Origin of the sequence: Ensifer adhaerens, assembly GCF_002940685.1 — a bacterium.
GTDB lineage: Bacteria > Pseudomonadota > Alphaproteobacteria > Rhizobiales > Rhizobiaceae > Ensifer > Ensifer adhaerens_E.
Window position 1 is genome coordinate 1 of record NZ_PNFP01000022.1, and the last position, 98,593, is coordinate 98,593.

Here is a 98,593-nt window from a genome sequence, read left to right on the forward strand (position 1 = left end):
TGCAAGAAAATGGGAGAATGAACGCGATGTAGTGATGATCGATCTTGACGTCAAAATCCTCATGTGAGCTGCGACGATACCTTTTCGCTGGTGTCACTCGTTTCGGCTGGCCTCGGCATCGGCTTTGCGCCGGAATGGACGAAGGATCTGCCGAACCGCGGTTTCGAGCTCCGGCCGGTGCGCGGCGTTGACCTGAAGATCGGGCTTGGCGTTGCCTGGAACAAGGAAGACCCGACGGCGTCACGCGACGACATCATCGATATCGCCCGGTCGCTGGCCCGCCCGGGAAGATGAGGGGAGGGGTGCCTCCTTCCCGTGTTTCGGGGATACTTAGCGCGGCTTCTTCGTCCGACGGAGAAGGGACGCGCGGGCCAATCGGGTCTTTAACGCCGGAGAGGGGCGCGAAGACGCCGATGCGGTGTTCAGCGTCGCTTTGCCAAGCCTAACTAAGGACGTACTTGATCGCGCCTGCGGCCGCTTTGACGACGATGTCGGCCTCTTGCCTCGTGAGGCAGAGCGGCGGCGCAAAGCCAAGGATATCGCCCTGCGGCATGGCGCGACCGATGACGCCGCGTTCGAGGAGGGCGGCTGCGATTTTCGGACCTATTTTCTTTGCCGGGTCGAAGAACGTCCGGTCATCCTTGTCCTCGACGAACTCGATCGCGGCCATCAGCCCGTCGCCGCGAACCTCGCCCACGTGTTTGTGGTCACCAAGAGCTTTCGCTAGTTCGGCACGGAAATAGGCCCCTGTACTGCCTGCGTTATCGATCAGGCCCAATTCGTCGATCAGTTCGAGATTGGCGACGCCGGCAGCCGCGCAGATCGGATGAGCGGAATAGGTCCAGCCGTGGCCAATCGCACCCAGTTCGTCGGAACCATCTACCAGTACCTGCCAGACCTTATCCGAGACGATGGTGCCGGAAAGCGGCGCGTAGGCAGACGTGAGGCCCTTCGCAATCGTGATGAGGTCAGGTTTCATGCCGTAGTGGTCGGAACCGAACATCGTGCCGAGACGGCCGAAGCCGGTCACAACTTCATCGGCGACGAGCAGGATGCCGTATTTTTCCAGCACGGCCTGTATCTTCTGCCAGTAGCCTTTTGGCGGCGGCACGATGCCGCCGGTTCCAAGGATCGGCTCGCCGATGAAGGCGGCGATCGTCTCTGGGCCTTCTGCGAGGATCATCTCCTCGAGCTTGTCGGCGCAATATTGCGAGAACTGCTCTTCATCCATCGAGCGATCGGGGCGACGGAAGAAGTAGGGCGCTTCGGTGTGCAGAATTGGCGCGCGCGGCAGGTCGAAAGCGTTGTGGAAGAGATGCAGGCCTGTCAGCGAGCCCGTCATGACGCCGGAGCCGTGATAGCCGCGCCAGCGGGAGATGATCTTCTTCTTGTCCGGCCGGCCGAGGATGTTGTTGTAGTACCAGATCAGCTTGATGTTGGTCTCGTTGGCATCGGAGCCTGAAAGACCGAAATAGACGCGGCTCATGCCCTCCGGCGCGCGGTCGATGATCATCTTGGAGAGCGTGATTGACGCTTCCGTGCCGTGGCCGACATAGGCGTGGTAGTAGGCAAGGTTCTTTGCCTGCTCAGCGATCGCGTCGGCGATCTTCTCCCGGCCGTAGCCGACATTGACGCAGTAGAGCCCGGCAAAGGCGTCGAGGCTGGTCCTGCCGCTCGTATCGGTGATGTAGACCCCTTCGCCACCACCGATGACGCGAGTTGGTGTCTCGCCGCGGGCATGCAAGCCCATATGCGTGGACGGGTGGAAGAAGTGGTCACGGTCCCAGGCGGTGAGTTCGTTGCTTTTCTCGAGCATGGTCTTTCCTTTCACATATGGACCTGGCGCCCGGGCTCAGGCCGCCGTGTCGATGCAGAGATATTTGAGTTCTGTGAAGGCCTCGATGCCGTGGCGCGAACCTTCGCGGCCAAGGCCCGACTGTTTCCAGCCGCCGAAGGGGATCGGGCCGCCGGTGATCTTCACGCGATTGATGGCGACCATTCCGTATTCGAGCGCACGGCCAAGGCGCATCTGACGCGCGCCGTTCTCGGTCACCACATAGGCGACGAGGCCGTAATCGGTGTCGTTCGCACGCGCGATCACCTCGTCTTCGCTGTCGAAGGCAGTGATGGCGGCAACGGGGCCGAACGTCTCTTCGCGCATGATCAGCGCATCATCAGGTACATCCGTCAAAAGCGTCGGCTCGAAGAAGAGAGCGCCCGCCTTGTGGCGCTTGCCGCCGGTTCCAAGCTTTGCACCGCGCTTCAGCGCATCGGCGACCTGCTCTTCCACCTTGGCAATGGCACGTTCGTGCATAAGCGGGCCGATCTCGGCGTCTGGTTCGAGCCCCGAGGCAACCTTCAGCGCTTCGATGCGAGCCTTGAAGGCCCGCGTGAAGTCCGCGAGTGCACGACGCTCGACATAGATCCGGTTCGCCGCGAGGCAGTCCTGGCCGGACGTGGCGAATTTTGCCGCCATTGCGATGTCGGCCGCTTTTTCGATGTCGGCATCGGCAAAGACGATCAATGGCGCGTGGCCGCCGAGCTCCATGACCAGCCGCTTCATGGTCTGAGCGCACTGGCCGGCGATCAGCTTGCCGATGTCCGTTGATCCAGTGAAGCTCATGGCGCGCACGCGCGGATCGGCGTTCATGCGGCCGACGATTGTGGCAGCACTCCCGGTCACGACATTGAAGACGCCGGCCGGAATGCCGGCACGTTCGCCGAGTTCGGCAAGGGCGAGTGCTGAAAGCGGGGTTTCGCTGGAGGGATGCGCAACGACGGTGCAGCCGGCCGCAAGTGCTGCCGCAGCCTTGCGGGTAATCATGGCGCAGGGGAAGTTCCACGGGGTCACGATCCCGACGACGCCCAGCGCCTCTCGCCGTACGATCATCTCGGCTCCCGCCAGATGGCTGGTGACACTTTCTGCGTTCAGCCGTTTTCCTTCCTCCGCGTACCACTCGATGAAGGATGCCGCGTAGTCGATCTCGCCGCGGGATTCGGCGAGCGGCTTGCCCTGTTCCAGCGTCATCAAGAGCGCGAGATCCTCGCGTGTCTCCAGCATCAGGTCGTGCCACTTGCGGAGGATTTTGGCGCGCTGTTGCGGCAAGAGGCTGCGCCAGCCCGGTAGCGCGTCGCTCGCAGCCGAGATGGCGTCTCCGGTCTCATCGGCATCAAGGGCCGCGACCCAGGCGAGCGTCGCCGACGAGGCGGGATCGGTCACCTTGAAGCTTGCACCTTCGTGGCCGGCAATCCAGCGTCCACCGACATAGGCGAGTTCCCGTAGAAGCTGCGGATCCGCAAGGCGGGCAAGCGCGTCGTGAAAGGTCGTGCGGGCAAAAACGGCGGTCATGACGGCCTCCTCCTGTTATCTGGAGGAAGTCTGCCAGAGGGCGGGCGACAGATTGTCTATTGCCGAGGGCGGCGCCAGAGACTTTGGCCAAAGATGGGGCCAGCCGTAGACAATCTCTCTATTCGGAGGCGGGAAGCAGCGTCTCGAGCGGTAGCACGGTCTCCTCCTTCACCGTCTTGGTGACGATGTAGGTAAAGTAGCGGTCGATGCCGAGCTCACGGTCAAGCAGGCTGTCGACAAGGCGCTGGTACGCATCGATATCACGCGCAACGATCTTCAGGATGTAGTCGACGCCACCGCCGACCGACCAGCAGGCGACGATTTCGGGTGTTGTCGCCACAGCCCGTTCGAAGCGTTCGAAATCCGCTTGCCGATGGTTGGCGAGCGTCACCTCCATCATCACGCTGGCGACGGGTGCTACGCGCCTGACGGCAACGCGCGCGTGATACCCGGTGACGATGCCGGCCTTTTCAAGCTTGCGCAGGCGAAGCCAGCAGGGCGTTGGTGAGAGCCCCGCCCGTTCCGCCAGCGCCAGCTTGGTGATGCGCCCGTTCTCCTGGATCGCCTCCAGGATGCGCAGGTCGATGGCGTCGAGTTTCATGCAAGCGCTCCTGCAGCCGGGGATCGGGTCAAAGCGGAGGAAAAGACAATGGGAAACCATTTTGGCGTTGTCAATTGAACTGATTTTCAGCACTGTTGAAATCATGACAAATTGGCGACCCGACATATCCCAGTTGCGCCGGCCGGCCTATCTCTCGCTTGCCGAGCAGATCGCTCGCGCCATCCAGGAAGGTCATCTGCCGAACGGGACGCGGCTTCTGCCCCATCGCAAGCTCGCCGACGACCTGAAGCTCTCGGTGCAGACCGTCAGCCGCGCCTATGACGAACTGATCCGTCGCGGACTGATTTCCGGAGAGATCGGTCGCGGCTCCTTCGTGCAGACAAGGCCCAAGGAGCCTGAGCCGCCCTATCTGCCCGAGCGTCTTGGCGAGCTTGTCGACCTTTCGATCCTCAAACCCGTGTGCGAACAGCTGCATCTGGAGCGCATGCGCGCAGCCTTCGGGTGGCTGGCGGAAAACCTTCCGTCGAGTTCGGCGCTGTCCTTCCGGCCCAATATGGTTTTCCCGCGTCATCGCAATGTCGCAGCCGATTGGCTGTCGCGTTGCGGTCTCGATGTGTCTCCGCTCAATATCAGCCTGACGAATGGCGCTACCTCGGGCATGACGGTGGCCCTGATGAGCGTCGCTCCGCCCGGTTCCACCATTGCGACGGAGGCGATCAGCCACCACACGCTCGTGCCGCTTTCCAGCTATCTCGGTCTTCATCTCGAGGGTTTGCCGATCGATCGCGAAGGCATGATCCCCGAGGCGCTCGATGAGGCGTGCCGCACCGGCGTCATCCGCGCCGTCTTCCTCCAGCCGTCGGTGATCAACCCGACCGCTGCTTTGATGGGGCCCGAGCGCCGGCAGGCGCTGGCCGAGGTCGCGCGGCGCCATGATATCGCGATCATCGAGAACGACATCCTGGGGCCGCTTGTGGAAGGTCGGGCGCCGCCGATTGCGGCCTATGCGCCGGAGCGCACCCTCTACGTCACCAGCTTCACAAAGATCACGGTACCGGGCCTGCGCATCGGCTATCTTGCCGCCCCGGATCGCTATGTCGCGGCTGTTGCCAACCGCCATCTCGTCTCCAACTGGATGGCGACGCCCTCGATCGCCGAGATCGCAACACTTTGGGTCAGCGACGGTACGGCTATGGAACTCGTCAATTGGCAGCGCCGGGCACTTGGCGTTCGTCACGCGATTGCCGAGGAGGCGCTTGCGGGCTTGCCCTATTATAGCCATCAGCAGAGCCTGCATGTGTGGCTGCCGCTGCCGGAAGGGCATACGGAAGAAGGCTTCGTTTCTCAGGCGCGTCTGCGCGGGGTTGCGATTGCGCCAGGGTCTTCGTTCCGCACGGCAGATCAGGGCTGGCAGCCGGCAGTGCGCATCTCCTTGGGCTCGACGACCGAGCAGGAATTGCGCACCGGCCTCGGTATTCTCGCCTCGCTCGCCAGCGGAAGTCCGGAAGCGCTGCTGCTCGCGATTTGAGAGAAATGCTCGCCAATTGGGCAGCGCAGCAATAATTGTACTGATATTATTATTCGGATTGACATGATTTTGATAGCCGCGCATCGTTGCGCCATCACTTGTCTCAATAGGGAGAGACATGCATGGCAGCGCCGATCATCCGCATCGACAACATCACCAAGCGCTACGGTCCTCTGACCGTACTCGACGGTCTGTCGATGGACGTTCTGCCTGGCGAAAAGCTGGCGCTCATCGGTCCCTCCGGCTCAGGCAAGACGACGATCCTGCGCATTCTCATGACGCTCGAGACGATCAGCGGCGGCCATATCGAGGTCGACGGCGATCAGCTCTACCACATGCCGAAGAATGGCAGCCTCGCGCCCGCCGACGACCGCCATCTGCACAAGATGCGTGAGAAAATCGGCATGGTCTTCCAGCACTTCAACCTCTTCCCGCACAAATGCGTGCTCGACAATGTCACGTTGGCGCCGATGCTGACAAAGGGCGTGGCGAAGGCGACGGCGGAGAAGCGGGCGATGGAACTTCTCGACATGGTGGGCATGGCCGATAAGGCGAAGAGCATGCCTGCGCAATTGTCCGGCGGACAGAAGCAGCGCGTTGCGATCGCCCGGGCGCTCGCTCTCTCGCCAAAGATCATGCTGTTTGACGAAGTGACTTCGGCACTCGACCCGGAACTGGTCGAAGAGGTGCTGAACGTCATGCGCAAGCTTGCCGTCGAGACCGACATGACCATGCTGCTCGTGACGCATGAGATGGGCTTTGCCCATGATTTTGCCGACCGGATCCTCTTTTTCGACCGCGGCAAGATCGTCGAGGAAGGCCGGCCGGACGAGATTTTCCGCGCGCCCAAGCAGGAGCGCACGCAGACCTTTCTACGCAAGATCATCGCGGCAGGGCACCGCGTCTAAGCGGCCTTGCCGCCCGGAAACAAGGCTCCAAACAAAAACCAGGGACAGCCAGAGGAGTTCGCAACTATGAGCATGAGGACCTTTTTGACCATGACCGCCAGCGCAGGTGCCCTGACGGCATTCGTTGCCGCAGCACCCGCTTGGGCCGACGGCAAACTTGAGGAACTGAAGGAGCAGGGTTTCGCGCGTGTCGCCATCGCCAACGAGCCGCCCTTTACGGCGGTTGCCGCCGACGGCAAGGTTTCCGGCGCGGCACCCGATGTGGCGCGTGAGGTCTTCAAACGCCTCGGCGTCGAAGACATCGTTGCTTCGATCTCGGAATATGGGGCGATGATCCCGGGTCTTCAGGCCGGCCGGCACGACGTCATCACCGCCGGCCTCTTCATGAAGCCGGAACGTTGTAACGCCGTTGCCTATTCAGAACCGATCCTTTGCGACGCGGAAGCCTTCGCGCTGAAGAAAGGCAACCCGCTCAAGCTCAAGAGCTACAAGGATATCGCCGACAATCCGGACGCCAGGATCGGTGCGCCCGGTGGCGGAACGGAAGAGAAGCTTGCGCTTGAAGCCGGCGTCCCGCGCGATCGTGTCATCGTCGTCCCGGATGGCCAGAGCGGCCTGAAGATGCTGCAGTTCGGCCGTATCGACGTCTATTCACTGCCGGTGCTGTCGATCAACGATCTTGTCGCCAAGGCAAAGGACCCCGGCGTCGAAGTCGTGGCGCCGGTTGAAGGCGCTCCGGTCTATTGCGACGGCGCGGCCTTCAAGAAGGGCGAGGAAGCCTTGCGCGATGCCTTCGACGTGGAACTCGCAAAGCTCAAACAATCGGGCGAGTTTGCCAAGATCATCGAGCCCTATGGCTTCTCGGCCGCGGCCGCCATGTCGACGACCCGCGAAAAGCTCTGCGCCGCCAAGTAAGCGTCACAGCAAAACGGCCTCTTCCCGGACCCGGGGGGAGGCAGTCCGCTCCCTCGCATATGGAAGAACGATGACCGACTGGTCCGGTTACATAGGGCTGATCCTTGAAGGCGCGCTCGTAACGCTTGAGCTTACCGTGCTCGGCTCCCTGCTTGCGCTCGTCATGGCGTTCGTCGCGGGTCTTGGACGCGTCAGCCGCTTTCTGGCGGTTCGTGCGCTCGCAACCGCCTATATCGAGTTTTTTCGCGGCACGTCGATCTTCGTCCAGCTGTTCTGGGTCTATTTCGTGCTGCCATTCGCCGGCGTCACGCTGTCGCCACTTCAGGCCGGCGTGCTGGCGCTGGGACTGAACGTCGGAGCCTATGGGGCCGAGGTCGTGCGCGGTGCGGTCAAGGCGATCGGTCGCGAGCAGCGCGAAGCCTGCATAGCGCTCAACCTCTCGCGCTATCAGTCGATGCGGCATGTCATCCTGCCGCAGGCCCTGCCGCTCATGCTTCCGACCTTCTGCAACAATGCGATCGAACTCTTGAAGGGCACGGCCGTCGTATCGCTGATCTCGCTCACCGACATGACGTTCCAGGCGCAGGTGGTTCGCGCGCAGACGGGGAGTACGCTCGTTCCGTTCGCGACGATCCTCGTGCTCTACTTCCTGATGGCGCTCGCCATCTCCAACGGCATGCGCTGGCTGGAACGCCGGGTGACTCGCGGCCTTGATGGCGTGAGGACCTGACGATGGAATGGGACTGGAATTTCGTCTGGGAAATCATGCCGACCCTCATCGAGGGGCTGAAGATCACCATTCTGGCGACTGTGTTCGGCGCGGCGCTCGCCGCCGTCATCGGCCTTGTCTTTGCGATCCTGCGCATGACCGCGCCCAAACCGGTCGCGAAGGCCACGGCCTTCGTTGTCGAGTTCATTCGCGGCACGCCGCTGCTGGTCCAGCTCTATTTTATCTTCTTTGTGTTGCCGGATATTGGCATTCGCCTGCCGGCGATGCTCGCCGGCATCATCGGTCTCGGGCTCCATTATGGGACCTATGCGGCGGAGGTCTATCGCGCCGGCATCGAGAACGTGCCGCGGGGCCAATGGGAGGCGGCGAAGGCGACGAACCTTACCGGCCGCCAGACCTGGATCCACGTCATCCTGCCGCAGGCGATCCCGCCCATGATCCCGGCGCTCGCCAATTACCTGATCGCCATGTTCAAGGAGACGCCGCTGCTCTCCGCCATCACCGTGCTCGAACTGATGAACCAGGCGAAAAGCGTGGCCAACAGCAGCTATCGCTACATCGAACCGATGACGCTGGTCGGGATCTTCTTCCTGATCATGAGCCTGATCTCTGTCGTCTTCCTGCGCTGGCTGGAGGAACGTTACGCCCAGGTGGAGGAGCGCTGATGCAGACGTTCGATCTTATACTTGCGTCACGCTCGCCGAAGCTGGATGAGCGTCCGCTGGAAAAACGCGTCGGCCTCATCATCCTTGCGACCGACCACACCACGGAAGTGGATTTCCAGCGCATGGTGGCGAACGAGCGGATCGGTGTCTACGGCACCCGTATTCCCTATGCCAACCCGGTGACGCCGGAAAACCTGCGCGCCATGCAGCCCTCGCTGACATCGGCGGCCGCGCTGATCCTGCCGGACGAGCCTCTCGACGTCGTCATGTATTCCTGCACCTCCGCGTCCGTCGTCATCGGCGACGCGGAAGTCAGGGCGGCGGTCCGCGCGGCCAAGCCAAGCGCCTCCATCGTCACGCCGACTGCGGCGGCAGTCTCCGGCCTCAAGGCGTTCGGCGCCAGGCGGATTTCGGTGCTGACGCCCTACACGATCAAGACCAGCAAGCCGATGGCTGATTATTTCGTGTCGCTCGGCTTCGACATCGTCCGCTTCACTTGCCTTGGTCTGAACGACGACCGGGAGATGGCGCGCATTTCTCCGGATGAAATCGTTGCCTTTGCAAAGCAAGCGACGGCGCCAGACAGCGACGCGCTTTTCATATCGTGCACGGCAGTGCGGGCGGCCGGCGTTGCGGCAAAGATCGAGGCCGCCATCGGAAAACCGGTCGTCACCAGCAATCTCGCCACCGCGTGGGCCTGCCTGCGCCTCTGCGGCGACCAGACGGCGCGGCCGGAACTCGGCCGGCTCATGACACTTGCCTATCCGGACGAGTAGCCCATGTCGAACCTTGCCGTGACATTGGCGGATATCGAACAGGCGGCCCGACGCATCGAGGGCCGGATCGTGAGCACGCCTTTCGCGCAGTCCGTTGCGCTTTCGGAACACTGTGGCGTGCCCGTCGGCCTCAAGCTCGAACACCACCAGACGACCGGCAGCTTCAAGCTGCGCGGCGCAACGAACGCCGTGCTCTCGCTGACGTCCGAAGAGCGGGCGAGGGGCGTCGTCGCTTCCTCGACCGGCAACCACGGTCGGGCGCTTGCGCATGCCGCCAAGGCCGAAGGCTCGGTCGCGACGATCTGCATGTCGTGCCTCGTGCCCGACAACAAGGTGTCGGAGATCCGCCGGCTTGGCGCGAGCGTCCGCATTGTCGGCAAGTCCCAGGATGAAGCGCAGGTCGAGGTGGATCGGCTCGTGGCCGAAGATGGCCTCGTGATGGTGCCGCCCTTCGACAATCGGGCGGTCGTCGCAGGGCAGGGCACGCTCGGTCTGGAGATCGTCGAGGCAATGCCAGACGTGGCGACGGTTCTTGTGCCGCTTTCCGGCGGCGGCCTTGCGGCCGGTGTCGCGGCAGCCGTGAAGGAGCGGTCGCCGAGGATCCGCGTCGTCGGCCTTACCATGGATCGAGGTGCTGCAATGAAGGAGAGCCTTGACGCCGGGCGGCCGACACAGGTCGAGGAAGTGGCGAGCCTTGCCGATTCCCTCGGTGGCGGCATCGGTCTCGACAATGCCGTGACCTTCGAGATGTGCCGGGCGCTGCTCGACGACGTGATCCTGCTTTCCGAAACCGAGATCGCTGCCGGCATGCGGCACGCCTATGCGAAGGAGCGCGAGGTGATCGAAGGGGCAGGGGCCGTCGGCATCGCGGCCCTGCTTTCCGGCCGGGTTGGCCGGATGGAGGGGCCTGTGGCGGTGATCCTCTCCGGCCGGAACGTCGACATGGACCTGCATCGGCGGGTCATCAATGGCGGGGTCGATCCTCTTGCGGAGGCAGCGGCATGACGATGATGAGAATTCTGACGGAGGCGGAACTCAGGCGCATCGTGCCGCTCGATCTCGACGCCATTGCCTGCGTCGAACAGGCGTTCCACGCGCTCGCCACCAAGGCGGTGGCGATGCCGCCGATCCTCAGGCTCGACATTCCCGAAGCACGCGGCGAAGTCGATGTTAAGACGGCTTACGTGCCGGGTCTCGACGGTTTCGCCATCAAGATCAGCCCCGGCTTCTTCAATAATCCGAAGATCGGCCTGCCAAGCACCAATGGCCTGATGGTGCTGCTTTCGGCGAAGACCGGCCAGGTTGAGGCCGTGCTGCTCGACAACGGCTACCTGACGGATGTGCGCACGGCGGCGGCCGGCGCCGTTGCCGCTCGACATCTTTCACGGCCGGATGCCGCGGTCGCCGCCATCTTCGGCGCCGGCATGCAGGCAAGGTTGCAGCTTGAGGCCTTACGCCTCGTGCGGCCGATCCGCGAGGCACGGATCTGGGCAAGGGATGCCGCAAAGGCTGAGGCCGCGGCGCAGGAGCTGACGGCAAGGCTGGGCTTTCCGGTCCGCACCGAAGCCAATGGCCGGGCTGCGGTCGATGGTGCAGACATCATCGTTACCACCACACCTTCCGAAACGCCGGTGCTCTGGGTCGAATGGCTGCAATCTGGCCAGCATGTCACGGCCATGGGCTCGGACGCCGAGCACAAGAACGAGATCGAGCCCGCCGTCATCACTCGCGCCAGCCTCTATGTCGCCGACAGCCTGAAACAGACGCGCAGGCTCGGCGAATTACACCATGTCATCGAGGCGGGCCTCGTGATGGAGGACACGACCTTCCCCGAACTCGGCGAGATCATCGCCGAGCAAAAACCGGGCCGCAGCGGCCCCGAAGAGATAACCGTGGCGGATCTGACCGGCACGGGCATTCAGGACACGGCCATAGCAACGCTTGCTGCCGCCCGTGCGGCAGCGTCGGGCGCCGGCACGATCTTTAAGAGCTGAGACCGGCCTTTCGCCGGGTATTGAGGAAAAACCGATGAAACAAGCGAACCTGAAGTTCTCGCTTCCGGAGTATGAAACGCGTCTTCAAAAAACGCGAAAAGCCATGGAAGCCAAGGGCATCGACGTGCTGATCGTCAGCGATCCGTCGAACATGAACTGGCTGACCGGCTATGACGGCTGGTCCTTTTACGTACATCAATGCGTCGTCGTGCCGCTGGCGGGCGAGCCGATCTGGTATGGCCGCGGCCAGGATGCCAACGGCGCCAAATTCACCGCCTACCCCAAACACGAGAACATCATCGGCTATCCGGACCACTATGTGCAGTCCACCGAGCGCCACCCGATGGATTACCTCTCGGCCAAGCTTGCTGAACGCGGTCTCGACAAGCTGACGATCGGCGTGGAGATGGACAATTACTGGTTCTCCGCCGCCGCTTTTGCCTCGTTGCAAAAGCACCTGCCGAATGCCCGCTTTGTCGATGCGACCGCCCTCGTCAACTGGCAGCGCGCGGTCAAGAGCGAGGCAGAAATCGGATACATGCGCAACGCCGCAAGGATCGTCGAAAAGATGCATGAGCGCATCTTCGACAAGATCGAGGTCGGCATGCGCAAATGCGACCTGGTTGCGGAAATCTACGATGCCGGCACCCGTGGCGTCGACGGTATCGGCGGCGATTATCCGGCGATCGTGCCACTGTTGCCCTCGGGCGTGGAGGCTTCGGCGCCGCACCTGACCTGGGACGACCGGCCGATGAAATCCGGCGAGGGCACTTTCTTCGAGATTGCCGGCTGCTACCACCGCTACCATGTGCCGCTCTCTCGCACCGTCTTTCTCGGCAAGCCGACACAGGCTTTCCTCGATGCCGAGAAGGCAACGCTGGAAGGCATGGAGGCAGGCCTCGAAAAAGCACGCCCCGGCAATACCTGCGAGGATATCGCAAACGCCTTCTTCGCCGTTCTCAAGAAATACGGCATCGTGAAGGATAACCGCACGGGCTATGGCATCGGCGTTTCCTATCCGCCGGACTGGGGCGAACGCACGATGAGCCTGCGTCCCGGTGACCGGACCGAACTCAAACCCGGCATGACGTTCCACTTCATGACGGGCCTCTGGCTCGAGGACATGGGCTTCGAGACGACGGAAAGCATCCTGATCACCGAAACCGGTGTCGAGTGCTTCGCCAACGTGCCGCGCAAGCTTCTGGTGAAGGATTGAGCCATGCGGGAAGCAACGCTTCGTCCTTCGCCGATCAATCCCACGGTCGATTTTTCGGCCGAGGGCGTGCAGCACGGTTTCCTGCGTCTGCCTTACAGCCGCGACGATTCCGCCTGGGGCTCGGTGATGATCCCGGTGACGGTGGTGAAGAACGGGGAGGGCCCGACGGCCCTTCTCACCGGCGGCAACCACGGCGACGAATATGAAGGGCCGATCGCGCTCTTCGATCTCGCCCGCACGCTGGAGGCAGAGGACGTGGCGGGCCGCGTCATCATCGTGCCGGCGATGAACTACCCGGCCTTTCTCGCCGGCACGCGCACCTCGCCGATCGACAAGGGCAACATGAACCGCAGCTTTCCGGGGGCGCCGGACGGCACGGTGACCCAGAAGATCGCCGACTATTTCCAGCGCACGCTGCTGCCGCTCGCCGATATCGTGCTCGACTTCCATTCCGGCGGAAAGACGCTCGACTTCCTGCCCTTCTGCGCCGCCCATATCCTGCCGGACAACGCGCAGCAGGAAAAAGCCTTCGACCTCGTCGGCGCCTTCGGTGCTCCATGGTCGATGAAGATGCTGGAGATCGATGCCGTCGGGATGTACGACACCGCGGCGGAGGAGATGGGCAAGATCTTCATCACCACCGAATTGGGTGGTGGGGGGACCGCGACGGCGATGAGCGCGCGTATCGCCAAGACAGGCGTTTCAAACGTGCTGAAGGCGGCGGGCATCCTGAAAGGGCCTGTCCACGGCGCTGAAACCACGTGGCTTGATATGCCAGACGGCAACTGCTTTTGCTTCGCCGAGGATGGCGGCCTCGTCGAACCGTTCGCCGATCTCGGCGATGTGGTGAAGAGCGGGCAGGTTGTCGCGCGCATCTATCCGATCGGACGCACAGGCGCCAGACCACTGGAAATTCGGGCAAAGATGGACGGCATCCTCGTCGCCCGCCACTTTCCCGGCCTCGTAAAATCTGGCGATTGCGTCAGTGTACTGGCAACCGTTGTTGGGAGATGAGACGGCCGGCCGATTTCAGGCGGGTCTAGTGAAATCGATGTTTAGCCTTTCGCAGCACGCCGGCCTGATAGCGGCCTGGGAAATCGTAACCGTTGTGAAACGCCGGCGTGTGGTTCCATAACAGAACTTACGTGATTTTACATCGTCCACAGGACCGAAAGCGGTGCGGCGTGCAATTTTTCGCCAAATGGCGTCACGCGGTCGTGATCGTGCAAAACGATGCCGTGCAGGAAGCGGTCGCCTACCGCCTCCTGTAACTGACGAAGTCCTTTGAAGTCTTCAGCCTTGACCGTCGACGATGCCTTGACCTCGATGCCGACGACGCGACCGCGCCGGTCCTCGACAACGACATCGACCTCGATCTGATCCTTTGTCCGATAGTGAGAGAACGAAAGTCGGCGGTCGGACCAAGATGCAAGCTTCATGAGTTCTGATGCCACGAAACTCTCGAGCAAAGGACCGAAACGCGTCTTGTTTTCACGGATGCTGTTGACATCGTCTTCGCGCAGGGCTGCGAGCAGGCCAGTGTCGAGAAAATGCAACTTTGGTGTTTTCACCAGACGACTAAGCCTGTTGTTGGACCATGGCGCGAGGGTTCGGACAAGGAAGAGTCGTTCAAGGATTGCGACATACTTTTGAGCGGTGACACTGGATAGTCCGAGGGCCGAGCCGAATCCGCTATGATTGACCAACTGTCCCGCATGCTCTGCAAGAACATTAAGGAGGCGCGGCAACCTGCCCAACTGATCGATGTTGGCAATGTCGCGCACGTCTCTGTCAAGGATAAGCGCCACGTAGTCTTCAAGCCACGCGGTGCGCCGGCTGGGCTGCGTCCTGCGTACGACCTCAGGGTACCCTCCACGTATAACCGTCTCCACAAGGTCGTCGCCGAGCACAAGTCCGTCCGCGATCACGGGCACCTCTCCCGCAAAAATGCGATCGAGAAAGCGGCCTGGGGTCGATCGTATTTCAGCCTGTGCAAACGGCAGCAACGAAATTAGGGCCATGCGGCCGGCAAGAGAGTCTGCCACCGCCGGCACGGTGGCGAGGTTTGCTGAACCTGTGAGCAGGAAGCGGCCCGGCTCATCGCTACGATCTACGCTTTCCTTTATCGCAAGCATTAACTCAGGCGCCCGCTGAACTTCATCAATTACCGCTCGGTCGAGGCCGCGAACGAAGCCTACGGGGTCGGATTTGGCGGCGCTGAGTGTGCCGGCGTCATCAAGGGTGTAATACGGCCGCTCTGTTCCAGAGAACTGTCGCGCAAGGGTGGTCTTTCCTGCCTGCCTTGGTCCGGCGACCAGGACGACGCGCGTGTCCGACAGCGCCGTCTCGACCATGGAGAGGGCCTTGCGCTGGATGAGTGTGTTCGGGCGATTTGTATCGATCATGCGGCCAATGTTAACTCCGTTGGCGTCCAATTTAAAGCAGAATTCCGTCCAATTTAAAATGTAACTTGCTTTATCCCGAGGCCAGTCTCTCGAAAACAAAGAGTGTACACGGAACGCGACGGACGGGGGCAGTCGATCCCGCTTCCCCTCCGGGCCACTATGTTGAAGCTCCTGCGGCGGCCCTTTTTCCCTCCTTCGCGTGACGCGAATTCCCGCTTTCCCGCTGAAGCGGCGCTATGCTGAAAGCTCCGATACGCTTCATTGTTAATTGACCGATCGGGCCGATCGGCTGAGGGGGCCGAGGGTCTTTGCCCCTTCTCTCCCCCAAACAGTCTTTCGCCCACCTTCCTTCGCTTGCGCTTTCGTGCAGGCGGTTCCCCGCAAAGACTGTTTTCCCTTCCGTCCCCACCGCTCGCGCGGCCCCGGGAAGCAGGACGCGGCCCTGCTTCGCGGTCCCAGGAAAAAGGAGAAATGACAGTGAGCATCTATGCCAGAACTGCCCGCTTCGACACCGGTCGCGCTCTCGCCGAAGACGAGATGCGTGGCATCGCACCCTCGATTTTCGCAACCTCGGCACACGAGAGCCGCTCGGAGCGCTTCAAACCGATCCCCACAATTGAGATCCTGCGCGGCCTCATGAAAGAGGGTTTCATGCCGGTCGGAGCGCGCCAGTCTGTCAGCCGCACAGAAGGAAAGGCAAACTTTACCAAGCACCTCATCCGGCTTCGCCGTCTCGATGATGGCAACGTTTATCACGTCGGCGATACAGTCTGCGAAATCCTTCTCAAAAATGCTAACGACGGTACGAGTGCGTACGAGTTGCTCGCGGGGCTTTTCCGCGTGTGCTGCCTCAACTCGCTCGTTGCGCAAACGGGAACGATCGACGCTATCAAGGTCCGACACTCCGGTGATGTTCAAGGCAAGGTGATCGAGGGAACCTATCGCGTGCTTGGAGAGGCGGAACGCACGCTGGCGGCGCCGCAGGACTGGTCCGGCGTGAGGATGGGGCGTGAGGCAAGGGAAGTCTTGGCCGAGGCTGCACATCTCGTCCGTTTTGGCGACGCCGGAGGCTCGGCGACAACCTCGATCAAGCCGGAGCAATTGCTGGTGCCTCGCCGTAGCGAAGACCGAGCCGAAGATCTTTGGACAGTGTGGAATGTCGTTCAGGAGAACAGCATCAAGGGCGGGTTGCGCGGTGTAAAGCGTGACGAACTTGGCAGAGCGCGGCGATCGACGTCTCGACCGATCAACGGCATCGATCAGGACATCAAGCTCAACAAAGCACTTTGGCTGATTGGGGAGAGGATGGCCGCATTGCTCCGCCGCTGACGTTCTCGCGGCCGATTGAACTCCTTGCGTCCGGTACTCCAACTGGACGCGAGGCCATCCCGTGTCTTGAGGGGCGCCCCAAAACCCCGCCCCTCAAACTCCCCTGCCCACCCCTAATCGACCTGGAGGTGGCCCGCGCTGAACTAGAACGTTCGACCGGCTGGCCGGACCGCAAGTGAAGAAGCTTCGGATTGGAAGGACGCTTGGGGCATCCATCAGGTAACGGAAGGACGCTCACCAGGAAGCTGACTGACGACCTCGGTGGCGGCCGACGGACCCTCTGCCGGCATGGCTGCAAGTTGTTCGTCGGATACGCTGAGATCCATGTTTCCCCAGATCGACGCCTTTTGCGCCTTATTTTGCGGTTTTCTGGACTGTTTGATTTCGACAATGAACGGTCTTGTCTGCTGACGCATATCTCCTCCAGGCCACGAATCGCTGTCAAAACGATTTCGCGCGGAAATTTACTCGCAGCTGTGCCTTGATCGAGGATGGAGACACCCATGGTGAAAGCCGGCTCCGACGACATTTGCCGGTAGGGGAGAGCCGCCGAAGGTTCCGGACGAGTGATGGGGTTCGTTGCCAACGGGATGTTCCTCCGTGCTTCGGCGCTCCCTTCGCGGGCTCGATGGGGCGTGTCTGACCGGACAACGGCTGAAGCCTCGATCGTTTGCCCGCAACGGCAGGTGCACTTTTCTTGCCCCTGGCGGCTCAGGCCGCCATTCCCCACCAGCCAACAAAAGTGCTCCTTGCCGTCCTCCACTTTATTGCGGCCCAATGGGTGCGGTCCGATCGTCCCCGGTCCTTTCGACAGCCATCGAGGCCGCGAAGGGCGCGGCCCGAAACAACAGAAAGGAACTTCGACATGGCAACCATCGGCACTTTCACCTCGACCGAAAATGGCTTCAACGGCTCTATCCGCACTCTGGCCCTCAACGTCAAGGCGCGCATCGCCCGGATCGAATCTCCCTCCGACAAGGGCCCCCACTTCCGCATCTACGCCGGCAACGTCGAGTTCGGGGCGGCCTGGCAGAAGAGCTCCGAGCAGCGCGGTCGCGACTACCTCTCGGTCAAGCTCGATGATCCAAGCTTTCCCGCTCCGATCTACGCAACGCTTGCGGAAGTCGAAGGTGAGGATGGCTACCAGCTGATCTGGTCGCGGCCCAACAGGGATTGAGCCCAACTGGCCCCGCCTTCGGGCGGGGCCTCATTCCATACAGCAATTACAGGATTGCTGTAATTGCTGAACTTGCTGGACTTGTCTTAGCTCGATGGTCAACTGGTCGATGCCCACGTGATCGCTTGAGCCGGGCTATATCCAGAAACAGCTTCACCGCGTCGCTCTCGTCGGTGAAGTGATGGGCCATGCGCTGCCCCGCCGAGCCGATACGACCCCACCGCCTCGTGAGACATGCTTGACCGAACAGGTCCAGCGAAACATCGATGGCGCAGTACCTGGCCATGTTCTTCGCCGGATCCTTGCGTTCGGCATATAGGTGGTAGGGCTGAGTGAGCATGGGATGAGAATCGCCGATCGTCAGAATCTCGTCCAACGAGAGTTTTGAATCGATCCCGCCTGATCGATTCATGTCTGTGATGGGTCGCCTGGAAAGTTCAGGTAGGCTCCGACGGAGCATGAAACCTATTCCCACTGACGCAGGCTCGCATGTCCTTGCGTCTGAACCATATGGCCCGACCGCATCTAAGCGGCGCGTTTCCCGCCGTGAAGACGATCTGTTCGTCGGCACGCATGCGCAGCACTTCGTCCGGCTGGATCAGCGGCCGCGGAGCGAGTTGCTTTGAGCGGCTGCGTGACGACCCTCGCGCCTGAACACTGCGGCTGACCTGGTCAACCTCGACGGTCGTCGTGCCGCAGCGCCTTGAAACATACTCGGCCGTCTCTGGATCGTTGATGGCGGCAAAGGAGACCCAGCTTGCGCTCTCGAACCATTTGCTGGTCGCGTCGCGGCCGCCGAACGTCTCGCGCATCTGGCCGATCGACTGAAAGATCAGCGTGAGTGATATCCCGTATTTGCGGCCGGTGTCGCGTGCCGTTTCGAGGATGCGCAGGTAACCGAGGCGGGCAACCTCATCGAGCAGAAACAGAGCCAGGTCGTCGCCTGAGCGATTGCGATTGTAGATCGCGTTCACGAAGGATCCGATGATGACGCGCGCAAGGCCCGACTGTGTTTCGAGCGTCTTCAGATCGATGTTGATGAAGACATCAAGCGATCCGGCCAAAAGCTGCTCGGTCGAAAAACTCTTAGATGACACCAGACCCGCGTAGTTCTCATAGGAGAGCCAATGGGTCTCCTTGACTGCGTTGGCGTAGACGCCCGAAAAGGTCTCCGGCGTCATGTTGACGAATGCAGCGACGTTTTCTCTCACGAAGTCCGAGTTCGAGTTTGCGTGAATGGTCTGGAGCCGTTCGCGCAGTTTTGGCTCGGGCTCCGCGAGATTCTTGCGAACTTGTCTCAGCGTCTGGTCTTCCTTGCGGGTATGACCGGAGAGGCAGACATCGGCGATGAGTGCGGTCAGCAGCTGCAGTCCGGACGCCCTGAAGAAGTCGTCACGAATCCCGATTGCGCGGCCGCTGTCGCTCATGATCCAGGAGGCAACCGCGGCAATATCTTCTTCCTTGCTTCTGCCGTAACGGCCGATCCAATCCAGCGCATTGAAGCCCGCGTCGGGTTTCTTTGGATCGAGGATCCGAACGTCCCGGCCGGCGGCTTTTCGATGGCCGACCACCATCGGGGCCACTTCATTGGAGGGGTCGAGAACGACGAGGGTACTACCCCACTTGAGCGCTGTCGGCACTGTTACCGAAGTCGTCTTGAATCCGCCTGACCCGGCAAAGACGATACCGTGCGACGAGCCGAAAGAGCCGTCAAAGCATAGGAGTGGCGACCTGCCCGCAGCGCCCCAGGTCTCGGGCTTGTCTGCTCGAAATGGAATGGCCGCGACGCTGTCTCCATCGACCCGGTAGCCCTCTCCGATCACGATGCCCGCCGCCTCCGGAAAGAGCCTTTTGGCGGAAGAGAGCTTCATCCATTCGGCCTCGCCGTAGATGGCGCGCTTGCCGCGAACGCGCCACGGCGCAGATTTGGGGAAGGCGGCATTTCCGATCAGTGCGACCCGCAATGCGAAGGCCGATGATAGAAGCGATGCCACGGCTCCGACGAGCGCTGCCGGTTCGAAGTCCAGCGTGTGGAACTTCCAGGACTGAGCGTGGCTCGTCTGTGGAAAGCCGTCGATGAGGACGACAACGGCAGCCGTCAGCCCTCCCCCGAAAGCGCCCCATCCTGCAAGGCGGATGTTGGCGGATCCGGCAGCCGCAAACAGATAAATGACGCCGACGAGCGCCGCTGAAACAGAGGGGATCGCGACGCCCGCCTGGATCAACGCCAGGCGTCCGGCCTCTCGTCCTGCGAAGGACGACACCCAGTCGCCGGCGCCTTGCGTTGCGACAAGAGCAAGGATCATCAAGGCAAGTGGCGAGGCCGCAAGTACGATCCTAATCACGCCCATGGCGAAAGGCCTCCGCGCCGATTTTCGTTAGTCGATTGCGCTCGCCATCGTCGACCTTCAGGCGCTGACCAATATCGATCAAGGCGCCGAGGAGGAGCGCGCGCGTCTCGTAGCGCAAGCCCGCTTTGACGATCAGGCCGCCGAGTTCGATCTTTTCCCGGGTGTCCTTCCGCCGGGCAACGATAGTGGTTGCGCGTGCCATCCGCTCAAGCCCCTTCAGCGCCGCCCTGAGGCGTGCCAGGCGTGAGCGACGGGGTCTTTCTCCCCTGGACTGCCGTTCTCCCGCCTTCCCGAAACCGAGCCACGAGCTTTTCGAAGGCGGATTGCAGTTCGAGTTCATCGACCTCGATATCCCCGAGACCGGCCTTCAAGGCAATCCGACCGATCCGTTCAGCATCGCGGGTTTCGGATTGCCTCAACTGTTCCTGAAGCTTGGCAATCTCTTCGCGGATCCTCGAAGAAGGCTTTTTCATTCCGATCGTCCTTTCGTGTCGTTGTTGGAGCGACACGAAAATCTATTGGATGAGCTTGCTCATCCAGGGACAAAAGTGTCCGTTGGCTTGGCCAACGCCTTTGACGATCATCCCGGCCGTTCCGAAGGAGCGGCATCCAAGGGCGCAATTATACGTCGCTGGCGCGACGTCTCGGGTTGCTTTCCCGGCGTGGCCGCCCCCTTCCAGGAACGCGTTGATCTCGTTTTCATCCGGAGTGATATCGCCGTGGCCGTCCCGCATTTCTCCGTCAGCATCGTTGCCCGTGGCGCGGGTCGCAGTGCCGTCATGTCGGCCGCCTATCGCCACTGTGCGAAAATGGACTTCGAGCGCGAGGCCCGCGCGGTCGACTATCGCACCAAGCAGGGGCTGCTCCATGAAGAGTTCATGGTGCCAGCGGATGCGCCGGCCTGGCTTTCCTCAATGATTGCCGATCGCTCCGTCGCTGGCGCCTCGGAAACGTTCTGGAACAGGGTCGAAGAGTTCGAAAAGCGCTCCGATGCCCAGCTTGCCAAGGATGTCACGATCGCCTTGCCGATCGAACTGACACCTGAGCAGAACATCGCGCTTGTGCGCGAATTCGTGGCGAGACACATCCTTTCAAAAGGCATGGTCGCCGATTGGGTCTATCATGACGCCCCCGGCAATCCGCATGTTCACCTGATGACGACGCTTCGTCCTTTCACGAACGAAGGGTTCGGAGCGAAGAAAGTGCCGTTGCTTGCACCTGACGGCCGGCCGTTGCGCGACGACATGGGCAAGATCGTTTACGAGCTCTGGGCGGGCGGTCTCGACGATTTCAATTCTCTTAGAGACGGATGGTTCGAATGCCAGAACAGGCATCTGGCGCTCGCCGGTCTCGACATACGCGTCGACGGTCGGTCATATGTGCGCCAAGGGATTGCTGTCGAGCCGACGATCCATCTGGGCGTTGGCGCCAAGGCGCTCGAGCGAAAGTCCTCCGCATCGAAAATTCCGGCTTCTCTGGAACGTCTCGAACTTCAGGAGGCTCTTCGTCAGGAGAATGCGCGCCGCATCGAGCGCCGTCCGCAAATCGTGCTAGAGATGATTACGCGCGAAAAGAGCGTCTTCGATGCGCGGGATGTCGCCAAGATCCTTCATCGCTACATCGACGATGCCGCTCTCTTCGGCTCGTTGATGTTGCGCGTGCTGCGAGATCCGAGTGCATTGCGCCTGACTGTAGAGGGTACCGACCTTGGAACGGGGATCTACACCCCCGCACGGTACACGACGCGGGAACTCATCAAGCTCGAAGCGGAGATGGTGAACCGCGCGCTCTGGCTCGCGAGAAGAACTTCGCATCGTGTCCGCGGCACTTTGCTGGAGGCAACCTTTTCTAAAAATCGAGGTCTTTCTGATGAGCAACGGGCGGCGATTAAGCATCTGACTTCGGATGCCGCCCTTGCCTCCGTTGTCGGTCGTGCCGGTGCCGGCAAAACAACGATGATGAAAGCCGCTCGCGAGGCCTGGCGGGCGGCGGGGTATCGTGTTGTCGGCGGGGCTCTCGCCGGCAAGGCGGCCGAGGGATTGGAGAAGGAGGCGGGCATCGCTTCGCGGACGCTTTCGTCGTGGGAACGTCGCTGGACGCAAGGCATCGACCGCCTCGACGAAAAGACAGTGTTTGTCCTCGACGAGGCCGGCATGGTCTCGTCCCGTCAAATGGCATTCTTCGTCGAAGGCGTCGTAAGGGCCGGCGCGAAACTTGTTCTCGTCGGCGATCCCGAACAGCTTCAGCCGATCGAGGCCGGTGCGGCGTTCCGCGCGATCGTCGACCGGATTGGCTATGCTGAACTTGAGACCATTTACCGCCAGCGCGCGCCCTGGATGCGCAGCGCTTCGCTCGATCTGGCACGCGGCAAGATAGGCGAAGCGATCGACGCCTATCGCGCCAATGGCAGAGTAGTGAGTGCGGAACTCAAAGCCGAGGCTGTCGAACGCCTCATCACCGATTGGGACCGGGGTTATGACCCGACAAAGACCAGTCTGATCCTCGCGCACCTGCGGCGGGATGTGCGCACGCTCAATACGCTAGCACGCGCCAGGCTTGTCGAGCGCGGGGTTGTCGGTGAAGGGGATGCTTTCCGCACCGCAGACGGGAACCGCAATTTTTCCGCCGGCGACCAGATCGTGTTCCTGAAGAACGATGGCGTCCTGGGTGTCAAGAACGGCATGCTTGGGCGCGTGATAGAAGCGCTTCCTGGCCGCTTCATCGCAAGCGTTGGCGAAGGGACACATCAACGCGACATTGTCGTTGAACAGCGCATCTACAACAATGTCGACCACGGCTACGCGACGACCATCCATAAATCGCAAGGTGCGACCGTCGATCGGGTGAGGGTGCTCGCCTCGCTGTCATTGGACCGGCATCTCACCTACGTCGCCATGACGCGCCACCGCGACGAACTTGCCGTCTACTACGGTCGCCGGTCCTTCGCAAAGTCGGGCGGCCTAGGGCCAATGCTGTCGCGTCGCAACGCCAAGGAAACGACGCTCGACTATGAGGCGCGACCGCTCTATCCCCAGGCACTGCGGTTTGCGGAAGCACGCGGACTAGACCTCATGAGCGTTGCCCGCACGGTTGTGCGCGACCGGCTTCACTGGATCGTCGGGCAGAAGCAAAAACTCGCGACACTGGGCGCGCGATTGGTCGATCTGGTGTCTTCAATCGGGCTTTCCCGCGGTAAGCTTGAGCACGCGGTCCCGGCAGTCGGAGCTGCAAGACCCATGGTCTCAGCGATCACGGTTTTTGCCAAATCTGTCGAGCAAGCGGTCGAGGACAAGCTCCGGTCGGACCTCAACCTGAAAGAAATATGGCAGGACGTCTCGATGCGCTTCCAGCTCGTTTACGCTCAGCCGGAGGTCGCGTTTGCCGCCGTCAAGGTCGATGCGATGCTGAACGATGCATCGCTCGCCGCAACCGTCCTTCAGAAGCTTGCTGCCGAGCCACAGCACTTCGGTGCGCTCAGTGGCAGGACCGGGATGTTTGCGAGCCGTTCCGACAAAAGGGATCGCGACACGGCACTTCTCAATGTGCCGGCGCTCGCCCGAAACCTCGCTGACTACACACGCGCACGCGCTGAGACTGGGCGAAGGTACGCGGCTGAAGAGAATGCCATTCGTTCGAGGTTGGCGGTCGAGATTCCGGCTCTTTCACCTTTTGCCAGGCAAGCGCTCGAACAATTGCGCGAAGGGCTCGGGCGAGATGATCAGAAACGCCTTGGTGGGACATCCCTCCATCCGTCAGTCACAATTGAGCTCGAGCGATTTTCAGCGGCAGTCAACCAAAGGTTCGGCGAGCGCACATTCCTCCAGATTGCTGCGAAGGCCCCGGATGGCGAGGTCTTCGCAGCCGTCACTGTGGGCATGACCTGCCAGCAGAAGGCTGAAGTGCGCCTAGCTTGGGACGCGATGCGGGCGATCCAGCTGCTTTCTGCGCGTGATCGCGTCGCGGCCGACCTCAAGCTGTCCGAAACGCAGCGTCAATCGCAAGGCAAGGACCTCAGGCTCGAATGACATACGGATCCGCTCGTTCAGGAACAACGTGCCGACGGCGTCAACGGCCGCTCCTTGTGGTGTTGGTCGGATTCGCCCGTGCCGACCGACGGCCGGTCCTGCGCCTTCAAATCGGACTGGAAGATGTCGACGACCTCAAGGCGAATCTGGAGCAGGCACTCGCGGCTGCTCGAGCAGCCTAGCTGGAGTGTTTATCCGAAATCGGAATCGCCTCCGTTTTGATGCGTTCAAAGTCGTACAATGTATCGACCTCCACTTGAACCGCTTCCGCGCGAGCCGGCGAGCTCTCTTTTGAACAATTGGGTGACTGCGTTGTTTTGTGATGTATTTGGTAAGTGTCGAAAAACGCTGCCGCCGGCGTGAAGCGCGTCGCGTTGGAGCTTGGCGGAAAATCGCCCAACCTCATCTTCCGCGGGGTCGATCTGCCGGAAGTGATCGAGGTAAGCGTTTCGCATTGCTTCGAGAATTCCGGACAATCTTGCGATGCGCCGACACGCATGCTTGTCGAATGGCTCGATCTACGACGTGTACTACAATCGCGCTTCGAAGGGTGGCCACTTTACTGCGTGGGAGGAACCCGAACTGTTTGACGGGGAAATCCGGGCAGCGTTCAAGGTGATGCGCTAGATTTTGATCAAACTCGGCTGCTTGCGACACGCTGCGGCAGTCTCATGCGTCGTGCCGGCTGTCATCGATCCGCAAACCCTCCCGCCCTCCATTTGATGTCGAGGTGATTGTGGAGTGCGTCTGGGGTCGCATAGTGCAGCGGCGGATTGCCGGACTCCACATCGGGCGCTCCTCGGCCGATCCTGCCTGGGCTCTTTCCCGGATGAGATCGCGTTAGAGCCAGCGTTCTTGCAATTCAGATTATAGCGAAGGGGTCGTATTTTCTGCCGTCCTCTCGAGAAAAGCGATCAACATGAGCATTCTGAGCGACAGCTTGCCCCGCAAGACGACATGGGTTCTCTTCATCGTATCGGCGGTAGGCATAGCCCTATACTCCGCGCCACCGTACCTGACGCTCGATCGTGCTTGGAGCAAGATCCCGCTCAACAGCGCCTATCTTTCTCATCTGCTCTGGGTATCGGCGCACGGTGTTCCGGGCGCCGTGGCTCTTCTCATCGGCCCGTTCCAGTTCCTTGCCGGATTTACGCGGTCTCGATCGTGATTGGCAGCGTCGCGGGCTTTGTATCCGCGCTGATGTCCACGTCCGGTATCCCCGCGCAGATCGGCTTCATTCTCCTGGCCCTGGCCTGGTTGCTCACGATGTGGAAGGGCTATCAGGCTGCCAGAGCTCGCCGCTTTACCGATCACCGCATCTGGATGATCCGCAACTACGCCCTGACATTTGCCGCTGTACTCCTGGGTGTTTCTCGGCCTTGGCAGCGTAGCGATGTCCATCTGGCCTCACGTGACGTTCAACGACATCTACCTTGCCAGCATCTGGGGTTCGATCTTGGTCTGTGCCGTCCTCGCGGAGTGGCTGTTCGTAAGCCCCTTCCCAAGGGGGGCGGGGCTGATCGTCTTTTGTCCACGCTGGCTTTTGCGTACGGTCGGCCGCGCTGGCCTGGGTTCATGCGAATATGAGGCTGCGGCCTCCAGTTCCCGCTTTGTGCGTTTAAAATCGCATAATGTATCCAGTGGAAGTGGCTGAGTACCGCTTCCTATGGGTCCACCAAACGGCACAAACGAACGCGCTTTCTGATATGGCTGGGGAGTTTTGGCCTATAGGCCCGTTCAACGAACGGGCGCCTGGAGCGTCCTCTGTCGCCAGCACACGACATCTTCGAAAGTGGCCTTGCCTGCCCGCGGGCCATGAATGGTCACGGCGCGGGAAGCCGCCGCGACTGCGAAATCGAGCGCCTCTTCGAAGATCCGGTCTTGCGAGAGGCACCAGGTCAGCGTGCCGCCGAAGGTGTCGCCGGCGCCGGTGACATCGACGACGTCGACGGCAAAGCCGGGCACGCGAAGAACGGTGTCCCGATCGCGAGCCTCGGCGCCATCGGCCGCCAACGTGCGGACAACCCGGTCGATCCGGTGCTCGCGCATCCAGTCGCCGATGAGGCTGATGTCGTCGTGGCCGAAGGCGGCGTGAAAGCCGATCTGGTTGAAGATGACGACAGCCGCTCCGGTCAGATAGGGCATGTCCTCGAGCGTGCATCCGCCGACATCGAGGTCGAAGATCGTCCGGCGGCCATGGGAACGCAGATCCTTGAGGAGTTCGGCCTGCTTCAACACGCCGTCCGGTTTTTGGGCGTGCAGCCGGCGGACGCGATAGAGCGTGGTGTAGAGGTAACCCGGCTGGCGCAGCGCCTTCAGGCTTTTGTCTGAAAGCCACATCGGCTGCTCGCCCATCTCGACGGTGAGCACGATGTGCTCGCCCTCGACGAGAAAGATGAAATTGCGCGACTCCGGGATCGCCGGATCGATCAGCATGTGGTCGACGCCGACACCATTCTGCCTGAGATCGGCGATCAGCCGCTCGGAGAGCGGGCTGTTGTTCAGCAGCGAGATGAACTGCGTATCGCCGCCGAGACCGGCATGCACCACTGCGGCGTTGGCGATGGAGCCTCCTGCTTCGGCGGGAAGTTCCTTGACCATGCCCTTGTCGGCACGCCCGGGCCAGCGGTCGGCCGTGTAGTATTCGTCGAGGGCGACATCGCCGATGAAGAATGCGGTCATTTCGTCGATCCCGTGCCTGCTGCCGCGGACACCTTTATCGGGCCGCCCGAGACGGGGACCCACGGGCTTTCGCCGAGGCCGCAGACGGCCATCCAGTAATAGGGTGCGGAACCGGAAACGCCCCGGCAGGCGTCATGCCAGACATTGCGATCCATGACGACAGCTTGCCCGGGCGCGATCACGAAGGCTTCGATCTCGTCACGATGCGGCTGGTCGGCATCCGACGCCGGCGCAACCGCAAGGATGACGGGGGCGGCGAGGCAGAAGATCGCCTCTTCGGTCAGCGGGTGCCGCTCCATCGCCCGGCAATCCCAGGGCGCTTGCCCCCCACGGGTGATGCCGAGATGGCCGCCGCCGTCGATCAATGGCGTTTTCGTAAAACCGTCGTTCCAGCCGTCGCCGACCGTCCAGACCACCTTGCCGTCCGTGTCGTCGGTCAGGTCGTAGGCCCGGCCGTAGCGGGAAAAATTGTCCGATGTTACCGGGCGGGCGTGGATGGCGTCGACGGCGCTCATGCCGCACTCCTGATCGCGCGCACGACGCGCATCAATCCCGCGACATGGGCGGCTTCGACCCGGCCGGTGTCCTTGTGATCGTGCTTGAACCAGCTGCCGACAACGGCGCCGTCGGCGTGGGCCAGTTGCTCACGCGCATTGGCTTCGGTGAGACCGGCGCCGATCAGAAGCGGTGTCTCGCCACCCGTTGCAGTGCGGAAGCGCGCCACCTTGTCCATGTCGGTCGGCTGGCCGGTTGCGTCCGAGGTGACGACCAGCCCGTCGCAGCGCGATGCACCGATGCGCACGTCTTCCGCCTCTTCGCGACCCGAAAGCACCGGCTGATACTTGAAGCGCACGCCACCGAGGAGCAGGGCCGTCACACCGTCGCGGCGGGTCTGGAGTTCGGTCGCAAAGGGGGCATCCGCATCCGGCGGCAGGTGCCCGGCGACGGAATCCACCTGGATGAAGGAGACCGGGTAGGTCCGCGCGAGCGCGAAGGCGCGCGCATCGTCGCGCAGGACGTTGACACCGATGCGCGTCCCGAGGTCGAGACGGAAGATCCGCTCCAGCACCCGCTCGACATCCTCGGCATCGCCGAAATAGTTCTCGACCACCAGCCCGTCGACGCCTTCGCCGGCCATGATGCGGGCTTCCTCTTCGGCCTGGGCGAGCTTGGCCTGAGCGCCGTCGCCGGCAAGGTGCAGCATGCCGAGGATCGGTTTTTGGATGGTGAAGGTGTCGCCGAAGCGGCTCATGTCATGTCTCCTGCACGCCGTGCGGCGCGGTCTCGCGGCCCCAGCGCGTTGCAAATTTCATCTGGACTGCCGGCGAGTAGACGATCGACGTGCGCTCGACCAACCGGTCGTCCGCGTCGAGCACATCCCCGCTGGCGCAAAGGTAGCCCGGCACGTCCTGCGCCGGGGCAAAGACCTCCCGCAGGCGATCGGAAGCCGGCACGACGGTCAGCAGCAGTTCCGAACGCAGGGGGTGACGGTCATAGTCGCGGCGCAACACCTCGTAGAGGGATTGCGACGCGAAGTCGTATCGATCAAGCCCGGGATAAAGGGCGAGATCGAGCTCGGACGTGTCGACGTTCAGCCAGGTGACGCTGTCGCCGTTGGCAAGCCCGCGGGCGCGCACCAGCACGAGCTGGCCATTGTCCACCCGGTGCTCCAGCACCCGCGTCAGCGGGCGCTGGCCCTGTTTTCGGGCGAGTTCCGTGAAGCTGCCGAAGTTCCAGATGTTGTGGCTGATCGGCCGGTGCGAGACGATCGTGCCGCGACCGCGAACCTGCCGGACCAGACCTTCCGACACCAGAAGCGCCATCGCATTGCGCACGGTCGTTCGGGCAATGCCGAACTGGTCGCGCAACTGGTTCTCCGAGGGAATGGCTTCACCTTCGGAAAAGTCGCCGCTCAGGATCGCAGCGCGTAGCGCCCGATAGAGCTGCCGGTAAAGCTGCTCGCTCGAATAGAGATCGGGGCGCAGCCGCGACAGTCGATCGTCGGGGCGTTCGCCGCTTACGGTTGAGGCGTCTGGCATGGAAGGATGGGTCAAGGCAGGCTCCGGCGCGGTTCGTTACTGGGTGGCTCCGTTTATCTTGAACTCCTCGACACCCGCCTGTTTCAAGCCATAGCGGTCGAGGATCTGTGCATAAGTGCCGTCGGCTTTCATGGCGTCGAGCGCGCCCTTGATTGCATCGCGCAGTTGCGTGTTGGCTTTCGCAAAGGCGATGCCGTAGTGGTTGATCTCGCCGACCTCGCCGATCTGGTAGAACTTGTCCGGTTCCTGCTTCATCAGGTCGAGCAGACCCTCAAGCCCGATAACCGAAGCCTGGGCGCGGCCCTGGCGGATCTGCATGATGTGCTCGGCCTGGGTCGGGATCTGGATGACGGTGATCAGCTTGTCGGCCGGGCAGATCGATTTTCCGAGGTTCTCCGCCCAGGTGACCCAGCTCGTTCCGGTCGCAACCGCAACCGTCTTGCCGCAGAGGTCGGCCTCGGTCTTGATCTCACCCTGGTGATCGGCGGTCGAATAAAAGACGTTGCCGGTCTTGAAGTAGTCGATGAAGTCGAGCTGCGTCTGGCGCTCCACCTTGTCGGAGAAGGCCGTCATGATCAGGTCGGAGCGGCCGGTAACCACCTGCGGGATCAGCTGCGGAAACTCGACATTCTGGAATTCCGCCGTCAGGCCGAGCCGCTCGGCGATCGCCTTGGCGAGATCGATGTCGAAGCCCTTGAGCTCGGTCGAGCCTGCGTCGCTGTATTCCATCGGCGGATAGGCAAGGCTGATCGTGACGTTCAGCTTGCCGGTGTCGCGCACGGCATCCGGCAGCGCGGCGGCCAGCTTTTCGTCGGCAGCATGGGCAGCACTCCCTGCGGCAAGGCTGATGAAGGTGGCGGAGGCAAGCGCCATGGCCATCGGCAGCAGTCGTTTCATTTCCTGTTCTCCCTTTTGTGAACTCTTGTGGTCAGGCAAGCACCCGGCTGAGGAATGTGCGCACGCGCGGATCGTCGGGGTTGCTGAGGACCTGTTGCGGCGCGCCGTTTTCGCGGATCTCGCCGTCGATCATCACTACGACCCGGTCGGCGACTTCTCTTGCGAAGCCGATCTCGTGGGTGACGACGATCATCGTGGTGCCGCCGCGCGCCAGATTGCGCATGACTTCCAGAATCTCGCCGACGAGCTCTGGGTCGAGCGCGCTGGTCGGCTCGTCGAAGAGCATGACGCGCGGCTCCATGGCGAGTGCCCGGGCAATCGCCACGCGCTGCTTCTGACCGCCGGAAAGCTGCGACGGATAGCTCGATGCCTTGGCCGCCATGCCCACCTGTTCAAGCAGGCCCATGGCACGGGCCTCGGCGTCGGCACGGCTGAGGCCCCGCACCACCATCGGACCCTCGATGACGTTGCCGAGCACCGTGCGGTGCGCAAAGAGATTGAAATGCTGGAACACCATGCCGAGCTGGCTTTGCTGGGCGCGCAGTCGCTTGACCGGCAGTTCCTGCAGTGCGCCGCGGGCAAGTTCGTAGCCCATGATCGCGCCGTCCACCCAGACATAACCGCCATTGGGCGTTTCGAGATGGTTGATGCAGCGCAGGAACGTGCTCTTGCCGCTGCCCGAGGGCCCGAGGATGCAGAGAACCTCGCCATAGGTGACGTCCAGATCGAGTCCCTTCAGGACTTCGTGACTGCCAAAACTCTTGCGGATACCGACCGCCTTGACTGCAAGTGTCATGCTTCACCCGTGACGGCCGGACGCCGCGCCCATCCCTTGAACCAGCGGCGTTCGGTGGTTGTCGTTGCGGCATCGCGGCCGAAATGGCGTTCGAGATAGTACTGGCCGATGGAAAGAACGGTGGTTCCGGCCAGGTACCAGACGGCGCAGACGAACAGCAGTTCGATGACGGCGCCATTGATGAAGTAGATGCGCTGGGCCGCGTTCAGCATTTCGCCCATGGCGATGGTGGCAGCGAGCGAGGAGAATTTCAGCATGCCGATGGCGCTGTTGCCGAGCACGGGCAGGATCAGCCGCAGGGTCTGCGGCAGGATGATGCGTCGCATCGTCTGGCCGGGCGTCATGCCAAGCGTATGGGCGGCTTCCTTCTGGCCCTTGTCGACCGAACCGATGCCACCGCGCACGACTTCCGTCAGGTACGACCCTTCGTTGACGCCGAGACCGAGGACGGCCGCAACGAAGGGCGTCACGACGTCGACCATGCGCGCGTCGATGAGGCCGGGGATATAGAGCTTCGGGAAGACAAGCGCGATGTTGAACCAGATGAGGAGCTGCAGCAGTACCGGCGTACCGCGGAACACCCAGACATAGAGCCAGGCTGCAAACCGCAGGATCGGGTTTTCCGAGAGCCGCATGATGCCGAAGGCGAAGCCGAGCAGCACGCCGAGTACCAGGGCGCAGGCCGAGATCAGCAGAGTCCAGCCGAAACCGGTGATGATGACGCCGGCCGTCAGAAACTCGCCGACCACGGTCCACTGGATCTGACCCACGGCGAAGGCGCGTCCGATCACGGCGATGAGCAGGATGACGAGGCCGCCGCTGATCCAGCGTCCGGGGTGTTTCAGCCGGCGGATGGCGACGTCGGGGCCGGGAAGATCCGCCAGCGACAGTGTTGAAATTGGATTTGACGTAGACTGCATGGCATCCACTTGTAGGGTTAGGCCTACAACTTGATACGAGCGCGCCAAGACGGAGTCAAGCCGGCCCTCCAGCAATATTTGTAAGGGCGCATATTCGGAGCCAATGGAGGGCCGCGGCGTCGTTGCGCCGCCGCTTCCGCACGTCGCACTGAGGCTATCGGGCTAGGGGTGGCGTGCGCTGGCGATGATGGCTTGGGCAAGCGTCTCGGCGGCGCGCGAGGCCTTGCTGCGAGGATGAGCGATATGGAACATGTCCTCGAAGGTCATGCGTTGGGGCAAAAGCAGTCGCAGGCGGCCGCTGCGCACCCATTCGTCGGCGTAATGGTCGGGCAGGAAACCGATATAGGCGCCGGAAAGCAAGAGCAGCAGCGTGCCCTCCATGTGCGGTGTTGACGCGGCCCAGTGGAAATTGATGCCACAGATCGTCTCGGCGAGCATGTAGGTGCGGCCTGCGAAGGATTGCGCTTCCAGGAGTTCGTCGGTTAGAGCTTCATCTGGCATCTCGAACAGCGGATGACCTTTGGCGCAATAAAGTTTCTGCACCTCGGAAAACACTGGCTGTGAGCGGAAATGCGGGGTGGCGCCGCCGACTGACGGCATCAGGACGATCTGGTAGCTGCCGTTCAACAGCCCCTGGTGCAGCACCTGCGGTGCGGCGACGTCGATTTCGAGGTGGACACGCGGTGCCTGCCGGTGAAAGGCGGCAAGCGCGCCTTGAAGGTCGAGATCCCGGTTGGTGATCATCGCGTCGACGGTGCCGAAGGACAGGCTGCCGGTCAGTTCTCCCTGCGCTTCGCCGACCCGGCTCTGGAACTTTTCCAGCGAGCCGAAGAGGTCCAAAGTCGCCTCGTAAACCAAGCGGCCTTCGTCGGTCAGAAGGAATCCGCTACGCCCGCGGCTGCAAAGGCGCAAGCCCAGCCGTTCCTCGAGGTGGCGCATATGGGTGGAGATGGTCGCCTGCGTCATCCCGAGGGCAGTCTGGGCGGCGGAGAATCCACCATGCTGGACGACGGAGGCAAAGACGCGCAGCAATCTTAGCTCGGCATCGCCGAGTGACAGATTGAGCACGCGATGGCGAACCTTGTTGATCATCCATTGATTAAGTCACAACTAAACATCCAATCATAGATATTTTTAAGCGTATCGGCCTTCCGTCACACTCCCTTCATCCTGAGGAGGAGAGACATGGCGGGTAATTCCTATGAAACCGGACGGCTGAACCTGCCGTTCGTCGGCATCTGCACCTTCGGCAAGTATCCCTATCAGCCGGACTGGGATGCGATCGACGCCGATGTCGCGATCCTCGGCGCACCGTTCGACTGCGGCACGCAATGGCGGGCCGGCACCCGCTTCGGGCCGCGTGCGATCCGCGAGGCGTCCACTCTGTTTTCCTTCGGCCACGGCGGCGCCTACGATCACGAGGACGACGTCACCTACCTGCCGAGCGACAAGGTATCGATCGTCGATATCGGTGACGCCGACATCGTTCACACCGATACGATGAAGAGCCACGCCAACATCGAATTCGGCGTGCGCAAAATCCTGGCCGCCGGTGCGCTTCCGGTGGTGCTCGGCGGTGACCATTCGGTCAACATCCCCTGCATCAACGCCTTCGAAGACGACTGTGCTGAAAACGGCCCGATCCATATCGTCCAGATCGACGCGCATCTCGATTTCGTCGACGAGCGCCATGGCGTTCGCTACGGCCACGGCAACCCCATGCGCCGCGCCGCCGAAAAGCCCTATGTCTCCGGGCTCTCGCAGCTCGGCATCCGCAACGTCTCCTCGACTGCCAAGGAAGGCTACGAGGATGCGCGCGCCATGGGCTCCGATATCCTGTCGGTGCGCCAGATCCGCGCGCTCGGCACGGAAAAGGTGGCCGCCCGGGTTCCGGCTGGCGTACGCTATTACGTCACCATCGACATCGACGGTTTCGATCCGTCGATCGCGCCCGGCACCGGCACGCCGTCCCATGGCGGCTTCATCTATTACGAGGTCCTGGAAATCCTCGCCGCCCTCGCCAAGCGCGGCACCATCGTCGGCATCGACCTGGTCGAGGTCGCGCCCGATTACGACCACTCCGGTTCTACGTCGATCCTCGCAGCGCAGGTGCTGATGAACCTCATCGGCCGCGCCATGCACGCAAGGAGAGGCTGAGCCATGGGGCGCATTGCTTACGATTTTTCCGGCGAACATGTGCTGGTGACAGGGGCCAGCCGCGGCATCGGTCGGGCGGTGGCGGAAGGCTTTGCCGCCGCCGGTGCCGAGGTGACGATCCTTTCGTCCGGCCGTGGAATTCACGAAGCCGCCCGCGAGATGTCCGAACGCTTCGGCCGCAGGATCGCAAGTCTCCAATGCGATATCACCGACAGTGCCGCGGTGAAGGCGACGCTGGCGGCGTTCGGTCGTCTCGACGTGCTGGTCAACAATGCCGGGCTCGAGCGCATCACGCCCGTGACCGACGACGACGACAGCGTCGAGGACACGTTCCGCCGCATCACCGATATCAACACCAACGGCACCTTCTACGTGACCCGGCATGCGCTGCCGCATATGCGCGCCGGCGGCCGCATCATCGTCACCGCGTCGATCTGGAGCCGGGTCGCGGTGCCGGAGTTCTCCGCCTACATTGCCTCCAAGCATGCCAATCTCGGTTTTACCCGGGTGATGGCCAAGGAACTCGGGGAGAGGGGCATTCGCGTCAATGCCGTCTGCCCCGGTTGGGTGCGCACCGAGGCGGCGATGCTGTCGCTGAAGAACATGTCGCTGCGCACCGGCCGCAGCGAGGAGGATCTCTTGGCCGAAATCGTCGGCGCTCAGGTTTTGCCGGGCCTTCTGGAACCGGAAGACCTCGCTGCACCCTATCTCTTCCTCGCTTCCGATGGTGCCAAGGACATGACCGGCCAGGCGCTGATGCTCGACCGCGGCGAGGTGATGGCATGAGCGCGCGTGTTCTTGTCACCGGCGCCTATCGCGGCATAGGTGCGGCCTGCGCTTTGGCTTTTGCCGCATCCGGCGCCCGCGTCGCGCTTGCCGATATCCGCAAACCGGACGAGACGGCGATTTCGGCCGGACAGGCAGGGGCTGCGGAGACCCTGACGCTTGCCTGCGATGTCTCAGACGAAGGTTCGGTCGCCGCCATCGGCGATGCCGTGCGCCAGCAGTTTGGCGGGTTGGATGTGGTCGTTCACTGCGCCGGCGTCATTCATGAAGCGCCCTTGCTTGAAACGCCCGTTGCCGATTTCGATCGGGTCATCGCCATCAACCTGCGTGGCAGCTTCCTCGTCGGCAAGATGGCGTTGGGGCTGATGGAGGGAACGTCCGAGGCGCCGGCCCGGCTCATCATGATTGCCTCCGACATGGCCTACTACGGCCGCGAGACCTTCTCGCCCTATGTCGCGTCCAAGCATGGCGTGCTCGGCCTCGTTCGCTCCTGGGCGAAGGAATTCGCGCCGTGCGTGCTCGTCAATGCCATCTGCCCCGGCCCGATCGATACCGAGATGCTCGGTGCTGCAAACATGAGCGCCGAATGGCGCGCAAGGGAACTGGCGATCCCGCTCGCGCGCTTCGGCACGCCCGAGGAGATCGGCGAACTCGCACTGTTCCTCGCCGGCTCCGGCGGACGCTACTTCACCGGCCAGGGCATCGGCAGCAACGGCGGGAGTGTCATGCCATGATCCGCAATCCCATTCCCTGGCCGAATGGCGCGAAATGCGCTGCCTCCATCACCTTCGACATGGATGCCGACAGCCTCGTTCATATCGCCCATCCAAAGGATGGCCACAGCCGCGTATCGGCGATCTCGATGCTGCAATATGGGCCGAAGGTCGCGATCCCGCGCATTGTCGAGAGCTACCGGCAACTCGGCATCAAGCAGACCTTCTTCGTGCCGGCCTGGTGCATCGAGCAGTATCCGCAGGCAATCGAAGCGATCCTTGAAGGCGGCCACGAGCTCGCCCATCACGGCTTTCTGCACGAGCATCCGCGCGAACTCTCGGACGACGAGGAGACCTACTGGCTCGACCGCGGCATCGAAGTGATTGTCAGGGCAAGCGGCAAGCGTCCGCGTGGCTGGCGGGCACCGCTCTACAATTTCTCGCACCGCTCCGCCGATCTCCTGGTGTCGCGCGGGTTCGCCTACGACGCCTCGCTGATGGGCGATGACATTCCCTATCTGCTCGAATGCGCCGCCGGCAGCCTCGTGGAGTTGCCGTCGCACTGGGGCCTCGACGACTGGCCGCAATATGTCCAGTCGATGGACCTCGACTACATGATGCCGATCCGCGCGCCGGAACAGGGCTTTGCCACCTTCGCGCAGGAGTTCGAGGCGGCCTATCGCCATGGCGCGCTCTGGGTGCCGGTGGTGCATCCCTTTGCCACCGGCAGGCTTGCCCGCTGGGAGGTGGTGCACCGCTTTCTCGAACAGGTTCTTTCGCGTGGTGACGTCTGGTTCGCGCCGATGGAGGAGATAGCCGCCCATGTGCGGCGTGTTGTCGAAAACGGCAGCTGGTCGCCGAGGATTGACCGACTGCCCTTCTATTCCGAGCCCGTCAGGGTTCGGTAGCCGGCAGCGGGCTCGCCTGCTTCCGAAGATCGGCGGCTGATGGAGCCGCAACGGACTTCGCGGAAAGACGCCAGAAGGCGCGACGCGAAAAGGGGAACGACGATGGAAAACAACGATATCGCCTGGCAGAGCGAACTGGCGCGCCGCGCCCGCATCTATGAGGACATCGAGGCGGGCGACCGCTTCGAGGGCACGATGACCGCGCTCGACTACACCGGCATGACCGTACTGACGCTGGTGCTGGTCGTCGGCTTCTGGCTCTGGGGGGCTTGAGATGACCGATCATGTCGCGCACGAACGTCTCGCCACCTTGAAGACCGAGCAGGAAGAGGCCGCCTGCAATCGTGCCGCCGCCGAGCGGGGCGACGCGCCATTGCTGCCATCCGAAAGGCTCTGGGGCTTCTGGGAGTTCACCTACGCCAATTCGGCGCTGGCGATCGCCACCTGGGCCTTCCTGATCGGCGGCTCCGTCGGCCTCTTCGTTGGTCCGAAGGAGGGCATCGCCGCCATTGTCATCGGCAACATCGTCGGCGTCGTGCTGACGGCGCTCGCCACCACCACCATGACCGGCCGTTACGGCGTCGAGCAGTTCGTCGCGCTGCGCAGCCAGTTCGGTTACAACGGCAGCCGCGTCGTCTATGTGCTGGCCGTCGTCGTGCTCACCATGGGCTGGCTTGCGGTTCTTGCGATGATGTTCGGCCGCTCGATCGACGGGCTGATGGCGCTGAGTTCCGGCGAGGCCGCCAATCCGACCGGCGTGAAAATGATCATCGCCGCAATCGGCGCAATCCTGCTCACCTGGTTCATCGTCGCCAAGGGGCCGACCTCGATCAAGTTCTTCAACATGGTCGTGTCGCCGGCGCTGGTGCTCTTGATGGTGGCGATGCTCTACCTCATCCTCAGCCATCATTCGATCGGCGAACTCCTGGCGCTGCCGGCCCTTGCTCCGCCCTTCGAAGACAAGACGTTGAACTTCATCGTCGCGGTCGAGGTCAATCTGGCCGCCGGCTTCTCCTGGTGGCCCTATATCGGCAATCTGGCGCGGCTGACGAAGAACGAGCGGACTGCTTTTTGGCCCAACATCCTCGGCATCTTCGGTGCTGCAGCGCTTGGCGAAATCGTCGGCCTGCTTGCCGCGGTCGCGCTCGGCGAAAGCGATCCGACGATCTGGATGACGAAGATCGCCGGACCGATGATCGGCATCGTCGCGCTGCTTTTCGTCGCCTTTGCCAACATGACCTCGATGGCAAACATCCTCTACACGTCGATTGTCGGGCTCAGGCAGGTCGGAACCGCATCTGTCCGTGCAATCTCCTGGGGCGCGATCCTGTTCCTCTTCTGCCTCATCCCGTTCGGGCTCGTGGTCTTCTACCCGCAGATGTATGACGGTTTCTTCATCTTCCTCGTCTGGACTTCGGCGCTGAATTCCGCGCTCGCCGGCATCGGGATCGCCGACTACTTCTTCCTGCGTGGCCAGAAGCTTGACATGCGCAGCCTGCACGGGCCGCAGGAAAACGGACCCTATCGGTTCTGGGCGGGCTTCAACCCCATCGGGCTCTTTGCCCTTGCGGTCGGTTTCATCGTCTATGTCGCCGTCTTCAACCCACAGACGCTCGCAAGCCTGCCGGCCTTCAAATACCTGACCGCCTCCGTGCCGTCCTGCCTTGCCGCTGGCGCCACCCACTACGCGCTCACGCGGCTTTTTGCCCGTGGCCGTGGTTGGGGCCAATACCCGTAACGCCTGGAGAATACCGCCATGAGCGACACCTACGATTACATCATCATCGGCGCAGGATCGGCCGGCTGCGTGCTCGCCAACCGCCTTTCGGAGGACCCGTCGACGAGGGTGCTGGTTCTTGAATTCGGCGGCAGCGACAAGTCGATCTTCATCCAGATGCCGACGGCGCTTTCGATCCCGATGAACGGAACGAAGTACAATTGGAAATACATGACCCTGCCGGAGCCCGGCCTCGACGGCCGGCGCGTGCATTGCCCGCGCGGCAAGGTCATCGGCGGCTCGTCCTCGATCAACGGGCTCGTCTACATGCGCGGCCACGCCCGTGATTTCGACGAGTGGGAGGAACTGGGCGCGCGCGGCTGGCGCTACGCCAATTGCCTGCCCTATTTCCAGCGCGCCGAAAGCTGGCACGACGGAGGCGACAGCTATCGGGGTGCTGCCGGCCCGCTTGCGACCAATGCCGGCAACAGGATGAAGAACCCGCTCTATGGTGCCTTTGTCGATGCCGGCCGCGAGGCGGGCTACATCACCACCGAAGATCCGAATGGTCACATGCAGGAAGGCTTTGGGCCGATGCACATGACCGTCAAGGACGGCGTGCGTTGGTCGACGGCCAACGCCTATCTGAAGCCGGCGATGAACAGGCCAAACCTCACGGTCATCACCCATGCGATGACGCGGCGCGTGCTTGTCGAAGGCAAGCACGCCGTCGGCGTCGAATACGAGCTCGGCGGCGAGCGCCATGTTGCGCGCGCCAACCGCGAGGTGCTGATTTCCTCCGGACCGATCGGCTCGCCGCACCTGCTGCAGCGCTCCGGCATCGGTCCGGCGGCGGTGCTGAAGCAGGCCGGCGTCCCCGTGCTGCACGACTTGCCCGGGGTTGGCGAAAACCTGCAGGACCACTCTGAGGTCTATATCCAGTATGCCTGCAAGGAGCCGATCACGCTGAACGGCAAGATGGGGCTCTTCAGCAAGGCCTTGATCGGGGCCGAATGGCTGTTGTTCAAGAAGGGGCTGTCGGTCTCCAACCATTTCGAAAGCGGCGGCTTCATTCGCTCCGACGCCTCGCTCCAATGGCCGGATATCCAGTTCCATTTCCTGCCGGCCGCCATGCGCTACGACGGCAAGAAGCCGCTCGACGGCCATGGTTTCATGGTGCTGACCGGGCCGAACAAGCCGAAGAGCCGCGGCTATGTCCGGCTTCGCTCTCCGGAAGCCCATGAACAGCCCGATATCCTCTTCAACTACCTCGATCGCGAGGAGGATCGCGAGGGCTTCCGCCGCTGCCTGCGGCTGACGCGCGAGATCATCGCCCAGCCGGCCTTCGACCGTTTCCGTGGCGAGGAAATGGCGCCAGGCAAGGATGTTCGAAGCAACGACGAAATCGACGCCTGGGTTCGCGAGACGATGGAAAGCACCTATCACCCCTGCGGTTCCTGCCGCATGGGCGAGGATGGAATGGCGGTCGTCGACAGCGAGCTCAAGGTGCGCGGTATCGACGGCTTGCGGGTGATCGACAGTTCGGTCTTCCCTTCGGAGCCCAATGCCAACCTCAATGCACCGACGATCATGCTGGCTGAGCGCGCCTCGGACATGGTGCGTGGCAAGCCGCTGCTCGCCGCCTCCAACGCCGAAGTCGGCGTTGCCCCCGGTGTCGGCGTTACCCAGCGCAGTGGCAAGCCGCTGCGCGCCGTCCGGCAATAATGACCTTGGAAAAGGCGGTGCGTCATGTTGCGCGGGATCGGTTACGTGGTGTCCAGGCGGCTTCGCGGCGATGACGAGGAGCCGAACGGATGGGCCCTGGCGGTCGAGAGCCTCCTAAACCGCCTCATCGCCGGCTGTCGACTTGCCTCCGGGCGATCGCCTCCGCCAGCCGGAGAAGAAGCGGCCGCATCCGATCTGCCGGAACGCCGGCATAGCCGAGAATGAGTGCTGCCGGCTGAGGTGTCGCGATCGCATAGTCGGACAGAGGATAACATTGCAGCCCCGCATCGAGCACTGCGCGGTGCGAGGCCCGATCTTCCCGACCGCCCTCCAGCCAGGCGAGTGCGTTGAGCCCGCTTTCGGAGCAGTCGATGCGGGCAAGCCCGGCAAGCGCATCTCGCCCGGCTTGCATGAAAGCCTCGCGGCGCTCGGCGTAAAGGCCGCGCATGCGGCGTAGATGGCTGGCAAAATGACCGCCGCCGATGAACTCGGCGAGTGCGAGCTGGGTTTCCACCGGGACGCTGCGGTGGATCAGCCCCGAGAGCGTGCGAAATGTCCCGACGAGCTGGGGTGGCAGGACCAGAAAGCCGACGCGGATTCCCGGATAGAGCGCCTTGCTGAAACTGCCCGCGTAGATCACACGGTCGTCGCTGTCGATGGAGCGCATCGAAGGCAATGGCGCGCCGTCGTAGCGGAATTCGCTGTCGTAGTCGTCCTCGATGATCCAGGCGTCATGGGCCCGGGCCCATTCGAGCAGGGCAAGCCTGCGCGGCAGCGACAGGGTAACGCCGAGCGGGTGGTGGCGCGACGGCATGACGAAGGCGAGCCGTGCGTCGGGATAGCGAGCCTTCGCGCCGTCGACATCCATGCCGTCTGCATCGACATCGGCTGGACACAGCCGCAGCCCAAGCGTGCGAAACAGGTTGCTGGTGGTGACGGGCCCCGGATCCTCGAACCAAATCCCATCGCCAGGATCGGCAAGCGCCAAAGCCGAAAGCGTGAACGCGGCATGCCCGCCGGGCGTGATGACGATCTGTTCGGGATCGCAAGGGTCGCGCCGGTGCAGGGCCAGATATTCGGCGATCCTCTGCCGAAGCACCAGTTCGCCCGCGACGTCGCCATAGCCCATGGCCACGGCCTTGCCGCCGCGCGTAACAGCGTTCCAGCATTTCCTCCAGACAGCGAAGGGAAACCGGTCGAGCGCCGGACGGTTGGGCAGGAAAGGCCTGTCTTCCATTTGGCCGATGTCGGCCGCCATCCGGCTTGACAGGTCGCCAATTCGCGATAGCCGCGGCGGCGCGCGGTCGGCGACTTCGTGGCGAATGGGCATCGACAGCGGCTTTGCGGGTTGGCGCGGCAAGGCGGCCGAGACGAAAGTACCGGCGCCCTGTCGTGCCTCCAGATAACCCTCCGCCTTCAGGTTTTCGAGCACCCGCACCAGCGTCTGGCGCGACAGGCCCAACTCCTCGGCAAGGATGCGGCTTGCGGGGAGTCGTGTTCCGGCGCGCAGGTGTCCTTTCAGGATCGCCATGCGCAATTGGTCCTGCACCTGGCGGAATTTCGGCAGCGCGATTGTCGCGTCGAGGCGAAGGAAAGGCAGGATTGGCCCTTCAAGCTGTTTGACCATCGGCGAGTCTCCCAAAATTGGTACAGTCAATTGCACCATAATGGACGTTTCTTCGTCGTCCAATTGTTACATGCTGCCCCTACACGAAAACGCACCGATGCAGCCCTCCGCAGGACGCAGACAAGGTGCGGGGGAACCGGAACAGACGGCGGTGCCGACGACCGGATGCAAGGACAAAAGAGCAGCCATCGCCCACGATCCGTCGCCGACGGTCAACAGGAGGAAACCATGAAGAAGCTTCAATCGCGCGCAATGAGCCGCGCATTCGTCTCCACACTTGCCCTGGCCGCGGCGCTGCCGAGCATTGCCCGCGCCGAGTCCACAGAGGCGTTGGTTGCTGCCGCCACGAAAGAAGGCGCGCTCACGGTCATCGCGCTGCCGCATGACTGGTGCAACTACGGCGAGGTCATCGCCGGCTTCAAGGCAAAGTATCCAGGCATCGAGGTCAACGAGCTGAACCCCGACGCCGGTACCGCCGACGAGCTGGAAGCGATCCGCGCGAACAAGGGCAATACGGGCTCGCAGGCACCTGACGTCGTCGATCTCGGCCTGGCTTTTGCGCCGGCTGCCACCAAGGAGGGCCTCCTCCAACCCTACAAGGTGGCGACCTGGGAGGAGATTCCTGAAAACATCAAGGACGAGCAAGGCTACTGGTACGGCGACTATTACGGCGTCATGGCCTTCGGCGTGAACAAGGATCTGCTCGAGACCGCACCAGCCGATTGGTCGGACCTGTCGAAGTCGGAGTATTCCGGGGCTGTTGCACTGACCGGCGATCCGCGTTCCTCGGCACAGGCGATCCTGGCGCTGATGTCTGCGGGCATATCGCGGGGCGCCAAGCCTGGAACGGAATCGGGCGGCAAAGGCCTGGAGCTCTTTGCCGAATTGAACAAGTCCGGCAACTTTGTGCCGGTGCTCGGGAAGGCCGGCACCATCGCACAGGGCCAGACGCCGATCGTCGCTGCCTGGGATTACAATCTTCTAGCCTGGCGCGACGCGCTGAAGGGCAATCCGCCGATGGAGGTCGTCGTACCGACGAGCGGTGTCGTCGCCGGCGTCTACGTGCAGGCGATCTCCGCCTACGCGCCGCACCCGAACGCCGCCAAGCTCTGGATGGAATATCTCTATTCCGACGAAGGCCAGACCGGCTGGCTCAAGGGCTACTGCCACCCGGCGCGCTTCAATGCCATGTTGAAGGCTGGCAAGTTCCCGCAAGACCTGCTCGATAAGCTGCCGCCTGCCGAAGCCTATGAAAAGGCGATCTTCCCGACGGTCGACGAGCTTTCCGCCAACAAGACGGCTGTGGTCGAGGGCTGGGACAAGGTGGTCGGCGCCAACGTGAAGTAGTTCTCCGCTTGAGCAGGGAGGCTTCCCCGATATGGAAGCCTCTCGCCTGCCTTTGGCACAATCTTTCCTGGGACAAATCCGATGACGACAAGCGTCGCATCCCTGCCGGCAGCCTTCCGGCCACGACAGGTTCTCAGCTGGTTCGGAGTCGCCCCCTTCCTCGTCTTCGCCACGCTGTTCCTCATCCTGCCCACGCTGAACATCGTGCTCGGCGCGTTCCGCAACGCCGAGGGACAGATGACGCTGGAGAACCTCGGCAAGCTTCTTGCGCCATCCATTCGATCGGCCTTCTGGATCTCGATCGAGCTCAGCCTGCTGACGGCGGTGCTCGGGTGTCTGTTCGGCTTTCTTATCGCCGCCGCGATCACGCTCGGCGGCCTCCCGCGGCCACTTCGCGATGCCATCCTGACATTTTCGGGCGTCGCCTCCAATTTTGCCGGCGTGCCGCTTGCCTTCGCCTTCATCGCAACGCTCGGCCGCCTTGGCTTCGTGACGATGCTGCTGCGCCACTGGTTCGGCATCAATCTCTATGGCGCCGGCTTCAACATCGTCTCCTTCCTCGGTCTCGCACTCACCTATCTCTACTTCCAGATCCCGCTGATGGTGCTGATCATCACGCCGGCGCTGGAGGGGCTGCGCCGCGAATGGCGAGAGGCGGCCGAAAGCCTTGGCGCCAACGGTTTTCAGTACTGGCGACTGGTGGCTTTGCCCGTGCTCTGGCCCTCACTTCTCGGCACGCTGGCTCTGCTTTTCGCCAACTCCTTCGGAGCGGTTGCGACCGCCATTGCGCTGACCGGCTCATCGCTCTCGATCGCGCCGATCGTGCTCTTCGCACAGATCCGCGGTGACGTGCTCAACGATCCGCATCTGGGTTATGCGATCGCCTTTGCCATGATCCTTCTCACCGCCATTGCCAACGCAATCTACATCCTCCTGCGCATGCGCGCGGAAAGGTGGGTCAAATGACGGAAGGGCGTCTCTGGTCCTGGCTCGCCGTCGCTTTGGGCGGGCTCTATTTCCTGCTTCCGCTCGTCGGCATGTTCGACTTCTCGATGCGCATGCAGCGCGATGGCTACAGCTTCGAAGCTTACCGCGTGGTGCTGGCAGATCCGCAGTTCCAGCAAACCTTCGGCTACTCCGTCGTTCTGGCCTTGCTCACGATCGTTCTTGGAATCGCGATCATCGTGCCGACGGCCTATTTTGTCCGACTGCGGTTTCCCGGGTTGCGCCCGGTCGTCGAGTTCCTGACGCTGCTGCCACTGGTCATTCCGCCGATCGTCATCGTCTTCGGCTACATCCGCATCTACAATACATCCTCGGTCCTGCCACTGACGGGAAGCTGGTGGGGTACCAATCTCCTCATTCTGTTCGGCTATGCGACACTGTCGCTGCCCTACATGTATCGCTCCGTCGACACGGGCCTGCGCACCATCGATGTCGGCAGCCTGACGGAGGCAGCCCAGAGCCTGGGGTCTGGCTGGACGCGGATCCTCGCCGTCGTCATCCTGCCAAACGTCTTTGTCTCGGTGCTGTCCGGAGCCTTCCTGACCTTCGCGATCGTCATCGGCGAATATGTCTTTGCCGCCTTGCTCAACGTCGGCTCGTTCGGTCCCTACATGGTCTGGATGGGCGGCAACCGCGCCTACGAACCCTCGGCGCTTGCCGTTGTCGCCTTCGCCATCACCTGGGCCTGCATGGCGCTGATCCAGCTTGTCACCCGTTTCTCCAAGTTCTCCACCGTGAGGCGTTGACCATGGCTTTCCTCGATATACAGCACCTGGAAAAATCCTTTGGCCCGACCCGTGTCGTCAAGGATTTCAACCTCAACATCGAGAGAGGGGAGTTCGTCTCCTTTCTCGGCCCGTCCGGCTGCGGCAAGACCACGGTTTTGCGCATGGTCGCCGGCTTCGAGACGCCGACATCGGGCGCGATCCGTATCGACGGACGGGAGGTGACGGGGCTTCCCGCCAACCGGCGCAACATCGGCATGGTGTTCCAGGCCTATGCGCTTTTCCCAAATCTGACGGTGGCAGAAAACATAGGCTTCGGCCTCAAGGTCGCGGGTGAGGGCAAGGCGGCGATTGCACGGCGCGTCCGTGAAATGCTGGATCTGATTGGCTTGCCGCAACTCGGAGGGCGCTATCCGTTCCAGCTCTCCGGCGGCCAGCAGCAGCGCGTGGCGCTTGCGCGCGCGCTCGCGCCGCGCCCGCAGGTGCTGCTGCTCGATGAGCCGCTATCTGCATTGGATGCGAAGGTTCGCATCAGCCTGCGTGACGAGATCCGCCGGATTCAGCGCGATCTCGGCATCACCGCCATTTTCGTGACGCATGACCAGGAGGAGGCGCTATCGATTTCGGATCGCGTCGTGGTCATGCACCAGGGCGTCGCTGACCAGGTCGGCACGCCGTTCGAGATCTACAACCGTCCGGCGACGCGCTTCGTTGCGCAATTCGTCGGTACCCTCAATCTTCTCGACGTCGACGTATTGGATGCGACCACCGGCAAGGTGCGGCTTGGTGGTGTACCGGTGGCGCTGGACCAGCCGTTTCATGGTCGACCCGGCGAGCGCATCAGCCTGGCGATGCGCCCGGAATCGGTGGAACTGGGGCGCGGCGACAGCGATCGCGTCGTCCTTTCCGGCGAAATCGCCGCTGTGCATTTTCTCGGCTCGGTGATCCGCATCCGAGTGGCGGTCGCGGGCCAATTCGTTTCGCTCGATACGTTCAACCAGCCCGACAGGCCGCCGCCCTCGGTTGGTACCCCCGTAGAGGTCAGCCTGCCGCATCGCGACCTGATGGTGCTTGCCGCCTGACGATCCCTCAGCTCTGAAGTCGCCTGCGAAGGAGCCGGCTCTTTGACCGAAACGACGTTTGACGATCTGTCGTCGCCGGATTGGCGCGCGAAAATAGCCGCCCTTTCCGGCACAGCCCGCGCCCGGTTGGCGGCGCGGGCGCGCAACGCGCCGCTGTTTGCTCACGCCTATGCCTTTCACCTGAATATGCGTTTCGGTGGCGTGACACCGCTGCAGCTTGCCGAATTCGCCTATGAGCAGCGGCTCGTCGGCCTCAAGCTCCATGTCGAGGACGGAGAAGCGACAAGCCTTGCCCGCATGTCGGACGCAGCGCTTTCCGATTATGGCGTGGCGATAGCGCGGTACGGACTGGAACTGCATGTCGAGACCAGCACGACGGAGGCGGCGGGTCTTTCGGATGCAGTGCGTATTGCGCTTGCCACCGGTGCGACGTCGCTGCGTTGCTATCCGCGCTACGAGGGGCGCGTCTCCGAAATCCTCTCACGCACGATTGCGGATCTGCGACGATTGGAGACCTTCGATCCCGAGGGGCGGCTTCGCTACACGCTCGAACAGCACGAGGACCTGAAGTCGGAGGAACTGATCGGTATCGTGAAGGCGGTCGCCAATCCGCGCCTCGGCCTGCTGTTCGACTTCGGCAACATGATCAATGCCTATGAGCTGCCGTTGCCGGCGCTTGCCGCACAGGCGCCCTATGTGACCGAAGTGCATGTCAAAGACTGCCTCGTGAAGCACGATCGCGACGGCTGGGCGCACCTCGCCTGCCAAACAGGCACCGGCCATCTGCCGCTGCATGCGATGTTCGTGGACCTGCTTCTGCTTGGGCAGGACCGTCCGCAGGTCTTAAGCTTCGGGCTTGAGGAAGAGGAGGGCTATTTCGCGCCGGCCCTGCGCTTCCCCTCGGAGGAGAGCGACCCATTCATTGCGGCCCGCTCGGCGAGTTTCACGGACATCGGGACCACCGACCTTGAGGCGCGGCTGCGGCAAGAGGCGATTGCCGCTCATCGGCAGCTCGAAACTGTAAGAACCATGCTCAATCAGATTGCCGCTGAAGCTTTGAGGATAGAACGATGACCCACGAGCCTGACTGCCCACCGCCCTACCTTGAACTTGCGCACGCCATGGCCGATGCCGCAGCCAGTGTGATCCGTCCGCACTTCCGCAAGCGCGTTGTGATCGACGCCAAGGCCGATGCCAGCCCCGTCACCATTGCCGACCGCGACGCAGAGGCCAAGATGCGGCGAATGATCGAGGCACATTTTCCCGATCACGGGATAAGGGGGGAGGAATTCGGTGCTTGCCGGACGGATGCCGAATGGGTCTGGGTGCTCGATCCCATCGATGGCACGAAGTCGTTCATTTCCGGCTCGCTCGCCTTCGGCACGCAAATCGCATTGCTCCATCGCGGCGATCCTGTGCTCGGCATGATCAATCAGCCGATCACCGGCGAACGGTGGCTCGGAATGAGCTCGTCCGCGACCCTGAACGAGGAACCCATCCGCACGAGCGAAAAGACCGCACTGGGAGAGGCGATCCTTTACACCTCGGCGCTCGAACAGTTCGATCGCGCGCGCTACGAGCGCTTCGACGCGTTGACCGCCAAGGTGCGCTTCACCCGTATTTCTCACGATTGCTACGCGGCCGGGTTGTTGGCGCTGGGTGGTATCGATCTGCTGGTCGAAAGCAACGTTTTTGACTACGACATCCTCCCGCAGATGCCCATCATTCTGGCTGCAGGCGGCATCGTGACCGACTGGGATGGGCGGCCTCTTACGGATGCAACACGTTACGACACTGTGCTGATGGCGGCGAACGGCGAGCTCCATCGGGCCGCATTGGACGCGCTGCACCCGGCATGACGCTTGGCACTGCGGCCAGCCGTGCGACGCGTTCGCTCGCCCGTATCTTGTGGCGAGCGGGCACAAAGCTGCAGCGCTGGCCGGGGCGAACAGGAAGTGCGCTTGGTCCTGTCTTCGGCTGAGGCGCGTTTTTGCGGTTGGTCGCTGATGACGATATCGCGGTGCTCTTGCGTATTGCGAGACATGAAGAGCGATCCAGTCGGGCCAGCGCCCCAGGCAGAGTTGAAAAATAAAGCGGATGACCGTTCTTTTATATGGACGAGCACTCCCGCCAGTTTATAATCAGGATGATCATCCGGCTTGCGAAGGAGATCCCGTGGCCAGGACGCGCAACGATGAGCTGCACAAGTCTAGAAGGGCGCAGGTTCTGCGCGCGGCAGCCGACTGCTTTGCTCGCAAGGGTATCCACCAGACAACGATGCAGGAGATCTGTGCGGCGTCAGGGATGAGTGCTGGGGCGCTCTACCGTTATTTCCCGACCAAGGAATCGATCATTGTGGCCTTCGCCGACGAGGAGCGAAGCGAGACGGCGAAGCTCATATCTGATCTCAATTCGTCGCCGAACATTGTAGCCGCGCTTGCAGAGATTTTTCCGGAACTCTTCAATGGCCTGACGGACGAAAATTATGGCCGCCTCACCCTCGAAGTTGCGGCTGAAGCGGCGCGCAATGGCGCGGTCAAGGCGGCGTTCGACCAAAATGAATCCGAACTCTGTGAGCAGTTGTCGGCTGCCCTGAAGAGGGGGCAGGCGGCTGGCCATGTGGACCCTGAACTCGACCTTGATGCAGCGGTATTCCTGCTTGTTGCCCTGTTTGACGGTATTGCGGGGCGCGCGGCCTTGTCCCAGACGTCCGACAAGGCCCGACTTGCGAGCGGTGTCGCATATCTGCTTCGGAACATGCTGGAAGGTCCACGCGGCGCCAACAGTTAGGCGGGGCCAATGACGGGCGCTCAGCAGCATTCTACTAACATCCCACCATAGAGAGGATCTTTATGTTGCAGGATCGTTTTGACGTTGTCGTCGCCGGCGGCGGGATTGCCGGCTTGGCGGCCGCCCTGGCTTTCCAAAGGGCCGGCGCTAGCGTTTTCGTGCTCGAGCAGGCTGCAGCCTTCGCTCCGGTTGGAGCGGGGATTTTGTTGCAAGCCAACGGGCTGATGGTGCTCGATGCCCTGGGAATCGGCGAGCAGGTACGCGCGCATGGCGCGATAGTGCCACGTTTCGTGCTGCGGAATTCGCATGGTCGCTGTTTGCTGGCAACGGAGCTCGACGCTCATCTTCCTCGCCAGTATTGGCCGGTCTGTATCCACCGTGCCCACCTGCATGAGATTCTCTGGAAGGCCTGCCTCAGCGCTCACGTCACGGTTCACTTCGGCTGCAAGGTGAAGACCATTGACAAAAAGCCGGAGAGGTCCGTGGTCTTTAGTGACACGCGTGATGGCACCGTGCCGATCTCTGGGCATCTCATCGTCGGTGCCGATGGTCTCAAGTCGGCCGTACGAGAGGCGGCCGAAATCCGCGCCCACCTCTGGCCAATCGTTGAAGGCAGTGTTCAAGGGGTCGTTCCGTTTGGCGTCTCGACCGCTTATCACGGTGAGTATGTCAAGGGATCCGAGGCTTGTGGCATGCTGCCAACGGGGCCTGATTCAACGTTCTGGTTCTGGGGCGCTTCCAGTCGAACGGCGATCGCCGCCACCGGGGAGTTCGACAGCTGGAAAGCCGAAGTATGCGGCCGGTTTCCCCCTATGCATGCGATCTTGGCGCGATACAACAGTTGGACCGACATGGCCCGGTTGCAGCACCGCAGTGTTCGTTGTGATGCATGGTCGTCTGGCAACGTGGTGCTAATCGGCGATGCCGCGCATGCCATGAGCCCGAATCTTGGCCAAGGGGCGAATTGTGCCCTGGTCGACGCCCTGGTGCTCGTCAGCCATGTTGCTGGAACTGACGACGGGCTTCTTGGGGCGCTGGCGAGATTTGAGACTGATCGCCGACCGCTGGTCGACGATCTTCAGCAACGTGGACATGATGAAAGCGCAAGCGCGCTTCGGCATTGGCCAGGATTCGAGGCCGTGGTCATTATAGCGCTTCGACTAGCCCGATTTGTTCCGCCGAGCGGACAACATGCCGAGGTTCTGGCGATGAGCGGTCTTGTTGGAACGGGGTTTGACCTCGCGGCGGCAGGTGTTCGCGGAACTGTCCCGTGGTGAACTGGTTTTGTGGACAGCTTGCCGTTGGCGGACCAACGCCCTGAAGCGCTCAGGTCTAGGTTCTGGAAGCCGCAGGCGCTTCGAACAGCCAAATTAGCCGGGCGAAAATCGAAATGCTTCAACGCCCTTGTGTGGGTTTGCCTACATTTCCCGCAACGAAACACATGCCGTGGATCGGTTGGCCCCCTGAACTTCAGCGGCGAGGTCCCTTCCGCAAGGATTGCCGAAGGCGCGACGCTCAGAGAGCATCCGGGACTTTCCAGACCCCCGAACCGGGTTTGCTTATCCAGTGACCTGGCTCGTGAAAGCGTGAAGCCTGTTTGGCGCTGTCTCGTGTACGAGGCCCAAGCGCGCTTGCCGAACCCTTCGTCGCAAGAAACCCCGGAGATAGGAGAAAAAACTACGGGCGGAGCCAAGGTTGGAATGGGCGCTCTAGAATGAAGGTGAAATCTATCGATTATATGTGCTAATATCCAATTTTCGCACAGGAGAACGTCATGATGATTTCCCGACGCCTTTTCTCGATAGCGCTTGCGGCGACGTTTGCAGTCCCGCTTCTCAACGCCGCGCCTGCAGCGGCGTCCGACAAAGTGATCCGCATTGGCTACCAGAAATACGGCACGCTCGTGCTGCTCAAGGGAAAGGGTCTCCTGGAGAGAAAGCTGGAGCAGATCGGCTACACGGTGACCTGGGCGGAGTTCCCGGCGGGCCCGCAGCTTCTCGAGGCGCTGAACGTCGGCGCAGTCGATTTCGGGACGACCGGCGAGACGCCGCCGATCTTCGCACAGGCGGCCGGCGCTCCCCTGGTTTACGTCGCCCATGAGCCGCCGGCGCCGCGCGGCGAGGCGATCCTTGTGCCGAAGGGAAGCCCCATTCAGAACGTTGCGGATCTCAAGGGGAAGACCGTTGCCCTCAACAAGGGTTCGAATGTTCACTTCCTCTTGGTGAAGGCGCTTGAGGAGGCTGGCCTCAAGTACAGCGACATCAAGACATCCTTCCTTCCGCCGGCCGATGCCCGCGCCGCCTTTGAGCAGGGTGCCGTCGACGCCTGGGTGATCTGGGATCCCTTCCAGGCCGCAGCAGAGCTCGCGATCGAGGCGCGCGAACTTCGCAACGGCGAAGGCATCGTGCCGAACCACCAGTTCTATCTCGGCGCAAAGCCCTTCGTGGACGGCCATCCCGAAGCGGTCGACACGGTGATTGCTGCCGTCGCCGAGATTGACGAATGGACGAAGGCCAATCCGGCGGCGGCTGCCGCCGAGCTGGCGCCATCAGTCGGCATTCCGGCAGATGTACTGGCGGTCGCGCTGGCGCGGCAATCCTACGGCGTCAAGGCACTCGACGACAGTATCGTCAAGCAGCAGCAAGCCATCGCCGATACGTTCTTCGATCTCGGTCTCATTCCAAACAGGATCTCGATTGCGAACGCCGTGCGAAAGGGCGGTGCGTGATGGTGGACCTGTCGGTAGCCGGTATCGCTACCGGCGAAACCCGCAAGCCCAATCTGAAGAGCCTGTGGAGCGGACTGGCGCCATGGGCTCTCCCGCTGGTGCTTCTTGTCGTTTGGGAAATCGCGGCCCGAACGGGTCTCGTAACGGCGCGCCTGATGCCGGCGCCGACAACGATTGCGGCCGCCTTCTGGCGGTCGCTGCTCGACGGATCGCTCCTCTTCCATACGCTCGCCTCTACCCGGCGGGCCTTCATCGGCCTTGCGATCGGCGGCGGGCTCGGCTTTGTCGCGGGAGTCCTTACCGGTCTCTGGAAACCCGCCGAGACGCTCTTCGACAGCACCGTCCAGATGGTGCGAAACATCCCGCATCTGGCACTGATCCCGCTCGTGATCCTCTGGTTCGGCATCGATGAAACCGCCAAGATCTTTCTGGTTTCGATCGGCGTCTTTTTTCCGATCTACATCAACACCTTCTATGGCGTCAGAACCATCGACCCGCAGATCGTGGAAATGGCGTCAGTCTACGGGCTCGACCGCAAGGCGTTGATCCGCCGCATCATACTTCCCGGAGCCTTGCCCTCCATTCTGGTCGGCCTGCGCTACGCGCTCGGCTTCATGTGGTTGACGTTGATCGTCGCCGAGACGATTTCGTCGACCAATGGCATCGGCTACATGACGATGAACGCGCGGGAGTTCCTCCAGACGGACGTCGTCCTGCTCGGCATCATCGTCTATGCCCTTCTTGGCAAGCTCGCCGACGTGGTGACCCGTGCGATCGAGAAGCGTGTCCTCGTCTGGCATCCGGCCTACCGGATAAAGCAGGGGGGCGAGCCATGAGCGCGGTGGCGGCCGAGGTGGCCGGAAACGACGGCGGCCTTTCGATTTCGCTGTCGCGGGTCGTAAAATCGTTCGGCAAGCTCAACGTGCTCGGCAGTTTCAACCTGGAGATCCCGGCGGGCCAGTTTCTGGCCGTTGTGGGAAGGTCGGGTGGCGGCAAATCCACCCTGTTGCGGCTGATCGCAGGGCTGGAGACGGCAACCGGCGGACGCGTCAGCATCGGAGGGCGTGACGTCGATCGCACCCTGCCGTCGGTGCGCCTGCTTTTTCAGGAGGCGCGTCTGGTGCCTTGGCAGCGGGTCATCGAGAATGTCGGCATCGCCCGCGGTCCGAACTGGCAGGAAACGGCCCGCCGCACGCTCGCGGATGTCGGTCTGGAGGGACGCGAAGACGATTGGCCGAGCGTGCTTTCCGGCGGCCAGCGCCAGCGCGTGGCACTCGCCCGAGCGCTTGTCAGCGCCCCCCAGATCCTGTTGCTCGATGAGCCCTTCGGTGCGCTCGACGCGCTGACGCGTATCGAAATGCACCGCCTGCTCGAGCGGATTTGGACGGGGCGGGGATTTACCACCGTGCTGATCACCCACGACGTCGCAGAGGCGGTGGCACTGGCTGATCGGGTGGTGGTGCTGCGGGAAGGGGCGATCGCGCTTGATATCGACGTCGATCTCGAACGCCCGCGGCGCGAGCTTGCAGATCCACGCGCGGTCGATCTGCAGCGCCGGATTCTTGAGGCGGTGTAGCCGGGCGTCCGACCGGAATTTAGGTTTGCAGCGATCGGCGGCGGGCATGCTCGCGTGCCGTGAACGGTCATGCACTTCTCCGCTTTGGCTTAGGCGGTGTGGCGCAGGCGCGTGGTTGCTCGCGTCCGCCGCCAGGGGCGACGATTTGAACTGCCAAGGCAATTTATTGCGTGTGCCGGGCTGACCCCTTCCTAGAATGGCCAACCATCAAGGAGTGCTCATGTTCGCTGTCAGTCTCAAGGTCAATGCCGCGCGCAGCAGTCTCGCCGTTACGTGGGACGACGGCGCCGTATCCCACATCCCGGCGACCGTGCTGCGGGCGCGCAGCCGTGCCGCCAGCCAGGTGCGTGCGGATCTCGAAGGGCGCGCCGGTTCCTATGACGCCGTCACGCTCAGCGGTGCGGAGCCAGTCGGCACCTACGCAATCCGGCTGGTTTTCTCTGACGGCCATGATCGCGGCATTTACCCCTGGACGTACCTGCGCGCGATCGCCGACTCCACGTTTTGAGGAAGAACTATGGACGATTTTATCGACGGCCTTTCGGAAGTCGCCTGCGATGTTCTGGTGATCGGAGGCGGAACGGCCGGCCCGATGGCGGCGCTGAAAGCCAAGCAGAAGAACCCGGCGCTCAACGTCGTATTGCTGGAAAAAGCCAATGTGAAGCGGTCCGGCGCAATCTCGATGGGCATGGACGGCCTGAACAATGCCGTGGTGCCGGGTTATGCAACGCCGGAGCAGTACACGAAGGAAATCACGATCGCCAATGATGGCATCGTCGACCAGGCGCCGGTCTTCAAATACGCATCACGCTGTTATGACATCATTCAGGAACTGGATCGCTTCGGCATTCGTTTCCAGAGGAATGCCAACGGCGACTACGATCTGAAGAAGGTCCATCACCTCGGTACATATGTGCTGCCGATGCCGAATGGCGAAACCGTCAAGAAGGCACTCTATCGCCAGCTGAAACGGGAGCGCATCCTGATTTCCAACCGCTTCATGGCCACCCGGTTGCTGACGGCGAAGGATGGTCGCATAGCCGGTGCCGTTGCCGTCAACACCCGAACTTCGGAATTCCTCGTGCTTAGGGCCAAGGCCGTGATCCTGTGCATGGGAGCGGCCGGTAGGCTTGGGTTGCCGCACTCGGGCTACCTGTTCGGCACCTACGAGAACCCCACCAACTCCGGCGACGGTTATGCCATGGCCTATCATGCCGGTGCCGCGCTCGCGAACCTCGAGTGCTACCAGATCAATCCGCTGATCAAAGATTACAACGGCCCTGCCTGCGCCTATGTCGCCGGCCCGTTCGGTGCCTACACCGCCAACAGCGAAGGTAAGCGCTTCATCGAAAGCGATTATTGGTCCGGGCAGATGATGCAGGAGTTTTACAACGAACTGCAATCGGGGAAGGGGCCGGTCTTCCTGAAGCTCAACCATCTTCATCCCGATACGGTCGGCGAGATCGCAGATATCCTGCATCGCGTCGAACGCCCTTCCCGCGGGCGGTTTCATACCGCGCGTGGTACCGATTATCGCGAGACGATGATCGAGATGCACATTTCCGAGATCGGCTTCTGTTCCGGCCACAGCGCGTCAGGCGTCTTCGTCGACGAATATGCGCGCACGACCGTGCCCGGCCTTTATGCCGCGGGCGACATGGCAAGCGTACCGCACAACTATATGCTCGGAGCCTTCACCAACGGGGCCGTGGCGGGAGAGCATGCGGCGGAAGCAGCACAGGAAACGGACCTTCCGGACTACGATCCGGACGTCGTGAGGTTCGAACGGACGAGGGTGCTGGCGCCGACGCGTCGCGAAGACGGGATCCCACCCAACCAGCTCGAATACAAGGTCAGGCGTCTCGTCAACGACTACCTGCAGCCACCCAAGGTGACGAGCCGCATGCGTATCGGCCAGCAACGCCTGGCCGAGGCAAGACAAGATCTCGAAACGGCCCTGGTTGCGCGCAACCCGCATGAGCTCATGCGGTCGCTCGAAGTGTCGTCCATTCTCGACTGCGCCGACATGGCGGCGCACGCATCGCTTTATCGCACCGAGAGCCGTTGGGGTCTTTATCACAACCGGATCGATCATCCCGAAAAGGACGACGAGAACTGGTGCTGCCACGCGCTGCTTCGCAAGGTGGACGGCCGCATGATTTCCGAAAAGCGCGCCATCCAGCCCTACATCGTTCCCATCGAGACCGAAGAGCGGACGGCCTACGAGCGTCTGCGCGTTTCCAACCAAGCCTGATCCCAAGCCCGATCGAGGAGAGCCATGCCGCTTGCTCTTTCCCCCACCGCCATTCCCGTCATTGTCGACGAAGCGAAATGTATCGCCGACAAGGGCTGCACCGTCTGCGTCGACGTTTGCCCGCTCGATGTGTTGCGCATCAGCGACCTCACCGGCAAGGCCTACATGAAGTTCGACGAATGCTGGTATTGCATGCCGTGCGAGACCGATTGTCCGACCGGCGCCGTTACCGTCAACATCCCCTACCTATTGCGCTGACATGGCTACGTTCGATCCATTCGAGGACTTCGGCGATGCCGAAGAAATTGTCGGCCGTCTCTCTGACGCGGATCCCGCCGTGCGGCGCCTCGCTGTCATCGATCTGAGCGAGACTGCGACGCCGGATGTTCTCCTGCATCTGTTGGCGATGGTTGAAGACAGCGATGCGGCCGTGCGCCTGCAGGTGGCGATCGCGCTTGGCGATTTCGACACGATCGATACGGCCGGCGGGCTGGTGAAACTCGTGATGGATCCGGACGGGTCGGTGGCTTCTGCTGCGGCGGACAGCCTTGCCGAGTTGAAGGATCCGGCCGCGGCTCCCCCGCTGCTTTCGTTGGGCACCCACCCGGATGCTTTCGTGCGCGCGTCCGGCTTTCGTGGATTGAAGGGGCTGCGCTCACGCATAGCGCTGGGGCCCGCACTCAACGCTATGTCGGACGAAAGCGCTCAGGTGCGGGGCGAGGCGTTGGGGGTGATCGCCTATCTCAAGCTTGAAGAAACGCTGCCATCATTGATCGCTGCCACGCGCGACGCCGAGGCTTCGGTGCGGGCGGAGGCGGTCAACGCCTTGTCGTTCACAAAACAGCTGGCGGCGGCCACCGCAGTTGCTGCGGCGCTGCGGGACGATGTCTGGCAGGTGAGGGCGGCCGCTGCGCAATCGCTCGGGAGGATCGGCCAAGCATTTGCCGTCGGTAGTCTCGTCGCCGGGTTGGCGGACGAGTACTGGCAGGTTCGCCAGAAGTGTCTTAGTGCGCTTGGGAGCCTTAAGGCGCAATCGGCTGTGGCCGACATTTCAGCGCAGCTTGCCAGTGACCTGCCGTCGCTTCGCAAGGAGGCGGCGGCAGCCCTCGGCGAGATTGCCGATCCGTCGGCGCGCCAGGCGCTAATGGCCCATGCCTCCGACACCGACCCGGACGTGCGAAAAACGGTGCGCTGGGCGCTGACCCGGATTGGTTGATGCGATCGAAGCGCAATCTCATGTGCCGCGCTTCGAGACTATCTCCATCAAGGCATGTGGGCGCTCGATGCGAATGTGGCGCGGCGTGACGGCTACAAGCCCGTCCTTCTGGAACCGCTTCATCATCATCGTCACCCATTGGCGGGTGGAGCCGACCATCGCCGCGATCTGGTCATGGGTGACCTTCGCGTTGATGATGATGGCCCGCCCATCCCGCACCCCATGCCGATCGCCGAGATTGATCAGGAACTGGGCCAGGCGTTCAATAACTGAGCGCGTCCCGAGCATCTGCGCCATGGCCGAATAACACCGACCTTTGGCGGCCAATCCTTGCAGAAGACAGAGAGCGAAGCTTGGGAGTTCGGTGACGAGTTTCTTCAGCGCCGGCGCCGCCAGGAAGAGGATGCGACAATCGCTAAGAGCTTCTCCCGACCAGATGTGCACCCCGCCGCCCGTCATTTCCGGGCCACCGATAAAATGTCCCTTCGTCCAGTAGGCCAATGTGATCTCCCGACCTGACGGTGCTGTGTAGAACACCCTGACGTTGCCGGCTTCGATGATGAAGATGCCGCCGTGCCCGTCGCCCTGGTTGAAGATTGCTTGGCCCGCTCGAAACGAAAGCTGGCGGCCTTGCGATTTCAGTTTCGCCCATTCGTCGGGGGTGAGGGTATCGAGAAAATGTGCCCCTTCATCGAGCCCCTCGACACCTTCACTCAAAAAGAGTGCCTGGTCACCGGGTAGAGTGGCCGGGGCAGGCAGGTCAATCGAGGGTATGTGTTTCGGGTGCGCCGCCGGGTTGGCGGTCAGGCGGACGTCGAGGCTCATACTGGTCCTTCCTCATCGCAATCGAGGTTATAATTATATATAATCTACCAATTTAGAAGGAATATAATTGCGACTTCGCCGCCAGGCTTGGACGCGGTGCGCGCTTTGAGACTCCCGGAACCGCAATCACCGGCGCTGAAGCACGTTAGCCCGCGTCCATCTCATCCGAAGACCTGCCAACATATCTTGGTTCGACAGCGCCTACTGCATGCTTCCTTTGATCGTAGCCGATTAAAGGACAAAACATGCGGTAATTCACAGTTCTAGAGCGACCTCTGCGCGTTCGATAAGACGCGCGGCGCTGTAGCAGAGGAGCATTCAGGACAGCGAAAAGTGCATCCTGAGGCGTGACGAGAGCGGCAACTTTTCTTGTTTCGGGCAGCCAAAGAGAACGTTATTCCTATAATCTATAAAAATTATGTATTTAATGTATTTATGTCATCAACCGTGGTGGAACTGCGAACCATGCCCTATCTGCTCAGCCTTCTTGACAAAAGTCCCGTCGATCCAGGAGGCACGCCGACTGAGGCTCTGCATGCGACGGCCAACCTTGCGGTGAGGGCGGAGGAGTGGGGCTACCACCGCTTCTGGGTCGCGGAGCATCATAACATAGCCGGCCTTGCGAGTTCTGCGCCGGAAACCCTGATCGCCTACCTCCTGGCCAAGACATCGAAGATCCGCATCGGTTCCGGCGGCGTCATGTTGCAGCACTACAGTGCCTACAAGGTCGCCGAGACCTTCAACCTGCTTGCCAGTCTCGCGCCGTCCCGGGTCGATCTCGGCGTCGGCAAGGCACCCGGTGGTTTCCCGTTCTCGACCAAAGCGTTGCAGGTCGGAGTTGATCCGGCTTTGCGGCCGAGCTTTCCGGAGCAACTGGCCGATCTCAACCGCTATTTGCTGGCAGAAGGCGGCGCGGCTTCGGAGCTGTTGGCGACGCCGCTGCCGTCCGTCGCGCCACAGCGCTTTCTGCTGGGGGCGAGCGTCGACAGCGCGTTGCTGGCTGCCGAAAAGGGCTGGAAGCTTGTCTTTGCCGGCCATCTCAATGGCGATCCGGACAATCTGCAAAAAACCTTCGACGCCTATGACCGTGCAACCAAGGGCGATCGACCGCTTCTTGCTCTCGCGGCGTTCGCCGCCGAAAGCGAACAGCGGGCGCGCGAACGTGTCGCGGACCTGAAGATTTTCAAGGTGCTGCTTCCAGGCAGCCAGGGCGTCAATGTCGGCAGCGAGGAACAGGCTGCCGAATTCGCCCGTCAGGCCGGGATTGCCGACTACCGCGTCGAGGAGAAGACGCCGAGCGTGCTCACCGGCACGGCGCGGCAGGTTCGCCAGGAGCTCGACGAGCTGCACCGACGCTACGGTGTCGAGGAATTCGTCATCGACACCCCTGCCGTCAGCGCCAGCGAGCGCCTCACCTCGATCGAACTCATCGCGCAAGAACCGCTTTCTCTCGCCGCCTGAATTTTCCGGGAAGGAACTGCCATGACCAAGAAGAACGTGACTTTCGGTATCATGTTGCAAGGGCCGGGCGGGCACATGAACGCCTGGAAACATCCGAGCGGCCCGGCGGACGCGAGCGTCAATTTCGACTTCTTCGTCGAGACGGCGCGAAAGGCCGAAGCCGCCGGCATCGCTTTCGCCTTCGTCGCCGACGGCCTCTACATCAACGAGCAGTCGATCCCGCATTTCCTCAACCGCTTCGAGCCCCTGACGATCCTGTCGGCGCTCGCCGCCTCGACCTCGAAGATCGGCCTCGTCGGCACGGTTTCGACCTCCTACAGCGACCCGTTCACCATCGCCCGGCAATTCGCCTCGCTCGATCTCATCAGTGGCGGCCGCGCCGGCTGGAACGCCGTGACCTCGCCGCTCGAAGGTTCCGGCCGCAACTACGGCCGCGAGCACCCCGAACATGAGCTGCGCTACGAGATTGCCGACGAGTATCTCGACGTGATCAAGGGTCTCTGGGACAGCTGGGACGACGACGCCTTCGTGCGTGACCGGGCAACCGGCGTCTATGCCGACAAGTCGAAGCTGCGCCGGCTGAACCACAAGGGACGGTTCTTCCGGATCGAGGGGCCGCTCAACATCGAACGCTCCAGACAGGGCCAGCCGGTGGTGTTCCAGGCGGGAGCCTCCGATTCCGGCGTCCGTCTTGCGGGTAAGCATGCGGATGCCGTGTTCACCAATGGCGGCCCGATCGAGGAAGCCAAGACATTCTACAAGCAGGTCAAGCAAAGCGCTGTGGCGCAGGGGCGCCGCGCCGCGGAGATCGGCATCTTTCCGGGCATCGGCCCGATCGTCGGGGCTACGGCCGAGGAGGCCGAGGCGAAGTACCGCGCAATCCGCGATCTCGTGACGATCGAGGAGGCGTTGCTTTATCTCGGTCGCTTCTTCGACCACCACGACTTCAGCGCCTATCCGCTGGACGAGCCGTTTCCCGACATTGGCGATATCGGCAAGAACAGTTTTCGGGCAACGACCGACCGCATCAAGAAGACGGCGCGAGAAACCGGTGCGACCCTGCGCGAGATCGCACTCGATGTCGCAACGCCGAGAACCGCCTTCATCGGCACGGCTGAGCATATCGCCGACGAGATCATCAGATGGATCAATGAGGATGCCGCCGACGGCTTCATCCTCGGCTTCCCGGTGATTGCCGAAGGTCTCACCGATTTCGGCGCGTACGTGCTGCCGATCCTGGAACGTCGTGGCTATTTCAAGCCCAAGCTCGAAGGCGAAACACTGCGCGATCATCTGGGGCTCTCTTATCGCGAGAGCCGCTACGCCGCCCCGGCAGCGGATGTCGCGCGCGGAAGGGCCGTCGGGGCCTGACGGCGTCGGCGGAGACGGGCCCATGAACCTCATCCTCACCGATACCCAGAGATCTGCCGCGGTCGACCGTGGCCTTGCCGCCTTCATCGACGAGATCGTCGCGATCCGTCGCGACCTGCACCAGCACCCGGAGCTCGCTTTTCAGGAAAGGCGCACCAGCAGTCTGGTCGGCGATCTGCTTGCCTCCTGGGGATATGAGGTGAGCCGCGGCATCGCCGGAACCGGTGTCGTCGCCACGCTCCGGCGCGGACAAGGCGAGAAGGCGATCGGCCTTCGCGCGGACATGGATGCGCTGCCGATCGAAGAGGCGACCGGGCTATCCTATGCCAGCCGCCACAAGGGGGTCATGCACGCCTGCGGCCATGACGGGCATACGGCGATCCTGCTCGGCGCTGCCCGGTTTATCGCGACCGAGGGGCGTTTCGACGGCACGTTGAGGCTGATCTTCCAGCCGGCCGAGGAAATCGGCGCCGGCGCTCGCAAGATGCTGTCGGAAGGATTGTTCGAGCGCTTTCCGATCGATGCCGTCTTTGGATTGCACAATTGGCCGGGAGTACCAGCGGGCCGCTTCGGCTTCGTCTCGGGCCCCGCCATGGCCTCCGTCGACCAGGCAAACATCACCATCGTCGGCAAGGGCGGGCATGGCGCCGAGCCGCATCTGACCGTGGATCCGGTGCTGGCATCGGCGTCGCTGATCACCGCGCTGCAAAGCCTGGTGTCGCGCAACGTCGATCCACAGGAAACGGCCGTCGTCACGGTCGGCTCCATTCACGGCGGCCAGGCGTCGAACGTCATTCCCGAGAGCGTCTCGCTGAAGCTGACCTTGCGCGCCTTCAATGGCGACGTCCGGCGCCTGCTCGGGGAGCGTGTCCAGGCACTGGCGCGGGCGCAGGCCGAGAGCTTCGGCGCCACCGCGAATGTCGACTACCGGCTCGGCTTTCCGGCCCTGGTCAACCATGCGGCGGAGACGGATGTCGCTCGCAACGTTGCGCTGCAGGCGCTCGGGCCTGAAGCGGTTATCGCCGACTTCAAGCAGCGTACCGCCAGCGAGGACTTTGCGTTTTTCCTGGAAGAGAAGGCGGGCAACTACGCCTTCGTCGGCAACGGCGACAGCGCGCCGCTTCACAGCGCTGAGTACGACTTCAACGACGCGATCATCGCACCGGCCGCCCGCTACTGGGTGCGGCTGGTGGAAACCTTCCTCGCATGACGGCCATGGGACGGCGAAAGACATGAGCGACACGTTTCTTTACACCACACCCCTCGATCCACGCGCCAAGCCGCTGATCGACGAACTCATCTTCGAATATGACAGTCGCTACGGCACCTACTTTAGCGAAGATGGGGCGGCGGCCGAGATGAACCGCTACCCGCCGGAAGCCTTTGCGCCGCCGCACGGCAACTTCGTGCTGTTGATGCGCGACGGGCAAGCGATCGGTGGCGGCGCCTTCAAGCACTATGACGACCGCACTGCCGAGTTCAAGCGCATCTGGACGCGATCGGATCTGCGCCGCCAGGGCCTGGCGCGAAAGGTGCTGCTCGAGCTTGAAGCGCAGGCGGCGCGGCAAGGCTATTCGCGCATCTATCTGACGACCGGGTTTCGCCAGCCTGAAGCCGTCGGCCTCTACCTTGCCAACGGCTACACTGCGCTCTTCGACGTCGAAGCCGATCCTGAAGCCTACAAGACGCTGCCGTTCGAGAAGGACATCACGCATCTCGTGGTGTCGCTCACGCTTGTCGGCGACACGCCGCCGCCCAGGCCCGAAGCCGTGAACCACATCTAGCGCCGCGGCCGCCTCAACAGATTTCAGGAGAGGAATCCATCATGGCAGTTCTGACCGATCTCGCCGGCGTGCCCGGCACCAGGCGGACCAGTGAACCGAACCCCGGTTACGCCCATTTCCGCGTCGTCCCGGCGCGACACCCGGGGCGTACGCTCGGGACGCTCTTTGCGGCTCTCGTCATTGCCGGCGTGCTTTATTCCGTCTTGACCAATCCGCGCTGGGGCTGGCCGGTCTTTGCGGAGTGGTTCTTTGCCGAACCTGTCCTGGCGGGCCTCGGCCGGACCCTTCTCTTGACGGCGCTTGCGACCGTCTCCGGCTCGCTGCTCGGCACCGCCCTGGCGCTCGCGCGCGTGTCGAGGTCGCCGCTGCTGTCGGGTCTTTCCTTCGGCTACATCTGGCTTCTTCGTTCAATACCGCTGATCGTGCTTCTGCTGGTGCTCAACAATCTCGGCTATCTCTACGAGACGATCAGCATCGGCGTGCCCTTTACCGAGACCGTGTGGTTCAACTATCCGACGACGCAGCTTCTCACCCCCTTTGCTGCGGCTTTCCTCGGGCTGACGCTTAACCAGGCTGCCTTCTTCGCCGAGATCGTGCGCGGCGGCATACTCGCCGTCGACCAGGGGCAACATGAGGCGGCAGCGGCGCTCGGGCTGCCGCGCCGCCGCCAGGCCTTCCGCATCGTGCTTCCGCAGGCCATGCGCTCCATCCTGCCGACGGGCTTTAACGAGATCATCGGTCTCGCCAAGAGCACGTCGATGGTCTACGTGCTGGCACTGCCTGAGCTCTTCTACACGGTCCAGGTCATCTACCGCCGCAATCTCGAAGTCATCCCGCTGCTGATGGTCGCGACCATCTGGTATCTGGTGATCATGACCGGGCTTTCGATCGCCCAGCACTATATCGAGCGTTACTTTTCGAAAGGGGCCGTCCGCAATCCGGTGCCCTTGCCGTTCCAGTCGCTGATCGCCCGCTTCCGCCGACCCTTGCCAGATGTGGCTCCCCAGACCACTGCCGTGGTCAAGACCGGCTTTCGCGACGCGCAGGCCTTCCGCTCCGGCGGCACTGTGCATGTGCATGGCATCTCCAAGAGTTTCGGATCTCTCAAGGTTCTGGATGGCGTCGAGCTGAACCTTGAGGCAGGCAGCGTCACCGCTATCCTCGGCCCCTCCGGCTCGGGCAAGTCCACGCTGCTTCGAACGATCAATCATCTCGAACGTGTCGATGACGGCTTCATCTCGATCGACGACGAACTCGTCGGCTACAGCCAGAAGGGCGACACCCTTTACGAACTCAAGGAAAAGGACATCCTGAAGCGCCGCGCCGATATCGGCATGGTATTCCAGAACTTCAATCTTTTCCCACACTTGACCGTGCTTGAAAACCTGATCGAGGCGCCGCTGCACGTGCGTGGCCTTGGGCGAGGCGAGGCGGTACGCATCGCCCAGGAACTGCTCGCTCGCATCGGCTTGAGCGACAAGATCAATGCCTATCCGCGCCAGCTCTCGGGCGGGCAGCAACAGCGCGTCGCGATCGCCCGTGCCCTGGCGCTCCGGCCGAAGGTGCTGCTCTTCGACGAGCCGACCTCCGCGCTCGATCCCGAGCTCGTCGGCGAAGTGCTTGACGTGATCAAGGAACTGGCGCGCACCGGAACGACGCTGGTGATCGTGACCCATGAGGTCGGCTTTGCCCGCGAGGTTGCCGATACCGTGGTTTTCATGGAGGCGGGCCGGGTGCTGGAAGCAGGTCCACCGGCTGAGATCTTCACCCATGCAAAGCACCCGCGCACCCGCGAGTTCCTGGCGCGCGTTCTCTGAATCAACCTGGCTGACCTTCCCGACAGCCGAGGTCCGTCGATAATCTCAACCAATGATTGAAAAGGAGCAAGATATGAGAATGCTTGACACTGCAAAGTTGTTGCTCGCTGGCGTCGTCACCGCTGCGACGCTCGGTATTGCCGCGGCCAATGCGGAAGAGAAGTTTGACCTCAGCCCCGATACCTCCAACCGCATTCGCGCCGAAAAGAACGAGGCGGCGGTAAAGGCGATCAGTCCCGACTTCAAGTTTGTGAACCCCGGCAAGTTCACGGTCGCCGTCAACCCGTGGGATCCGCCGATTGCGACCTATGCCTCGGACTCAAAGACCGTCGTCGGCGCCGACCCCGATGTCGCTTCGCTGCTCGCCGATAGCTTGGGACTCGAGTTGGAACTCGTTCCCGTCGCCTGGGCAGACTGGCCGCTTGGTGTCAGCTCCGGCAAATACGATGCAGTCATCAGCAACGTCACGGTGACCGAAGAACGCAAGCAGAAGTTCGATTTCTCAACCTATCGCAAGGACGTGCTCGGTTTCTTCGTCAAGTCTGACAGCAAGATCACCGAGATCAAGGAACCGAAGGACGTTGCCGGGCTCAGGGTGATCACCGGCGCCGGCACCAACCAGGAGAAGATCATCCTGGAATGGGACCGGCAGAACGTCGCCGCCGGGCTGAAGCCGATCGAGGTGCAGTACTACGACGACCGCGCCGCCGGCGACCTGGCGCTTCAATCCGGGCGTGCCGATGTCGAGTTCAATCCCAACGCGACGAGAGCCTATGCCGCTTCGATCAAGAACGACACCAAGGTGGTGGGCATTGCCAGCGGTGGCTGGCCGCTGACCGCCGAAATCGCCGTCACGACGCGAAAAGGGGCGGGCCTTGCCGATGCCGTCACCATCGCGCTCAACGATCTCATCAAGAGCGGCAAATACGGCGAAGTGCTGAAGCGCTGGAGCCTCGGCGCCGAGGCCGTCGACGCGGCTCAGACCAACCCGCCCGGCTTGCCGAAGAGCGGTTCCTGATCCGAACTTTGCGGACCGGTGGCGTCGCCGCCGGTCCGGCTTCTGCACTTCATCCGGAGACCTACAGCATGAACGGCACGCCCCGCCTACTAACTCTTCTTGCCGCCGCTGCGGCAGCTCTTCTTCATGTCGGCCAGGCGCAGGCCGATGCCGGCTTTGATCTCAGCCCCGAACAGCCCGGTCAAGTCCATGCCGTTCGCAATGAAACCGCGGTCGCGGCCATCCCCGCGGAGTTCAAGTTCGTCACGCCAGGCAAGTTCACGGTTGCCGTCAGTCCGGGCGGGCCGCCGCTTGCCACCTATGCGACCGACGCACGCACGGTGATTGGCGCCGATCCGGAATATGCCGGTGCGGTCGCCAACAGCCTGGGCCTTGAGCTTGAGCTTGTCCCCGTCGCCTGGATCGACTGGCCGCTTGGATTGACCTCCGGCAAATACGACGCAGTTATCTCCAATGTCGGCGTCACCGAGCAGCGCAAGGAGAAGTTCGACTTTTCGACCTATCGCCAGGGCCTGCATGGCTTCTTCGTCAAATCCGACAGCGGCATCGCGTCGATCAAGGAGCCGAAGGATGCAGCGGGTCTCAGGATCATCGTCGGCGCAGGCACCAACCAGGAGCGCATTCTCCTCAAGTGGAGCGACGAGAATGTCGCTACGGGCCGCAAGCCGCTGGAGCTGCAGTACTACGACGACGAGGCGACGAGCCTCGTGGCGCTTGCCTCCGGTCGCGCCGACGTCATCGTTCAGCCGCATGCGCAGCTCGTCTTCATTGCCGCCCGAGACAACAACATCAAGCGTGTCGGTACGCTGAGCGCTGGTTGGCCGGAGCGTTCGGACGTGGCGATCACAACGCGCAAGGGCAGTGGGCTCGCCAACGCTCTGACGATCGCGACCAACGGTCTGATTGCGGATGGCACCTACGGCAAGGTTCTGGAGCGCTGGCACCTCCAGGAGGAAGCTTTGCCGAAATCCGAGACCAATCCACCCGGCCTTCCGAAATTTTAAGGAGCCTTGGCGTGACTCGAAACAAGATATCGATCAGTCATATAGGCTTCCTGAGCCCGGGCAACTATCCGGCGGACGACCCGTTGGATGGGCTGGAGAAGACCTTGGCGCTGCTGCAGTATGGCGAGGCCCTCGGTTTTGCCAGCGCCTGGGTGCGCCAGCGACACCTGGAGCCCGGCATATCGTCGGCGGCAGCCTTTCTCGCTGCCGCGACGCAAAGGACGAGCCGCATTGAGCTTGGCACAGCGGTTATTCCGATCGGCTATGAGAGCCCGTACCGGCTGGCAGAGGATTTATCGACAGTCGATGTGCTCTCTCGCGGTCGTCTGAACATCGGTCTGAGTGCCGGCCGCCCCTTGCATGTCGATCTGATCGGCCGCCTCGTCTTCGATGATGGCTGGGAGAATTTCGACTTTACGCACGGACGGGTTTTGCGCTTTGTCGATAATCTGCGCAGCCAGCCGATCGGCGACGAAGATACCTTCATCAAGACGCCGTTCGGCCTGCAGCGCCCCCGGCTTCAGCCGCATGCGAAAGGGTTGACGGACCGCATCTGGTACGGCGGCGGCTCGCTGAAGTCCGCGGGCTGGGCGGGGCGCAGCGGCCTCAACCTCCTGATCGGCAATGTGACGGCCGGGGAGGGGACCGACGATTTCTTCGTGGCGCAACGGCGCCAACTCGAGACCTATCGCGCAGCCGGCGGCGAGGACAGAAGAGTGGCCTTGGGCCGAGTGATTGTTCCGCTCGACGGTGCCGATGCGAAAACGCGCAGGCGCTATCTGGACTATGCTGCCGGGCGCACCGAACGAACGCTGACGCCGCAGGGCGAACGACGGACGCTTTATGCCCGTGACCTCGTCGGCACCTCGGAAGAGATTCTCGAACGACTGTTTGCAGACCCGATCCTGCCGCGTGTCCGCGAACTCAGGCTCGAACTTCCCTACGAGTTCGAAGACGACGATTACCGCCAGATTGTCCATGATTTCGTCACCCGCATCGCGCCCGAGCTTGGGTGGTCACCAGCCGACCAGAAAGCGGCCTAGAAACGGTGGCCTCCGATGTGAGGCCTCGCAAAACAGGAACATATGAGTGCCAAAGACGATCGACTACTTCTTCTCCATCGGCTCGCCGTGGTCCCATATCGGCTTCGACACGCTGGTCGGGCTTGCTACGCGCCATGGTGCGGAGATCAAGCCCTATCTTGCTACCGTCATCGAAGAGAATGGCGGGATTTTCTCCCGAAATCGACCAGATGTCCGCCGCGCCTATGGGACGCGAGACCTGACCCGGTGGGCGCGCGTGCGCGCAAAGCTGCTACGACTTGACGGGAGAGGCGGACTTGCCGACCCGACATCCGCGTCGCTGATCGTGATAGCGGCCTATCTCGACGGGAAGGACTGGATCAGTCTCACAAGCGCGCTGCAACATGCTTTCTGGGCCGAGGCCAGGGACATTGGCAGTCCGGATGTGCGCGAAGCGATCGCGCGGACCGCGGGTCTTGACGGTACGGCCCTCGTCCGGCGCGAGGCGGATGAAGACGTCAAGGCAAAGTGGGTGGGTGATCGCGATCATGCCGTTGCAGGCGGTGTTTTCGGCTTCCCGACCTACCGCTATGATGGTGAACTCTATTGGGGACAGGACAACCTGTCCTTCCTGGAGCGCCATCTGGGTGGTGACCGGCCATAGCCTCTCGATCGATCTCAATCCTCCAAAGAGCATGCGACAATGAATGACAAAGCAAACGCCAGCGCCAAGCCTGGTCCGCAGACACAGTTGATCAAGGCTGGACATGACCCGGCCGGTCAGCGCGGCTTCATAAATCCACCGGTCGTTCACGGGTCGACTGTGCTCTTTCCCGACGCGCATACGATGGAAACGCACGGGCAGAAGTACACCTACGGCACGCGCGGTACGCCAACGACGGACGCACTGTGTGACGCGGTCAACGAACTGGAGGGGGCGGCCGGCACGATCCTTGTGCCCTCCGGTCTTGCCGCCGTCACCGTGCCGCTGCTTGCCTATCTCTCCCCCGGAGATCACGCGCTGATCGTCGATTCCGTCTATGGCAATGTCCGCCAGTTCTGCGACGTCATGCTGGCGCGCCTCAATATCGAAGTGGACTATTACGATCCTTCGCTGGGGGCGGACATCGAGCCGCTTTTTAAACCCAACACCCGGCTTGTCCACACGGAGGCACCAGGCTCCAACACCTTCGAGATCCAGGACATTCCCGCAATCGTCGCCGTGGCTCACCGTCGCGGGGCGATCGTCACGATGGACAATACCTGGGCGACGCCGATCTATTTCAGGCCGCTCGACTTCGGGGTCGATGTTTCCATCCAGGCGTCCACCAAATATCCGGCCGGCCATGCCGACATCCTGTTTGGAACGGTGTCGGCAAACAATGAACATTGGCCGCGGTTGAAGGAGGTGAACGGGTTGCTTGGTCTTTGTGCTGCACCCGATGACGCGTATCAGGTCCTTCGAGGCTTGCGAACACTTGGAATTCGCCTGGACCGCCACCAGAAGAGCGCGCTTGAGATTGCGACATGGCTCGAAGGACGCGATGACATCGCCCGTGTTCTGCACCCCGCGATGCCGAGTTTTCCCGGCCACGACATCTGGAAGCGTGATTTCAAGGGAGCCAGCGGCGTCTTCTCGATTGTCCTTCGCGCGGAGCATGAAGACAGGTTCAAGGCGAAAGCCCAGGCTTTTTTGGACGCGCTAACGATATTTGGTTTGGGGTATTCCTGGGGCGGATTTGCCTCGCTCGCGCTTCACGTCAATCTTCACGAGCGCAAGGTGACGCCCGTGCCGACCGAAGGGCCGGTCTTGCGCCTTCAAATCGGATTGGAAGATGTTGACGACCTCAAGGCGGATCTCGGACGGGCACTTGCTGTTGCTCGAGCAGCCTAGCTGGTGTGCGAAATTGGTCGCGATCTTCGTCGGATTTCCCGTGCGTCAGCGTGCACTGTTCTCGTGCCGCGTTCGCCGAGCGCTCCCCGAACGGTGCTTGCGGCGTAAGCCTCAGTGCAACGACAGGGTCCGTGGTTTGTCTCCGTTCAAGGCGTTGCAGTTCTCCGAAGCGGCGGTCAGTCGCAACTTTCCGTGACCGTCTTCCAATGCGCATCGGGCTATGCAAGCATAAGCGCATGTTCGTAGTCGTTGCGCTCCGGCGCTTTTTCTGTCTGTTGGCGTTGCTCGGGGTCGTGCTTGGTCCCGTGAGTGTCGGCACGGCTGCGAGCGCCATGGCTCTTTCGTCCGAAATGCAGATGGATGCGATGGCCGGCATGGGCGACATGCCCTGCTGCCCGGAGCAGCAACCTGCTCAGAAGAACGATTGCGGAAAGACGTGTCCGCTTGCGCTCGTCTGCTCTTCGCTCATCCTCGCGCACGGCAGCAAGGCCTGTAGCTGGCGCGTCGATCTGTCGACACGCGACCTCTCGCATCCGGTCCTCCAGGAAAACCGCCCGCCGTCTGCCCTCGTCGAGCCGCCGGCGCGACCTCCCAAAGCCTGATCTCACTCGCTGAATGAAACCGGACGGCCGCTTTCCAGACGGAGAGCGTCCTTCCGACCGTAGTTTTTCATGGACGCGGCCCGAAGCGCCGGTCCTTGCGTGAGATTTCAACATGACAAACATCTTTTCTCCGAGGACGATCCTCGGTTCGGCTGCCATCATTCTGGCTGCAACCACCACATCTTTCGCCGCCGCGACCGACTACGAGTTCCAGCTCGTGCAGTCTGAAGTCCCGCACGGTCCCGAGGCGACCGTCGCCGTGCGCCTGATCGACAAGAGGACAGCAAAGCCCGTGCCGGACGCGGTCATCTTCAGCACGAGGATGGACATGGCACCGGAGGGAATGGAGGCGATGACCGCGCCGGTCGAATCCCAACCGTCAACGGAAGCCGGCATCTATTCGTTCAAGACCAATCTCAGCATGGAGGGCGGATGGCGCTTCAAGCTGGCGGCCAAGGTCCAGGGTGAGACCGAAACCGTCCAGGGCGAACTGGTTCTGCAGGCACAGCCGTGACCACGTCCAGATTTCTGCTCCTCTTCAGCTCCCTCGCCATCGCCGGCGGGGGAGGGTACGCGGCTGGCACGCACGGTCTTGCCACCCACATCAACAAGATCATCTCCGAGCAGGCGCTCGGGGAAACCATGCCACCAGCAGCCGAGCCGGCTGGCAAGGTCATCTACTACAGGCATCCGGACGGCCTACCGGAATATGCTGCAACGCCGAGGAAAACCGCCGACGGTCGTGATTTCATCGGCGTTCGCGAGAGCGAGGACGTCGCATTCGAGACGGTGAAGAAGGCCACGGCTGAAAAGGTCGAAGCGCCGCCGACCACGGGCGAGCGAAAGATCCTCTACTACCGCAACCCGATGGGCCTTCCGGATACGTCGAAGGTGCCGAAGAAGGACACCATGGGCATGGACTATCTTCCCGTCTATGACGGCGAGGAGGCTGACAGCTCCGTCGTCAAGGTCTCACTCGGCAAGCTTCAGCGGACCGGAGTAAAGACGGCGACGGCGGAGAACGCCATCGTCAGCCGCCAGGTGCGGGTGCCGGGAACGATCACATTCGACGAGCGGCTCGTCCGGATCGTCTCGATGCGCGTCAACGCCTTCATCGAGGGCGTCGCCGATGTGACGACCGGCGACCGGGTGCTGAAGGGCGACGAACTCTTCCGCTTCTTCTCCAAGGACATCGCCAGGGCCGGGGCCGAATACGCCACGGAACTACGCGGCGGCGGCAAACCGGACCTCGATGTCGGCGGTGCATTGCAACTGCGCAATCTCGGTGTGCCGGAAGAGACCGTCAAAGCGATCGCCCAAAGCCGGACTGTTCCCAGAAGCATCGCCTATCTGTCGCCAAGCGACGGCGTGGTTCTCGAGCGCAGCGCGACGACGGGCATGATGGCGGAAGCGGGCGACGTCCTGTTCCGCATTGCCGACATGTCGAAGGTATGGGTGGTCGCCGACGTTCCTGAATTCGACGCCGCCACCATCCGCAAGGGCGCGCAGGCGACAGTCCGGGTGAGGAATTTGCCAGGCAAGACCTTCGAGGGGACTGTCGATCTGATCTATCCCGAGCTTCAGTCGCAAACGCGAACGACCAAGGTGAGGATCGAGCTTTCAAACGCCGAAGGTCTGCTGCTCGCGAACATGTACGCCGAAGTCGAGATCGCCTCGGGCGAACAGGCGCCGGTCGTCGCGGTGCCCAACAGCGCCGTCATCGACACGGGCGACCGGCAGGTGGTGTTCGTCGACAGGGGAGAAGGCCGCTTTGAACCGCGCGACGTCACACTCGGAATGCGCGGCGACGACCGGACGGAGATCAGGAAAGGGGTCGAAGCCGGAGAGAAGATCGTCGTCTCCGCGAACTTCCTGCTCGATGCCGAGAGCAACCTCAATGCGGCGCTGAACGTCCTCACGGCGGGCGAGGTGAAGCCATGATCGCGAACGTCATTGCCTGGTCTGCCCGCAATCTGGTGCTGATCATCGTCGGCGCAGCACTGTCGATCGCCGCGGGGATCTACTCGCTGCGCTCGCTTCCGCTCGACGCCATCCCCGACCTCTCTGACGTGCAGGTTATCGTCTTCACCGACTATCCCGGCCAGGCACCGCAGGTGGTCGAGGACCAGGTCACTTATCCGCTGACGACGTCGATGCTGACAGTCCCCCGGTCGAAGGTCGTGCGCGGCTTCTCGTTCTTCGGCATCTCCTTCGTCTACGTCATCTTCGAGGACGGGACCGATCCCTATTGGGCGCGAAGTCGTGTGCTCGAGTACCTCAACGCCGCCGCAAGCCGGCTTCCCGACGGCGTCTCGCCGAGCCTCGGCCCGGACGCCACAGGTGTCGGCTGGGTCTACCAATACGCCCTTGTTGCCAAAGAGCTGTCGCTCGCCGAGCTGCGCTCGCTGCAGGACTGGGTCGTGCGCTTCGCCGCCTCGAAGTCCGATGGTGTCGCAGAGGTGGCGAGTGTCGGCGGTTTCGTCAAACAGTATTCCGTCGTCGTCGATCCGGCGCGCCTGCGCGCCCAGAACGTGACACTGAAACAGATCGTCGACGCGGTCCGCGCCAGCAATCGGGACGTCGGCGGGCGAACAGTCGAGATTTCGGAATTCGAATTCATGGTCCGCGGCCGCGGCTATCTGCAAGGCATCAAGGACATCGAGAACATCGTGCTGATGACCGAAGGCGGAGCTCCACTGCGCCTCGGCGACGTCGCGCGGGTCGAAACGGTCCCCGACGAGCGACGTGGCATCACCGAGCTCAACGGCGAAGGCGAGGTCGCAAGCGGCATCGTGCTGCAGCGGGTCGGCGAGAACGCCCTCAACGTCATTGATAGCACCAAGAAGAGCCTGGCGGCGATCAAGGATAGCCTGCCGGCTGGCACCGAAATCGTTCCGGTCTATGACCGTTCGGAGCTGATCAAGGCGGCGATCGAGACGCTCAAGGGCACGCTGGTCGAAGAGTCGATCATCGTCGCCCTGGTGACGATCGCCTTCCTCCTGCATGTGCGGAGCGCGCTCGTCGCCATCATCATGTTACCGATCGGCATCCTGATCTCCTTCATCGCGATGCGGGCGCTCGGCATCGGGGCGAACATCATGAGCCTCGGCGGCATAGCGATTGCCATCGGTGCGATGATCGATGCGGCGATCGTCATGATCGAGAACGCCCACAAGCACCTGGAGCGCGCGCCACCCGACAGGCCGCGTACCGAGATCCTGATCGAAGCGGCAAGCGAAGTAGGCCCGGCGCTGTTCTTCAGCCTGCTGATCATCACCGTGTCGTTCCTGCCGATCTTCACACTGGAATCGCAGGAGGGGCGGTTGTTCGGACCGCTTGCCTTCACGAAGACCTTCGCGATGGCGGCGGCAGCCCTGCTGTCGGTGACCCTCGTTCCGGCACTGATGGTCCTGTTCGTGCGTGGCCGGATCGTGCCCGAGCACAAGAACCCGCTCAACCGCTTCCTGATCTGGACCTACCGCCCGATCATTGCCGGCGTGCTGCGCGCAAAGACCATCACGATCCTGCTCGCGGTCGCAGCCCTCGCCGCAACGGTCTGGCCGGCGCGCCAGATCGGCAGCGAGTTCATGCCGACCTTGAACGAAGGCACGCTGATGTACATGCCGACGACCTTGCCCGGCCTGTCGGTGAGCAAGGCGGCTGAGTTGATGCAGACCCAGGACCGCATCATCAAGTCCTTTCCGGAGGTCGAGACGGTCTTCGGCAAGGCGGGCAGGGCGCTGACCGCCACCGACCCCGCGCCGACGGAGATGTTCGAGACGATCATCACCCTGAAGCCGAAGTCGGAATGGCGTCCGGGCGTGACCATCGACAGCCTCAAGCGGGAGATGGACGCGGCGTTGCAGTTTCCCGGTGTCTCAAACGCCTGGACCATGCCGATCCGCGCCCGCATCGACATGTTGTCGACGGGCATCCGCACGCCCGTGGGCGTGAAGGTCTACGGGAGCGACCTCAAGGAGATGGAACGGATGGCGCGCGACATCGAGACGGTGTTGAAGGCGATCCCCGGCACGTCGAGCGCCTATGCCGAGCGTATCATTGGGGGATACTTCCTCGACATTGTGCCTGACCGCACGGCACTCGGGCGCTACGGCCTCAGCATCGGCGACGTCCAGGATGTGATCTCCACGGCGCTTGGGTCCGAAGTGGTCACCCGGACGGTCGAGGGAGGGGAGCGCTACGGCGTTGCCGTCCGTTACCCGCGGGCCTTCCGCAGCGATCCGCAGTCGATCGCCCGTGATGTCCAGGTCGCGCTTCCCGGCGGCGGTACGGTGCCGCTCGGCGCGGTCGCCGACGTCAAGCTCGAACGCGGTGCGACGACGATCCGGACCGAGAATGGCCAGCTTGCGGTCTATATCTTCGTCGATATTGCCGACCGCGACCTCGGCGGCTATGTCGCCGAAGCTCAGGAGGCCGTCGCAAAGACCGTGTCGCTACCATCGGGCTATTCGGTCGCCTGGAGCGGGCAGTACGAATATCTGGAACGGGCAAAGGCGCGCCTCGCAATCGTCGTGCCACTGACGCTCGCGCTGATCTTCCTGCTGCTCTACCTGAACTTCAGGGCACTGACGGAAACCCTCATCGTCATGCTGTCGCTGCCCTTCGCGCTCGTTGGCGGCATATGGCTGATGTGGTGGTTGGGCTTCAATGCATCGGTGGCGGTGGTCGTCGGCTTCATTGCGCTAGCCGGCGTGGCGGCTGAGACGGGTGTAATCATGCTGATCTATCTCGACCAGGCGCTTCGCGAGAGGCGTGAAGAATGCGCCAGCGAAAAGCGCGCCTTCACGCGGGACGACCTGCATCACGCGATCATGGTCGGAGCCGTGGAAAGGGTGCGACCGAAGATGATGACGGTGGTCGCGATCACCGCGGGGCTGGTGCCGATCCTCTGGAGTACCGGGGCCGGATCGGAAATCATGCAGCGCATCGCCGTGCCGATGATCGGCGGCATGATTTCGTCGACGGTGCTGACGCTCGCCGTCATCCCGGCAATCTACGGACTGGTGAAGGGCTGGCGGCTGCCAGCCCGCGCCGACGAACGGCCAGCGGTCGAGGCCGCCGAGATGACGCTCAAGGAAGCGGCCGAATGACGAATGGAGGCCATGCGCCGCGGTCTGGGCCGGCATCGCGCCACGCGGCTACGCTCCCGGTTGTCGAAGAACGGTTGCGCTTCGACGGCGGCGAGGAACCATCAAGGCGTTCAGACACCCGCGTGTCGGGCATGCGAAGCCGTAGGCAGACGAGGGGTGCGGAACCCGCTGCAGCCAACGAGAAATGCGACGTGAGCGAAACGATCGCGGGCGCGCACCCGGCAAGAACTGCGTCACGTCGGCTCTCGTTATGACTTTTCGCACGCCCGCCGGGTGTCCTCACTCAACCAAATCAGTTGCTGTCATTCGACGGTCCGTAGACGAACCATGTGGTGAGTTGAGCTGAGTTGCAGCAGCCGGTAATCTTCATCAGGCGGGCGCGGTGGGACTCAATGGTGCGCACCGAGAGGTCCAGCTCCTTGGCGATACGGGCATTGGTCTTGCCCTGCGAAACCAGCGTGAGGATCTGATGTTGGCGTTCGGTGAGGGAAACCTGCGGGCTGGTTGTCGGACGATTCAATCTCTGGAAACAGTAGAGGGCATGCGCGAAGGGATCCTCGTGCTGGAAGCTCTTGCCCGTCACTTGGCACCAGAAGCGCTGGCCCGTTACGGCCATCATGATGCGCTCGTCATAATAGCTGCGGCTTCCCGGAAGGTGTTCGAGCCACATCCTGCCGGTGCGGATGAAGTCGGAAATCTTCGGATAGAGGACCGCAAAACTGCGGTCGATCAAGTCAGTGCGGCCGTATCCGAACAGCTCGGCGAAGGCATTGTTGCAGTCGCGGATGATCCGGTGGGTCGCATAGACCATCGGCACGGGGATCTCCTCCAGCGAGAAGCGCAGGTGCGCCTCTCCCGTTGAGCCCGCGATTGTCGTGGCACGTTGCTTCATGCAGTAGAAATACTGCTAACAGGCGCCCCTGTTCAAGGCGTAGCTTTCTTCCGCAATCAGTCCTGTGGGAGGCAGCATGCGGAAAATCTACAGTGATGCGACGACGGCCCTGGCGGGGCTGCTCAAGGACGGCATGACGATCATGGCGGGGGGCTTCGGCCTTTGCGGCATCCCCGAAACGCTCATTGGTGCCGTGCGCCTGTCGGGCGCGCGCGGGCTGACCATCATCTCCAATAACGCCGGCGTCGATGGCGTCGGCCTCGGACTGCTGTTGGAAACGCGTCAGGTCGACAAGATGATCTCGTCTTATGTCGGCGAGAATGCACTCTTCGCGCAGCAATATCTTGCCGGGGAGCTTCAAATCGAATTCAATCCGCAGGGCACGCTCGCAGAGCGCATCCGCGCCGGCGGCGCTGGCATCCCTGCCTTCTACACCAGGACGGGTGTCGGTACGGAGATCGCCGAAGGGAAGGACGTGCGTGAATTCAGCGGCGACCTCTACGTCATGGAAACCGGCCTGTTCGCCGATCTCGCCCTGGTGCACGCCTATCTCGGCGATACGAACGGCAATCTCGTTTATCGCAAGACGGCGCGCAACTTCAATCCGATGATGGCGACCGCAGCCCACACCACGGTGGCGGAGGTCGAGCGGTTGGTCGACCCCGGCGCCCTCGATCCTGACCATATACACACGCCCGGCATCTATATCTCGCGTCTCATCGAGGTGCAGGACGTGGTGAAACGGATCGAAAAGCGCACAGTGCGGGCACGGGAACAGGAGGGGGTTAACTAATGGCTTGGACACGGGACGAAATGGCGGCACGCGCCGCACAGGAGTTGCAGGACGGCTTCTACGTTAACCTCGGTATCGGCATCCCGACGCTGGTCGCCAATTACATCCCGGCCGGTATGCATGTGACGCTGCAAAGCGAGAACGGCATGCTCGGCATGGGCCCCTTTCCTTATGAGGGCGATGAGGATGCCGATCTGATCAATGCCGGCAAGCAGACGATCAGCCAGCTTCCCGGTAGCAGCTTCTTCTCCAGCGCTGACAGCTTCGCGATGATCCGCGGCGGGCATATCGATCTCTCCATCCTCGGCGCGATGCAGGTGGCGGAGAACGGCGACCTCGCCAACTGGATGATTCCCGGCAAGATGGTCAAGGGTATGGGCGGCGCGATGGACCTTGTCGCCGGCGTCAAACGCGTCGTCGTCGTCATGGAACACGAGGCGCGCGGCGAATCCAAGGTGTTGAAACACTGCACCCTGCCGCTGACCGGTAGCCGCGTCGTGGATCTCGTGATCACCGACCTCGCCGTCTTCACGGTGGCAAGGCGCGGCGAGGCCGCGTTGACTTTGGTGGAGCTTGCCCCCGGTGTAAGCGTTGACGAGGTGCACGCAAAGACTGAAGTGCATTTTTCTATCGCACTTTGACGTGCCTCGTGGCCGCCGCGTGACCATTCAACGACGAGCGTCGGACCGGCGCCCGTCAGACTGTCTGCCGAGCCTCGTTGGGTTCAGCCTCCAAGATGGCGTTTCACGCCCGAGGGTAAACTTGCGTCTGCTGTGTCTTGAGCGGTCGCGGGCTATTGCCGGCGGCAGGTACCTCGGCGGCTCCGAAGGGGTCAATTCCGTTGTTCATCAGCTGAACAAGGAGCTGACCATCAACATGATGCTCGGTGGCGCGAAAACGATCGAAGAGGTCAAGAACATAAGGCTATATGCCGACGAGGACTTCGAGTAACGCCTGACGGTATCGTGGTGCACACGGCGGCGATTTCGTCGTCGCCTCTGACCGTTGACGAACCCGTCGATATTTCGGCGGGTTTTGTCTTGGCGTTCACGTCGGTCCGTTGCTGCCGGCGCGAGGTGTCCGGGTGCATGCCCTAAGCTGCGTTTGCTGGCGCCGTTCGACGCAGGCGCAAAGGCGAACCAGGCCCTTGAACGCGAGAGGCAAACCCATATAGAAGGCAGCTTCAGATACTGAAGGAGATTTAATATCAAGAAGTTGGTTCAAGTTGTTATCGTCATTTCCGTTGCGGTCGTGGTGATGTTTGGTGGGCGCTGGTACATGTATGTCGCGTTTGGCGAAAGCCCTTATGACGAGGTAGGAATCGCGCTGAATGGCTACATGCCGCTCCCCTTGCGGAGATGGGGCTGCCAGAAGATGCAATCGAGGTTCGAAGGCACACCTCCGCCTTACTGGTGCAGTGGACCGGATGGGCGCAGCTGGCTCTGATTTTCGAATTCACTCGGCGGCTCGCACCGCCCCGGTCGCTCCGCATCGCCACAAGTGAAGGTGGCAGCATTGGCTGGTTGGGTCTTGTGGGTCCGTAGCTCGTGATCCGGTTCGTCTGCCCGTTCATCGACCGATTCACGATCTTACCGGCAACGTCAACGACGCTCGTGCTGACACGTCCCTGGTTTCGGGGAGTTCGGCATCGGATTTTGGATCAACTCGATCCAGCCGTTCTTAGTGGCGCGTCCACTCGGGACTGGTCGCCGCTCTCGCACAGAACCTCGGTCAGGTATTCGAGCAGGCTCCCCACGGCTGGCGAGAGCGCCTTCGTCGAAGGGGAAACTGCGTAGATCGCGCTTGCCTCGGGATAAGCAACAGGAAATAGCGGTATCAGTCGGCCAGTTTCAAGATCATCAAGAATCATGAGGCGGCTGGCAACCAGGCATTGCGGGTTGCCACCCAGGTGGCGGGTTTGGAGCGTCGTGTGCTCGTGGGGATCGATGCCTTCCTGAATGGCCTTCGCCGATGACATCGACGCGCCGGTTAAGGCATTTGAGCTGCAAGTCGATTTTCGGAATTCGAAAGGGCAGCGCCAGTTCGACTCAAGGGCGCAAAGCTCGGAGACCGCCGCCGAGCGCTGCCTTAGGAATGCGGAAGCATGCAGGCTATTTGGTCAAAGTACCAAAGACCGGGTCCACGTGATGCCTCGATCCTGGCATCAACGCCATTTTGGTTCGATTGCGGCCCGAAAGCTTGGCATCGTAAAGTAGCTTGTCGGCCTGTTCGTAGAGTTCTGCGAAATCAACATCAGTCTTTGGAGACGCACGCACCACTCCCATGCTGGCGGTCACGGGTCGCCCAAGGCGTGGAACCGAATTGGCGACGACGAGGGGAATTGCCTGGCGGCGGCGCTCCGCCCGAGCCTGGGCATCTTCGCCGCGCGCAAGAAGCACGAACTCCTCGCCGCCGAGGCGGAACGCGTGAACCTGCGGGTCCGCCTGTAGCGCTTCGGCCACGGCTTTCAGCACGGCGTCGCCGACCACGTGGCCGTGAACATCATTGATTGCCTTGAAGTGGTCCAGGTCGAGCACCGCAAGTGTGCCGAAGCCCTCGCCGCGAAACGTCTCGAAATTCTGCTCGATTGCGCGCCGGTTGAGCAATCCGGTCAATGCGTCGCGTTCGGACAGACGCTCAAGCACGTCTGCCTCGAAGCGGGCGCTGTCTCGCTGGCGCTTGATCGTCATGAAACGGTCCGCCACACCGAGGGCGGTGAACAAGACTTCGCATGCGCACCCCGCGTAGAAGAGGAGCATAGCGTCGTTGCTCTCCAACCAGGGAAGCACGCCCGTTGCCAAGCGTACCAACCCGGCCATGATGACAGGGGTATAGCCGATCGCCTGGAACTTGGCGGCTCGACTTCCGCGCCGCAGTGCGTCGGCAACTGACAGCATGAAGATGATGACCACCGGAGCAAAAGCCGCCGTGTAGATGGACGATTGAACAGCGCGTCCTACGAACGGAAATGCGGCGTGAGACAAGCTCAGAAACATCGCCCAGGCGGCGCAATATAGCAGCGAACGCCGCAGGAGCGGATGCATGCGGCCGGGTTCGATGAAGCTGTGGGTAAACATCGCACCTGAAGCGACCGTAACGCCGAAGATCACCGTCGTCATCCAGCTCAACGTCATTGCCGGCGGGTCGAAGAGGACGACGGCAAGTCCCGAAGAGACCAGGATGGTCAGCAGCAAGGAGATCGTGAGCATGGAATGCCAGAGAAGGAATGGCTCGCGCAGGATCCGGTAGAAGGCCGCGTTGAAAATGACCGGCATGGACAGCATCCCGGCAAGGGTAGCCAGGAGAAGCAAGGACTTCAGGAACTCCCGGCCCAAAACAAGGTCAGACGGTGACAGATAGGCTCTCTCCAGCGTCATCCGGTGGCTCGGCAAATCGAACGCGACGACGACCTCTCGCGTATCATCGGTTACGTCGGGCAGAGCTGCCTTGAAATACCCGCCAGACAGCGCGCTCTTGAGTTCACCGGCCGGCACAGACGTCTGGCGTATCGCACCGTCTCGATCGATCGCCAGCAGATGCACAGCGACGAGTGCACTTCGCCTTGAAAACAGATATCGGGGAAGGACTTCGTTCGGACCAATCTCAAAACGCAGCAGCGTCCGCTCGCCTTCAAGCGAATACATCCGATCTCCGCACGTCCAGCGCCCGGGTGTGTTGACGACCGTCACCAAGTCGTCCGACAAACTGCTGGACGTCCAACAAGAGCTCCGAACGTCCGTCGTTTCGGCCGCGCCGAGTGATGCGGTGGCCATAGCTGCAAGCATCACGAAGCTCAGCAATGTCGTCGCGAGCGCTTTTCTCAGGTCATTCCAGGACATCGCTCGACGCTACAAGGTCAAACGTTGAGATGCGGTTACCGACCCCCGAATCAGCCGGTTCGGATGAAATCCAAAGGCAAGGCCAAGATCGACTGGCCGGTCCATAGAACGCGAACCTCTCGTGGGTACTCGTTGCGCGCTCCGAAAGGCGCATGCCTTTTGCATTGATCCTCCTGCGTGATCTTTTTCGAGGTCCGAATTCGCCGGAGATTCCAGGCTATGCGCGCGGGTGTCGATCAGGCATCGCCACCACCTTGCGTAGCGCAAATGGTCTGGCTGACTGTCCGGAAGTGGAGGGGAGCAGCATCCTATCCCTATGATAGGTGTCGACGAACAACGCTGCGCGAACAGGACCAAGAGCAATTGTCAGCGATTTCAAGGAGACCAACAATGAGCGTGTCGGTTGCGCCGCACGCAGTCCAGAGTATCGAAACGTAGGCGTAGGCGCTGCGGGTCTATTCGTCACCGACAACAAGTTTGCCGTCGCGAAACACGCCTCCGCACCGAGATGGGCGTCGAGTTCGACCGCCCCAAGATCAGTCGCCCGCAATAATCGCTGTGGTTGATGCCCTCCGCCTCTTCACCCACCCCTTGTCAATCAAACCTGTCCGAGAGAAACGTCTTTATCCTCGCAGGCTGCTTATCAAACGGAGTGTCATGTCTTTTGTCTTTCGTACCGCACTGTTGGCCTTCGTTCTCGCCACGCCCACGGGGGGCTTCGCGCAGGACACCCAGACCTTTGTGCCCGCCGATGGGGCGTACAGTTTCCAGTATCCGCATGACTTCACGTTGAGCCATATGTTTGCCGATGGGACCGGCGATGTGACGGGCGTTACAGCTTCGACCATGAACAACGGCGATGTGCTCATCACCTTCCTTGGGCCGCGCGATCCTGGCGACATTGCGGTCGTAAGCGAGCAGAGTCGCCAGACCATCGTCGATGAGTTCACGAAGGCCATAGCCGTCCTGCCTTCGATCAAGTTCAGATCATCGGCGCTGACGACCATGCTTGGCCAGCCGGCCGTCGATATGGTGTTCACCAACAAAAGGTTCAAAACCGTCTCGATCAATCGCTACGTCTTCACCGTGCGCGACGGCAAAGCCTACAATTTCGAGTGCGTCTATCGTGAAGACAAGGCGGAGCAATTCGCCCCCGCTTGCGATCTTGCCGTCTCGACCGTGAGCCTGCTTGCCGCCGGTGCAAGTTCAGCCGGTGGCACCGAAGGGCACGAGGCCGGCGACGCTTCGGCAGCCGGAGCTTGCACCGAGCTCGAGCTCAACCGACGTACTGGTGAGGTTGCGGAACTGACCTCCGCCATGCTCATGAAGGACCAGTCTCCGGCGACGATTGCTCGGGTCAAGACGGCGCACGACGCGGCAATGGCTATCGACGCGCGGGCGGGATCGGAGCCGTCAGAAGAGGATTGCACGGCGGTCGACGCTATCATCGCGGCACTGAAGTAGGGATAGCACCTGTTCTCGCCACAATCGCCACGGGGGCCGTCGCTCTACTGCCCGTGTGGCAGCCGCGAGGCATAATATCTGACTATTCGATCCCAGTTTTCTCACGGAGTTTAAATGAAAAACGTGGCACGTATCGCTATCTTGGGCGGTGTCATCGCTCTCGGCGGAGCCTATGCATCAGGAAAACTCAACGACTGGCTGCCGCAGGAAATGAAGGTTGGTGCATCGGGTGCCTCGGTCCTCGGGGATGGCGAAGCCGCACTCCAGTCACAGGATGCGCAACTGGAAGACAAGCTCCAACCCGTCATCGGTTGCCTCAACGACGTGGCCGGTCCGCTGCGCAGCCATGCTGCGGCATATGTCAACGAATACCCACAAATGCTGCAGACGCCCGGCACGACCAGGATCGCGGCCAGCTTCAAGTTGCAGGTGTTCGAGCAGAACAATTCGATCTCGCGCGATTGCATCAAAGGTCTCAGGGGAGCGATTGCCATGGCGCCGGCGGATGCAGGTCTGGACGATCCAGGCAAGGTTTTCGCCGACACGCTGGAGAATCTGATCCCCGTGATGAACGAGGCGGATACCTATTACAGCCGCAAGGACAACGTCGATGATGGCATGGAGAAGGGCAAGGCGCTCGATGGGCAGTTGATGCCGCTCTTCAATACGCTCTTCGAGGCCGAGGACAAGCTAAGGCAGGTCGTGTCGGATCGGAACAACATGCTGCGCGAGAAGCGGCTGGTTGCGATCGAGCACGCATACGGGACGGAGAATTTCGGCTGGCAGACGCTCAATGTCTCGATCTCGGCGCGCCGCGCCATCGATGGCGTCAGCAACCTGGTCGATGCTGGAAAACTGGACCCGCAGTCTGTGGAGACGATCGAGCGCGACTATCAGGCGGCCTTCGACAAGGCTGATGCTTTTGCCAAGGCGCACCCCGAAGTCAAAACCAAGCTGGGCAACAGCCCGAAATGGTTTTCGCTATCCAGCGACTTTAATAGCTTCCTGGCGGATCTGAAGGAATTCCGACGGCTGCTTGCGAACAAGCCGGATCAGCAATCTGTTCAGGCGCAGCTTTCGAAACTGCAAGAGCGCTACAACAGCCTGGTCAGAAGCTACAACATGATCCCCGATGCCTAGCCGCGCAAATTGGGCCGATCAGCGCCGATCCTGGGATCGGCGTGTGAGCAACAATGAGGCGTGGGTGCCCGTTAAACGGCCCCGCTGGCGGCATCGCGGAACGAAACGAGCCTCTGACGTTTGTCATCCCAAAGGACGAGCTTGACGCAACGCAAGCTTTCCCAAAGCGTGATGCGTCCGATATCCGCAAGTTGGGGATGGTCGCGCAGCACTTCCGGCAATCTGTAATACGGGATTCTGCTCGACAGGTGATGCACGTGGTGAATACCGATATTACCGGTCAGCCATCGAAGCACCAGCGGCAGGTCATAGTGCGATGCGCCGTGTAGGGCTGCCCGCGGAAACTGCCAATCGTCTCCCGCCGACCAGTGCGTCTCTTCGAACTGGTGCTGCACGTAGAAGAGCCAGATGCCGGCGGCGCCCGCCAAGAGCACGATCGGCAGGTGGATCAAGAGGAAAGGTCCGAGCCCAATCGCCCAAGCCGCCAAGGCGGAGCACATCAGGATAGCAGCGTTCGTCATCATGGTGGAAACCCAGGGCAGAGCACCGTCGTTCATCATCCCGAAAGGCACACGCTGCTTGAGCAGAAAGAGCCAGGCGGGACCGATGCCGAACATCACAAGCGGGTGCCGATACAGGCGGTAGCGCAGCCGTTTCATGCGTGAAAGCGCTCGGTATTCCGAAATCGTGAGCGTAGTGATGTCGCCGGTTCCCCGCTCGTCCAGATTACCGGCCGAGGCGTGGTGAGCGGCGTGCGACCTGCGCCAGTAGTCGTAAGGCGTCAATGTAAGCACGCCGATAACACGACCTGACCAATCATCGAGGCTGCGACGGGCGAAGAACGAGCCGTGACCGCAATCATGCTGGATCATGAAAAGGCGCAGGAGGAATGCTGCGGCCGGAACGATTGCGATCAGCCCGTACCAAACGCCATGGGCGAGCGAAAAGTAGGCGACGGCCCAGAAGCCGGCGAAGGGGACGGCCGTGACAAGAAGCTCAAAGGCACTGCGCCCTATGCGGGGCTGACGGTACTTCGCGAGGATCTTCAACCATGCTCGGGCATCATGTTCAACAGTCGAAGCCGGTGGGTAGACATGCGTGTTCATCAAAAACTCATCCGTAATCCCTCGCCTCGCAAATCATCTGCCAGGCCAGTGCTTGCATCGGAGTGCAATGGTTCAAAGTGTCAGGCTTGGCAAGCCTTGGACGCCGCGTATAGGCAATCGGGCCGCCTCGTGCGTCGAAACGTCGTCACGGCTGCGCCTTGGCGGAAGAGAATTTCGCGGGACCGTGTCATGGCTTGACAGAATTTGAGTCCTCGGGCGCTGCACGGGGATGCCCGATCCGCCGCCTCCGATGGGAATGGGGGCCACCCGCGCCTGCTTGCCTGCGACTTCACGGCCCAAAGCTTCGCGCTTTGAAAGACAGGACGGCGAGGCGTCGCACGACGCGCGGTCGAGTACTGTCGCTTGGGTGCAGCGCTTGCAGGTTTTCGAACATCGTCCGCCAGTGGCGGCGATTCCGGCGTTGCGGGCAGCACCCGGGCCTCCACATGAGAGGATGACTCTCGATATCGCTGAGTACCGCCGGCCAAGCCACGCCCTTAGATTTGCGTTCATTGGATCCTCCGCATGCCAGGGGGGCTCGCCATCCGACGCAAGGACTGAACGGACGTGGAGATTTAGATGCAACGTGCACCCTTGTTTGAACCGTTCCAATTGCCCTGTGGGGTCACCCTAAGCAATCGGATTGCAAAATCGGCGATGTCCGACTCCTTGGGCGACGGAACGGGCCATCCGACAGCCCAACAGATCAGGCTCTATCAGCGCTGGGCGGCCGGTGGGTTGGCGTTGTCCATAATCGGCGAGGTGCAGCTCACGGCCGATTACGCCGAGAATCCAGGAAATCTGGTGCTCAATGAAGCCTCCGACCTTGAGCGGTTCCGTGAACTTGCCCGACATGGCGGTGAAAGCGGCACCAAGCTCTGGCTGCAACTCGGTCACGCCGGGGCCCTTGCCTACGCGCCGACCAGTCGCCCGAAAGGCCCGAGCGCCTTCAACCTGCCGGGGCTGTGTTGCGTGGAAATAACGCGAGACGAAATACGCCAATTGCCCGAGCAGTTTGCCCGTACAGCCCGGTTAGCGCAGCAGGCCGGTTTTGGCGGCGTGCAAATTCACGCAGCGCACGGATTCCTGCTTGGCCAGTTTCTATCGCCATTGTTCAACAAGCGGAGCGACGAATACGGAGGGGCAATTGCCAATCGTATGCGACCGTTGCTGGAGGCTGTCGAGGCGACACGCGCTGCCGTCGGACCGCGTTTCCCGATCGCTGTGAAACTCAATTCCTCAGACGAACTTGAGGGCGGATTCGACGAAGATGACGCGCTCAAGGTGATGGCGGCGCTCGATGGGTCTTCGATCGACCTGATCGACATCAGCGGCGGCACCTACTTCCCCGGAGCAAAGTCCGCCTCCGACAGAGCGGGACACGGACCCTACTTCCTCGAGTTTGCAAGGCGTGCCCGCGCCGTAACGAGCAAGCCCCTGATGCTGACCGGTGGTTTCAAAACGCGTGCGCAGGCCGAAGACGCCGTGGCGAGCGGTGCAGTCGATTTTGTCGGTCTTGCGCGTGCGCTCGTCCTGGAGCCTTCACTTCCCATCCTGTGGAAGGCGGATCGGAAACCCGAGCCGCTTTTTCCCAGATTCTCCGACGCCCCGGAGGGCGGGGTCACCGCGTGGTACACGATGCGGCTCGCCGAGATTGGCGCTGACAAGGAAACGCCGGATTTCGCCGAACTCGGACAGGCAATCCGCAACTACGAAGCCGGCAACAGATCTCGAACAGAGGTTTGGTTGCGTCACTTTTCCAACGAATCCGGGCAATCGAAAGAGTGATCGGTGCCTCACGATCACGCGCTGCGACGAGCGCCAGGCGATCGCTGACGCTGGCATTCTACGTTCCGAAGCTTCTTCGATATGCAGCGGGCGACGTGCCGAACCGGCGAGAAAAGGAACGCCGGAAGGCCACGTCGTCGTTGAAGCCAATGTCCGTGGCAATCTTCTTGAGGGGAATACTGGTGTCCTCAGCCAATCGCCGGCCGGCCTCGAGCCTCATGCTCTCGACGTAGTCGGCGGGTGTCATCCCGACCTCTTGCTTGAACTGCCTTGAGAAATTTCGCTCGCTCATTCCCACACGGTTCGCAACTGCGCCAACCGTCAGGTCGGCTGCAAGGTTGTCGGCGATGAAGTCCTGGGCCACGCGGATCGGTGTCTTTTGTGCAATCTGACCGGCAAGCAACGTACTGAACTGCGTCTGTCCGCCCGGCCGCTTGAGAAAGACGACCAACTCGCGGGCAACCTTGAGCGCGATCTCAAGGCCGAGATCCTCTTCCACGATGGCCAAGGCCAGATCGATCCCGGCCGTAACCCCGGCGGAGGTCCAGACGTTGCCGTCCTTCGTAAAGATGCGATTGGGTTCGAGCTTCACGTCAGGAAAGCGTTTCGCGAATTCGGCTGCCTGGGACCAGTGCGTCGTCGCCCTCTTGCCATCCAGCAGGCCTGCCGCGCCGAGCACGAAGGCCCCCGAGCAGACGGAGCCGAAGCGACCGGTGTGCTCGGTCATTCGTTTCACCCATAGCAACAAGGCCTCAGGGAGGGGGCGTTCCTGGATCAGCGGGTCGCCTGCCACAAGCAGCGTATCGAACGCACCCGGCTCGTCGTCAATAAGGTGATCGGGGATGAGAGCCAGTCCGGATGACCCCTTCACGGGACTGCCAGAGGTGCTGACCACTTCCACCGAATAGTAGTCGCGCCCGCTTTGGCGGTTCGCCTCAGCAAAGACATCCGACGGCCCGACAACGTCGAGCAACTGCACGCCCTGCATCGCAACGATTGCAATCCTGTGCGTCGACATCACCGTACCTCGAAAAGTTTTCCGGTCAGAATGGCGCTGGCGGTGCGAATGAAAACGACGGCGATCGCGACGACGAGGAGAATGAACATGAAGCCCGCCAGTCCGATCAGCATATCGCTTTGCGCGGCCCGGGCGTAACGGAAAAAGGCGATCGAAAGGGCGGCAAGCGGGAAGCTGATTGCCCACCAGGCAATGCTGAAGGGAACATGCGTGCGGAAAACCATCGGCGACAGGACAAGCGTCAGGAACAAAGCGAAATAGAACAGGACCGTAGCGAAGAGATCGACGGTGCCGGTAACGTTCGTGTAGGCGAGGAAGCCGACGGCGAACGGAGCGACCAGGACCATCAGGGAAGGACGGGCGAGCACCGGGACCGGGTCCTCGTGTCGCAGGCGCGAGAAGATAAGGGCAACGAAGACTGCAGCCATGACGCTGCCGATTGAGAAAGCCAGCATGTTGACTTCGTGTGCCCAGGAAAACGGCATAGCGTATCCAGTGACTGCGATGTCCAGGGTGGCGACGCCCGGAATGAGCAGCGGCGGCAGGGTCGTTTCGCGAGATTGCTGCCGACCGATGAAGGCTCTGGTGACGAGATAGGCCAAGGCAAAGGTCAAGGCCGAGGCGGCGATCCACACCGTTTGCGAGACGATCGCATCATAGCGGCCTAGGAAGACCGATTGCAGAAGCAGACCGATGGCAACCGTGGCGAAGAAGTTGCTTTGGACCGGATGAGCGAATTCGGCTGCGACGGCGGAAGGGTGGCGAGCCCATTTGATCGCATAGGCGCCAGCAAGGCCCAGGAATATGAAAGTGCCGGACCAGCCGATGTATTCGCCCGGCAGCGCCGGCAGTCCGATCGTCTTTGTGGCCTCGCGCCAGGCCAGGCTCAAACCGGTGATGCCCATTACCGATCCGAACAGATTGATGGGCAATTGGGCGATCGAGCGACGGGTCAGCGGCGAACTGCGGGAGATGTCGAGTGACTGAATCGTCATGAGTTCCTCCTGTCCAAAAGAATACTGACGGGATTAGAACACGTGATGGTTCTGGCTTAAATAGAACTGATGGGATGATTTCGGACGGATCGCGGATGATCTCAGCCAGTGCTACCGCCCTCAAACCGGCTGCGGGAGACGTCGCCTTGCGGGAATTCGAACGGGAGTGAGAACGCTGCGCTGAGCGATGCTGACGACCGGGCGACTGCAGGCGCGCCAATATCGCGCGCCTGCAGTGCGCGGGTTAACTGGCGAGCGCTGCTTGCGGCGTATTGCGGAAGCTGATCGCCATGCGGTTGTAAGCGTTCATCAGGCTGATCGCGATCGTGAGGTCCGTGAGTTCGCGCTCATTGAACTCGGCGCGCGCGGCCTCGTAGGCCTCGTCCGGCACACCCGTCTCGGCGACGCGTGTGACTGTTTCGGCCCAGGCGAGGGCAGCCCGTTCGCGCTCGTCAAAGAGATGACCGGCTTCCCTCCATGCCTGGACCAAGGCGATCTTTTCGATCTGTTGGCCCTTCTTCAGAAGATCGCGCGTATGCATGTCGAGACAGTAGGCGCAATTGTTGATCTGCGAGATCCTGAGATAGACCAGTTCGACCAGCACTGGCGGCAGGCCACTTTGCAGGACGTAGCCGTAGACACCGCCAAGGGCTTTTGCGCCAGCCGGTGCGATCTGGTTGTAGTCGAGACGCTTGCTCATTTGTTCGGTTCCTTAAGCCGGGTTTACTTGATGGGCGTTGTCAGCGTTTTGTCGTCGCTATCAAGGACAAAGACAGCAAGGAGCCTTGCGGGCTTGGTCTTGCTCGCGTTGCGGCTGACGAGGTGCCTGGACGCCGGCGGTTCGTACCAGCTCTCACCAGCGCGGTAGGTTTGTGTCGGGCCGTCATTGACCTTCGATTCTATTTCTCCGGAGAGAACGTGGGCGAAGATAAACGACGAGTCTGCATGGCTGTGCGGGACGGAGGCTCCGCCCGGCGGGTAGTCGACGATCACCACTTTCATCGTTTTACCCGGAATGTTGGGTATCGCCTTTTCGAAATGCGGCGTGACTGTTTCGGTGGGCCCATGTGCGGCGGCCGGCATGCCTGTGGCCAGGGCGGTGGCGGTGTAGGCTGCGCCTACGATGATCCGTGCATTCATGACGACATTTCTCCTTTTATGACGTCGTGTGGGACAGCGAGCCCGTAGCCTTCCAGAGAGGACGAAGGAACGGGCTCGCTTGTGGCAGCCAACGCGACTTGATCAGTGCACTGGGTGCCAGGTGGTCGTTGCTTCGTCTTTGGGCCTCTGGGCCCCTCCCACGATCAGGCGACCACGATGCGGAGCGGGTCGGCAGCGTCCAAAGCCGCTGTGCGATCGGCACTCGGCGGATAGATCCAGGTGGTGTTGATCTTCGTCTTCAGCTGCTTTGCCTCGGCGCCGGTCAGCTTTACCTGACGGTCCCACCCTTCGGTGTAGACCGCTCCCCAGGGGCCGAGATCGAGGCACGTAACGTACTTCTCCTGGCTGTAGGGAATGGAGGTCACGCCCAGCAGATCAGCAGCGACGTTGTGCCCTGCGGAGCGCCCGAGGTTCTGGGCGTGTTGGCAGCTCATCATCGTTCGGTTGCCGAGATCGTCCGTTGCCGCGCATGCAACGTCGCCGGTCGCAAAAACGTTCGCGTAGCCGATGACCTTGAGGTTTCGATCGACATGGAGGCGCCCAAAGGAATCCTTGTCCGCGTCGATCTCCTTGGTGATCGGATTGGCGCGGGCGCCCGCTGTCCAAATGACCGTGGCCGCGTCGATGCGCTCCCCGGATGAAAGCGTCACGCCGTTGTGGTCGATGGCGACGATCGGGGCACGCAGGCGTGTCTCGACGCCCAGTTCCGATAGCGCCTGCTCGATAACGGGGCGTGGGCCGGGGCCGAGATCCGGCCCGATCGCCGTGCCGCGCTCGACGATCACGACGCGAACATCTGCGTTTTCTCCAAGCGCGGCGCGAAGGCGATGCGGCAATTCGGCGGCGGTTTCGATGCCGGTAAAGCCGCCGCCGGCGACGATCACGGTGTTGCGCGCCGGGGTTTCCGGAAGACGACCCAATTGGGCGATATGTTCCTCCAGTTCCGCCGCATCGGCAAGCTGGTCGACATTGAAGGCGTGGGCGAGGCCCGGGATATCCGGGCGGAACAGGACACTGCCGGTTGCGAGAACAAGCTTGGTGTAGCCGATCGTCGTCTCCCGGCCGTCGTCATCCGCATAGGTAACGGCGTTGTCCGCCGTCGAGATCGACGTCGCATAGCCCTTGATGAAACGCACGCCGGCATTGGCGAAGATCTCGGAGAGGGGCGCCTTCATCTTCGCCGCATGCTTTTCGTAAAGACGGGGGCGAATGTGCAGTTCGGGCTCAGGCGCGATTACGGCAACCTCGACGGAACCGTCGGCCTTTCCTTGCTGGTCCAGTAGCCGCATGGCGCCGAGTGCCGACCACATTCCGGCAAAGCCAGCGCCGATAATCAGAATTCGTTCACGCATTTCTTTTCCTCAGACAAGGCTTCGCCATTGGCTGAGCGGGGGCCAGCCATCAGGCGATTGCCGTTTCGGTAGAAGTCTCCAGGCCGGAGACGGTTTTCGCGATGATCCAATGTCGTCGCTTAACTACGACTAACTTAGTCGGAGTAAATGAGCAATGTCGAATCCGGACGATTTCGGATACGCAGTGTCAACGTGGCGAAGACGAGGGAGGGCTTGCGTGAACGAAGGCCTGGTGTTATCTCCGACTGACTTTGTCGGTGTTTTGGTGGTCCCGTGGCTCACATAAGCGCAGGTGTCGAATACGCCCTCCACTGTCTCCTGTTCCTGATCGAGGCGGAGCAAATTGACCAGCCGGCGAGTGCACGCGATCTTGCCGAACTGCAGAAGATTTCCCCCGAGTTCGTCGCGAAGCTTTTCACCAAGCTTCAAAAGGCCGGCATCGTCGTCGCCCGGGAGGGGATCGGCGGCGGTTTCGCACTTGCGCGCCCGGCCAGCGACATCACCGCGCTCGATGTCATCGAGGCCATCGACGGACGCAAGCCGTTGTTCGAATGCAAGGAAATCCGCGGACAGTGCGCGTTGTTCGGCGATCGTACACCCGCCTGGGCAGAGGACGGCGTCTGCTCCATTCACGCTGTCATGATTGAGGCTGAAAAACGGGCGAGAGAAGTGATGGCCGGCCATACGCTGGCAAGCATCGCCGGGCGCGCAGCCGCTAAGGCGCCCAGGGAACACGCGGGCGACATCAAGGATTGGCTTGCTGCCCGGACGCCGCAGCGCCGCCGTCGTGGCGCTGCGGCGAAAACCGGCTGAAGCCCGGCGCCGCAAGTCGGGCAAGCCGGCGGCTTGCCCGACGTTATTCCGGCATCGACCTCCGCGACCGGCTATTCAGCGGCGGACCGCTGCGGCAGCACCCAGTTCGGGCGTGGGAAGTGGCAGGTGTAGCCATTGGGGTAGCGCTCCAGGTAATCCTGGTGCTCCGGCTCGGCCTGCCAGAAGTCTCCCACCGGCGCCACTTCGGTCACGACCTTGCCCGGCCACAGGCCTGAAGCATTGACGTCTGCGATGGTGTCCTCGGCAGTCTTCTTCTGCTCGTCGTCGACGTAATAGATCGCCGAGCGGTAGGACATGCCGATGTCGTTGCCCTGGCGGTTCCTGGTGGTCGGATCGTGGATCTGGAAGAACACCTCCAGAATCCGCCTGTAGCTTATCGTCCCGGGATCAAAAACGATCTCGATCCCCTCGGCATGGGTGCCGTGGTTGCGGTAGGTGGCATTGGCCACATCGCCTCCGGTATAGCCCACCCGCGTCGCGATGACGCCCGGGAGGTTGCGGATCAAATCCTGCATCCCCCAGAAGCAGCCACCGGCCAGAACAGCTCTGTCAGCTCGATCGGTCATTCAGATATCCTCCACCTGGTTGATGAACGCGCCATAGCCTTCGGCCTCCATCTGCTCGCGGGGAATGAAGTGGAGGGAGGCGGAATTGATGCAGTAACGCAGGCCGCCACGATCCCGAGGCGCGTCGGGAAAGACGTGGCCAAGGTGACTGTCACCATGCTTCGACCTCACTTCGGTGCGGATCATACCATGGGAACGATCCTGCAGTTCCGCGACATTGGCGGTCACGATCGGCTTGGTGAAGCTCGGCCAGCCGCAGCCGGAATCGAATTTGTCGGAAGACGCAAACAGCGGCTCGCCGGATACGATATCGACATAGATTCCGGGCCTCTTGTTCTCGTTGTACTCACCCGTGAAGGGACGCTCGGTCCCGCTCTGTTGCGTTACGCGAAACTGTTCGGGCGTCAGTTTTCGGATTGCTTCGTCAGTCTTTCTATAGGTCATTTCGTTGTCTCCAATCGGAGGCGGGTTGGCCGCACCACATCCGCGGCGCGGCTGGTTGCCTCGTCCCGCCCACGGCGCTGGCCTATGTGCTTGCGCAATACCTCGTTGCACCGGCCCCGCGTCGTAGCTTCGTCACAGGTTGAATTGCCGACGAGCGATATCGTCGATTTCGAAACGATGGATACCGATGTCGTCCAGGTGCTGATCGCTGTGGCGCCCAAGTTCGAGAGCGGTCTGGCGGTAGCGCTGGTGGGCGCGGATCCTCGATAAAAGGTAGTGCATGATCATGAGACGTTCCTTTGTTCCGCCGGTCATATCGCCGGAGATCGTTTAGTCTTCGGTTGCCGTGGATGAGGCCAACCGCCGGGATCTCCACTTCGTCAATCACGCCCGTGCCGCACGAAGCGCCACAAGGGAGTCGACGGCGATCCACAAGGAGAGGGCAAAGAGCCCGACATCTTTAAGCAGGAACTGCCCGGGAGCGACCGAGATCGCCGGAAAGCCGAGTTCAGGCACAAACACACCGGGTGTCGTCACCATGAAGCTGAGCGTTGTTGCGAACAGTCCGGCCGAAAGCAATCCGCCGACGAGCGAGTAGATCGGCTTGATGAGCCGAGCCACGATGAGCGCGGCGATGCTCAGTTCGAGGATGCCGAGCAGGTTTGAGAAGCCTTCGATGCTGAAGAGCGAATAGGTCCAACTCAGCAAAGGATTGTTGCTGACCAGGCCAACCAGACCCTCCGCTTCGTAACGGGTGAACTTCATGCCGCCGAACCAGCCGTAGATCACGGCGAGCGAGCCATAAAGGCCAGCCGCAGTGACCGCCTGGCCGTGGTTATCAACCAGATCGAGCGCGGCGGCGGAACGAGCGTGGACACGCGGCCGCGCCGCGCTTTGGTGTGCGAGATCACGAGGCATAGTCTTCTCCTGGTTGGTGGCGTCGGGCCATTCTCCCGATTGGCCAGTAAACGATACAGATCCGTATCGATTAGTGCTTAAATATACCGACCTGTATCGTTTTGCAATCCTGCACACGGGAATGTGTAGCCGCGTTACCCGAGGGGGATGGATCAAAGCCACGGTGGGCATACCCTTGAGTGGGCCGGTGGGGCGTGGCTTGCATTTTTCACGCAGCGCGATAAAATGATACAAATCTGTTTTGTTTTGAGGAGTGAAAATGCGCCGCTCAGAGATTCGCGGACATCTGCTCGATACCGCCCTGCGCCTGTTCAATCTTCACGGCTACCACGCGACCGGCATCGATCTCCTCATCGCTGAAGCCGGGGTGGCCAAGACGACGCTCTATCGGCATTTTGAAACCAAAGAGGATCTCATCCTGGCTGCGCTGGAGCGGCGCGACGAACAATCCCGTGCCGAGATGCGCGCGTTTGTCGAGCAGCGTGCGAACGGACCCTATGAGAGACTTCTGGCGACCTTCGATTTCCTGGAGGCCTCGGTCCGGGACAAGCAGTTCCGCGGCTGCATTTTCATGAGTGCGGCGGGGGAACACAAGGAAGCCGTCGATCCGGTGTTCCGCGCTGCAGTGATGCACAAGCGCCTGGTTCTTGCCTATTTCGAAGAGCTCGCTCATGCGGCTCGGTTCGCGGAACCGAAACGCGTCGCCGAGACGATCAACCTCCTGCATGAGGGGGCGACCGCCGTTGCGCAAGTGACGCGAACGGGCGAGCCCGTCCGACGGAGCAAACGCATGGCGGCGAGCCTGCTTGCTGAGGAGGCGCGCGCGCCGACAGAACCGTCGGCCAGGAGCGCAGGTGCAGAACGGCAGGCAACGGCTTTGAATGCAGGCAGATCATAGGACACCATGTCGTAAGCAACGTCGGAAGCGCGCGCGGAGGGTACGATGGATCGTCTCGAAGCAATGAAAATGCTGCTGGCAGTCGTCGACGCCGGCAGCATCTCGGCAGGGAGCAGGAAGCTGAATGCTCCACTGCCGAGCGTCAGCCGCAAGGTTGCCGAACTCGAGCGGCACCTGGGTGCAAATCTTATCGTGCGCACCAGCCGCAATCTCCAGCTCACCGATGCCGGCCGGGAATATGTCGAGGCGGCTCGAAAGATCATCTCGGACCTCGAGGAGGCGGAGCGTCGGGCGTCCGGCGAGTATCAGACGCCGCGCGGCACGCTGACGATCACCATGCCGGTCGAGTTCGGCGCCCGCTATGTGATGCCGATCGCGCTCAGTTACATGGAGACGTATCCGGAGGTGTCTCTGAACCTGCTCTCGCTCGACAGGACGGTGCATCTCGTAGACGAGCAGGTCGACATCGCCATCCGGTTGGGCGACCTCGCCGACAGTTCTCTCTACGCGGTCAGGGCCGGAGAGTTCCGCCTGCTGACGTGCGCCAGCCCGGCCTATTTGCAACGCCGCGGCGTGCCGGAACATCCGAGCGATCTCGCGCACCACGACGGAATACTCTTCAACAAGCGGACTTTCTTCTGGACCTTCGATGTCGACGGAAAGCCGGTGGAGGCGGTTCCGCGGACCCGCCTTGAGGTCAACACCGCCGCCAATTGCGTGGCTGCAGCGGTCGGCGGTGCGGGGATCGCCCGCCTGTTCGATTATCAAGTCCCGGACGAACTGGCTTCAGGTGCTCTCGTGCCGGTTCTGGAGCCTTTCGACCAGGCGTCCCTACCGATCCACATCGTCTATTCCGGACAGGGTCAATTGACGCTGAAGGTGCGGTCCTTCGTCGACTGGGCCCTGCCTCGTCTTCGCGCTGTCTGCAGGCGAGGCGAGGCGTCGCAGGCCTAATCGGAAAATGCCGCCCGCACCTCTTCGATCGTCCGAGCCGGATCCTGAAGGTGCGGGAAGTGGCCGATACCTGTCAGCAGATCGAACTGCGAACCGGTGCGGACGGCAAACTCCTTGCCCATCTCCGGTTTGATGTAGATATCCCTTTCGCCCCAGATCACTTTCACCGGGGTCTTGAGCCTGTGAAGATTGGCTTCGAGATAGTCCTCGTCGCGGGTGAAACGGGCGTAATAGAAGGCGAAGGCGTCGGCGCTGGTTACGCCGTCACCTGTCCAGCAATCCTTCATGTCCGCTTGCAGCTCGGGCGGCAGTTCATACTGGGCTTCCGGTGCAAGGCCGCGACGATGGACGTTTTGCAGGATCTCGTCGCTGGTCTTGTTCATGTAGCTTCGCGTCGGCGTCGCCGTCGGCTCTGCCTTGAGGTTCTGCAGGCTCTCATACATGTATTGCGGCCTGTTGAACGGGGCGAAGTCGCCGACGATGATCTTCCTTGCCACGGTTGGTTCGTCGAGCGCCAGCAGCAATGCGGGAAGGCCGCCGATATCCGAGGCGTAGATGACCAGGTTCGATCGGTCGATACCCGTCGTCTCGATATAGGCCTTGAGAAGCTTGGCGTAGGCCTGCGGCGAATAGGAGAAGTGTGGCGCCAAGGGGCGCGAAGACCGGCCGTAACCGGGCCAGTCGAACGCATGCACCTCGTATTCCGTGCCCAATGTTTCTGCGATCTGCTTCCAGACGATCACCGTTTCCGGGAAACCGTGCAGGAAGAGAACCGTGCCCTTCGGGGAGGCTGGGCCGGTCACCATGCGCCGCAGCGTGATGGTCTCATCGATCTTGATGAATTCGATCTTCGGCCCCATCACGGATATGGCGCCGGCGGGTGCCGATGCCGCCGAAGCCATTGCCATGGAAGCGGTTGCGACGAAGTACTTGAGCGATGGCATATGCATGTCAGCCGTCCTTGTGGTCGATCTGGTTCCGCCCGAGAGGATCCGATATCCGATGGGTCGCCGGCAGACGGTGTTTCTGAGAGGAACCCTCTTGAGCTGAGCAAAGGCCGCCGGGTGGCAGGATGCCCTTGCCCGGCCGGATCGAACCATTTGCCGGCGTGAGAGGATGGCTCTCAATTCCGCTGGGTGCCGCCGGCCCGACCCCGTTCTTAGATTTCCGATCATTCGCGGATCGTCCGTGTTCGACAGCGATCCCAAGCGAGAAACGGCGAGCCGAAAAATCGCTCGCTTAAGAAAGGAAGATCAGAATGAATGAAACGACGTCCTCTTCGCCAAGAGCGATACTGGAAGAAGCCAGAGCGCTTCCCGGCCACTCGACCGTCGGCACCAACAATCTCGATGCTGCCGCTGCCTACTATGACAAACTCCTCGCCGTATTCGGTATCGGTCGCGTGCTCGTTCAGCCGGGACGGGCCGTCTACTACGGGCATCGTGCCCTCGAGTTCGGCGTGCTCAAGCCCTTCAACGGCGAGACGGCCATTGCCGGCAATGGTACGATGATCGCCTTCGAGGCCCGCTCGCGGGCGCAGGTGGATCTGGCCTATGCGACGGCGCTCGAAGCGGGCGGTTCGGACGAGGGCGCTCCCGGCCCGAGAGGCCCTGATGGCGGCGACCCCTACTGTGCCTATTTTCGCGATCCGGAAGGCAACAAGTTCCTGATCTACCGCAAAGGTCTCGACGAGGCCTGACAATCCGTGGAGCCTCGCCGCCATCGGTGAGGCTCCGGCACTCTGTCGAAACCCGCTCGATCATGCGTGTTTGCAAGGGAAACTCTCAAATGAACTTGGAAAGCAAGGCTCAGAAACGCCAGGTCACGCGGCGCTCGTTTCTGCTTTCGGGCGCCGCGATCGGTGTTGCGGCAGCGGTGCTGCCTTCATCCGGCTCTGCCGCCAACATCGTGAATACGCCGACCAGCGAGGATGATATCCGCCCCTTCAGGGCCGATATTCCCGAGACGGCCCTTGCAGATTTGCGACGGCGTCTCACTGCGACGCGCTGGCCGGACAGTGCGACCGTCAAGGACCGCTCCCAGGGCGTCGATCAGGAGACGCTTCAGGACCTCGTGGCCTATTGGCAGTCCGCCTATGATTGGCGCAGAGCGGAACGAAAGCTCAACGCGTATCCGCAATTCCTGACGAAAATCGACGGGCTGGACATTCATTTCATCCACGTGCGCTCGCCCCACGATAACGCACTCCCGCTGATCATGACACATGGCTGGCCGGGCTCGATTTTTGAGTTGCTGGACGTCGTCGCCCCGCTGACCGACCCGACCGCGCATGGCGGCAAGGTCGAAGACGCTTTCCATCTCGTCATACCCTCCATTCCCGGCTTCGCCTTTTCGCAGAAACCAACCTCGACGGGATGGGACGCACAGCGGATCGCCATGGCCTGGGACACGCTGATGAAGCGGCTCGGCTACGATCGCTACGTCTCGCAAGGTGGCGATTGGGGTGCAATCATCAGCGACGCGCTCGCGCGTCAGGCCCCGGAAGGATTGCTCGGTATCCACGTCAACCGTATCGAGCGCGGGTCGACGTTTCCGGCCGATGCCGCTCAGGCGCTGAAAAGTGGAATGCCGGCTCCCGACAGCTTGTCGGCCGACGAGAGGAAAGTTTTCGACGAGGCGCGCGACTTCCTAAACAACGGTTTTGGCTATGCGTCGATCCTCAGCACGCGGCCTGAGACGATCGGATACGGGCTCGCAGATTCTCCGGTGGGCCTGGCGGCCTGGCTCTACGACAAGATCGCCGATTGGGTGTTCACACGAGGCCAACCGGAGCAGGCCTTGAGCCGGGATGACATTCTGGACAACATCACCTTGTACTGGTTGACCAACACCGGCCCGTCGAGCGGACGCATCTACTGGGAAAACCTCAAGGCCGGAGCGAAGCTCACCGCGGCCAAGGTCCCCGTCGCCGTGACCGTGTTTCCGGGCGAGGTCTATCGGCCGCCCAGAAGATGGCTGTCAAAGGCCTATCCGAAGCTCGTCTACTACAACCATGCTTCGAAAGGCGGGCATTTTGCTGCGTGGGAGGAGCCGAACCTTTTTGCAGAAGAGATCAGGGCGGGTTTCAAGACTATGCGTTTTCGGGATTGAGCATCGTTCAAATTTGCTGAATCAATCCGCCGGGTGAGGTTTTGAAAGTGCTTGACCGGCTCCACCGGCTTAAGGCTTGGAGCGAGCAACGAGCTTTTCTCTGCGCAAAAGTATCCCCCATTGTCGAGGGCTGCTCGGATTGGAGGTGACAAACCCGATGCACGGCTTGTTTCTAGAACGTTCACGCGGCCGAGCGATTTGTGGCAGGGCGGCTCATGTCCGTCTTCGTCAAAGACTGAGCCGTGTTCTGAAAACCAGTTGTCCGAAGCCGAGCCCTTGCCGCCGCCGACCTGAACGCGCGATTTCTTTGGCGCTCCTTTGCTGAGTGCGGCGCGACAAAATTGCCCATTGATGTGCTCGGGCGAAAGGGCGATGTGAAGGTCATGCATACGGAAACGTTCATCAGGATATCGCGGCTCATCGAGCAAGCACGCTCCCTTACCCGGAGCCGGCTACCCTGATCCTGTAACGCCGCCATAGTCCCCGCCGCTCCGGGAATCCACTGACCAACAGTGCGGTTCATTATTGACGGAGTGTATCCATGCCCGCGTCTCCAACCCGCCCCGTTTGCATCGCTTGCAACTGGCATCTTCCCCTTTCTGCTCGCCGTTGCCCGTGGTGCAAGACGCACTGCGCTGCCGCCCGCCGCAACTCGTGCACCGTGCGCGAACGGAGCGCGCATCCGCCGGTTCTCTGCGCGATTGGCAGGGGGAGCGGAAAATGAAGGACACCAATAAGAACTGTTGCGCCGCTGATGAGGCTGCCCCGGAAGAGATGCAGCAGGTCGGAGCTCTTCCCTGGCGCATCGCCAGGAATGGCGAGGCAAGAATATTGCTCGTCACGTCGCGCAGCAGCGGGCGGTGGATCGTGCCCAAGGGATGGCCAATGAAGGGCTTTGCGCCCCGTCAGACAGCATCGCGGGAAGCGTTGGAGGAGGGCGGAGTTATTGGTGTCCTCTCTAAGGCGCCGGTGACGACCTATCGCTACATGAAACGCCTGGATAACGGCGCACACGTTGCCTGCCGCGTGGCTGTGTTCGGGCTGAACGTGCGCGGGACACTGGTTGATTGGCGGGAAAAGGCACAAAGGCAGCGGCGGTGGTTTTCGCTCGCCGCGGCGGCGGACAAGCTTGATGACCGCGAACTTTCGGCGTTCGTGCGCACCCTGGATGCCGCATCTGAATGCTTGGAGCCATCGACCAGCGCCACCGGGAAAAAATCGGCGCTCGACGAGATCCTCATGTTGAGTCGTTAGACCAGTGTCGACGTTCCTGCACTCCGAAAAGTGCCGGCGATCAGTTAAGCCCGACTGTAGCCACAGGGGCAGTCGCGCACGATGAATGCCTGGCGCCACTACCTACAACGGCAAGAGCGGCGCCAGGAGCCTCCCCGGGGTTGATCCCTCAAATAGTTCCGCGGGTGAGGGCGGTTCGGGAGTTTCTGCTGCAGACGGTCCGGGAGAATCGCGGCGATTTCATTCGCGAGGCGGCGCCGTTGCCGGTCAGCCCGCGGCGCGTGTCGCGACCGTAAGTGGTGCCGGATCATGGCGGGATGCGAATTCCCAGTGTCCGGCCGGTGATTTGCGGCCCGATAGCGCGCGAAAGCGGTCTTCAAAACCGACCGAATTTATCAACAGCCTGTATTTATGTTTGATTTCAATGGGTTGTATGTTTTTGAAGTTTTTTTGAAGATGTCTGTTGACGTCTGCGAGGCTGGGGGTCTATAAGCCCGATCACTGACGAGGGCGGCGGCGCTGCTGGCGACGACGACCTTCGCTCTAGAGTTTCCTGGT

At 61.9% G+C, this 98,593-nt stretch carries 96 protein-coding genes and 2 pseudogenes; 65 read left to right on the top strand and 33 right to left on the bottom strand.

Annotated features, from left to right (window positions below; genetic code table 11):
* Positions 1-51: 51 nt before the first annotated feature.
* A pseudogene (locus tag C1A35_RS31010) lies at positions 52-294 on the top strand (LysR substrate-binding domain-containing protein); the annotation flags it as partial.
* A gap of 148 nt (positions 295-442) precedes the next feature.
* Here the strand turns inward: C1A35_RS31010 and C1A35_RS31015 are convergent.
* From C1A35_RS31015 to C1A35_RS31025, 3 genes are all read right to left on the bottom strand, one after another.
* A complete protein-coding gene (locus C1A35_RS31015; protein WP_104668084.1) occupies positions 443-1,816 on the bottom strand; it encodes an aspartate aminotransferase family protein in 1,374 nt (457 codons plus the stop codon).
* A gap of 36 nt (positions 1,817-1,852) precedes the next feature.
* Positions 1,853-3,349 (bottom strand): NAD-dependent succinate-semialdehyde dehydrogenase, encoded by a 1,497-nt coding sequence (locus tag C1A35_RS31020; RefSeq protein ID WP_104668085.1) that lies wholly within the window; start codon positions 3,347-3,349, stop codon positions 1,853-1,855.
* Between the two features lie 118 nt (positions 3,350-3,467).
* Positions 3,468-3,950, bottom strand: a complete 483-nt coding sequence (locus C1A35_RS31025; RefSeq protein ID WP_104668086.1) for an Lrp/AsnC family transcriptional regulator — start codon at positions 3,948-3,950, stop codon at positions 3,468-3,470.
* 103 nt (positions 3,951-4,053) lie between these two features.
* On the opposite strand from C1A35_RS31025, the gene C1A35_RS31030 reads away from it, so the two are divergent.
* The 10 genes from C1A35_RS31030 (at position 4,054) to doeB (ending at position 13,657) form a co-directional block, all read left to right on the top strand.
* Positions 4,054-5,439 (top strand): MocR-like ectoine utilization transcription factor EhuR, encoded by a 1,386-nt coding sequence (locus C1A35_RS31030; protein ID WP_104668168.1) that lies wholly within the window; start codon positions 4,054-4,056, stop codon positions 5,437-5,439.
* Positions 5,440-5,561: 122 nt separating this feature from the next.
* Entirely contained in the window at positions 5,562-6,347 is a 786-nt protein-coding gene (gene ehuA, locus C1A35_RS31035; protein ID WP_104668087.1) for an ectoine/hydroxyectoine ABC transporter ATP-binding protein EhuA, read from the top strand.
* 72 nt (positions 6,348-6,419) lie between these two features.
* Positions 6,420-7,262: an ectoine/hydroxyectoine ABC transporter substrate-binding protein EhuB gene (gene ehuB, locus C1A35_RS31040; protein WP_440271581.1), complete on the top strand. Its 843-nt coding sequence runs from the start codon at positions 6,420-6,422 to the stop codon at positions 7,260-7,262.
* A 70-nt stretch (positions 7,263-7,332) separates the two neighbouring features.
* The gene (gene ehuC, locus C1A35_RS31045) at positions 7,333-7,992 is read left to right on the top strand and encodes an ectoine/hydroxyectoine ABC transporter permease subunit EhuC (RefSeq protein ID WP_104668089.1); all 660 of its coding nucleotides are present in this window, start codon (positions 7,333-7,335) and stop codon (positions 7,990-7,992) included.
* A 2-nt stretch (positions 7,993-7,994) separates the two neighbouring features.
* On the top strand, positions 7,995-8,657 hold the full coding sequence (gene ehuD, locus C1A35_RS31050) for an ectoine/hydroxyectoine ABC transporter permease subunit EhuD (RefSeq protein ID WP_104668090.1): 663 nt from the start codon (positions 7,995-7,997) through the stop codon (positions 8,655-8,657).
* Positions 8,657-9,433, top strand: coding sequence for an ectoine utilization protein EutA (gene eutA / locus C1A35_RS31055; RefSeq protein WP_104668091.1), 777 nt, complete (start codon positions 8,657-8,659; stop codon positions 9,431-9,433). Before ehuD ends, eutA begins: the two co-directional genes overlap by 1 nt.
* Before the next feature lie 3 nt (positions 9,434-9,436).
* Positions 9,437-10,438, top strand: coding sequence for a hydroxyectoine utilization dehydratase EutB (gene eutB / locus C1A35_RS31060; RefSeq protein ID WP_104668092.1), 1,002 nt, complete (start codon positions 9,437-9,439; stop codon positions 10,436-10,438).
* Positions 10,435-11,427 (top strand): ectoine utilization protein EutC, encoded by a 993-nt coding sequence (eutC, locus tag C1A35_RS31065; RefSeq protein WP_104668093.1) that lies wholly within the window; start codon positions 10,435-10,437, stop codon positions 11,425-11,427. The genes eutB and eutC overlap by 4 nt, the downstream gene beginning before the upstream one ends.
* 34 nt (positions 11,428-11,461) lie before the next feature.
* Complete coding sequence (doeA, locus tag C1A35_RS31070) at positions 11,462-12,643, top strand: ectoine hydrolase DoeA (RefSeq protein ID WP_104668094.1); 1,182 nt, start codon at positions 11,462-11,464, stop codon at positions 12,641-12,643.
* A 3-nt stretch (positions 12,644-12,646) separates the two neighbouring features.
* Positions 12,647-13,657 carry a N(2)-acetyl-L-2,4-diaminobutanoate deacetylase DoeB gene (gene doeB / locus C1A35_RS31075; protein ID WP_104668095.1) on the top strand — a complete coding sequence of 337 codons (1,011 nt, stop codon included), beginning with the start codon at positions 12,647-12,649 and terminating at the stop codon, positions 13,655-13,657.
* A gap of 137 nt (positions 13,658-13,794) precedes the next feature.
* Here the strand turns inward: doeB and C1A35_RS31080 are convergent, their stop codons facing one another.
* Complete coding sequence (locus tag C1A35_RS31080) at positions 13,795-15,048, bottom strand: ATP-binding protein (RefSeq protein WP_104668169.1); 1,254 nt, start codon at positions 15,046-15,048, stop codon at positions 13,795-13,797.
* Positions 15,049-15,519: 471 nt separating this feature from the next.
* On the opposite strand from C1A35_RS31080, the gene C1A35_RS31085 reads away from it, so the two are divergent.
* A complete protein-coding gene (locus C1A35_RS31085) occupies positions 15,520-16,377 on the top strand; it encodes a DUF932 domain-containing protein (RefSeq protein WP_234823069.1) in 858 nt (285 codons plus the stop codon).
* Positions 16,378-16,592: 215 nt separating this feature from the next.
* Here the strand turns inward: C1A35_RS31085 and C1A35_RS31090 are convergent, their stop codons facing one another.
* The gene (locus C1A35_RS31090) at positions 16,593-16,793 is read right to left on the bottom strand and encodes a hypothetical protein (RefSeq protein WP_104668096.1); all 201 of its coding nucleotides are present in this window, start codon (positions 16,791-16,793) and stop codon (positions 16,593-16,595) included.
* Between the two features lie 449 nt (positions 16,794-17,242).
* On the opposite strand from C1A35_RS31090, the gene C1A35_RS31095 reads away from it, so the two are divergent.
* Positions 17,243-17,554, top strand: coding sequence for a DUF736 domain-containing protein (locus C1A35_RS31095; protein ID WP_104668097.1), 312 nt, complete (start codon positions 17,243-17,245; stop codon positions 17,552-17,554).
* Positions 17,555-17,600: 46 nt separating this feature from the next.
* Here the strand turns inward: C1A35_RS31095 and C1A35_RS31100 are convergent, their stop codons facing one another.
* The 4 genes from C1A35_RS31100 to traC are packed head-to-tail and all read right to left on the bottom strand — an operon-like array spanning position 17,601 to position 20,378.
* A complete protein-coding gene (locus C1A35_RS31100; protein WP_104668171.1) occupies positions 17,601-17,966 on the bottom strand; it encodes a WGR domain-containing protein in 366 nt (121 codons plus the stop codon).
* Positions 17,967-17,991: 25 nt separating this feature from the next.
* The gene (gene traG, locus C1A35_RS31105; protein WP_104668098.1) at positions 17,992-19,905 is read right to left on the bottom strand and encodes a Ti-type conjugative transfer system protein TraG; all 1,914 of its coding nucleotides are present in this window, start codon (positions 19,903-19,905) and stop codon (positions 17,992-17,994) included.
* Positions 19,892-20,107 carry a type IV conjugative transfer system coupling protein TraD gene (gene traD, locus C1A35_RS31110; RefSeq protein ID WP_104668099.1) on the bottom strand — a complete coding sequence of 72 codons (216 nt, stop codon included), beginning with the start codon at positions 20,105-20,107 and terminating at the stop codon, positions 19,892-19,894. The genes traG and traD overlap by 14 nt, the downstream gene beginning before the upstream one ends.
* Before the next feature lie 4 nt (positions 20,108-20,111).
* Positions 20,112-20,378, bottom strand: a complete 267-nt coding sequence (gene traC / locus C1A35_RS31115) for a conjugal transfer protein TraC (protein ID WP_104668100.1) — start codon at positions 20,376-20,378, stop codon at positions 20,112-20,114.
* Between the two features lie 246 nt (positions 20,379-20,624).
* Here traC and traA point away from each other — a divergent pair, with 246 nt between their 5' ends.
* The 4 genes and pseudogenes from traA (at position 20,625) to C1A35_RS37280 (ending at position 25,517) form a co-directional block, all read left to right on the top strand.
* Positions 20,625-23,930, top strand: a complete 3,306-nt coding sequence (traA, locus tag C1A35_RS31120; protein WP_104668172.1) for a Ti-type conjugative transfer relaxase TraA — start codon at positions 20,625-20,627, stop codon at positions 23,928-23,930.
* 335 nt (positions 23,931-24,265) lie between these two features.
* Positions 24,266-24,439 (top strand): annotated as a pseudogene (locus C1A35_RS31125) (aldehyde dehydrogenase family protein); the annotation flags it as partial.
* 410 nt (positions 24,440-24,849) lie between these two features.
* Complete coding sequence (locus C1A35_RS36840; protein ID WP_234823070.1) at positions 24,850-25,098, top strand: hypothetical protein; 249 nt, start codon at positions 24,850-24,852, stop codon at positions 25,096-25,098.
* On the top strand, positions 25,095-25,517 hold the full coding sequence (locus C1A35_RS37280; protein WP_440271580.1) for a DUF2306 domain-containing protein: 423 nt from the start codon (positions 25,095-25,097) through the stop codon (positions 25,515-25,517). The genes C1A35_RS36840 and C1A35_RS37280 overlap by 4 nt, the downstream gene beginning before the upstream one ends.
* Positions 25,518-25,667: 150 nt before the next feature.
* On the opposite strand, the gene C1A35_RS31135 is transcribed toward C1A35_RS37280, so the two are convergent.
* The 8 genes from C1A35_RS31135 to C1A35_RS31170 form a co-directional block, all read right to left on the bottom strand.
* The gene (locus C1A35_RS31135; protein ID WP_104668102.1) at positions 25,668-26,612 is read right to left on the bottom strand and encodes a carbohydrate kinase family protein; all 945 of its coding nucleotides are present in this window, start codon (positions 26,610-26,612) and stop codon (positions 25,668-25,670) included.
* On the bottom strand, positions 26,609-27,127 hold the full coding sequence (locus C1A35_RS31140) for an ureidoglycolate lyase (RefSeq protein ID WP_104668103.1): 519 nt from the start codon (positions 27,125-27,127) through the stop codon (positions 26,609-26,611). Before C1A35_RS31140 ends, C1A35_RS31135 begins: the two co-directional genes overlap by 4 nt.
* On the bottom strand, positions 27,124-27,864 hold the full coding sequence (locus C1A35_RS31145) for a BtpA/SgcQ family protein (protein WP_104668104.1): 741 nt from the start codon (positions 27,862-27,864) through the stop codon (positions 27,124-27,126). The genes C1A35_RS31140 and C1A35_RS31145 overlap by 4 nt, the downstream gene beginning before the upstream one ends.
* 1 nt (position 27,865) lies before the next feature.
* Positions 27,866-28,666: a GntR family transcriptional regulator gene (locus tag C1A35_RS31150; RefSeq protein ID WP_158665209.1), complete on the bottom strand. Its 801-nt coding sequence runs from the start codon at positions 28,664-28,666 to the stop codon at positions 27,866-27,868.
* Between the two features lie 21 nt (positions 28,667-28,687).
* Positions 28,688-29,548, bottom strand: a complete 861-nt coding sequence (locus C1A35_RS31155; RefSeq protein WP_104668106.1) for an ABC transporter substrate-binding protein — start codon at positions 29,546-29,548, stop codon at positions 28,688-28,690.
* Positions 29,549-29,579: 31 nt separating this feature from the next.
* Positions 29,580-30,344 (bottom strand): amino acid ABC transporter ATP-binding protein, encoded by a 765-nt coding sequence (locus C1A35_RS31160; protein WP_104668107.1) that lies wholly within the window; start codon positions 30,342-30,344, stop codon positions 29,580-29,582.
* Positions 30,341-31,243, bottom strand: coding sequence for an amino acid ABC transporter permease (locus tag C1A35_RS31165; RefSeq protein ID WP_440271582.1), 903 nt, complete (start codon positions 31,241-31,243; stop codon positions 30,341-30,343). Before C1A35_RS31165 ends, C1A35_RS31160 begins: the two co-directional genes overlap by 4 nt.
* A 183-nt stretch (positions 31,244-31,426) precedes the next feature.
* Complete coding sequence (locus C1A35_RS31170) at positions 31,427-32,356, bottom strand: LysR family transcriptional regulator (protein WP_104668109.1); 930 nt, start codon at positions 32,354-32,356, stop codon at positions 31,427-31,429.
* Between the two features lie 93 nt (positions 32,357-32,449).
* On the opposite strand from C1A35_RS31170, the gene speB reads away from it, so the two are divergent.
* From speB to betA, 7 genes are all read left to right on the top strand, one after another.
* The gene (gene speB, locus C1A35_RS31175) at positions 32,450-33,421 is read left to right on the top strand and encodes an agmatinase (protein WP_104668110.1); all 972 of its coding nucleotides are present in this window, start codon (positions 32,450-32,452) and stop codon (positions 33,419-33,421) included.
* A 3-nt stretch (positions 33,422-33,424) separates the two neighbouring features.
* Positions 33,425-34,207: an SDR family NAD(P)-dependent oxidoreductase gene (locus C1A35_RS31180; RefSeq protein ID WP_104668111.1), complete on the top strand. Its 783-nt coding sequence runs from the start codon at positions 33,425-33,427 to the stop codon at positions 34,205-34,207.
* Positions 34,204-34,941: an SDR family NAD(P)-dependent oxidoreductase gene (locus C1A35_RS31185; protein ID WP_104668112.1), complete on the top strand. Its 738-nt coding sequence runs from the start codon at positions 34,204-34,206 to the stop codon at positions 34,939-34,941. Before C1A35_RS31180 ends, C1A35_RS31185 begins: the two co-directional genes overlap by 4 nt.
* The gene (locus C1A35_RS31190; RefSeq protein WP_104668113.1) at positions 34,938-35,828 is read left to right on the top strand and encodes a polysaccharide deacetylase family protein; all 891 of its coding nucleotides are present in this window, start codon (positions 34,938-34,940) and stop codon (positions 35,826-35,828) included. Before C1A35_RS31185 ends, C1A35_RS31190 begins: the two co-directional genes overlap by 4 nt.
* A 102-nt stretch (positions 35,829-35,930) precedes the next feature.
* Positions 35,931-36,101, top strand: a complete 171-nt coding sequence (locus C1A35_RS31195; protein ID WP_089046047.1) for a hypothetical protein — start codon at positions 35,931-35,933, stop codon at positions 36,099-36,101.
* Between the two features lies 1 nt (position 36,102).
* Entirely contained in the window at positions 36,103-37,566 is a 1,464-nt protein-coding gene (locus C1A35_RS31200) for a purine-cytosine permease family protein (protein WP_104668114.1), read from the top strand.
* Positions 37,567-37,584: 18 nt separating this feature from the next.
* Positions 37,585-39,270, top strand: coding sequence for a choline dehydrogenase (betA, locus tag C1A35_RS31205; RefSeq protein ID WP_104668115.1), 1,686 nt, complete (start codon positions 37,585-37,587; stop codon positions 39,268-39,270).
* A 124-nt stretch (positions 39,271-39,394) separates the two neighbouring features.
* Here the strand turns inward: betA and pdxR are convergent, their stop codons facing one another.
* On the bottom strand, positions 39,395-40,897 hold the full coding sequence (gene pdxR, locus C1A35_RS31210) for a MocR-like pyridoxine biosynthesis transcription factor PdxR (protein ID WP_158665210.1): 1,503 nt from the start codon (positions 40,895-40,897) through the stop codon (positions 39,395-39,397).
* A 252-nt stretch (positions 40,898-41,149) separates the two neighbouring features.
* Here pdxR and C1A35_RS31215 point away from each other — a divergent pair, with 252 nt between their 5' ends.
* The 15 genes from C1A35_RS31215 to C1A35_RS31285 all read left to right on the top strand — a co-directional run bounded on the left by C1A35_RS31215 (position 41,150) and on the right by C1A35_RS31285 (position 55,620).
* Positions 41,150-42,244 carry an ABC transporter substrate-binding protein gene (locus C1A35_RS31215; protein ID WP_234823077.1) on the top strand — a complete coding sequence of 365 codons (1,095 nt, stop codon included), beginning with the start codon at positions 41,150-41,152 and terminating at the stop codon, positions 42,242-42,244.
* A gap of 81 nt (positions 42,245-42,325) precedes the next feature.
* On the top strand, positions 42,326-43,210 hold the full coding sequence (locus tag C1A35_RS31220) for an ABC transporter permease (protein WP_104668118.1): 885 nt from the start codon (positions 42,326-42,328) through the stop codon (positions 43,208-43,210).
* Positions 43,207-43,995, top strand: a complete 789-nt coding sequence (locus C1A35_RS31225; protein ID WP_104668119.1) for an ABC transporter permease — start codon at positions 43,207-43,209, stop codon at positions 43,993-43,995. Before C1A35_RS31220 ends, C1A35_RS31225 begins: the two co-directional genes overlap by 4 nt.
* 2 nt (positions 43,996-43,997) lie before the next feature.
* Positions 43,998-45,056, top strand: coding sequence for an ABC transporter ATP-binding protein (locus tag C1A35_RS31230; RefSeq protein ID WP_104668120.1), 1,059 nt, complete (start codon positions 43,998-44,000; stop codon positions 45,054-45,056).
* A gap of 42 nt (positions 45,057-45,098) precedes the next feature.
* Positions 45,099-46,130, top strand: a complete 1,032-nt coding sequence (locus C1A35_RS31235) for a sugar phosphate isomerase/epimerase family protein (protein ID WP_104668121.1) — start codon at positions 45,099-45,101, stop codon at positions 46,128-46,130.
* Entirely contained in the window at positions 46,127-46,915 is a 789-nt protein-coding gene (locus tag C1A35_RS31240; protein WP_104668122.1) for an inositol monophosphatase family protein, read from the top strand. Before C1A35_RS31235 ends, C1A35_RS31240 begins: the two co-directional genes overlap by 4 nt.
* 316 nt (positions 46,916-47,231) lie before the next feature.
* Positions 47,232-47,846, top strand: coding sequence for a TetR/AcrR family transcriptional regulator (locus tag C1A35_RS31245; RefSeq protein WP_158665211.1), 615 nt, complete (start codon positions 47,232-47,234; stop codon positions 47,844-47,846).
* 62 nt (positions 47,847-47,908) lie between these two features.
* Positions 47,909-49,123, top strand: a complete 1,215-nt coding sequence (locus tag C1A35_RS31250; RefSeq protein WP_104668124.1) for an FAD-dependent oxidoreductase — start codon at positions 47,909-47,911, stop codon at positions 49,121-49,123.
* A 497-nt stretch (positions 49,124-49,620) separates the two neighbouring features.
* Positions 49,621-50,574, top strand: a complete 954-nt coding sequence (locus C1A35_RS31255) for a sulfonate ABC transporter substrate-binding protein (RefSeq protein ID WP_104668125.1) — start codon at positions 49,621-49,623, stop codon at positions 50,572-50,574.
* Positions 50,574-51,410: an ABC transporter permease subunit gene (locus C1A35_RS31260; RefSeq protein WP_104668126.1), complete on the top strand. Its 837-nt coding sequence runs from the start codon at positions 50,574-50,576 to the stop codon at positions 51,408-51,410. Before C1A35_RS31255 ends, C1A35_RS31260 begins: the two co-directional genes overlap by 1 nt.
* Positions 51,407-52,150 (top strand): ABC transporter ATP-binding protein, encoded by a 744-nt coding sequence (locus tag C1A35_RS31265; protein ID WP_104668127.1) that lies wholly within the window; start codon positions 51,407-51,409, stop codon positions 52,148-52,150. The genes C1A35_RS31260 and C1A35_RS31265 overlap by 4 nt, the downstream gene beginning before the upstream one ends.
* A 220-nt stretch (positions 52,151-52,370) precedes the next feature.
* The gene (locus C1A35_RS31270) at positions 52,371-52,658 is read left to right on the top strand and encodes a DUF971 domain-containing protein (RefSeq protein ID WP_199773078.1); all 288 of its coding nucleotides are present in this window, start codon (positions 52,371-52,373) and stop codon (positions 52,656-52,658) included.
* 9 nt (positions 52,659-52,667) lie between these two features.
* Positions 52,668-54,404, top strand: coding sequence for a fumarate reductase/succinate dehydrogenase flavoprotein subunit (locus tag C1A35_RS31275; RefSeq protein WP_104668129.1), 1,737 nt, complete (start codon positions 52,668-52,670; stop codon positions 54,402-54,404).
* A gap of 24 nt (positions 54,405-54,428) precedes the next feature.
* Positions 54,429-54,662: a 4Fe-4S dicluster domain-containing protein gene (locus tag C1A35_RS31280; RefSeq protein WP_104668130.1), complete on the top strand. Its 234-nt coding sequence runs from the start codon at positions 54,429-54,431 to the stop codon at positions 54,660-54,662.
* Position 54,663: 1 nt separating this feature from the next.
* On the top strand, positions 54,664-55,620 hold the full coding sequence (locus C1A35_RS31285; RefSeq protein WP_104668131.1) for a HEAT repeat domain-containing protein: 957 nt from the start codon (positions 54,664-54,666) through the stop codon (positions 55,618-55,620).
* 18 nt (positions 55,621-55,638) lie between these two features.
* Here C1A35_RS31285 and C1A35_RS31290 read toward each other — a convergent pair whose 3' ends face one another.
* On the bottom strand, positions 55,639-56,445 hold the full coding sequence (locus C1A35_RS31290) for a Crp/Fnr family transcriptional regulator (RefSeq protein WP_104668132.1): 807 nt from the start codon (positions 56,443-56,445) through the stop codon (positions 55,639-55,641).
* A gap of 465 nt (positions 56,446-56,910) precedes the next feature.
* Between C1A35_RS31290 and C1A35_RS31295 the strand changes: the two genes are divergently transcribed.
* From C1A35_RS31295 to C1A35_RS31360, 14 genes are all read left to right on the top strand, one after another.
* Positions 56,911-57,906, top strand: coding sequence for an MsnO8 family LLM class oxidoreductase (locus tag C1A35_RS31295; RefSeq protein ID WP_104668133.1), 996 nt, complete (start codon positions 56,911-56,913; stop codon positions 57,904-57,906).
* A gap of 21 nt (positions 57,907-57,927) precedes the next feature.
* Positions 57,928-59,277: an LLM class flavin-dependent oxidoreductase gene (locus C1A35_RS31300; protein ID WP_104668134.1), complete on the top strand. Its 1,350-nt coding sequence runs from the start codon at positions 57,928-57,930 to the stop codon at positions 59,275-59,277.
* A 22-nt stretch (positions 59,278-59,299) separates the two neighbouring features.
* Positions 59,300-60,487: a M20 aminoacylase family protein gene (locus tag C1A35_RS31305; protein ID WP_104668135.1), complete on the top strand. Its 1,188-nt coding sequence runs from the start codon at positions 59,300-59,302 to the stop codon at positions 60,485-60,487.
* A gap of 22 nt (positions 60,488-60,509) precedes the next feature.
* The gene (locus C1A35_RS31310) at positions 60,510-61,061 is read left to right on the top strand and encodes a GNAT family N-acetyltransferase (protein ID WP_104668136.1); all 552 of its coding nucleotides are present in this window, start codon (positions 60,510-60,512) and stop codon (positions 61,059-61,061) included.
* Between the two features lie 41 nt (positions 61,062-61,102).
* Positions 61,103-62,878: an amino acid ABC transporter permease/ATP-binding protein gene (locus C1A35_RS37140; protein ID WP_104668137.1), complete on the top strand. Its 1,776-nt coding sequence runs from the start codon at positions 61,103-61,105 to the stop codon at positions 62,876-62,878.
* Positions 62,879-62,951: 73 nt separating this feature from the next.
* The gene (locus C1A35_RS31320) at positions 62,952-63,896 is read left to right on the top strand and encodes an ABC transporter substrate-binding protein (protein WP_104668138.1); all 945 of its coding nucleotides are present in this window, start codon (positions 62,952-62,954) and stop codon (positions 63,894-63,896) included.
* A gap of 68 nt (positions 63,897-63,964) precedes the next feature.
* Positions 63,965-64,900, top strand: a complete 936-nt coding sequence (locus C1A35_RS31325; protein WP_104668173.1) for an ABC transporter substrate-binding protein — start codon at positions 63,965-63,967, stop codon at positions 64,898-64,900.
* Between the two features lie 11 nt (positions 64,901-64,911).
* Positions 64,912-65,943, top strand: a complete 1,032-nt coding sequence (locus tag C1A35_RS31330; protein WP_104668139.1) for an LLM class flavin-dependent oxidoreductase — start codon at positions 64,912-64,914, stop codon at positions 65,941-65,943.
* A gap of 46 nt (positions 65,944-65,989) precedes the next feature.
* A complete protein-coding gene (locus tag C1A35_RS31335; RefSeq protein WP_104668140.1) occupies positions 65,990-66,586 on the top strand; it encodes a 2-hydroxychromene-2-carboxylate isomerase in 597 nt (198 codons plus the stop codon).
* Positions 66,587-66,625: 39 nt separating this feature from the next.
* The gene (locus C1A35_RS31340) at positions 66,626-67,816 is read left to right on the top strand and encodes a cystathionine beta-lyase (protein WP_104668141.1); all 1,191 of its coding nucleotides are present in this window, start codon (positions 66,626-66,628) and stop codon (positions 67,814-67,816) included.
* Between the two features lie 236 nt (positions 67,817-68,052).
* The gene (locus tag C1A35_RS31345) at positions 68,053-68,418 is read left to right on the top strand and encodes a hypothetical protein (RefSeq protein WP_234823071.1); all 366 of its coding nucleotides are present in this window, start codon (positions 68,053-68,055) and stop codon (positions 68,416-68,418) included.
* Between the two features lie 112 nt (positions 68,419-68,530).
* A complete protein-coding gene (locus C1A35_RS31350) occupies positions 68,531-68,932 on the top strand; it encodes a FixH family protein (protein ID WP_104668143.1) in 402 nt (133 codons plus the stop codon).
* Entirely contained in the window at positions 68,929-70,359 is a 1,431-nt protein-coding gene (locus C1A35_RS31355; RefSeq protein ID WP_104668144.1) for an efflux RND transporter periplasmic adaptor subunit, read from the top strand. Before C1A35_RS31350 ends, C1A35_RS31355 begins: the two co-directional genes overlap by 4 nt.
* The gene (locus tag C1A35_RS31360) at positions 70,356-73,529 is read left to right on the top strand and encodes an efflux RND transporter permease subunit (RefSeq protein WP_104668145.1); all 3,174 of its coding nucleotides are present in this window, start codon (positions 70,356-70,358) and stop codon (positions 73,527-73,529) included. The genes C1A35_RS31355 and C1A35_RS31360 overlap by 4 nt, the downstream gene beginning before the upstream one ends.
* Positions 73,530-73,821: 292 nt before the next feature.
* On the opposite strand, the gene C1A35_RS31365 is transcribed toward C1A35_RS31360, so the two are convergent.
* Positions 73,822-74,421, bottom strand: coding sequence for a PAS and helix-turn-helix domain-containing protein (locus C1A35_RS31365; RefSeq protein ID WP_234823072.1), 600 nt, complete (start codon positions 74,419-74,421; stop codon positions 73,822-73,824).
* A 76-nt stretch (positions 74,422-74,497) separates the two neighbouring features.
* On the opposite strand from C1A35_RS31365, the gene C1A35_RS31370 reads away from it, so the two are divergent.
* The 3 genes from C1A35_RS31370 (at position 74,498) to C1A35_RS31380 (ending at position 76,165) form a co-directional block, all read left to right on the top strand.
* Positions 74,498-75,214 carry a CoA transferase subunit A gene (locus tag C1A35_RS31370; RefSeq protein WP_104668146.1) on the top strand — a complete coding sequence of 239 codons (717 nt, stop codon included), beginning with the start codon at positions 74,498-74,500 and terminating at the stop codon, positions 75,212-75,214.
* Positions 75,214-75,855: a 3-oxoacid CoA-transferase subunit B gene (locus C1A35_RS31375; protein ID WP_104668147.1), complete on the top strand. Its 642-nt coding sequence runs from the start codon at positions 75,214-75,216 to the stop codon at positions 75,853-75,855. Before C1A35_RS31370 ends, C1A35_RS31375 begins: the two co-directional genes overlap by 1 nt.
* A 121-nt stretch (positions 75,856-75,976) precedes the next feature.
* Positions 75,977-76,165, top strand: a complete 189-nt coding sequence (locus tag C1A35_RS31380; protein ID WP_199773079.1) for an alpha-hydroxy-acid oxidizing protein — start codon at positions 75,977-75,979, stop codon at positions 76,163-76,165.
* Between the two features lie 709 nt (positions 76,166-76,874).
* Here the strand turns inward: C1A35_RS31380 and C1A35_RS31390 are convergent.
* A complete protein-coding gene (locus tag C1A35_RS31390) occupies positions 76,875-77,192 on the bottom strand; it encodes a hypothetical protein (protein ID WP_104668149.1) in 318 nt (105 codons plus the stop codon).
* A gap of 133 nt (positions 77,193-77,325) precedes the next feature.
* Positions 77,326-78,858 (bottom strand): sensor domain-containing diguanylate cyclase, encoded by a 1,533-nt coding sequence (locus C1A35_RS31395; protein WP_234823073.1) that lies wholly within the window; start codon positions 78,856-78,858, stop codon positions 77,326-77,328.
* Between the two features lie 852 nt (positions 78,859-79,710).
* Here C1A35_RS31395 and C1A35_RS31400 point away from each other — a divergent pair.
* Both C1A35_RS31400 and C1A35_RS31405 read left to right on the top strand, forming a co-directional pair.
* On the top strand, positions 79,711-80,517 hold the full coding sequence (locus C1A35_RS31400) for a hypothetical protein (protein ID WP_104668151.1): 807 nt from the start codon (positions 79,711-79,713) through the stop codon (positions 80,515-80,517).
* Positions 80,518-80,727: 210 nt separating this feature from the next.
* Positions 80,728-81,657, top strand: a complete 930-nt coding sequence (locus tag C1A35_RS31405) for a DUF3829 domain-containing protein (protein WP_272939279.1) — start codon at positions 80,728-80,730, stop codon at positions 81,655-81,657.
* Between the two features lie 71 nt (positions 81,658-81,728).
* On the opposite strand, the gene C1A35_RS31410 is transcribed toward C1A35_RS31405, so the two are convergent.
* Positions 81,729-82,763, bottom strand: coding sequence for a fatty acid desaturase (locus C1A35_RS31410; RefSeq protein ID WP_104668153.1), 1,035 nt, complete (start codon positions 82,761-82,763; stop codon positions 81,729-81,731).
* 579 nt (positions 82,764-83,342) lie between these two features.
* Between C1A35_RS31410 and C1A35_RS31415 the strand changes: the two genes are divergently transcribed.
* Positions 83,343-84,551 (top strand): NADH:flavin oxidoreductase/NADH oxidase family protein, encoded by a 1,209-nt coding sequence (locus C1A35_RS31415; RefSeq protein ID WP_104668154.1) that lies wholly within the window; start codon positions 83,343-83,345, stop codon positions 84,549-84,551.
* 58 nt (positions 84,552-84,609) lie between these two features.
* On the opposite strand, the gene C1A35_RS31420 is transcribed toward C1A35_RS31415, so the two are convergent.
* From C1A35_RS31420 to C1A35_RS31440, 5 genes are all read right to left on the bottom strand, one after another.
* Entirely contained in the window at positions 84,610-85,569 is a 960-nt protein-coding gene (locus C1A35_RS31420; protein WP_104668155.1) for a GlxA family transcriptional regulator, read from the bottom strand.
* A complete protein-coding gene (locus C1A35_RS31425; protein ID WP_104668156.1) occupies positions 85,569-86,564 on the bottom strand; it encodes an SLAC1 anion channel family protein in 996 nt (331 codons plus the stop codon). The genes C1A35_RS31420 and C1A35_RS31425 overlap by 1 nt, the downstream gene beginning before the upstream one ends.
* 244 nt (positions 86,565-86,808) lie before the next feature.
* Positions 86,809-87,264 carry a carboxymuconolactone decarboxylase family protein gene (locus tag C1A35_RS31430; protein ID WP_104668157.1) on the bottom strand — a complete coding sequence of 152 codons (456 nt, stop codon included), beginning with the start codon at positions 87,262-87,264 and terminating at the stop codon, positions 86,809-86,811.
* A 23-nt stretch (positions 87,265-87,287) separates the two neighbouring features.
* Complete coding sequence (locus C1A35_RS31435) at positions 87,288-87,704, bottom strand: cupin domain-containing protein (protein WP_104668158.1); 417 nt, start codon at positions 87,702-87,704, stop codon at positions 87,288-87,290.
* A 164-nt stretch (positions 87,705-87,868) separates the two neighbouring features.
* Positions 87,869-89,077: an NAD(P)/FAD-dependent oxidoreductase gene (locus tag C1A35_RS31440; protein ID WP_104668159.1), complete on the bottom strand. Its 1,209-nt coding sequence runs from the start codon at positions 89,075-89,077 to the stop codon at positions 87,869-87,871.
* A gap of 273 nt (positions 89,078-89,350) precedes the next feature.
* Here C1A35_RS31440 and C1A35_RS31445 point away from each other — a divergent pair, with 273 nt between their 5' ends.
* The gene (locus tag C1A35_RS31445) at positions 89,351-89,890 is read left to right on the top strand and encodes an RrF2 family transcriptional regulator (protein ID WP_104668160.1); all 540 of its coding nucleotides are present in this window, start codon (positions 89,351-89,353) and stop codon (positions 89,888-89,890) included.
* Positions 89,891-89,961: 71 nt separating this feature from the next.
* Here the strand turns inward: C1A35_RS31445 and msrA are convergent, their stop codons facing one another.
* From msrA to C1A35_RS31465, 4 genes are all read right to left on the bottom strand, one after another.
* On the bottom strand, positions 89,962-90,477 hold the full coding sequence (gene msrA / locus C1A35_RS31450; RefSeq protein WP_104668161.1) for a peptide-methionine (S)-S-oxide reductase MsrA: 516 nt from the start codon (positions 90,475-90,477) through the stop codon (positions 89,962-89,964).
* Complete coding sequence (msrB, locus tag C1A35_RS31455; protein WP_104668162.1) at positions 90,478-90,921, bottom strand: peptide-methionine (R)-S-oxide reductase MsrB; 444 nt, start codon at positions 90,919-90,921, stop codon at positions 90,478-90,480.
* Positions 90,922-91,053: 132 nt separating this feature from the next.
* Positions 91,054-91,209 (bottom strand): DUF1127 domain-containing protein, encoded by a 156-nt coding sequence (locus C1A35_RS31460; protein ID WP_104668175.1) that lies wholly within the window; start codon positions 91,207-91,209, stop codon positions 91,054-91,056.
* Between the two features lie 96 nt (positions 91,210-91,305).
* The gene (locus tag C1A35_RS31465) at positions 91,306-91,839 is read right to left on the bottom strand and encodes a YkgB family protein (RefSeq protein WP_104668163.1); all 534 of its coding nucleotides are present in this window, start codon (positions 91,837-91,839) and stop codon (positions 91,306-91,308) included.
* Between the two features lie 259 nt (positions 91,840-92,098).
* Here C1A35_RS31465 and C1A35_RS31470 point away from each other — a divergent pair, with 259 nt between their 5' ends.
* Together C1A35_RS31470 and C1A35_RS31475 are read left to right on the top strand one after the other, a co-directional pair.
* On the top strand, positions 92,099-92,737 hold the full coding sequence (locus C1A35_RS31470) for a TetR/AcrR family transcriptional regulator (protein WP_104668164.1): 639 nt from the start codon (positions 92,099-92,101) through the stop codon (positions 92,735-92,737).
* A 45-nt stretch (positions 92,738-92,782) separates the two neighbouring features.
* On the top strand, positions 92,783-93,691 hold the full coding sequence (locus C1A35_RS31475) for a LysR substrate-binding domain-containing protein (protein ID WP_104668165.1): 909 nt from the start codon (positions 92,783-92,785) through the stop codon (positions 93,689-93,691).
* Here the strand turns inward: C1A35_RS31475 and C1A35_RS31480 are convergent.
* Positions 93,688-94,599, bottom strand: coding sequence for an alpha/beta fold hydrolase (locus tag C1A35_RS31480; RefSeq protein ID WP_234823079.1), 912 nt, complete (start codon positions 94,597-94,599; stop codon positions 93,688-93,690). The genes C1A35_RS31475 and C1A35_RS31480 overlap by 4 nt on opposite strands.
* Before the next feature lie 350 nt (positions 94,600-94,949).
* On the opposite strand from C1A35_RS31480, the gene C1A35_RS31485 reads away from it, so the two are divergent.
* The 3 genes from C1A35_RS31485 to C1A35_RS31495 all read left to right on the top strand — a co-directional run bounded on the left by C1A35_RS31485 (position 94,950) and on the right by C1A35_RS31495 (position 98,056).
* On the top strand, positions 94,950-95,390 hold the full coding sequence (locus C1A35_RS31485) for a VOC family protein (RefSeq protein WP_104668166.1): 441 nt from the start codon (positions 94,950-94,952) through the stop codon (positions 95,388-95,390).
* Between the two features lie 89 nt (positions 95,391-95,479).
* Positions 95,480-96,802 carry an epoxide hydrolase family protein gene (locus tag C1A35_RS31490; RefSeq protein WP_104668167.1) on the top strand — a complete coding sequence of 441 codons (1,323 nt, stop codon included), beginning with the start codon at positions 95,480-95,482 and terminating at the stop codon, positions 96,800-96,802.
* Positions 96,803-97,522: 720 nt separating this feature from the next.
* Positions 97,523-98,056, top strand: a complete 534-nt coding sequence (locus C1A35_RS31495) for an NUDIX hydrolase (protein ID WP_234823075.1) — start codon at positions 97,523-97,525, stop codon at positions 98,054-98,056.
* Positions 98,057-98,593: the final 537 nt, after the last annotated feature.

What these genes read in the sequence shown, in the direction of transcription:
- speB (WP_104668110.1), top strand. Translation starts at nt 32,450, where the DNA reads ATGGCGGGTAATTCCTATGAAACCGGACGGCTGAACCTGCCGTTCGTC.
- C1A35_RS31420 (WP_104668155.1), bottom strand. Translation starts at nt 85,569, where the DNA reads ATGTCGACGCACAGGATTGCAATCGTTGCGATGCAGGGCGTGCAGTTG.
- C1A35_RS31145 (WP_104668104.1), bottom strand. Translation starts at nt 27,864, where the DNA reads ATGAGCCGCTTCGGCGACACCTTCACCATCCAAAAACCGATCCTCGGC.
- C1A35_RS31225 (WP_104668119.1), top strand. Translation starts at nt 43,207, where the DNA reads ATGACGGAAGGGCGTCTCTGGTCCTGGCTCGCCGTCGCTTTGGGCGGG.
- betA (WP_104668115.1), top strand. Translation starts at nt 37,585, where the DNA reads ATGAGCGACACCTACGATTACATCATCATCGGCGCAGGATCGGCCGGC.
- C1A35_RS31465 (WP_104668163.1), bottom strand. Translation starts at nt 91,839, where the DNA reads ATGCCTCGTGATCTCGCACACCAAAGCGCGGCGCGGCCGCGTGTCCAC.
- traG (WP_104668098.1), bottom strand. Translation starts at nt 19,905, where the DNA reads ATGGGCGTGATTAGGATCGTACTTGCGGCCTCGCCACTTGCCTTGATG.
- C1A35_RS31425 (WP_104668156.1), bottom strand. Translation starts at nt 86,564, where the DNA reads ATGACGATTCAGTCACTCGACATCTCCCGCAGTTCGCCGCTGACCCGT.
- C1A35_RS31475 (WP_104668165.1), top strand. Translation starts at nt 92,783, where the DNA reads ATGGATCGTCTCGAAGCAATGAAAATGCTGCTGGCAGTCGTCGACGCC.
- C1A35_RS31470 (WP_104668164.1), top strand. Translation starts at nt 92,099, where the DNA reads ATGCGCCGCTCAGAGATTCGCGGACATCTGCTCGATACCGCCCTGCGC.
- traC (WP_104668100.1), bottom strand. Translation starts at nt 20,378, where the DNA reads ATGAAAAAGCCTTCTTCGAGGATCCGCGAAGAGATTGCCAAGCTTCAG.
- msrA (WP_104668161.1), bottom strand. Translation starts at nt 90,477, where the DNA reads ATGACCGATCGAGCTGACAGAGCTGTTCTGGCCGGTGGCTGCTTCTGG.
- C1A35_RS31320 (WP_104668138.1), top strand. Translation starts at nt 62,952, where the DNA reads ATGAGAATGCTTGACACTGCAAAGTTGTTGCTCGCTGGCGTCGTCACC.
- C1A35_RS31350 (WP_104668143.1), top strand. Translation starts at nt 68,531, where the DNA reads ATGACAAACATCTTTTCTCCGAGGACGATCCTCGGTTCGGCTGCCATC.
- C1A35_RS36840 (WP_234823070.1), top strand. Translation starts at nt 24,850, where the DNA reads ATGAGCATTCTGAGCGACAGCTTGCCCCGCAAGACGACATGGGTTCTC.
- C1A35_RS31185 (WP_104668112.1), top strand. Translation starts at nt 34,204, where the DNA reads ATGAGCGCGCGTGTTCTTGTCACCGGCGCCTATCGCGGCATAGGTGCG.
- C1A35_RS31300 (WP_104668134.1), top strand. Translation starts at nt 57,928, where the DNA reads ATGACCAAGAAGAACGTGACTTTCGGTATCATGTTGCAAGGGCCGGGC.
- C1A35_RS31325 (WP_104668173.1), top strand. Translation starts at nt 63,965, where the DNA reads ATGAACGGCACGCCCCGCCTACTAACTCTTCTTGCCGCCGCTGCGGCA.
- C1A35_RS31365 (WP_234823072.1), bottom strand. Translation starts at nt 74,421, where the DNA reads ATGAAGCAACGTGCCACGACAATCGCGGGCTCAACGGGAGAGGCGCAC.
- C1A35_RS31200 (WP_104668114.1), top strand. Translation starts at nt 36,103, where the DNA reads ATGACCGATCATGTCGCGCACGAACGTCTCGCCACCTTGAAGACCGAG.
- C1A35_RS31285 (WP_104668131.1), top strand. Translation starts at nt 54,664, where the DNA reads ATGGCTACGTTCGATCCATTCGAGGACTTCGGCGATGCCGAAGAAATT.
- C1A35_RS31085 (WP_234823069.1), top strand. Translation starts at nt 15,520, where the DNA reads ATGACAGTGAGCATCTATGCCAGAACTGCCCGCTTCGACACCGGTCGC.
- C1A35_RS31195 (WP_089046047.1), top strand. Translation starts at nt 35,931, where the DNA reads ATGGAAAACAACGATATCGCCTGGCAGAGCGAACTGGCGCGCCGCGCC.
- C1A35_RS31460 (WP_104668175.1), bottom strand. Translation starts at nt 91,209, where the DNA reads ATGATCATGCACTACCTTTTATCGAGGATCCGCGCCCACCAGCGCTAC.
- C1A35_RS31270 (WP_199773078.1), top strand. Translation starts at nt 52,371, where the DNA reads ATGTTCGCTGTCAGTCTCAAGGTCAATGCCGCGCGCAGCAGTCTCGCC.
- C1A35_RS31440 (WP_104668159.1), bottom strand. Translation starts at nt 89,077, where the DNA reads ATGCGTGAACGAATTCTGATTATCGGCGCTGGCTTTGCCGGAATGTGG.
- C1A35_RS31405 (WP_272939279.1), top strand. Translation starts at nt 80,728, where the DNA reads ATGAAGGTTGGTGCATCGGGTGCCTCGGTCCTCGGGGATGGCGAAGCC.
- C1A35_RS31290 (WP_104668132.1), bottom strand. Translation starts at nt 56,445, where the DNA reads ATGAGCCTCGACGTCCGCCTGACCGCCAACCCGGCGGCGCACCCGAAA.
- C1A35_RS31020 (WP_104668085.1), bottom strand. Translation starts at nt 3,349, where the DNA reads ATGACCGCCGTTTTTGCCCGCACGACCTTTCACGACGCGCTTGCCCGC.
- C1A35_RS31230 (WP_104668120.1), top strand. Translation starts at nt 43,998, where the DNA reads ATGGCTTTCCTCGATATACAGCACCTGGAAAAATCCTTTGGCCCGACC.
- C1A35_RS31360 (WP_104668145.1), top strand. Translation starts at nt 70,356, where the DNA reads ATGATCGCGAACGTCATTGCCTGGTCTGCCCGCAATCTGGTGCTGATC.
- C1A35_RS31240 (WP_104668122.1), top strand. Translation starts at nt 46,127, where the DNA reads ATGACCCACGAGCCTGACTGCCCACCGCCCTACCTTGAACTTGCGCAC.
- C1A35_RS31030 (WP_104668168.1), top strand. Translation starts at nt 4,054, where the DNA reads ATGACAAATTGGCGACCCGACATATCCCAGTTGCGCCGGCCGGCCTAT.
- C1A35_RS31340 (WP_104668141.1), top strand. Translation starts at nt 66,626, where the DNA reads ATGAATGACAAAGCAAACGCCAGCGCCAAGCCTGGTCCGCAGACACAG.
- C1A35_RS31480 (WP_234823079.1), bottom strand. Translation starts at nt 94,599, where the DNA reads ATGGCAATGGCTTCGGCGGCATCGGCACCCGCCGGCGCCATATCCGTG.
- C1A35_RS31190 (WP_104668113.1), top strand. Translation starts at nt 34,938, where the DNA reads ATGATCCGCAATCCCATTCCCTGGCCGAATGGCGCGAAATGCGCTGCC.
- C1A35_RS31375 (WP_104668147.1), top strand. Translation starts at nt 75,214, where the DNA reads ATGGCTTGGACACGGGACGAAATGGCGGCACGCGCCGCACAGGAGTTG.
- C1A35_RS31275 (WP_104668129.1), top strand. Translation starts at nt 52,668, where the DNA reads ATGGACGATTTTATCGACGGCCTTTCGGAAGTCGCCTGCGATGTTCTG.
- C1A35_RS31155 (WP_104668106.1), bottom strand. Translation starts at nt 29,548, where the DNA reads ATGAAACGACTGCTGCCGATGGCCATGGCGCTTGCCTCCGCCACCTTC.
- C1A35_RS31345 (WP_234823071.1), top strand. Translation starts at nt 68,053, where the DNA reads ATGTTCGTAGTCGTTGCGCTCCGGCGCTTTTTCTGTCTGTTGGCGTTG.
- eutA (WP_104668091.1), top strand. Translation starts at nt 8,657, where the DNA reads ATGCAGACGTTCGATCTTATACTTGCGTCACGCTCGCCGAAGCTGGAT.
- C1A35_RS31485 (WP_104668166.1), top strand. Translation starts at nt 94,950, where the DNA reads ATGAATGAAACGACGTCCTCTTCGCCAAGAGCGATACTGGAAGAAGCC.
- C1A35_RS31390 (WP_104668149.1), bottom strand. Translation starts at nt 77,192, where the DNA reads ATGTCATCGGCGAAGGCCATTCAGGAAGGCATCGATCCCCACGAGCAC.
- C1A35_RS31140 (WP_104668103.1), bottom strand. Translation starts at nt 27,127, where the DNA reads ATGAGCGCCGTCGACGCCATCCACGCCCGCCCGGTAACATCGGACAAT.
- ehuB (WP_440271581.1), top strand. Translation starts at nt 6,420, where the DNA reads ATGAGGACCTTTTTGACCATGACCGCCAGCGCAGGTGCCCTGACGGCA.
- C1A35_RS31015 (WP_104668084.1), bottom strand. Translation starts at nt 1,816, where the DNA reads ATGCTCGAGAAAAGCAACGAACTCACCGCCTGGGACCGTGACCACTTC.
- C1A35_RS31080 (WP_104668169.1), bottom strand. Translation starts at nt 15,048, where the DNA reads ATGATCGATACAAATCGCCCGAACACACTCATCCAGCGCAAGGCCCTC.
- C1A35_RS31095 (WP_104668097.1), top strand. Translation starts at nt 17,243, where the DNA reads ATGGCAACCATCGGCACTTTCACCTCGACCGAAAATGGCTTCAACGGC.
- C1A35_RS31280 (WP_104668130.1), top strand. Translation starts at nt 54,429, where the DNA reads ATGCCGCTTGCTCTTTCCCCCACCGCCATTCCCGTCATTGTCGACGAA.
- C1A35_RS31495 (WP_234823075.1), top strand. Translation starts at nt 97,523, where the DNA reads ATGAAGGACACCAATAAGAACTGTTGCGCCGCTGATGAGGCTGCCCCG.
- C1A35_RS31255 (WP_104668125.1), top strand. Translation starts at nt 49,621, where the DNA reads ATGATGATTTCCCGACGCCTTTTCTCGATAGCGCTTGCGGCGACGTTT.
- C1A35_RS31220 (WP_104668118.1), top strand. Translation starts at nt 42,326, where the DNA reads ATGACGACAAGCGTCGCATCCCTGCCGGCAGCCTTCCGGCCACGACAG.
- msrB (WP_104668162.1), bottom strand. Translation starts at nt 90,921, where the DNA reads ATGACCTATAGAAAGACTGACGAAGCAATCCGAAAACTGACGCCCGAA.
- C1A35_RS31370 (WP_104668146.1), top strand. Translation starts at nt 74,498, where the DNA reads ATGCGGAAAATCTACAGTGATGCGACGACGGCCCTGGCGGGGCTGCTC.
- C1A35_RS31160 (WP_104668107.1), bottom strand. Translation starts at nt 30,344, where the DNA reads ATGACACTTGCAGTCAAGGCGGTCGGTATCCGCAAGAGTTTTGGCAGT.
- traD (WP_104668099.1), bottom strand. Translation starts at nt 20,107, where the DNA reads ATGGCACGCGCAACCACTATCGTTGCCCGGCGGAAGGACACCCGGGAA.
- C1A35_RS31180 (WP_104668111.1), top strand. Translation starts at nt 33,425, where the DNA reads ATGGGGCGCATTGCTTACGATTTTTCCGGCGAACATGTGCTGGTGACA.
- C1A35_RS31435 (WP_104668158.1), bottom strand. Translation starts at nt 87,704, where the DNA reads ATGAATGCACGGATCATCGTAGGCGCAGCCTACACCGCCACCGCCCTG.
- C1A35_RS31310 (WP_104668136.1), top strand. Translation starts at nt 60,510, where the DNA reads ATGAGCGACACGTTTCTTTACACCACACCCCTCGATCCACGCGCCAAG.
- ehuD (WP_104668090.1), top strand. Translation starts at nt 7,995, where the DNA reads ATGGAATGGGACTGGAATTTCGTCTGGGAAATCATGCCGACCCTCATC.
- C1A35_RS31260 (WP_104668126.1), top strand. Translation starts at nt 50,574, where the DNA reads ATGGTGGACCTGTCGGTAGCCGGTATCGCTACCGGCGAAACCCGCAAG.
- C1A35_RS31265 (WP_104668127.1), top strand. Translation starts at nt 51,407, where the DNA reads ATGAGCGCGGTGGCGGCCGAGGTGGCCGGAAACGACGGCGGCCTTTCG.
- C1A35_RS31170 (WP_104668109.1), bottom strand. Translation starts at nt 32,356, where the DNA reads ATGATCAACAAGGTTCGCCATCGCGTGCTCAATCTGTCACTCGGCGAT.
- ehuA (WP_104668087.1), top strand. Translation starts at nt 5,562, where the DNA reads ATGGCAGCGCCGATCATCCGCATCGACAACATCACCAAGCGCTACGGT.
- C1A35_RS37140 (WP_104668137.1), top strand. Translation starts at nt 61,103, where the DNA reads ATGGCAGTTCTGACCGATCTCGCCGGCGTGCCCGGCACCAGGCGGACC.
- C1A35_RS31305 (WP_104668135.1), top strand. Translation starts at nt 59,300, where the DNA reads ATGAACCTCATCCTCACCGATACCCAGAGATCTGCCGCGGTCGACCGT.
- doeA (WP_104668094.1), top strand. Translation starts at nt 11,462, where the DNA reads ATGAAACAAGCGAACCTGAAGTTCTCGCTTCCGGAGTATGAAACGCGT.
- C1A35_RS31135 (WP_104668102.1), bottom strand. Translation starts at nt 26,612, where the DNA reads ATGACCGCATTCTTCATCGGCGATGTCGCCCTCGACGAATACTACACG.
- C1A35_RS31395 (WP_234823073.1), bottom strand. Translation starts at nt 78,858, where the DNA reads ATGTATTCGCTTGAAGGCGAGCGGACGCTGCTGCGTTTTGAGATTGGT.
- eutB (WP_104668092.1), top strand. Translation starts at nt 9,437, where the DNA reads ATGTCGAACCTTGCCGTGACATTGGCGGATATCGAACAGGCGGCCCGA.
- C1A35_RS31025 (WP_104668086.1), bottom strand. Translation starts at nt 3,950, where the DNA reads ATGAAACTCGACGCCATCGACCTGCGCATCCTGGAGGCGATCCAGGAG.
- C1A35_RS31415 (WP_104668154.1), top strand. Translation starts at nt 83,343, where the DNA reads ATGCAACGTGCACCCTTGTTTGAACCGTTCCAATTGCCCTGTGGGGTC.
- C1A35_RS31430 (WP_104668157.1), bottom strand. Translation starts at nt 87,264, where the DNA reads ATGAGCAAGCGTCTCGACTACAACCAGATCGCACCGGCTGGCGCAAAA.
- C1A35_RS31400 (WP_104668151.1), top strand. Translation starts at nt 79,711, where the DNA reads ATGTCTTTTGTCTTTCGTACCGCACTGTTGGCCTTCGTTCTCGCCACG.
- C1A35_RS31215 (WP_234823077.1), top strand. Translation starts at nt 41,150, where the DNA reads ATGAGCCGCGCATTCGTCTCCACACTTGCCCTGGCCGCGGCGCTGCCG.
- doeB (WP_104668095.1), top strand. Translation starts at nt 12,647, where the DNA reads ATGCGGGAAGCAACGCTTCGTCCTTCGCCGATCAATCCCACGGTCGAT.
- C1A35_RS31410 (WP_104668153.1), bottom strand. Translation starts at nt 82,763, where the DNA reads ATGAACACGCATGTCTACCCACCGGCTTCGACTGTTGAACATGATGCC.
- C1A35_RS31250 (WP_104668124.1), top strand. Translation starts at nt 47,909, where the DNA reads ATGTTGCAGGATCGTTTTGACGTTGTCGTCGCCGGCGGCGGGATTGCC.
- C1A35_RS31490 (WP_104668167.1), top strand. Translation starts at nt 95,480, where the DNA reads ATGAACTTGGAAAGCAAGGCTCAGAAACGCCAGGTCACGCGGCGCTCG.
- C1A35_RS31090 (WP_104668096.1), bottom strand. Translation starts at nt 16,793, where the DNA reads ATGCGTCAGCAGACAAGACCGTTCATTGTCGAAATCAAACAGTCCAGA.
- pdxR (WP_158665210.1), bottom strand. Translation starts at nt 40,897, where the DNA reads ATGGTCAAACAGCTTGAAGGGCCAATCCTGCCTTTCCTTCGCCTCGAC.
- ehuC (WP_104668089.1), top strand. Translation starts at nt 7,333, where the DNA reads ATGACCGACTGGTCCGGTTACATAGGGCTGATCCTTGAAGGCGCGCTC.
- C1A35_RS31100 (WP_104668171.1), bottom strand. Translation starts at nt 17,966, where the DNA reads ATGAATCGATCAGGCGGGATCGATTCAAAACTCTCGTTGGACGAGATT.
- eutC (WP_104668093.1), top strand. Translation starts at nt 10,435, where the DNA reads ATGACGATGATGAGAATTCTGACGGAGGCGGAACTCAGGCGCATCGTG.
- C1A35_RS31295 (WP_104668133.1), top strand. Translation starts at nt 56,911, where the DNA reads ATGCCCTATCTGCTCAGCCTTCTTGACAAAAGTCCCGTCGATCCAGGA.